This is a genomic window from Desulfatiglans parachlorophenolica (assembly GCF_055394735.1).
The window spans coordinates 2,752,381-2,866,397 of the sequence record NZ_AP042460.1 but is presented as its reverse complement, the minus strand read 5'-3'; the positions used below and the strand labels follow the sequence as shown (position 1 = coordinate 2,866,397).

General features: G+C 53.2%; 118 protein-coding genes and 7 pseudogenes (2 of these 125 only partly in view). 95 read left to right on the top strand and 30 right to left on the bottom strand.

Features of this window, described 5'->3' with window-relative positions; all coding sequences use genetic code 11:
- The 17 genes from ACZ500_RS13435 to ACZ500_RS13355 all read left to right on the top strand — a co-directional run.
- Window positions 1-220, top strand: partial view of an ExeA family protein gene (locus ACZ500_RS13435; RefSeq protein WP_464231341.1) — the end only. The gene continues 590 nt to the left of window position 1, outside the view; 220 of the gene's 810 nt are visible here — the last part of the coding sequence; the start codon falls outside the window, past its left edge; the stop codon is at window positions 218-220.
- A 47-nt stretch (window positions 221-267) separates the two neighbouring features.
- The gene (locus ACZ500_RS13430; protein ID WP_464231340.1) at window positions 268-1,110 is read left to right on the top strand and encodes a DNA-primase RepB domain-containing protein; all 843 of its coding nucleotides are present in this window, start codon (window positions 268-270) and stop codon (window positions 1,108-1,110) included.
- A gap of 50 nt (window positions 1,111-1,160) precedes the next feature.
- Window positions 1,161-2,309, top strand: coding sequence for an SIR2 family protein (locus tag ACZ500_RS13425; protein WP_464232968.1), 1,149 nt, complete (start codon window positions 1,161-1,163; stop codon window positions 2,307-2,309).
- A gap of 123 nt (window positions 2,310-2,432) precedes the next feature.
- Window positions 2,433-3,767, top strand: coding sequence for an IS4 family transposase (locus tag ACZ500_RS13420; RefSeq protein WP_464232231.1), 1,335 nt, complete (start codon window positions 2,433-2,435; stop codon window positions 3,765-3,767).
- Window positions 3,768-4,039: 272 nt separating this feature from the next.
- Window positions 4,040-4,603 (top strand): hypothetical protein, encoded by a 564-nt coding sequence (locus tag ACZ500_RS13415; RefSeq protein WP_464232967.1) that lies wholly within the window; start codon window positions 4,040-4,042, stop codon window positions 4,601-4,603.
- 105 nt (window positions 4,604-4,708) lie between these two features.
- A complete protein-coding gene (locus ACZ500_RS13410) occupies window positions 4,709-5,131 on the top strand; it encodes a DUF4019 domain-containing protein (RefSeq protein WP_464232966.1) in 423 nt (140 codons plus the stop codon).
- Between the two features lie 335 nt (window positions 5,132-5,466).
- Complete coding sequence (locus ACZ500_RS13405) at window positions 5,467-7,494, top strand: ATP-dependent nuclease (protein ID WP_464232965.1); 2,028 nt, start codon at window positions 5,467-5,469, stop codon at window positions 7,492-7,494.
- Window positions 7,487-9,277 (top strand): UvrD-helicase domain-containing protein, encoded by a 1,791-nt coding sequence (locus ACZ500_RS13400; protein ID WP_464232964.1) that lies wholly within the window; start codon window positions 7,487-7,489, stop codon window positions 9,275-9,277. The genes ACZ500_RS13405 and ACZ500_RS13400 overlap by 8 nt, the downstream gene beginning before the upstream one ends.
- Window positions 9,278-9,575: 298 nt before the next feature.
- Window positions 9,576-10,097, top strand: coding sequence for a hypothetical protein (locus ACZ500_RS13395; protein ID WP_464232963.1), 522 nt, complete (start codon window positions 9,576-9,578; stop codon window positions 10,095-10,097).
- Between the two features lie 380 nt (window positions 10,098-10,477).
- Window positions 10,478-12,379 (top strand): N-6 DNA methylase, encoded by a 1,902-nt coding sequence (locus ACZ500_RS13390; RefSeq protein WP_464232962.1) that lies wholly within the window; start codon window positions 10,478-10,480, stop codon window positions 12,377-12,379.
- A gap of 7 nt (window positions 12,380-12,386) precedes the next feature.
- Window positions 12,387-13,043: a hypothetical protein gene (locus ACZ500_RS13385; RefSeq protein ID WP_464232961.1), complete on the top strand. Its 657-nt coding sequence runs from the start codon at window positions 12,387-12,389 to the stop codon at window positions 13,041-13,043.
- Window positions 13,024-13,731: a M48 family metallopeptidase gene (locus ACZ500_RS13380; RefSeq protein ID WP_464232960.1), complete on the top strand. Its 708-nt coding sequence runs from the start codon at window positions 13,024-13,026 to the stop codon at window positions 13,729-13,731. The genes ACZ500_RS13385 and ACZ500_RS13380 overlap by 20 nt, the downstream gene beginning before the upstream one ends.
- A 207-nt stretch (window positions 13,732-13,938) precedes the next feature.
- Window positions 13,939-14,316 (top strand): cupin domain-containing protein, encoded by a 378-nt coding sequence (locus tag ACZ500_RS13375; protein ID WP_464232959.1) that lies wholly within the window; start codon window positions 13,939-13,941, stop codon window positions 14,314-14,316.
- Window positions 14,317-14,474: 158 nt separating this feature from the next.
- The gene (locus ACZ500_RS13370; protein ID WP_464232958.1) at window positions 14,475-14,918 is read left to right on the top strand and encodes a TIR domain-containing protein; all 444 of its coding nucleotides are present in this window, start codon (window positions 14,475-14,477) and stop codon (window positions 14,916-14,918) included.
- Between the two features lie 563 nt (window positions 14,919-15,481).
- Window positions 15,482-15,739, top strand: coding sequence for a hypothetical protein (locus ACZ500_RS13365; protein ID WP_464232957.1), 258 nt, complete (start codon window positions 15,482-15,484; stop codon window positions 15,737-15,739).
- Window positions 15,740-15,934: 195 nt separating this feature from the next.
- Window positions 15,935-16,222 carry a type II toxin-antitoxin system Phd/YefM family antitoxin gene (locus ACZ500_RS13360; RefSeq protein WP_464232956.1) on the top strand — a complete coding sequence of 96 codons (288 nt, stop codon included), beginning with the start codon at window positions 15,935-15,937 and terminating at the stop codon, window positions 16,220-16,222.
- On the top strand, window positions 16,213-16,509 hold the full coding sequence (locus ACZ500_RS13355) for a type II toxin-antitoxin system RelE/ParE family toxin (RefSeq protein ID WP_464232955.1): 297 nt from the start codon (window positions 16,213-16,215) through the stop codon (window positions 16,507-16,509). The genes ACZ500_RS13360 and ACZ500_RS13355 overlap by 10 nt, the downstream gene beginning before the upstream one ends.
- Window positions 16,510-16,849: 340 nt before the next feature.
- Here the strand turns inward: ACZ500_RS13355 and ACZ500_RS13350 are convergent.
- A pseudogene (locus tag ACZ500_RS13350) lies at window positions 16,850-17,377 on the bottom strand (tyrosine-type recombinase/integrase); the annotation flags it as partial.
- A 570-nt stretch (window positions 17,378-17,947) separates the two neighbouring features.
- Here ACZ500_RS13350 and ACZ500_RS13345 point away from each other — a divergent pair.
- From ACZ500_RS13345 to ACZ500_RS13305, 9 genes are all read left to right on the top strand, one after another.
- Window positions 17,948-18,850, top strand: coding sequence for a DUF4338 domain-containing protein (locus ACZ500_RS13345; protein WP_464232954.1), 903 nt, complete (start codon window positions 17,948-17,950; stop codon window positions 18,848-18,850).
- A gap of 6 nt (window positions 18,851-18,856) precedes the next feature.
- Window positions 18,857-20,422, top strand: a complete 1,566-nt coding sequence (locus tag ACZ500_RS13340; protein ID WP_464232953.1) for an ISKra4 family transposase — start codon at window positions 18,857-18,859, stop codon at window positions 20,420-20,422.
- A 411-nt stretch (window positions 20,423-20,833) separates the two neighbouring features.
- On the top strand, window positions 20,834-21,751 hold the full coding sequence (locus tag ACZ500_RS13335) for a restriction endonuclease (RefSeq protein ID WP_464232952.1): 918 nt from the start codon (window positions 20,834-20,836) through the stop codon (window positions 21,749-21,751).
- A gap of 108 nt (window positions 21,752-21,859) precedes the next feature.
- Window positions 21,860-24,106: an AAA family ATPase gene (locus ACZ500_RS13330; protein WP_464232951.1), complete on the top strand. Its 2,247-nt coding sequence runs from the start codon at window positions 21,860-21,862 to the stop codon at window positions 24,104-24,106.
- Window positions 24,099-25,967, top strand: a complete 1,869-nt coding sequence (locus tag ACZ500_RS13325; RefSeq protein ID WP_464232950.1) for a UvrD-helicase domain-containing protein — start codon at window positions 24,099-24,101, stop codon at window positions 25,965-25,967. The genes ACZ500_RS13330 and ACZ500_RS13325 overlap by 8 nt, the downstream gene beginning before the upstream one ends.
- A 152-nt stretch (window positions 25,968-26,119) precedes the next feature.
- Window positions 26,120-26,839 (top strand): hypothetical protein, encoded by a 720-nt coding sequence (locus ACZ500_RS13320; RefSeq protein ID WP_464232949.1) that lies wholly within the window; start codon window positions 26,120-26,122, stop codon window positions 26,837-26,839.
- Window positions 26,840-26,841: 2 nt separating this feature from the next.
- Entirely contained in the window at window positions 26,842-28,005 is a 1,164-nt protein-coding gene (locus tag ACZ500_RS13315; protein WP_464232948.1) for a ComEC/Rec2 family competence protein, read from the top strand.
- Window positions 27,998-30,094 carry a Mov34/MPN/PAD-1 family protein gene (locus ACZ500_RS13310; protein WP_464232947.1) on the top strand — a complete coding sequence of 699 codons (2,097 nt, stop codon included), beginning with the start codon at window positions 27,998-28,000 and terminating at the stop codon, window positions 30,092-30,094. The genes ACZ500_RS13315 and ACZ500_RS13310 overlap by 8 nt, the downstream gene beginning before the upstream one ends.
- A gap of 811 nt (window positions 30,095-30,905) precedes the next feature.
- A complete protein-coding gene (locus ACZ500_RS13305; RefSeq protein ID WP_464232946.1) occupies window positions 30,906-31,667 on the top strand; it encodes an FRG domain-containing protein in 762 nt (253 codons plus the stop codon).
- Window positions 31,668-32,521: 854 nt separating this feature from the next.
- Here ACZ500_RS13305 and ACZ500_RS13300 read toward each other — a convergent pair.
- Both ACZ500_RS13300 and ACZ500_RS13295 read right to left on the bottom strand, forming a co-directional pair.
- Window positions 32,522-33,568 (bottom strand): IS91 family transposase, encoded by a 1,047-nt coding sequence (locus ACZ500_RS13300; RefSeq protein WP_464233052.1) that lies wholly within the window; start codon window positions 33,566-33,568, stop codon window positions 32,522-32,524.
- Window positions 33,569-33,570: 2 nt separating this feature from the next.
- Window positions 33,571-34,475 (bottom strand): annotated as a pseudogene (locus ACZ500_RS13295) (tyrosine-type recombinase/integrase).
- 440 nt (window positions 34,476-34,915) lie between these two features.
- Between ACZ500_RS13295 and ACZ500_RS13290 the strand changes: the two are divergent.
- From ACZ500_RS13290 to ACZ500_RS13255, 8 genes and pseudogenes are all read left to right on the top strand, one after another.
- Window positions 34,916-35,845, top strand: coding sequence for a YceI family protein (locus ACZ500_RS13290; protein WP_464232945.1), 930 nt, complete (start codon window positions 34,916-34,918; stop codon window positions 35,843-35,845).
- Window positions 35,846-36,558: 713 nt separating this feature from the next.
- Window positions 36,559-36,861 carry an SDR family NAD(P)-dependent oxidoreductase gene (locus ACZ500_RS13285; protein WP_464232944.1) on the top strand — a complete coding sequence of 101 codons (303 nt, stop codon included), beginning with the start codon at window positions 36,559-36,561 and terminating at the stop codon, window positions 36,859-36,861.
- A gap of 76 nt (window positions 36,862-36,937) precedes the next feature.
- Window positions 36,938-37,180, top strand: a complete 243-nt coding sequence (locus ACZ500_RS13280) for a FitA-like ribbon-helix-helix domain-containing protein (protein WP_464232943.1) — start codon at window positions 36,938-36,940, stop codon at window positions 37,178-37,180.
- On the top strand, window positions 37,177-37,578 hold the full coding sequence (locus ACZ500_RS13275) for a type II toxin-antitoxin system VapC family toxin (RefSeq protein ID WP_464232942.1): 402 nt from the start codon (window positions 37,177-37,179) through the stop codon (window positions 37,576-37,578). Before ACZ500_RS13280 ends, ACZ500_RS13275 begins: the two co-directional genes overlap by 4 nt.
- A gap of 485 nt (window positions 37,579-38,063) precedes the next feature.
- Entirely contained in the window at window positions 38,064-38,618 is a 555-nt protein-coding gene (locus tag ACZ500_RS13270) for an IS91 family transposase (protein WP_464232941.1), read from the top strand.
- Window positions 38,619-38,993: 375 nt separating this feature from the next.
- A protein-coding gene (locus ACZ500_RS13265) for an IS3 family transposase (protein WP_464232498.1) occupies window positions 38,994-40,456 on the top strand; the annotation gives its coding sequence in 2 pieces (ribosomal slippage) (window positions 38,994-39,393 and window positions 39,393-40,456; 1,464 coding nt in all).
- Window positions 40,414-40,758 carry a type II toxin-antitoxin system RelB/DinJ family antitoxin gene (locus tag ACZ500_RS13260; protein ID WP_464232940.1) on the top strand — a complete coding sequence of 115 codons (345 nt, stop codon included), beginning with the start codon at window positions 40,414-40,416 and terminating at the stop codon, window positions 40,756-40,758. Before ACZ500_RS13265 ends, ACZ500_RS13260 begins: the two co-directional genes overlap by 43 nt.
- A pseudogene (locus ACZ500_RS13255) lies at window positions 40,758-40,859 on the top strand (type II toxin-antitoxin system YafQ family toxin); the annotation flags it as partial. The gene ACZ500_RS13260 and the pseudogene ACZ500_RS13255, both read left to right, overlap by 1 nt.
- 26 nt (window positions 40,860-40,885) lie before the next feature.
- On the opposite strand, the gene ACZ500_RS13250 reads toward ACZ500_RS13255, so the two are convergent.
- Complete coding sequence (locus tag ACZ500_RS13250) at window positions 40,886-41,002, bottom strand: hypothetical protein (RefSeq protein ID WP_464233051.1); 117 nt, start codon at window positions 41,000-41,002, stop codon at window positions 40,886-40,888.
- 62 nt (window positions 41,003-41,064) lie between these two features.
- Window positions 41,065-41,757 (bottom strand): transposase, encoded by a 693-nt coding sequence (locus ACZ500_RS13245; RefSeq protein ID WP_464232939.1) that lies wholly within the window; start codon window positions 41,755-41,757, stop codon window positions 41,065-41,067.
- On the opposite strand from ACZ500_RS13245, the gene ACZ500_RS13240 reads away from it, so the two are divergent.
- The 7 genes from ACZ500_RS13240 to ACZ500_RS13210 all read left to right on the top strand — a co-directional run bounded on the left by ACZ500_RS13240 (window position 41,732) and on the right by ACZ500_RS13210 (window position 52,639).
- Window positions 41,732-42,478: an SAM-dependent methyltransferase gene (locus tag ACZ500_RS13240; protein ID WP_464232938.1), complete on the top strand. Its 747-nt coding sequence runs from the start codon at window positions 41,732-41,734 to the stop codon at window positions 42,476-42,478. The genes ACZ500_RS13245 and ACZ500_RS13240 overlap by 26 nt on opposite strands.
- A 254-nt stretch (window positions 42,479-42,732) precedes the next feature.
- The gene (locus ACZ500_RS13235) at window positions 42,733-43,311 is read left to right on the top strand and encodes a flavodoxin family protein (protein ID WP_464232937.1); all 579 of its coding nucleotides are present in this window, start codon (window positions 42,733-42,735) and stop codon (window positions 43,309-43,311) included.
- 387 nt (window positions 43,312-43,698) lie between these two features.
- On the top strand, window positions 43,699-44,055 hold the full coding sequence (locus tag ACZ500_RS13230) for a hypothetical protein (RefSeq protein WP_464232936.1): 357 nt from the start codon (window positions 43,699-43,701) through the stop codon (window positions 44,053-44,055).
- Between the two features lie 403 nt (window positions 44,056-44,458).
- Complete coding sequence (locus ACZ500_RS13225) at window positions 44,459-51,001, top strand: NHL domain-containing protein (protein WP_464232935.1); 6,543 nt, start codon at window positions 44,459-44,461, stop codon at window positions 50,999-51,001.
- A gap of 9 nt (window positions 51,002-51,010) precedes the next feature.
- Window positions 51,011-51,481 carry a hypothetical protein gene (locus tag ACZ500_RS13220; protein ID WP_464232934.1) on the top strand — a complete coding sequence of 157 codons (471 nt, stop codon included), beginning with the start codon at window positions 51,011-51,013 and terminating at the stop codon, window positions 51,479-51,481.
- A gap of 439 nt (window positions 51,482-51,920) precedes the next feature.
- On the top strand, window positions 51,921-52,154 hold the full coding sequence (locus ACZ500_RS13215) for a hypothetical protein (protein WP_464232933.1): 234 nt from the start codon (window positions 51,921-51,923) through the stop codon (window positions 52,152-52,154).
- Window positions 52,155-52,252: 98 nt separating this feature from the next.
- Window positions 52,253-52,639 (top strand): hypothetical protein, encoded by a 387-nt coding sequence (locus tag ACZ500_RS13210; protein ID WP_464232932.1) that lies wholly within the window; start codon window positions 52,253-52,255, stop codon window positions 52,637-52,639.
- A gap of 479 nt (window positions 52,640-53,118) precedes the next feature.
- Here ACZ500_RS13210 and ACZ500_RS13205 read toward each other — a convergent pair whose 3' ends face one another.
- Window positions 53,119-53,301, bottom strand: a complete 183-nt coding sequence (locus ACZ500_RS13205; RefSeq protein ID WP_464233149.1) for a hypothetical protein — start codon at window positions 53,299-53,301, stop codon at window positions 53,119-53,121.
- Between ACZ500_RS13205 and ACZ500_RS13200 the strand changes: the two are divergent.
- The 5 genes and pseudogenes from ACZ500_RS13200 to ACZ500_RS13180 all read left to right on the top strand — a co-directional run.
- Window positions 53,222-53,437 (top strand): annotated as a pseudogene (locus tag ACZ500_RS13200) (hypothetical protein); the annotation flags it as partial. The gene ACZ500_RS13205 and the pseudogene ACZ500_RS13200 sit on opposite strands and share 80 nt — an antisense overlap.
- Before the next feature lie 242 nt (window positions 53,438-53,679).
- Entirely contained in the window at window positions 53,680-54,045 is a 366-nt protein-coding gene (locus tag ACZ500_RS13195; protein WP_464233148.1) for a hypothetical protein, read from the top strand.
- An 85-nt stretch (window positions 54,046-54,130) separates the two neighbouring features.
- A complete protein-coding gene (locus tag ACZ500_RS13190; protein ID WP_464232931.1) occupies window positions 54,131-54,445 on the top strand; it encodes a hypothetical protein in 315 nt (104 codons plus the stop codon).
- Entirely contained in the window at window positions 54,429-54,953 is a 525-nt protein-coding gene (locus ACZ500_RS13185; protein ID WP_464232930.1) for a toxin-antitoxin system HicB family antitoxin, read from the top strand. The genes ACZ500_RS13190 and ACZ500_RS13185 overlap by 17 nt, the downstream gene beginning before the upstream one ends.
- Window positions 54,954-54,973: 20 nt before the next feature.
- Window positions 54,974-55,405 (top strand): hypothetical protein, encoded by a 432-nt coding sequence (locus tag ACZ500_RS13180; protein WP_464232929.1) that lies wholly within the window; start codon window positions 54,974-54,976, stop codon window positions 55,403-55,405.
- A 51-nt stretch (window positions 55,406-55,456) separates the two neighbouring features.
- Here the strand turns inward: ACZ500_RS13180 and ACZ500_RS13175 are convergent, their stop codons facing one another.
- Window positions 55,457-55,606 carry a hypothetical protein gene (locus tag ACZ500_RS13175; protein ID WP_464232928.1) on the bottom strand — a complete coding sequence of 50 codons (150 nt, stop codon included), beginning with the start codon at window positions 55,604-55,606 and terminating at the stop codon, window positions 55,457-55,459.
- Between ACZ500_RS13175 and ACZ500_RS13170 the strand changes: the two genes are divergently transcribed.
- The 4 genes from ACZ500_RS13170 to ACZ500_RS13155 all read left to right on the top strand — a co-directional run bounded on the left by ACZ500_RS13170 (window position 55,600) and on the right by ACZ500_RS13155 (window position 57,834).
- Window positions 55,600-56,172: a UvrD-helicase domain-containing protein gene (locus tag ACZ500_RS13170; protein ID WP_464232927.1), complete on the top strand. Its 573-nt coding sequence runs from the start codon at window positions 55,600-55,602 to the stop codon at window positions 56,170-56,172. The genes ACZ500_RS13175 and ACZ500_RS13170 overlap by 7 nt on opposite strands.
- A gap of 180 nt (window positions 56,173-56,352) precedes the next feature.
- A complete protein-coding gene (locus ACZ500_RS13165; protein WP_464233050.1) occupies window positions 56,353-56,703 on the top strand; it encodes a nucleotide pyrophosphohydrolase in 351 nt (116 codons plus the stop codon).
- A 5-nt stretch (window positions 56,704-56,708) separates the two neighbouring features.
- Window positions 56,709-57,647 (top strand): HNH endonuclease, encoded by a 939-nt coding sequence (locus ACZ500_RS13160; protein WP_464232926.1) that lies wholly within the window; start codon window positions 56,709-56,711, stop codon window positions 57,645-57,647.
- A gap of 22 nt (window positions 57,648-57,669) precedes the next feature.
- The gene (locus ACZ500_RS13155) at window positions 57,670-57,834 is read left to right on the top strand and encodes a hypothetical protein (RefSeq protein WP_464229797.1); all 165 of its coding nucleotides are present in this window, start codon (window positions 57,670-57,672) and stop codon (window positions 57,832-57,834) included.
- 209 nt (window positions 57,835-58,043) lie between these two features.
- On the opposite strand, the gene ACZ500_RS13150 is transcribed toward ACZ500_RS13155, so the two are convergent.
- Complete coding sequence (locus tag ACZ500_RS13150) at window positions 58,044-59,063, bottom strand: helix-turn-helix transcriptional regulator (RefSeq protein WP_464232925.1); 1,020 nt, start codon at window positions 59,061-59,063, stop codon at window positions 58,044-58,046.
- A gap of 93 nt (window positions 59,064-59,156) precedes the next feature.
- Between ACZ500_RS13150 and ACZ500_RS13145 the strand changes: the two genes are divergently transcribed.
- The 5 genes and pseudogenes from ACZ500_RS13145 to ACZ500_RS13125 form a co-directional block, all read left to right on the top strand.
- Window positions 59,157-61,340: an AAA family ATPase gene (locus tag ACZ500_RS13145; RefSeq protein ID WP_464232924.1), complete on the top strand. Its 2,184-nt coding sequence runs from the start codon at window positions 59,157-59,159 to the stop codon at window positions 61,338-61,340.
- A 243-nt stretch (window positions 61,341-61,583) separates the two neighbouring features.
- Window positions 61,584-62,486 (top strand): hypothetical protein, encoded by a 903-nt coding sequence (locus ACZ500_RS13140; protein ID WP_464232923.1) that lies wholly within the window; start codon window positions 61,584-61,586, stop codon window positions 62,484-62,486.
- A 69-nt stretch (window positions 62,487-62,555) separates the two neighbouring features.
- Window positions 62,556-62,915 carry a hypothetical protein gene (locus ACZ500_RS13135; protein WP_464232922.1) on the top strand — a complete coding sequence of 120 codons (360 nt, stop codon included), beginning with the start codon at window positions 62,556-62,558 and terminating at the stop codon, window positions 62,913-62,915.
- 21 nt (window positions 62,916-62,936) lie between these two features.
- Complete coding sequence (locus tag ACZ500_RS13130; protein WP_464232921.1) at window positions 62,937-63,164, top strand: DUF6915 family protein; 228 nt, start codon at window positions 62,937-62,939, stop codon at window positions 63,162-63,164.
- A 1,165-nt stretch (window positions 63,165-64,329) separates the two neighbouring features.
- Window positions 64,330-65,074: pseudogene (locus ACZ500_RS13125) on the top strand (IS5 family transposase); the annotation flags it as partial.
- On the opposite strand, the gene ACZ500_RS13120 reads toward ACZ500_RS13125, so the two are convergent.
- A complete protein-coding gene (locus ACZ500_RS13120) occupies window positions 65,061-65,267 on the bottom strand; it encodes a hypothetical protein (protein ID WP_464232920.1) in 207 nt (68 codons plus the stop codon). The pseudogene ACZ500_RS13125 and the gene ACZ500_RS13120 sit on opposite strands and share 14 nt — an antisense overlap.
- Before the next feature lie 174 nt (window positions 65,268-65,441).
- Between ACZ500_RS13120 and ACZ500_RS13115 the strand changes: the two genes are divergently transcribed.
- From ACZ500_RS13115 to ACZ500_RS13100, 4 genes are all read left to right on the top strand, one after another.
- Entirely contained in the window at window positions 65,442-65,681 is a 240-nt protein-coding gene (locus ACZ500_RS13115) for a hypothetical protein (protein ID WP_464232919.1), read from the top strand.
- Window positions 65,654-66,100: a hypothetical protein gene (locus tag ACZ500_RS13110; protein WP_464232918.1), complete on the top strand. Its 447-nt coding sequence runs from the start codon at window positions 65,654-65,656 to the stop codon at window positions 66,098-66,100. The genes ACZ500_RS13115 and ACZ500_RS13110 overlap by 28 nt, the downstream gene beginning before the upstream one ends.
- 206 nt (window positions 66,101-66,306) lie before the next feature.
- On the top strand, window positions 66,307-66,870 hold the full coding sequence (locus ACZ500_RS13105; RefSeq protein ID WP_464232917.1) for a hypothetical protein: 564 nt from the start codon (window positions 66,307-66,309) through the stop codon (window positions 66,868-66,870).
- The gene (locus ACZ500_RS13100) at window positions 66,812-68,053 is read left to right on the top strand and encodes an RHS repeat-associated core domain-containing protein (protein WP_464233049.1); all 1,242 of its coding nucleotides are present in this window, start codon (window positions 66,812-66,814) and stop codon (window positions 68,051-68,053) included. The genes ACZ500_RS13105 and ACZ500_RS13100 overlap by 59 nt, the downstream gene beginning before the upstream one ends.
- 359 nt (window positions 68,054-68,412) lie before the next feature.
- On the opposite strand, the gene tnpC is transcribed toward ACZ500_RS13100, so the two are convergent.
- The 4 genes from tnpC to ACZ500_RS13080 all read right to left on the bottom strand — a co-directional run bounded on the left by tnpC (window position 68,413) and on the right by ACZ500_RS13080 (window position 72,081).
- The gene (gene tnpC, locus ACZ500_RS13095; RefSeq protein ID WP_464232916.1) at window positions 68,413-69,234 is read right to left on the bottom strand and encodes an IS66 family transposase; all 822 of its coding nucleotides are present in this window, start codon (window positions 69,232-69,234) and stop codon (window positions 68,413-68,415) included.
- Window positions 69,155-69,814 (bottom strand): DUF6444 domain-containing protein, encoded by a 660-nt coding sequence (locus tag ACZ500_RS13090; RefSeq protein ID WP_464232915.1) that lies wholly within the window; start codon window positions 69,812-69,814, stop codon window positions 69,155-69,157. Before ACZ500_RS13090 ends, tnpC begins: the two co-directional genes overlap by 80 nt.
- Window positions 69,807-70,682, bottom strand: a complete 876-nt coding sequence (locus ACZ500_RS13085) for a Druantia anti-phage system protein DruA (protein WP_464232914.1) — start codon at window positions 70,680-70,682, stop codon at window positions 69,807-69,809. Before ACZ500_RS13085 ends, ACZ500_RS13090 begins: the two co-directional genes overlap by 8 nt.
- Before the next feature lie 562 nt (window positions 70,683-71,244).
- Entirely contained in the window at window positions 71,245-72,081 is an 837-nt protein-coding gene (locus ACZ500_RS13080) for a transposase (protein WP_464233048.1), read from the bottom strand.
- 308 nt (window positions 72,082-72,389) lie between these two features.
- Here ACZ500_RS13080 and ACZ500_RS13075 point away from each other — a divergent pair, with 308 nt between their 5' ends.
- Window positions 72,390-72,566, top strand: a complete 177-nt coding sequence (locus ACZ500_RS13075) for a hypothetical protein (RefSeq protein WP_464232913.1) — start codon at window positions 72,390-72,392, stop codon at window positions 72,564-72,566.
- 76 nt (window positions 72,567-72,642) lie between these two features.
- On the opposite strand, the gene ACZ500_RS13070 is transcribed toward ACZ500_RS13075, so the two are convergent.
- The 3 genes from ACZ500_RS13070 to ACZ500_RS13060 all read right to left on the bottom strand — a co-directional run bounded on the left by ACZ500_RS13070 (window position 72,643) and on the right by ACZ500_RS13060 (window position 78,878).
- On the bottom strand, window positions 72,643-72,819 hold the full coding sequence (locus ACZ500_RS13070) for a hypothetical protein (protein ID WP_464232912.1): 177 nt from the start codon (window positions 72,817-72,819) through the stop codon (window positions 72,643-72,645).
- Window positions 72,820-72,929: 110 nt separating this feature from the next.
- Window positions 72,930-78,155, bottom strand: coding sequence for a RecQ family ATP-dependent DNA helicase (locus ACZ500_RS13065; protein ID WP_464232911.1), 5,226 nt, complete (start codon window positions 78,153-78,155; stop codon window positions 72,930-72,932).
- Window positions 78,156-78,263: 108 nt separating this feature from the next.
- Window positions 78,264-78,878 carry a helix-turn-helix transcriptional regulator gene (locus ACZ500_RS13060; protein ID WP_464232910.1) on the bottom strand — a complete coding sequence of 205 codons (615 nt, stop codon included), beginning with the start codon at window positions 78,876-78,878 and terminating at the stop codon, window positions 78,264-78,266.
- Here ACZ500_RS13060 and ACZ500_RS13055 point away from each other — a divergent pair.
- A complete protein-coding gene (locus ACZ500_RS13055; protein WP_464233047.1) occupies window positions 78,804-79,358 on the top strand; it encodes an ATP-binding protein in 555 nt (184 codons plus the stop codon). The two genes, ACZ500_RS13060 and ACZ500_RS13055, sit on opposite strands and share 75 nt — an antisense overlap.
- Here ACZ500_RS13055 and ACZ500_RS13050 read toward each other — a convergent pair.
- Entirely contained in the window at window positions 79,355-79,870 is a 516-nt protein-coding gene (locus ACZ500_RS13050; RefSeq protein WP_464232909.1) for a transposase, read from the bottom strand. The genes ACZ500_RS13055 and ACZ500_RS13050 overlap by 4 nt on opposite strands.
- Window positions 79,871-80,012: 142 nt before the next feature.
- The gene (locus tag ACZ500_RS13045; protein ID WP_464232908.1) at window positions 80,013-80,177 is read right to left on the bottom strand and encodes a hypothetical protein; all 165 of its coding nucleotides are present in this window, start codon (window positions 80,175-80,177) and stop codon (window positions 80,013-80,015) included.
- Window positions 80,178-80,295: 118 nt separating this feature from the next.
- Here ACZ500_RS13045 and ACZ500_RS13040 point away from each other — a divergent pair, with 118 nt between their 5' ends.
- A complete protein-coding gene (locus ACZ500_RS13040) occupies window positions 80,296-80,460 on the top strand; it encodes a DUF4160 domain-containing protein (RefSeq protein WP_464232907.1) in 165 nt (54 codons plus the stop codon).
- A 13-nt stretch (window positions 80,461-80,473) separates the two neighbouring features.
- Window positions 80,474-80,785 (top strand): DUF2442 domain-containing protein, encoded by a 312-nt coding sequence (locus ACZ500_RS13035; protein WP_464232906.1) that lies wholly within the window; start codon window positions 80,474-80,476, stop codon window positions 80,783-80,785.
- Window positions 80,786-81,819: 1,034 nt separating this feature from the next.
- On the opposite strand, the gene ACZ500_RS13030 is transcribed toward ACZ500_RS13035, so the two are convergent.
- Window positions 81,820-82,164, bottom strand: coding sequence for a hypothetical protein (locus ACZ500_RS13030; protein ID WP_464232905.1), 345 nt, complete (start codon window positions 82,162-82,164; stop codon window positions 81,820-81,822).
- A 435-nt stretch (window positions 82,165-82,599) separates the two neighbouring features.
- Between ACZ500_RS13030 and ACZ500_RS13025 the strand changes: the two genes are divergently transcribed.
- The 9 genes and pseudogenes from ACZ500_RS13025 (at window position 82,600) to ACZ500_RS12985 (ending at window position 88,830) form a co-directional block, all read left to right on the top strand.
- Window positions 82,600-83,367, top strand: a complete 768-nt coding sequence (locus ACZ500_RS13025) for an IS91 family transposase (RefSeq protein WP_464232904.1) — start codon at window positions 82,600-82,602, stop codon at window positions 83,365-83,367.
- A gap of 230 nt (window positions 83,368-83,597) precedes the next feature.
- The gene (locus tag ACZ500_RS13020; protein WP_464232903.1) at window positions 83,598-83,957 is read left to right on the top strand and encodes a hypothetical protein; all 360 of its coding nucleotides are present in this window, start codon (window positions 83,598-83,600) and stop codon (window positions 83,955-83,957) included.
- Window positions 83,954-85,414 (top strand): patatin-like phospholipase family protein, encoded by a 1,461-nt coding sequence (locus ACZ500_RS13015; RefSeq protein WP_464232902.1) that lies wholly within the window; start codon window positions 83,954-83,956, stop codon window positions 85,412-85,414. Before ACZ500_RS13020 ends, ACZ500_RS13015 begins: the two co-directional genes overlap by 4 nt.
- Before the next feature lie 176 nt (window positions 85,415-85,590).
- Window positions 85,591-86,583, top strand: a complete 993-nt coding sequence (locus ACZ500_RS13010; protein ID WP_464232901.1) for a GNAT family N-acetyltransferase — start codon at window positions 85,591-85,593, stop codon at window positions 86,581-86,583.
- A gap of 96 nt (window positions 86,584-86,679) precedes the next feature.
- On the top strand, window positions 86,680-86,814 hold the full coding sequence (locus ACZ500_RS13005; RefSeq protein ID WP_464232900.1) for a hypothetical protein: 135 nt from the start codon (window positions 86,680-86,682) through the stop codon (window positions 86,812-86,814).
- Between the two features lie 341 nt (window positions 86,815-87,155).
- Window positions 87,156-87,380: pseudogene (locus ACZ500_RS13000) on the top strand (penicillin acylase family protein); the annotation flags it as partial.
- A 173-nt stretch (window positions 87,381-87,553) separates the two neighbouring features.
- Window positions 87,554-87,991, top strand: coding sequence for a hypothetical protein (locus ACZ500_RS12995; RefSeq protein WP_464232899.1), 438 nt, complete (start codon window positions 87,554-87,556; stop codon window positions 87,989-87,991).
- Between the two features lie 16 nt (window positions 87,992-88,007).
- A complete protein-coding gene (locus tag ACZ500_RS12990) occupies window positions 88,008-88,298 on the top strand; it encodes a hypothetical protein (RefSeq protein ID WP_464232898.1) in 291 nt (96 codons plus the stop codon).
- A 343-nt stretch (window positions 88,299-88,641) separates the two neighbouring features.
- Entirely contained in the window at window positions 88,642-88,830 is a 189-nt protein-coding gene (locus ACZ500_RS12985) for a hypothetical protein (RefSeq protein ID WP_464232897.1), read from the top strand.
- A 57-nt stretch (window positions 88,831-88,887) separates the two neighbouring features.
- Here ACZ500_RS12985 and ACZ500_RS12980 read toward each other — a convergent pair whose 3' ends face one another.
- Both ACZ500_RS12980 and ACZ500_RS12975 read right to left on the bottom strand, forming a co-directional pair.
- Window positions 88,888-89,124: a hypothetical protein gene (locus tag ACZ500_RS12980; protein WP_464232896.1), complete on the bottom strand. Its 237-nt coding sequence runs from the start codon at window positions 89,122-89,124 to the stop codon at window positions 88,888-88,890.
- A gap of 19 nt (window positions 89,125-89,143) precedes the next feature.
- Complete coding sequence (locus tag ACZ500_RS12975) at window positions 89,144-89,269, bottom strand: hypothetical protein (RefSeq protein WP_464232895.1); 126 nt, start codon at window positions 89,267-89,269, stop codon at window positions 89,144-89,146.
- 170 nt (window positions 89,270-89,439) lie between these two features.
- On the opposite strand from ACZ500_RS12975, the gene ACZ500_RS12970 reads away from it, so the two are divergent.
- From ACZ500_RS12970 to ACZ500_RS12945, 6 genes are all read left to right on the top strand, one after another.
- Entirely contained in the window at window positions 89,440-89,793 is a 354-nt protein-coding gene (locus ACZ500_RS12970) for a GIY-YIG nuclease family protein (RefSeq protein WP_464232894.1), read from the top strand.
- Between the two features lie 565 nt (window positions 89,794-90,358).
- Window positions 90,359-90,580: a hypothetical protein gene (locus ACZ500_RS12965; RefSeq protein WP_464232893.1), complete on the top strand. Its 222-nt coding sequence runs from the start codon at window positions 90,359-90,361 to the stop codon at window positions 90,578-90,580.
- 812 nt (window positions 90,581-91,392) lie between these two features.
- Window positions 91,393-92,316, top strand: coding sequence for an adenine nucleotide alpha hydrolase family protein (locus ACZ500_RS12960; RefSeq protein WP_464232892.1), 924 nt, complete (start codon window positions 91,393-91,395; stop codon window positions 92,314-92,316).
- A gap of 162 nt (window positions 92,317-92,478) precedes the next feature.
- Window positions 92,479-92,652 carry a hypothetical protein gene (locus tag ACZ500_RS12955; protein ID WP_464232891.1) on the top strand — a complete coding sequence of 58 codons (174 nt, stop codon included), beginning with the start codon at window positions 92,479-92,481 and terminating at the stop codon, window positions 92,650-92,652.
- Between the two features lie 125 nt (window positions 92,653-92,777).
- Window positions 92,778-93,797 carry a methyltransferase gene (locus ACZ500_RS12950; RefSeq protein WP_464232890.1) on the top strand — a complete coding sequence of 340 codons (1,020 nt, stop codon included), beginning with the start codon at window positions 92,778-92,780 and terminating at the stop codon, window positions 93,795-93,797.
- 73 nt (window positions 93,798-93,870) lie between these two features.
- A complete protein-coding gene (locus ACZ500_RS12945; RefSeq protein WP_464232889.1) occupies window positions 93,871-94,038 on the top strand; it encodes a hypothetical protein in 168 nt (55 codons plus the stop codon).
- A 1-nt stretch (window position 94,039) separates the two neighbouring features.
- On the opposite strand, the gene ACZ500_RS12940 is transcribed toward ACZ500_RS12945, so the two are convergent.
- The 3 genes and pseudogenes from ACZ500_RS12940 to ACZ500_RS12930 all read right to left on the bottom strand — a co-directional run.
- On the bottom strand, window positions 94,040-96,655 hold the full coding sequence (locus ACZ500_RS12940) for a hypothetical protein (RefSeq protein WP_464232888.1): 2,616 nt from the start codon (window positions 96,653-96,655) through the stop codon (window positions 94,040-94,042).
- A 309-nt stretch (window positions 96,656-96,964) separates the two neighbouring features.
- Window positions 96,965-97,609 (bottom strand): outer membrane protein, encoded by a 645-nt coding sequence (locus ACZ500_RS12935; RefSeq protein WP_464232887.1) that lies wholly within the window; start codon window positions 97,607-97,609, stop codon window positions 96,965-96,967.
- Between the two features lie 216 nt (window positions 97,610-97,825).
- Window positions 97,826-98,079: pseudogene (locus ACZ500_RS12930) on the bottom strand (DDE-type integrase/transposase/recombinase); the annotation flags it as partial.
- Window positions 98,080-98,092: 13 nt separating this feature from the next.
- Here ACZ500_RS12930 and ACZ500_RS12925 point away from each other — a divergent pair.
- Window positions 98,093-98,287, top strand: coding sequence for a hypothetical protein (locus ACZ500_RS12925; RefSeq protein ID WP_464232886.1), 195 nt, complete (start codon window positions 98,093-98,095; stop codon window positions 98,285-98,287).
- A gap of 699 nt (window positions 98,288-98,986) precedes the next feature.
- Window positions 98,987-99,646: a methyltransferase domain-containing protein gene (locus ACZ500_RS12920; RefSeq protein WP_464232885.1), complete on the top strand. Its 660-nt coding sequence runs from the start codon at window positions 98,987-98,989 to the stop codon at window positions 99,644-99,646.
- Between the two features lie 256 nt (window positions 99,647-99,902).
- On the opposite strand, the gene ACZ500_RS12915 is transcribed toward ACZ500_RS12920, so the two are convergent.
- Entirely contained in the window at window positions 99,903-100,070 is a 168-nt protein-coding gene (locus tag ACZ500_RS12915) for a hypothetical protein (protein ID WP_464232884.1), read from the bottom strand.
- 20 nt (window positions 100,071-100,090) lie between these two features.
- On the opposite strand from ACZ500_RS12915, the gene ACZ500_RS12910 reads away from it, so the two are divergent.
- The 5 genes from ACZ500_RS12910 (at window position 100,091) to ACZ500_RS12890 (ending at window position 102,734) form a co-directional block, all read left to right on the top strand.
- Window positions 100,091-100,456 carry a TolB family protein gene (locus tag ACZ500_RS12910; RefSeq protein WP_464232883.1) on the top strand — a complete coding sequence of 122 codons (366 nt, stop codon included), beginning with the start codon at window positions 100,091-100,093 and terminating at the stop codon, window positions 100,454-100,456.
- A 142-nt stretch (window positions 100,457-100,598) separates the two neighbouring features.
- A complete protein-coding gene (locus ACZ500_RS12905; protein WP_464232882.1) occupies window positions 100,599-100,757 on the top strand; it encodes a hypothetical protein in 159 nt (52 codons plus the stop codon).
- A gap of 289 nt (window positions 100,758-101,046) precedes the next feature.
- Window positions 101,047-101,871 carry a class I SAM-dependent methyltransferase gene (locus ACZ500_RS12900; protein ID WP_464232881.1) on the top strand — a complete coding sequence of 275 codons (825 nt, stop codon included), beginning with the start codon at window positions 101,047-101,049 and terminating at the stop codon, window positions 101,869-101,871.
- Between the two features lie 407 nt (window positions 101,872-102,278).
- Window positions 102,279-102,467, top strand: coding sequence for a hypothetical protein (locus ACZ500_RS12895; protein WP_464233046.1), 189 nt, complete (start codon window positions 102,279-102,281; stop codon window positions 102,465-102,467).
- 21 nt (window positions 102,468-102,488) lie between these two features.
- Window positions 102,489-102,734 carry a hypothetical protein gene (locus ACZ500_RS12890; protein ID WP_464232880.1) on the top strand — a complete coding sequence of 82 codons (246 nt, stop codon included), beginning with the start codon at window positions 102,489-102,491 and terminating at the stop codon, window positions 102,732-102,734.
- A gap of 58 nt (window positions 102,735-102,792) precedes the next feature.
- Here the strand turns inward: ACZ500_RS12890 and ACZ500_RS12885 are convergent, their stop codons facing one another.
- Complete coding sequence (locus ACZ500_RS12885) at window positions 102,793-102,969, bottom strand: hypothetical protein (protein WP_464232879.1); 177 nt, start codon at window positions 102,967-102,969, stop codon at window positions 102,793-102,795.
- A 733-nt stretch (window positions 102,970-103,702) separates the two neighbouring features.
- Between ACZ500_RS12885 and ACZ500_RS12880 the strand changes: the two genes are divergently transcribed.
- From ACZ500_RS12880 to ACZ500_RS12855, 6 genes are all read left to right on the top strand, one after another.
- On the top strand, window positions 103,703-103,972 hold the full coding sequence (locus tag ACZ500_RS12880; RefSeq protein WP_464232878.1) for a hypothetical protein: 270 nt from the start codon (window positions 103,703-103,705) through the stop codon (window positions 103,970-103,972).
- A 236-nt stretch (window positions 103,973-104,208) separates the two neighbouring features.
- Complete coding sequence (locus ACZ500_RS12875; protein WP_464232877.1) at window positions 104,209-104,403, top strand: hypothetical protein; 195 nt, start codon at window positions 104,209-104,211, stop codon at window positions 104,401-104,403.
- A 336-nt stretch (window positions 104,404-104,739) separates the two neighbouring features.
- The gene (locus ACZ500_RS12870; RefSeq protein WP_464232876.1) at window positions 104,740-104,991 is read left to right on the top strand and encodes a glycerophosphodiester phosphodiesterase family protein; all 252 of its coding nucleotides are present in this window, start codon (window positions 104,740-104,742) and stop codon (window positions 104,989-104,991) included.
- 195 nt (window positions 104,992-105,186) lie between these two features.
- Window positions 105,187-105,516 carry a hypothetical protein gene (locus ACZ500_RS12865; RefSeq protein WP_464232875.1) on the top strand — a complete coding sequence of 110 codons (330 nt, stop codon included), beginning with the start codon at window positions 105,187-105,189 and terminating at the stop codon, window positions 105,514-105,516.
- A gap of 398 nt (window positions 105,517-105,914) precedes the next feature.
- The gene (locus ACZ500_RS12860) at window positions 105,915-106,127 is read left to right on the top strand and encodes a hypothetical protein (RefSeq protein ID WP_464232874.1); all 213 of its coding nucleotides are present in this window, start codon (window positions 105,915-105,917) and stop codon (window positions 106,125-106,127) included.
- Window positions 106,128-106,214: 87 nt separating this feature from the next.
- Window positions 106,215-106,838 (top strand): cupin domain-containing protein, encoded by a 624-nt coding sequence (locus ACZ500_RS12855; protein WP_464232873.1) that lies wholly within the window; start codon window positions 106,215-106,217, stop codon window positions 106,836-106,838.
- 60 nt (window positions 106,839-106,898) lie between these two features.
- Here ACZ500_RS12855 and wrbA read toward each other — a convergent pair whose 3' ends face one another.
- The 3 genes from wrbA to ACZ500_RS12840 form a co-directional block, all read right to left on the bottom strand.
- Window positions 106,899-107,513: an NAD(P)H:quinone oxidoreductase gene (wrbA, locus tag ACZ500_RS12850; RefSeq protein ID WP_464232872.1), complete on the bottom strand. Its 615-nt coding sequence runs from the start codon at window positions 107,511-107,513 to the stop codon at window positions 106,899-106,901.
- Window positions 107,514-107,567: 54 nt separating this feature from the next.
- Complete coding sequence (locus tag ACZ500_RS12845) at window positions 107,568-108,128, bottom strand: Lcl C-terminal domain-containing protein (RefSeq protein ID WP_464232871.1); 561 nt, start codon at window positions 108,126-108,128, stop codon at window positions 107,568-107,570.
- 215 nt (window positions 108,129-108,343) lie between these two features.
- Entirely contained in the window at window positions 108,344-108,550 is a 207-nt protein-coding gene (locus ACZ500_RS12840; protein ID WP_464232870.1) for a hypothetical protein, read from the bottom strand.
- Window positions 108,551-108,720: 170 nt separating this feature from the next.
- Here ACZ500_RS12840 and ACZ500_RS12835 point away from each other — a divergent pair, with 170 nt between their 5' ends.
- The 4 genes from ACZ500_RS12835 (at window position 108,721) to ACZ500_RS12820 (ending at window position 113,276) form a co-directional block, all read left to right on the top strand.
- Complete coding sequence (locus ACZ500_RS12835) at window positions 108,721-110,103, top strand: MBL fold metallo-hydrolase (RefSeq protein ID WP_464232869.1); 1,383 nt, start codon at window positions 108,721-108,723, stop codon at window positions 110,101-110,103.
- 176 nt (window positions 110,104-110,279) lie between these two features.
- Window positions 110,280-111,794 carry a GNAT family N-acetyltransferase gene (locus ACZ500_RS12830; RefSeq protein WP_464232868.1) on the top strand — a complete coding sequence of 505 codons (1,515 nt, stop codon included), beginning with the start codon at window positions 110,280-110,282 and terminating at the stop codon, window positions 111,792-111,794.
- A gap of 141 nt (window positions 111,795-111,935) precedes the next feature.
- Window positions 111,936-112,139 carry a hypothetical protein gene (locus ACZ500_RS12825; protein ID WP_464232867.1) on the top strand — a complete coding sequence of 68 codons (204 nt, stop codon included), beginning with the start codon at window positions 111,936-111,938 and terminating at the stop codon, window positions 112,137-112,139.
- A gap of 147 nt (window positions 112,140-112,286) precedes the next feature.
- Entirely contained in the window at window positions 112,287-113,276 is a 990-nt protein-coding gene (locus tag ACZ500_RS12820; RefSeq protein WP_464232866.1) for a hypothetical protein, read from the top strand.
- A 134-nt stretch (window positions 113,277-113,410) separates the two neighbouring features.
- Here ACZ500_RS12820 and ACZ500_RS12815 read toward each other — a convergent pair whose 3' ends face one another.
- Window positions 113,411-114,017: the 3' portion of an oxidoreductase gene (locus ACZ500_RS12815; protein ID WP_464232865.1), read on the bottom strand. 509 nt of this gene lie beyond the right edge of the window; the window shows 607 of its 1,116 coding nt (coding positions 510-1,116); its start codon lies beyond the right edge, outside the window; its stop codon occupies window positions 113,411-113,413.

Below are 114,017 nucleotides of genomic sequence, written 5' to 3'. Positions count from 1 at the left end.
GGAGACCCTCGGTACCTATCTCCTGCACCACCTCAAGATCACCGGCATCCCCCGCCCCCTTTTCTCCGAGCAGGCCCTGACCGCCATCCACCAGGGCTCGGGCGGCATCCTCAGGCGGGCTAACCATCTCGCCCGCGGTGCCCTCATCGCTGCGGCCGCAGAAAAGATCCAGCAGGTCGCCGCCGAACACGTCCGTGTCGCCGCAACCGAACTCCTCTGATCCTCAAAGCCGGGGCTGGTCATCGGCCAGCCCCCCTCTTCACCCCCATGGACGCTGTGCTTAGAAAACTCCACCGCTTCTTTCGCCAAAAATGGCACCTGGCGGTTCTCCATCCGGAAAAAGGACGCTGGATCGTCCAGCCCCATCCCGACCATATCCCTTATCTCAAGGCCCTCAACGCCTCAGGCTGCCACATCCTCCTTCAACCCCTTGAACAATCCCGCTATCTCCTGGCCGATGATCTGTCCTGGGAGAGGGTTTGCCGTCACCATCGCCAACCTGACAACACCTGGAGGCCCGGTCGCATGGTCGTCGAGACCTCCCCTCACAACTTCCAGGTCTGGATCCGTTCTTCGCGCCCGTTGCACCTCCAGCACAAACGCATCCTCCTGCGCATGCTTCACAGCGATCCGGCCGCCGATCCCAACAACCGTTTCGGCAGGTGCCCCGGCTTCCGCAACCGCAAACCCTGCCATCGGACCCCCGACGGGCAATATCCACTCTCTCGCCTCATCTGGGTCGACTACAACTCCTCGGCCATCATCCCGCAGCATCTCTTCCAGGCAATGACTCCGTCTTCCCCTCAACCCTTTCCCCCTCCACCCCCAGGGGGGGCGGTGTGTCTTTCTTCCCCTCCATCTCGCTCCAGATATCTGCGCGCTACCGAATCCGAAACCGACTTCGCCTACGTCCTCGCCCTCCTCAGACGCGGGTACTCCGAACACGCCATCCGCTCCCTCCTCATCGAGCAACGGATCTCCTGGGATCATCACCAGGGCGAACGGAGAAAAAATGCCTATATCAATAGAACCATCGCCAAGGCCAAGACCATCATCCAAAACAAGTCTGTCCAAATTACCCCGAAAATCACCACCAATCGTCCAGGATAATCAGAAAAAAAACGTCAGATTATTGTGAAAGACGACAAGAGTTCTGTAGATTGCCTTTTGAGCGTGTGGTAACTACCAACTTTGACTTTCTACTGGAGCAGGGGTATGCCCGCATTAGTAAGTACTGCATTCCGATCATCTCTGAAGAGCAACTGGCCGTTGGAGACTCCCAAGCAGGCGTCAGACTTCTTAAACTCCATGGTGATCTGCATCACCCAAACCGACTTGTCGTTACAGAAGAGGACTACGATGCATTCCTGACGAGTTTTCCATTACTTGCTACGCATCTTTCAAGTTTGCTTATCGACCATACTGCATTATTTATCGGCTACAGCTTAGACGATCCCGATTTTCGACAGATATGGCAAGTCGCCAAGGAACGCCTTGGCGCACTGCGCCGCCCGGCGTACGTACTACAAGTCGGTGCGGCACCCCATACCGTCGCTCGCTATGAGCGACGAGGAGTCAAAGTAATAAACCTGCCAAAGACTTCAACACGTTCTTACGGAGAAATCCTTGAAATCGTCTTCCGGGAACTACTCGAATATTGGTCTTCGAAGGTCATTTCTCTGAGCACAGCCACTGAGCCAGAATCACAGGCAGAACTGACCCTTCCTTCAAGCGCTCAAAGTCGTCTTGCTTTTTTCTCTGTTCCCACCAGGTATGCGGCCGTTTACAAGTCCCGCATTTACCCTGTCGCGGAACGTTATGGTTTCAGTCCGATTATGGCGGCAGATGTTGTCGCACCTGGCGACAACATCATGGCAAAAGTATACGCACTAATCGAGAGGTCGGCGGTCGTTGTTGCGGACATAAGCTCGCCAAACACTATGCTTGAAGTTGGTATGGTTCTATCAAAGGAGGGCATGGCTAAGCCAATAATCTTAATCGCTGAAGATCAAGCGAGTATCCCTTTTGATATCGCTAAACATCTTGTGATTCGAAAACCGCAGTCGATGGATGATGAGTCGCCCGGTTTTATTAAGCTGATCGAATCTGCCTTTGCTGAAGCGTTTTCTAGAATTTCCCCAGCCCTCGAAGACGAACCGAGTCGCCTCGTGGCGAAGAAGGAATACCGTGCCGCTGTTATCGCAGCTTTCTCGCTCCTTGAATACGAACTTCGGCAGTTCTTTGAATCATCCAGTTTAGAAGCTTTCTCGGCGCGTTCCTCTCTGATAATGTTGCTTCAATGTCATTGACTTAAGAGAACACTGCCGATGTTTTTGCTTGCAAATATAATATGTTATGCTATTATCCCCTCAGTAGAAAAGCGGTCGAATATTACTTTTCAAGGAGGCGACATATGTGTACAGAAAAATTTAATGAAAACACTGCGGTTGGCACAGAAGGTGCTTTCCAGAATTTGTGCCAAACTTGTCGGATTTCTCAATAAATATCTTCATTCTCCTGAATTTTTTCACCGACATCGTTTGTCTGAAAAATATTTTTCCCGCAATCGTAAACTCCCCTTCAGCACCATGATACTTTTCCTCATGAATTTTGTCCGCTGCTCCTTACAAAAGGAACTTGACGGGTTTTTTCAACTTTTTCTATTTTCCGATCGCTCCGAAAGAAAGGTTACCGCTAGCGCGTTTTGTCGAGCCAGACGCAAAATTTCTTTCGAGGCTTTTGTTGATCTGAATCAGAGACTGCTCTCCTTCTTTTATCAGTCCTTCCCTGTTCGGCGCTGGATGGGATTTCGTCTACTGGCTGTCGACGGATCTACCTTGCGTGTCCCTGACAACGATGAGACCAGAAAGTTCTTTGGCGTTTGGCATCCCGCCAAAACCCGGAAAATGTGCCCTTTGGCCAGGGTTTCGTTGCTCTACGACGTTTTGAACCGCATCACCGTTCATGCACTCATGGTTCCTAAAGGGGAAGGTGAACGCTCATTAGCCGCTAAACACGTGCAGAATACCGGTGAAGGCGACCTTCTTCTTCTGGACCGGGGATACCCCGCATACTGGCTTTTTGCCCTGATCCTCAACCGGGGTTCTCAATTCCTTTGTCGGATGAAAAAGGATTCAGTTCTTGTCAAAGAATTCCTCCGCTCCGGAAAGCGCCAGGCTATCGTCACCCTTAAACCGTCGCCCGTCGCCATAAAATCCTGCCAAGAGAGGAACTTGAGCACCAACCCCCTGAAAGTTCGCGTCCTCCGGTTTACATTGAAAAACAGGGTAAAGGTCGTTCTGTTGACTTCCCTCCTTGACAAACGCCAGTTTCCTTTGGCTGAGCTCAAAGAGCTCTACACCAAGCGCTGGTCTGTGGAAACCGTTTACAGCCATTTGAAATGCCGGATCGAAATCGAGAACTTTTCGGGGAAATCTCCGCTCGCTGTCCTCCAGGATTTCCACGCGAGAGTTTTGACAGCCAATCTGACTGCCATGATCGTTCATCCAGTTCAAGATCTTATTGAGGAGCAGGCCAAAAAGCATCCCGAACGACTCAGGTACCAGGTCAACTTCACCTATGCGCTTTCGTCTATGAAAAACAACGTCGTGCTCCTCCTTGCTCGGCGACACATCACCAAAATCCTTCGAAGCCTCCTCTCGCTCCTGGGTAAGTCTTTATCGATTATCCGACCAGGCCGGAAGAATCCCAGAAAGAGAGGGCCGAAACTGAAAATTGCCGCCATGGCCTACAAGCCCATAGCTTAAGTCAATGACATTGAATGTTGCTTGATTATGCAAGGTCAAAAGAGGTTATTTCACCTAATGAATTTCAACAAATCAAAGCGTATGCCCGAGTACGAAACCAAATCGCTCATACCCGCGGCGAAGTTACCTCTGCGCAGGCCAAGGCAATCGTTCGCGATGTCTCCGCCGCGATGAGCAAAATACGACAATCAAATCTAACCCGGCATTCAAGCGGAGCACAAACAGCCTCGCCCGCTTAATTTTCAGTTAGATGATCGAGTGCTATAATAAAAATGAAAAATGAAGAATATTTAACCATTGAACACTTCGATACTTATATTGAGTTGATCTTTGCAATGATGTGCGTAAGACATCCAAATTTACATGAACCCATATTGAAAATAATCCCCGGAGTACAGGTGTCTTCATCTTACGTTGTAAAGAATCAAAAACAAGATTTATGCATACCAACAAAGGGAATAATTGCTGGTTTTAAGAAAGAAGGACTCACAAATGTTCAATCTTTAAAGCAAGGTTTCTTCCATGTAAATTCAATGTTCTTGATTTCAATGTGGGCGATTCTCACCGGAACATCCAATTTCAAAAATATATCAAAAGAACCAGAAATTCAATTTTTTAGGCATGTAAGGAATGGATGTGCACATGGAAATAGATTCAACTTCAATCAATTGTCATATTCTGCCCATTGGAGGGATAAAGCTATTATGGCAGGCAATAAAGGAAAACCAGTCTTTCCTGATGTTCTAAAAGATTGTGATCCTATGTTACTTCTTTTTGATATTAACAATAAATATTTTAATCATGTTTCGTTACCAGGTTTTGTTGAATTTATTTAGAAATTTAAAAAAAACATCTAACGAATGCATCCTGGCGGACGGCTTAGAGCCGCCGCTGATGCTTATTTTCGCTTCAGGAAAATGAGAAGGAGACGAGAAGACCCTATGAAAACTGTGTGCGCTGTATCCATGGCAATACTGCTTATCTGCTCTGGCTTGTCTTCGGTGTGGGCAGAATCAAATGCAGAGAAAAAGCAGGTTTCCGCTGCCGAGGTTTGGCTTCATCTCATAGATGATGGGAAGTATGCGGAAAGCTGGAAAGAAGCGTCTTTCTACTTTCGAGGAGCCGTATCTGAACAAAACTGGGTAGCCTCTTTGGAGCCAGTCCGTAAGTCGCTCGGAAAGTTGGTGGATCGAGAGATAGTGAAGATGGAGGAATCGAGCAGTCTGCCCGGTGCGGCGGACGGCAAGTATGTCGTTATGACCTTTAAGACAGTTTTTGAGCAAAAGAAATCGGCCATCGAGACGGTAACGCTCATGCTCGACAAAGACGACGAATGGAGGGCAGCGGGATACTTCATCAAATGAAACAGCGAACGAGTCATTGCACCGGACGCGGCAGTATATCAGGCTTGTTTTCGCCCCGTTTCCCGGCCTCCGGTCTTTGCAAGCTGGGTATCCCGCTGGCCAGGCCGCGCCGGTGAATTCTTTGTTCGGCACAAACAAGGCCGGTGGACAACGAATTAAGAAGCATTACTACTGTCGATTTGTCCGTTCCGCCTAATGCGGCAAAGCCGCAGGTTCGGACTTCCTGACGGGCATGTTTACTTGCGCGGTACTGCCCAGACGAGACGCCGGATGCGTCGCTCGTATCGACGTCGAGCCGTAACCATCCATGGTGCCCCGCTCAATGGAGGATATATATGTACATCGCCAAGCTCGCCATCACCAATCTCCGCTGCTTCCGCCAAACGACGGTCGACTTCCAACCGGGGATCAACGTGATCCTGGGGGAGAACAACGCGGGCAAGACAGCCCTTCTACGCGCGCTGCGGCTAGTGTTCGACCGCTCCGGCCGTCAGCATCCCGATCTCCCCGATTTCTACCAGGGCATCGCCGACTTCACGAAAGCCCCAAAGATCTCCATCGCCGCGACCCTGCGATCGTCAACGGCCGATACCATTGACGACAAGGCCCTCGTGGCAACCTGGCTCACCAAATTGGACGCCCCCTGGGAAGCTCAGCTCACCTACGAATTCTTCCTTCCCGACGAAGAGGTTCCGGCATTCACCGCAGCGTGCGGGGTGGCACCCGACCGCGACCGATTCTTCAGCGTCGTAGAGCAGTTCATACCCAAGTACGTCGCCCGCATCTTCGCCGGACTCCCGGAGAACCGGCTCGTGGCCGAGCCCGACGCCTTGGCGAAGTTCGACTGCCACACCGTCGATGCGATCCGTGACGTCGAATCCGAACTGTTTGCAGGTACGAATCCCCTGCTGCGCACGATGCTGCGACAGGTGCTCGACCATGATGCGGACGAGGCCGAGACTCTCAAGCGCCGTCGCCATTTCCGCACCCTTACGCAAGATGCCCGTTCTAACCTAACGGGCCGCATGAATCTCGATGCACTCTTCCAGCTCGCTAAGGACACGGGAGCGGCTGATGGCGGAGCCCCCATCCTGCGCGATGCCATCGACGAAGACGACTTCATTGCCGCTCTACGTCTCTACATCGACCGTGCGCCGTTCACGGTCCCCGCAACCCACAACGGTCTCGGATACAACAACCTGGTGTACATCTCCCTGCTCTTGGCCAGTCTGCAGTTCAAAGCGTCTGTGCCCCGGCGGGGCCAGAATGCAGTCCTCTTCCCCATGCTCATCATCGAGGAGCCGGAAGCGCACCTGCATCCGTCCCTCCAGTACAAGCTGCTTAAGTACATCCAGAAACGGCTCTCCCCTGAGAAGACCAGTCGGCAGGTATTCCTCACGACCCATTCGACGCACATCACCGCTGCCGCGGGACTTGAACCCATCATCTGCTTGGGCCTCTCCGAAGCCGATGGCGGTGTCCACGTCGCCTATCCCGCCCGCGTCTTCGGCGAGAGCCTGGGAGGCAAAGCGTCCCGCAACTACGTCGAAAGGTACCTGGATGCCACCAAATCCAACATGCTTTTCGCGAAGGGCGTCATCTTCGTGGAAGGGATCGCGGAACAACTGCTCGTTCCCTGTCTTTCCCAATGCATCGGCCGTCCCATCGAAACTCACCACGTCGCGGTTATTGCCGTGGGAGGCGTGACCTTCAAGCACTTTCTGCCGCTCTTCGGCGCGGGTGACGACGAACCTCTCCGACGCTATGCGCTACGTCGCCCCGTCGCGTGCACGGTCGATGCCGATCCGGCCCGCAAGGCTAAGATCAAGGACGCGCGGCGTCAGAAATGCTGGCCGTACGCCCTGGACCGCGACTGCGCCACCTACGAGTACTTTCCTGTGTCCGGCGTCGTCGCCAATCTGCAGACCATGCGAGACCGATCGCCTGGGAACATCAAGATCTGCGTCGGCAGCAAGACCCTGGAGTACGACCTGGCCCTGGCGAACGCACAACTCTCCCTCCTTATCACACCGTCTTGCGAGCATGAGTCGGATCTTCGCGCCTTGGCGGAGACCCCGGAGACGGTGCCGATGTCCCTCCAATCTCTGCTCGCCGGGGACGGATCCGATACTCTCGATGCGCTGGCAGCTCGTCCGGACGCTGCGACGCACCGGTTTGCCACTTGCTACCTGCTCTGCGCTGAGGATGCCAAGGGGGAACATGCTCTCGTGCTGGAACGGCAGCTCCGCGAGAACGCCTCGAAGCCGGAGGCAGACCGCGAGCCGTTTGTATGTCCGGATTACATCAAAGACGCAATCCAGTGGACCTGCGTGTTCGATATGACGGAGGCTCCTCGTGCCTGAGAAACTGGAAATCGATTCCGGCACGCCCCTCACCGACATCGAACGCCATTTCCGCGTCGTGGCTGGGCCGGGGGCCGGTAAGACCCACTGGCTAGTGAACCACATAAAGCACGTCGTTGCAAGGTCTAAGCGGCTCTCTCCCGCGTCCCGCGTTGCGTGCATCTCGTACACGAATGTTGCCGTGAATGAGATTGTCACTCGGCTCAGTTCGGCCGCCACTCAGGTGGATGTCTCCACTATTCACAGCTTCCTCTACCGCAATGTTGTCCGGCCGTACCTCCACCTGCTGCGGGATGGTGACGGCCAGCCCCTCGTCGCGTTCGCATCCGTCGACGGTCACGATGAACACCACCCGTCCTACGCCATCTTCGACGAATGGCTGAGAAGCATTGGGCAGGCTAAGATTCTACAGCGAACCTTCGAGGTGCAGCGAGATATTCTCAAGGACAAGCTGTGTCAGTTGGTGTGGCGGCGTTCGGGGGACGGCAACTGGACGCTTGGGCCGCGAACGCTCGATCGCATGGGGAATATGCTCAATGCCATCAGCACGAGCGCAAACCTCATCGACTACAAACGCCGATACTGGAGGCTGGGCATCGTCGATCACGAGGACATCCTCTACTTCGCGCACCGCATCTTCGAAGAGCACCCACTCGTCTGTCAATGCCTGAGTGCCCGCTACCGCTACCTGTTCATCGACGAATTTCAGGATACGCTTCCCATCCAGACCAATGTTGTACAGTGGCTCGCCGACGCAGGGACGGTGGTCGGGGTCATCGGTGATGCTGAACAGTCCATCTACGGTTTCCTCGACGCCCACCCGCAGCATTTCCTGTCGTTCTCGCTGCCCGATTTCCTCGACGTGACCATGCGTCACAACCGCCGCAGCACGCGCCGGATCATCTCGATCCTCGACCATGTGCGGTCGGACGGCCTACGGCAACATTGCTTCCGTGAACTGGACGGGCAACCGGTGACGGTGTGCATCGGTGACCTCGACCGCAGTCTCGCGGCCATTCGTGCCGACCTGCCGCCGGATGCCATCCTCCACGTGCTGACGCGGAAGAACAAGGACGCCCACCGCGTGCGATCCGCCCTCGCGCCCGGAACCGTGGAGCCGTGGGAGTCTTTCTACGATGCGGATGCCGAACGCGCCCGTTTCATGGAGCACGTCATTGGCGCGACGGAACTCGCGAGTCGCGGCCAGTACGCGCTCGCCCATCGAGAAATGATTCGAATCATCGGACGGAGAGGGCGAGTGAGAAAGCCGCTCAAGTGTGACACGGACCTGAGCGACGTCCACCGGAAGGGAATCGCCGTCACCGTACTGCAGGAGTTCCTGACCAACCACGCCACTATCTTCGCCAGCACGTTGCTCGAGGCGTACGTCCGCTGCGGAACCTGCATCACGGCCGTGTATCCGGCGGTGACCCTGCCCGCTGCAAGGGCTGGGAAGTTCAAGACGTTCGCAGAGGCCACGCCGTACGCGCACCTCTCAGAATCGGTTCGTTTGCAGGAAGAGGTGCGTCATGTGCGGACCATTCACAAGGCGAAAGGGAGCGAGGGGGACAACATCGCTGTGTACTTCGAGGATGCCGCCCGTGTCCGGCATATCACGCATCCCTCGTCGGCCCCGGCAGATGAGGAGAAACGCCTCACCTACGTTGCCTTAAGCCGCGCCCGCGATCGTCTTTTCCTCTGCATTCCGACGGATGTTGCCATCAAAGCAGACGAACTCAACAAGCTCGATCTTTGTGTCATCGACCTGCGGGAGGCCCTATGACAACTGTCTCTGCTCCCGTTTTACCGCTGCTTTCAAATCATTCGCGTCAACATGTTCTGCGGGGTGTTAATGAATGAGAGTAGCGATGCACTGGAAGTCAAGCCTGCCTCGATGGGGGCACTTTGATAGCTCGGCATCCCATTGTGGGTCGACCTTTATGCCACTGGAGGAACAAAAAGAGGCCGAACAAAGGCATGCATCCGACGCCGAACCACGTGTTCTGCATGAGGAAGTTGCTGCTATTTCAACATCCTGGACATTCCTCGGCGCGGGTGATACCTGCCGTTAGGAGGTGATGATGGCTACAGGGAAATCGCAGTTTATTGGAGCGGCAGGTCAGTTCTACCTTTCATATGGATTGGCTGTTCGTGAAATCAATGCAAGTCTTACCCTCGACAATGCTCCGAGCGTTGACGTCTTGGCCTCCTCTCCTGACGGCAGGCACAGTCTTTCATTTCAGGTAAAGACATCCCGTAATGCATATCGCCGAAACCGTTATGGAAGCGAAGGATATGAGTGGGATGTTGGTGCGAGCGTAATTGGAAAATATCGTGGGTCGTTTTGGTACGCTTTTGTTGACCTCAAAGAACACGACAAGGGATGGAATCCGCGCGTCTTTTTTGTTCCTTCTCGCTGGGTCGCCGAGTTCGTCAAGCCGGACTGGTCAAGGTTCATGTACTTATTACCCATTACTGCACAGGACTTGACTCTTGAACGTTGGGATTTGGTGAAGGCTTATTTCGCTGGTGATAAAGTCGCGAGCGACTGGGCTAATGATTGGCCGGAAGACAAGCTCATAAAATGGAAGGCAACCTCCTAATATGGTCATGCACGCGGAAACGCAACCACACCGGGCACATGCGGTGGCATTTCCTGTAGTTTGTTGCCGGCGTGGCTGCGTGCCGGTGATGACCGGCGTTGGGGGCCTAAACGTTGGCTGATAAGAGCAGCGGAGATCGAAGCAGACGGATGGCAAGTAGTCTGATGGGCGTAACGGAGTCGCGATTGGGTGGAGACGAGAGCAGCTGGCTGCGCGCCGCATTGGGTGAATGACAGCCAACAGCGCCTTGCCACAGTGATGTTACGCATCGAAGCCTTGGCCTGGTACATAGGCTTGGTGCGGCGGTATGTTGAAAGACAGATGGGCGATGGAATTCAGGCCCTCGAATAACCAGCGGGGAAAATGCATATATCGCCAGATTGACCCTACCGAAACTCAAGCGCCATCTCTATGCCGCCGCGGACATCCTGCGCGGCAAGATGGACGCTTCTCAATACAAGGATTTTATTTTTGGAATGCTTTTTCTCAAGCGCTGTTCGGACGTCTTTGAGGAAGAGCGGGAAAAGATCATCCGTGAAGAGGTGGCGAGGGGCACCGGCCAACAGGAGGCCGAAGAACTGGCCGAGGACCATAACCTCTATGAAAAGCTTCTTGTGCCGTCCCAGGCCCGGTTCCGCACCCTGGACGAAACGGCCCACCAGAATATTGGCGATACGCTGAACAAGGCGCTCTCCGCTATTTCCGAAAACAACCCGGTCCTGTCCGGCGTTCTGGAACAGATCGATTTCACCCGTCTGATCGGCAAGAAACCGATTGCGGACCCGAAACTGCGGCAGCTCATCACCCATTTCCGCAAGCATCGGATGCGCAATGAGGATTTCGAGCATCGGGATCTGCTCGGCTCGACCTACGAATACCTGGTCTACATGTTTGCCGAGTCGGCCGGCAAAAAGGGGGGCGAGTTCTATACCCCCCGCGATGTGGTCAGCCTTATGGTGCGCCTGGTCGATCCCAGGGAAGGCATGCGCATCTATGACCCCTGCTGCGGTTCCGGCGGCATGCTCATCTATGCCCGGCAGCATGTGGGCCAACATGGCGGCAATGCCGACAACCTCTCCCTGTACGGGCAGGACAACGAAGGTTCGGCTTGGGCGATCTGTAAGATGAACCTTATCCTGCACGGGGTTTTCGAGCGAGTCTTCATCGAAAACGATGATACCCTCACCGCCCCCCAGCATCAGGAAGGCGGGGAGTTGATGCGTTTTGATCGGATCCTCTCCAATCCGCCCTTCAGCATGCCCTACGAAAAGAAGCAGCTCAGTCATCAGGAGCGCTTTTCCGCGTATGGTTTTCCGCCCGAGAAAAAGAAGGCCGACTTTCTCTTTGCCCTGCACATGCTGGCCTCGCTCCGGCCCGGCGGCATCATGGCCACGGTCATGCCCCACGGGGTCCTCTTCCGGGGCGGTGGTGAATACGAGATTCGCCGCAAACTGATCGAAAAAGACCACATCGAGGCGATTATCGGGCTAGGGGCCAATCTCTTCTTCGGTACCGGCATTCCAGCCTGCATCCTGGTCATGCGGCGCGAGGGGGATAAACCCGCCGCGCGCAAAGGAAAGATTCTTTTCATCAATGCCGACCGAGATTACGAGGAAGGCCGCGCCCAGAACTATCTGCGGGCCGAGCATGCCGAAAAGATCGTCCAGACCTTTCAACACTTTGAAACCATCCCCGGTTATTCCAGCGTTGTGACGATTCAGCAGCTTATGGAAGAGGACTTCAACCTCAACATCCGCCGCTACGCCGACAACTCGCCGCCGCCGGAAGCCCAGGACGTGCGCGCTCATCTGGTTGGCGGGGTTCCCAGGGCTGAGGTGGACGAACTCCGGCCGCTGTTCGAGGCACATGGGCTTGACGTGACCCGTCTTTTTGTGGATCGCGATGAACGGTATGCTGATTTTGAGCCCGATGCCGCCGGCAATGGCGCGCTGCGTGAGGCCGTGGATAACGATCCCGGCATCAAGGCCCGTGAACAGGCCATGTTGGCGGCATATAAGGACCTGGAACGTGTCAAAGCGCTGGAATTTGCCGCCGTCATTTCAAAGAGGCACAACCAAAGCGCGGATTGGGACCGGTGGACCGACCCCAACACCATTGAAACCCATATCGCCGACTTCAAGAAACCCTTCGAGCATAAGGACAAAGACAAACGCAGCAATCTGGCGATCCTCTGTGTGATGCGGATGCTCTTGACCGGATTCGACGCCCCGGTGGAGCAGGCCATCTACCTTGATCGCCGTACTGAACTTGGAGGGCGTTGATCGCCGTATGAAGCGGCTGATCGATGAGTATGTTTCGGCCCAGGGTATCGATCCGCGGATTGCACCGGTGGCCATCACGGATATTCATTTTCTGGATGAGGTCAAGCGCAAGAAGAACGCTCGCGCCAGGGCGTCGGAGATGAAGCACGCCTTGCGCCATCAGATCCGGCTTCGCTACGATGAAGATCCTGCGCATTACAAAAAATTGAGCGAACGGCTGGAGGCAATCATCCAGCAGCTCAAAGATAACTGGGAGGCTCTGGAAGAGGCACTCCGAAAATTCATTCGGGATGAATTGGAACGGGAAGGAAAGCAGACCGTGCCGGGACTTGACCCGCGTTTGCATGCCCCCTTTTTCGGGACATTGAAGGAGGCGATCGAAAAAACGCAAGGTCAGGAATTGAAAAGTGATGACCCGGTTTTCAAGGAAGTGGTCGATTTGACCGTGGCCACGGTGGATGAGATTCGGGAAAAAATACGACTGGTTGATTTCTGGCGGGATGAACACAGCCGCCGGTCCCTGGAAAAGTCGGTGTACAGGTCCCTCTTGCGAAGCGGGAAGATTGCCAGGGACAAAATAGCGGAACTGGCCACCCGAGTGGTTGACCAGGCCAGAAACCTTCATCGGCTGTTAGTGTGGGGCAATGGAAAGAATCGCGATTAAGGACATCGCTGTCGAGGTGAGACGCAGTGCCCGCCGCAAAACCGTTGAACTGAGCGTGGAACGCGATGGGCGTGTTCTTCTCTATGCCCCGGATAAGACGGACCAGGAAAAACTGGAGGCCATGGTCCGGGAGAAACTTCTCTGGATCTACCGGCAGCTCGGCCGAAAAGAGGAAGAACTGTACCAGATGCCGGCAAAGGAGTATGTTTCCGGCGAAGGCTTCTATTATCGCGGGCGGAAATACCGGCTGAAGCTCCTCGATGAACCGCAGCCCTTCAGAAATGGGGAGCCGCTTCGTTTCCAAGGGAACCGTTTTCTGATGCCCCGTGCTGTAGCTCCCAGGGGGCGGGAAGTGTTTATTCATTGGTATGGGAAACGTGCTGCCGAGTGGATTCCCAAGCGCGTCCATATGCTGCAAGACCGGGTAGGCATACAGCCGGAATCCATCGAAATTCGTGATCTTGGTTTCCGCTGGGGATCTTGCACGGAGAAAGGGAAGATTCTGTTTCATTGGCGGCTGATCCTTCTGCCACCGGAGCGGATTGATTATCTGATCCTTCATGAGTTGGTACATCTTCACGAACATAACCACAGCCCGGCCTTTTATGAACGATTGAGGCGGGCAGCCCCGGAATATGAAATCCATGAAGAGTGGTTGCGGCGAAACGGAGACCAGTATGGGCTGTAGAAGATGAAGAATCGTTGCCGAACGGGACACACTGTAACGAGCGGAGATCATTAGGGCCAGGATCAAAAATCGAGCATCTTTCCAAAACGTCCCGCCTGTTTAGCCGCCGCTAATTGAGCGCTAACTGGTGCGTGAACTTGACTGCTAAAAAATGCCCCAAGTTACCCTTTTCGGGTTATCGATTATAATTAAATTCGAGGAAATAAAATGAAATTAGTAATTGGATTAGAAGATGGCAGAAATGAACCAATAAAAGATCTAGATAATGCAACAAGAATAATTCTTGCAGATAAAAACACAGTTGGATCAGAAGATATTACTTTTGCTTACTGCAAATTTGAATCAGAAACATCAACACATAAAAAGCATATCCACGAAAATGCTGAGGAAGTGATATATATTCTTTCTGGCAAGGGAATTAGTGGATTAAAAGATAAAGAAGTTGAAATGAAAAAAGGCGATACAATGTTCGTTCCTCGTGGAGAAGTTCATTGGTTCTACAATCCTTTTCCTGAGCCAGTTGAAATGTTATTTATCTATACTCGTCCATCTTTAGGCTCAGCAGGATACAGAATTGTAGAATAGAAACGACATTAAAATAAAAATATCAATTCGTCAACCACCGACTTCACTCGGATCCGGCAAACAGGGCCGGTCGGGTGAGCCAGCCGTTATGTGTTATAAGTAAGATTATTAGAGCTGTCTTAACGGATCTCTATCTTCATGGGAAAAGGGAGATTCAGATGATTGTACATAATGTCAGAATCGGAAATCTGACAGAAAGTCAGAATCCGCAAGGAGCGCATAAGAAAATTTATGTCGGGTGCGCAGAATCTGACATCCGATACAGAGATATGATGGTCAGTTTCAGACAGCGATGGGGCTTTTATACAAATAATACATTCGATTTCCTCACATCTGATCGGCGCGGATTGAAATCAGAGCAGTGGAAACAGATCGCAGAGAAAAAAATCCGTGAATCGGACGGAGTGATGATGATGGTTTCCGAAAATACAGCATCCGATTCAGATGCCGCCTGGGAGATTGACTGTGCGTTATCGAACACTGTTCCCCTTCTGGGCGTGGATATCCGAAAAGCTCCTGATAGCAAAATACCGGAAAAACTTGTCGGAAAAATGACGAGATACGGCTGGGAATGGTTTTCCCATTTTATTGACAGCCTATAAGCGGACAACTTCACTCTGTAGCAATAGATTAAAATCTGACTTGAGAGATTCTTTTCTGCAAAAATCCGATGAGGGTTTGATATATCTGGTTCTAGCGGTTTTAAGCCTATCATACCCATTGGGTGAAGACGTAACAACCGTCGAATTTCTGATATCACTGAATGAGAATCGTATGTTAACCTGGAAATCGATCAATTTAGGTGACAGTTGTTTCATACCCGGCTGTTCATCTTTCAGTTTGTAAAAACAGATTTGATAACAATTTGGAGAGGTCGCAGAAATTCAAATAGGGTTGCATTGAAAGTAAACACATAAACCGGCGCTGAACTCGGAAACGAAGGGGTGTCATGGTTTTTGGAAAAACCCGCAAAAAACCGCGCCATTATCCCATCGTGCCGGTTGGCTTGGCGTTGGGCTTCAAATGGGCACCTTAATGTGGAACTTGGCAACACGCTTTAAATTTATAGTTTTTTGTAACGCATGACATGGCTGTAATCAACAGGACATATTATTAGGCTTGTTTGTAGTGCGCGTTTTAAGAACTAGAGAGTTTCCATCCGGAAATGGTCTTTTTTGCCAATCTCGGCGTCAATCTGCACGTTTGCTTGTGCGGCGACCCACAGGTCGCCTCCGCGCAAACGCTTGATTTCCTTGATATTGGCAAAAAATCCTCATTTCCGGATTGGAAACCGGGTTGCACCGGGAAATCATTTCCGGATGGAGACTCTCTATTACAGTGTCCCAGGGGAGGTGGTCGACGGGGTCTTCGAAGAGCCCGTCAGTCTCCTGAAGGGGGTTCTCTCCCACTACGAAAAGGGTGACGCCTATCCCCCGGCGATTTACGCCCTGGACCGGAATATCGACAAAAACGGGGACGGCAGCCCAATCGCATTTTAGTGCGTGATAACAGAAGCTTGCGCGGTTTCGATTGAAAAGTTATCCCTAATAAAAAACACTTGATCGCACATGACTTTGTATGATATTTTGTACAAAATGAATACTGAATGAGGTGCAAAATGCAAAAACTCAAAATTGATCAAGACATCAGGCCAATGTCGGAAGTCAGAAATGCCATGGCTTCTTACATCAAACAAGTCCATAACACGAAGCGTCCGGTTATCATTACACAGCATGGCAAAGGCGTTGCCGTGCTGTTGAGCGCAAGTGAATTTGAAGCCATGCAAGAAAAAATTGAACTCCTTTCAGACGTTCAAACCTCTCTCAACCAACTGGCAAAAGGAGAAGGCATCCTTCACCAAGAGGCCAAAGACAAATTGTTGAAGCGAGTTCCTCAATGCAAATAGTGTGGTCTCCTCTTGCTGTTGAAAGGATATCGGAACTAGTTGATTACATTGCTCAAGACAAACCTATGGCAGCAGACAAATGGATTCGTGCAGTATTTTCAAAGGTTGAACAACTTCAATCCAATCCAGAAATTGGGAGGATTGTCCCTGAAATCAATGAACGGGAATTCAGAGAGATAATTTACGGAAATTATCGGGTCATTTATCACATCGGAACAAAACAAATATCTATACTCACTGTTCGCCATGGGAAACAGATATTGCCGATAGATGAAGTCAAGTCATAATACCATTGAGAAGCATGACAATGAGCGTGCAATTTATAATGATCGTGATAGGGATAAACTTTTGCCTCCTTGACGCCTGCACACCTTCCCCTTTTCCAGTTCCCATTTCAATCCTGGCAGACGCCAATGCAGCGCCTACGAGACGTGTAGAATCCCCTTCGAACTGAAACCGCTCTTTCTGTTCAATATATAAACGAAATTAGATTGACATTCAGTATGACTTTTACGATGATTTGCCCGATCGGTAGTCAAGCCGGAGTTGTGCGCAGAAAAAGGTGCGCTGAAACATGAGGGAACATCATTCCCGACGGTAGTGGAAATTCGATACACTCACCGTGTTTCAATCCAACCGGCTTTTGACCGCTTTCCCTCCTTTGCTGAGTACATGCGTATAGATCATCGTTGTGCTGACATCTTTGTGACCCAGCAGTTCCTGGACCGTTCGAATATCGTAGCCATTTTCGAGCAGGTGGGTGGCGAAACTGTGCCTGAACGTATGGCAACTTCCGTGTTTAAGGATACCGGGCCTCCCGGATCGCCATTTTTACAGCGCGCTGCAGGACAGATTCACCCTTCCATACCCGTTTTCGAGATCTTTCATATGGATGAGTCGGACCCTTTCGAGGTGTTTTTCAAGTGGATCGCTGACCGAGACCGGCAGCATGGTGTAGCGGTCCTTTTGGTCCTTGCCCTCCCTGACGGTAATTTGGCCATATTTGAAATCGATGTCCCTTATCCTCAGCCGGAGGCATTCCATCAACCGGAGCCCCGATCCATAGAGAAGCCTACCCATAATCCAGAGGACTTCATCGAGGCGGGCCAGAATAGCCTGCACCTCATCGCGCGTAAAAACGACCGGCAGCCGCTGTATGGACGTCATTTCGGCTTGCCTTCAGGTTTGTCCACTTGGGTGGATTCGGGGGTGCTGCTCATGGGGGGCTCTTAGAAGGGCGGAGGCATCGAGGAGGCAAGATCCGAGACAGGGGAAGCTGTGGATCCGGGCGATCATTCTTTCCACACCAGAAAACTTATAGCTTTATTTACAGTACGAATCTGCGAATGTCAAGATTTAATTGCGCCAGATTTGAAGCCTAATCCTCCCTAGCGTTGAATTATCCGCCGCTTCGGCAGCCTAATTCCATTTAGGCCGCGATAATGGAGTCTTATACGACGTCAATTGGGTAATGGAATTGGGTGCGGCTCTTTTGGAACCACGCTAAAAAAGAACAATCATAGCGAGTTAGGCACTGTGCAAACTTAGGCATTGGTTGTTTGTGGATGAAATAGCATATCGGGGAGACGATATACCCTTTTTTCTAGATCTCCCAAGGGCAATAGCTCGGGACAACGATGAAAGCACTTTTTTGCGGAGATGATCATTTTTTGCTGGACTTTGCCCCATTTCTTTGTTATGGAAAAATGGCAAAGGAGGACTGGGATGATCACCGCAATAGACAATCAGCGATTCTGTGGTCGGGAGTTTACGCGCGAAGAGCTTTTTTTGATGCAAGAAGTGGTCGAGACCTGTGCAGGAATCAGCCGAACCGAACTCTCGCATACGGTGTGCGAGTTGCTGGAGTGGCGCCGAGCCAATGGCGGACTGAAAGCTTGCGAATGTTTGGACTTTTTGGAACGGCTGGAAGGCCAGGGGTTTTTGAAACTTCCGGAAGCTCGGCAGATTGGACCGAAGAAAGGCACGAGGCGGCACATTGCGCCCCAGACAGGCGAGCAACCATGGGCCGGACTGGCGGGGAGTGTGGAGTCGTTTTTGCCCTTGGATGTGGAGGTGGTGAAGAGCCAGAAACAGCGCAGTCTTTTCAAGGATCTTGTGAGCCGGCACCACTACCTGGGATATGCCATGCCGTTCGGGGCGAGGCTTCAATACCTGGTCTACGTGATGAAGCCAGGACGGCAAGTGGTCGGATGCGTACAGTTTTCCAGCCCGGCCTGGCGGATGAGGGTCAGGGATCGATGGATCGGCTGGGACGATGCGGCACGGGAGCGAAGTCTTCAACGGGTTGTGAACAACAGCCGGCTGTTGATGCTGCCAAGAATACGCAATCTGGCCAGTGCGTTGCTCTCCTGCGTGCTTCGGCGACTGCGAAAGGACTGGCGGGATCATTATGGGATCGATCCCTGGCTGGTGGAAACGCTGGTGGACCGGGAACGGTTTCACGGAGGGTGTTACCGGGCCGCCAACTTTATCGTTCTGGGGGAAACCAGTGGTCGAGGCCGGATGGACCGCGCCCATCAGCGTCATGGAGCGGAAGTGAAAACCGTGATGGTCTACCCGCTTGTCAAGGATGCAGCGATAAGGCTCCGAGACGGCTTCGGAGGGTAAGGGACGATGAATGCATTGGCCGTATTGTCGTCCCGGGAGCGCTTTTATGAGCAGTCGAGGCAGGGGTTTGAAGAAATGGCTGGGCGCCTGGATTCCGAGGAGGTTCGCTCGATGACCCATAGTGAGATTGAACGGGAGCTCGACAAGATGGGTCGGGAACTGATGCGCAAACTCTTGCAGGAGCATTTGGGATCCCGGGGTCCTGGAGAAAGTGCACAACCCGTTCAGGGCTCCGATGGCGTCAAGCGGCCGCGGGCGAGGCTTCAGAAGCGAGAGTTCGAGACGATTTTCGGCACGGTCTCGATAGAACGCGCGGGCTACGGCCAGGAGGGGAGCCGTAGTCTGCATCCGCTGGATGCCGAGCTCGATCTGCCCGACAAAAAGTATTCCCTTGAACTGAGCCGCCGTGTGGCAGAAGAAGCTGCAAGGAGTTCCTTCGACGAGACCTTCGAGAGCATCGGTAAAATCACTGGAGGTCATATCCCGAAGCGTCAGATCGAGGAACTGGTCAGGCTTGCAGCCCAGGACTTCGATGCTTTTTACGAGACCCGTCAAGCACAACCGGCAGTGGTTGAAGAAAATGACTCGATTATGGTGATAAGCGTCGATGGCAAAGGGGTAGTGATGCGGACGGAGGATCTTCGAGAGCAAACCCGTAAGGCCGCCAAGGCACGTAAGCACAAGATGGGCGCGAGGCTTTCCAAGGGGGAGAAGAAAAACGCCAAGCGCATGGCTACTGTGGCCGCCGTTTACACGATTGCGCCCTTTGTGCGTAAACCGGAGGACATGGTTCCCGAAACCGACTCTGAACGTGTCGAGCTGCCTTGCCCCCGGCCTGAGAGAAAACGGGTTTGGGCGAGTCTGGAGAAGACCCCGGAAGAGGTGATCGAAAAAGCGTTCGAGGAGGCAGCTTGTCGGGATCCCGGGCATCGAAAGAAGTGGGTGGCACTGGTTGACGGCAATAAGACCCAGATTCGCCTCCTGCGCCGCATAGCCAAAGAGAGAGGCATCGATCTGACCATCATTCTCGATTTCGTTCATGTAACAGAGTATCTTTGGAGTGCGAGCAGGGCGTTTCACTCCGAGTCCGGTGAAAAGCTGGAAAATTGGGTTCGCGTGCGGCTTCTTGAAATCCTGCGGGGAAAGGCCGGGTATGTTGCTGGAGGCATACGCCGCAGCGCCACATTGCGAGACTTTACCCCGCCAGAACGCAAACCCGTCGATGTCTGCGCCAATTACCTGCTCACCTATGGACCCTATCTGAAATACAACGATTACCTTGCTCAAGGATTTCCCATTGTTACGGGAGTCATTGAAGGCGCTTGTCGTCATATGGTCAAAGATCGCATGGAAGTGACTGGCGCCCGATGGAGCTTGAACGGGGCCGAGGCCGTGTTGCGTCTCCGTGCATTGCGCTCCAGCCACGATTTTGATGAGTACTGGGAATTTCATGAAGTACAGGAATATGAAAGAAACGATCGAAGCCTTTACGCCGGTGGCATCGTACCCCCCACAATCAAGCCAACACACGCTCCAGAACGTCGTCGTAGTCATCTGAAGATCATTAAATAAGAGGAATTTTTCTGTTCAAATTTTTGATAACATACGATAAAAAATGCAGCTCAAAGTCGTTCTAAAAGAGCCGCACCCAATTTAATTGTGGAGGAAATAGCTCCGAATAGGACAATAATCACTGCAAATACCAAATATGTACTTACAAAATCCGGCACAGTTAGGAACGTTCAAGGCGCATCACAATCATTTTCTGACACTATTTCCTTTAATACAAACCAAGGCAATCGGTTCCCGGCCAGTGGTTCGCATTCTGGTACATTTTGCCAAGCAAATGGTAATTTTGAGAAGGAAGTTTTATCGCTAATACTCAAAGAGAAATGACGGAATCGCCGAACAAAAAAATTCAGCGGACGCAAAAAGACGCGCCGCTGATTTTAAGCGTTCGCATGAGGGAAAGGGAGACAAGATATGGCGATACCTGATTTCCAGAGCATCATGCTTCCGCTTCTGAAGTTCTGTGCCGACGGGAAAGAGCACACAAACAGGGAAGCCCTCGATGCTCTCGCGCAGGAATTTGGCTTGACGGAGGAAGAACAGAAAGAACTCCTCCCCACCGGACAGCAATGCGTGATCGACAACCGCGTTGCCTGGGCACGCGCGCACATGAAGATGGCGGACATTCTGGAAAACACCCGACGCGGCGTTTTCCGCATAACCGAGCGTGGGCAAGACATTCTGAAGGAGAATCCACAGGAGATTAACCTCCGGTTTCTTCGGAAATTCCCCGAATACGAGGCCGCACGCGACAAGCACAAAGAGAATCGGCGGCAGCAGGAGAGTTCATCCGGCCCGGAGGAACAGGAAACCAAGACTCCGGCCGAACAGCTTGAATATGCGTATCAGACCTTGCGCGAGAACCTCGCAAGCGAGATTATCGCCCAACTGAAGTCGGCTTCGCCGGTCTTCTTCGAGAAAGTGGTCGTTGAGGTGCTTGTTAAGATGGGCTACGGCGGCTCCCGAAAGGACGCTGGACAGGCCATCGGGCGTAGCGGTGACGAAGGAATCGACGGCATCATCAAAGAAGACCGTCTTGGCCTGGACATCATCTATATTCAGGCCAAGAAATGGGAAGATCCCATTTCTAGACCCGAGATTCAGAAGTTTGCCGGCGCGTTGCAAGGCAAACGCGCCCGAAAGGGAATCTTCATTACGACTTCACGGTTCTGCGACACAGCCAAGGAGTTCGCGGCCAATATCGACAACAAGATCATCCTGATTGACGGTCAACAACTGGCGCAGTTCATGATCGACTTCGGTGTCGGCGTCGCAACCGATGCCGTGTATGAACTTAAAAGACTGGACTCCGATTATTTCACGGACAATTGAAACATTGAAATGCGAACAAACGGCTCCAGCGGCCGGAGTACCGCCGCTGAGCCGTACCGTTGGAAAGCGGCCGTGGCGTCGTAAAGGGCGGTCGCAGGAGAGCACTGAATGAAGATTTCTTTTGTTGAGATTCAGAACTTCCGGAAGCTGAAGGCATGCCGCGTCGAGATCGCGACAACCGAAACGATCTTTGTCGGCGCTAACAATAGCGGAAAAACCTCCGCGATGGACGCCTTAATCCTCTTTCTCAAGAAGAGCCGTCACAGGGATTTCGCGACGACAGATTTCACTCTGTCAAACTGGCTGGCCATGGACCAATTCGGAGCGCAGTGGGCGGCAGCCAAGGAGGAGGAAAAGCCTGCCCTCACGTTGAACTCTTGGATGCCCTTCCTCCCTGCTATTGACATCTGGCTTAAGGCTGACGAGAAGGACATTCACCGCATCGCCCACCTTCTTCCGACACTGGACTGGACCCCGAAGGACCTCCTTGGCGTGAGACTCGTGTTCGCCCCCAAGAAGATGGAGCAGCTCTACAAGAATTTCCGGGTTTCCTACCAGGCGGCGCGTAAAGCTGAGTCGAGTTCCTCGAAGAAGAAGTCACCACTGTCTCTTTGGCCACATTCGATGCGGGATTTTCTGGATAGAGAGCTTCAGCTTCAGAAGCACTTCGGCGTGCAGGCGTACATCCTTGACCCCGCGCAGTGCCATGCCCCAGAGAACGACATCGCCAAACCGCAGACGCTTCCCGCCGATAGCGATCCTTTGAAAGTCGACCCGTTTGACGGCCTTTTCAAGATAGACGTGATTACCGCCCAACGAGGTTTTTCTGATCCCAAGACCGAGGACGAGTCGCACAGCGGTTTTGCGAGTCTATCGACGCAGCTGAGGCAGTATTTCTTAAAGCACCTGGATCCGACAAACGCCCCGGATCCCAGCGATGTGGAAGCCTTGGAGGCAATCGATGCAGCCAAGACGATCTTTGACGAGAAGCTCAAGACGAGCTTCAAGTCGGCGATCGGTGAGCTTGAGGGGCTCAATTACCCTGGGTTTAGCGATCCCAAGATATCCCTGACAAGCAAGCTCAGTCCAGTCGACAGCCTGGACCACAGGACTGCAGTTCAATTTGATCTGCCGGGCGCAGACTCCTTGTCCCTGCCCGAGAAGTACAACGGACTTGGTTACCAGAACCTCATTTCGATGGTGTTCAGCCTGATCAGGTTCAGGGACGAATGGATGCGCGTCGGCAAGGCGGCGAAGAACCAAGCCGCGGATAGCGCAGTCATTGAACCCTTGCACGTCGTGCTGATCGAAGAACCCGAAGCTCACCTGCATGCCCAGGTGCAACAGGTCTTCATCAAAAAGGCGTACAAGGTGCTTCGCGCTCATGCGGCACTCAAGGACGATTCACTCAGCACGCAGTTGATTGTCAGTACCCACTCGTCACATATCGCCCACGAATCGGACTTCACTTGCCTGCGCTACTTCCGGCGCGAAGCAGCCACGAAGGAGGGCGAGATTCCGACAGCTAAGGTCGTGAATCTATCCAAGACATTTGGTGATCACGACGAAACGTCGAAGTTCGCCACTCGCTACCTCCGGACAACTCATTGCGATCTCTTCTTTGCTGATGCGGCTATTCTTGTGGAGGGATCGGCTGAACGTATGCTGGTGCCGCACTTCATACGGACGAAGTTCCCGAAACTCGACCAACGCTACATTTCACTCCTTGAGATAGGCGGCGCTCATGCACATCGGCTGAGGCCGCTGCTGGAGACACTTGGACTTCTTTCCCTGATTATCACGGACTTGGACGCCGTTGAGGCGTCGAATTCATCGAAGGCGCTGCCCGAGCGCGGCAAGGGGTATAGAACGGGCAATACCACTCTCAAAGATTGGGTACCCAAGAAGGAGGGGCTCGATGAGTTGCTCGGTCTGCCTTCCGACGCCAAGCAGACGCCGGAAAAGCTGGTCCGGGTCGCATACCAGTGTCCAATTACCGTGAAGTTCAAGGAGGGTGAAGCTGAGGCGGAGGCGATTCCCTATACATTCGAAGATGCCTTGGTTCTGACGAACGTGGAATTGTTCAGGGGATACAGCGACCCAATAGGGCTGCTGAGAAAGCTCAAAGCCGCCCTCGGAAAGGCAACGCTCGTAGATGCCTGCAAGGACATGTTCGATAACCTGGAAAAGGGCAGCAAGGCTGAAATGGCCTTGGAACTCCTGTACCTGAGTGAGCCAGGCGAGGTGCTGCCGCCAGTCTACATTGCCGATGGTCTCAAGTGGCTTGAAGAGGCTCTTGACGCGAGGGCAGTGGACGTTCTGGCCTCCGTATCGGCGGAGGTGAAGAATGCCTGACGCCACGAATCAAGACGATGAGCTGAGGAAAACGATCGCAGCCTGTCTCGACTTGGAGAAGCCGGGGAGCCTATTCCTCTATGCCGGTGCCGGCACCGGCAAGACAAGAGCCGTTGTTGAGGCGATGAACATCTTCCGACAGCGTTACGGTGATCGTTTCCGACGGTCCGGCCAGAAGGTTGCCGTGATTACCTACACCAATGCTGCCTGTGATGAGATCCGACGTAGGATCGACTTCGATCCGATCTTCGCGGTGTCCACGATCCACAGCTTCGCTTGGGAGCAGATTAGGCCTTACCACAAGGACATCTCCGCGTGGCTCCGCCTGCGTTTGGCTGCCGACATCGCCAAGCTTCAGGAAGAGCAAGCGACGGGAAGGGCCGGAACGAAGGCAGCCGCTGAGCGGGAGATACAGATAGAGTCGAAGCACAAGCGGCTTCAGCACCTCGATGCCATCAAGCAGTTCACCTACAACCCAAATGGCGAGAACATCGGGAAAAACTCGCTGAACCATGCCGAGGTGATAGCCATCTCCGCAGCGTTCCTGGCCGACAAGCCGCTCATGTCGCAGATCTTGATTCGGAAGCATCCCGTCTTGCTTGTTGATGAGAGTCAAGATACGCAGAAAGACCTGATTGATGCGTTCTTTGTGCTACAGGCCAAGAATCGCGACCAGTTCAGTCTCTTCCTATTCGGCGATACCATGCAGCGCATCTATGCAGATGGGAAGGTGGGCCTGGAGCAGGCCATTCCGAACGATTGGGAGAAACCTGCTATCATCACCAACCACAGGTGCCCCAAGCGTGTGGTCAGGCTTCTGAATCGGATCAGAGCAGATGCGGACGGACAAGTGCAGGACCATAGATCGGATGCGAAGGAAGGGGTCGTACGACTGTTCCTTGTTAATGATACTGATAGCATGGACAAAACCGCAGTTGAAGCTGAGGTGGCAGCCAGAATGGCCTGTGCCGCTTCTGACGGTGAATGGACCGACCGGCAAGCGGTCAAGGTGCTCACCCTGGAGCACCACATGGCGGCGCGCAGAGGGGGTTTCGACGGTTTTTTCGTGCCGCTCTACGGCATCTCCAGTTTCAGGACGGGTCTCCTTGATGGAACTCTTAGCGGAGTCGCCTTCTTCGCACAGCAGGTTCTGCCCTTGGTGCGGGCTCTACAGGCGAAGGACAGGTTTGCTGTTGCCCGGGCCGTAAAGGACCACTCCCCGATGGTCTCGCGTGAGACGCTAGGTGCGAGTGAAGCATCATTGGAGGGAATCCGCGAGGCGGGGCGATGTGTGGAGTCCGTGTTTTCCTTGTGGGACGACGGGGCTGATCCACTCCTGATCGATATCCTGAAGACGATCGCGGAAAATGGACTATTCACAATCCCCGACGTGTTTGCGCCAATTCTGCGCCACACCGACGCCGCGGGAGAGACAGAGGATTCAGGGGACGATAAGAACCCGGCAGTCGATGCATGGAGGGAAGCTCTTTCTGCCCCCTTCAGCCAGTTACATGCGTACGTGGAGTACATCTCTGACAGGTCGCCATTTGGGACACATCAGGGCATCAAGGGACTGCAGTTTCCGAGAGTGATGGTGGTACTCGATGATGGCGAAGCCCGAGGGAACTGGTTCCAATACGATAAGCTGTTTGGGGCAAAAGCCCCAACAACAACGGACAAGAAGAACGAGGCGGACGGGAAAGAGACCTCTATAGAAAGAGTACGCCGGTTGTTCTACGTGACGTGCAGTCGAGGACAGGAGAGCCTCGCCGTTGTTGTGTACACAAAAGAAGTGACCAAGGTTGCCACGTACGTGACTGGCGTTGACTGGTTCGCGGAAGGTGAGATCGTTCGCCTGTGAGGTAGGCAGATCTACGTGATGCTCTGACAGAAAGCACGTTTCCAACAAGCCGTTGCTCGCGACGGCTTATAGCCGCGCGAGAACGGCGGCGTTGGACGAATTGCGAATGATATGGCGAAAAGCATTTAATATAGTAACGGGGGCATTTAAAATTGGCTAAAATAAAATGGCTGGATGAGTATGAAATAAAAGCAAGGTATATTCCAACTTTTCTTTCTGTCATCCCTATGGTGCATTTTGCAATAATGCTCCTTGGCAGGACATTCTGGAATGAGTTGGCAGACAATATAAGTTGGATGCCTGCCGTCGCCAATATAAGCCTTTCTTGTGTAGTGATGATTGCACTTGTCCAAATACAGAGTGGACTTGGAAAAACATGGATCGAGGAGTCTGTCTTCGGAAAGGGCGGCGAAAATTTTCCTACGACCGACATGCTTCTTTACAGGGGCGGCCTGATATCAAGGAAAAGAAAAGAACAACTACATAGGATAATATCAGATTCTTTTGGCTCGACCTTCTCCACTGAAGATGAAGAGAGGGACGATCCTCTGAATGCGAGACTACAGGCACGTGAAGCGGTCGGGCATGTCAGGCTAAAGGTAGGGCATGGTGTCATGACGATCAAATACAATATCAGATACGGATTCTTCAGGAACCTTATAGCTGGTGTTGTCTGGGGTACGGTCGGTTCTCTGGGATGTTCGATACTATATTTTGTGGACAGTGCCTGGAAGCCGATGAGCTTCTTTCTTGTCTGTTTCCTTGTATTTGCTGCGCTCTACATTATGGAGAGGCAGATCCTCGGAAAACTTGCTTTCAATTACGCCGATATATTGTTCACTGAATTCTCAAGCCAGGCTAAAGGAGAATGATAATGGCAAACTCTAAAGTCACTTTCTTTCCAGTGGGGGAAAAGAATGGCGGTATGACCCTGCTCAAGCTCAATGACAGCGACGAGACAACCATACTGATCGACTGCTCGATAGGGGATGATCCGATAGCCGAACATTGCGATGTCAATCAAGAACTAAGAGACAGGCTGCCGACAGATTCCGATGGCCGACCATATGTCGATGCCTTCATATTGACACATCGGCATGATGACCATCTGAAAGGGTTCACGAAACATTTCCATACCGGTTCGCTTGATGACTACGACGATGACGCAGATGAACTAAAGATCGTAATCCGGGAGCTATGGAGCAGCCACAATTTTTGGAAGCCGTCCTCCAAGGACTACCAGCTGTGCAGTGATGCGAAGGCATTCAATAAGGAGATGAAACGTCGTGTCGAACTCTTCAAGGATGGCAAAGAGATCCAACCCGAGGGGGACAGGGCGATAATCGTCGGGAAAGATCCGGACGGAAAGACCGATGGCCTTGAGGATATCAACTATGATATCGGCGACACCTTCACCAGGATAAACAATCGCTATATTTCGTCCAAACTGAAAGGTCTCATCCTCAGCCCGATAGAGCAGCAGAAGGATGAGGATGATGAATGCTTCACTGACAAGAACCGGCAGAGCATCGTCATGCAGTTCAATGTCATCCAGGGGTCTCAGGATAATAAGTTACTGATGGCTGCGGATGCAGAATGCCTTGTCTGGGAAACCCTGTGGGGTGAGTATGAAGATGACACCGGAAAATTGGAATATGACATACTATATGCCCCGCATCACTGTTCATGGCACGCACTGTCATACGACAGTCAGTCCAAGGATGATGACCCGAAGGTGTGTGACGATGCGAAAAGCGCTCTCAGCCAAAAAAAGGAAGGGGCCGTCGTAGTTTCGCAGAGCAGGGTAATACAGGATTCAGACCAGGACCCGCCAAGTGTTGCGGCAAAGGAGGAATATGTCGACGTCGTCGGGGAGAAGCAGTTCTATTGCACCAACGAATACCCCGACGAGAAAAAACCTGAACCGCTTGAATTCAACCTTACAGGTAGCGGGCCGCAGAAGAAAGGTATAGCGGAAAAACCGAAACTTGCAGTGGCGGCATCAGCATCAGCGAAGGAAGCTTATCCTCATGGATAGGTTCTGGCTTGAGAAGGCCCATAAATACATAACAGAACACAATGCATTCGATGATGTCTCTGGAATAGAGTTCAATGGTTCAGATTCAATCGCCAGTATCACAGCGAAGGTAAAAGTCAACCTGCCGAGTAGGTTTGTTAAGGCTGGCATTACCGAAATCGGAGTGAAAGAAAAGGAGGATGTAATGTTCCTTTTCGGCAGCTCCTTTCCGCTCAAAGCCCCGACAATCCAGCTCAGGGATGATTTCCCGAGATGCTTCCCCCACATAAATCCATCAGAGAAGAGGGTGCTCCCATGCATCTATGAAGGGGATCTGTCCGAGCTTCTTCAGCAGTCCGGTTGGATGAACGAGATTTTGAACCAGCTGGTAGACTGGCTGGAAAAAGCAGCTTCGAATGACCTGCTGAATTATGAACAGGGATGGGAACCGATGCGGAATGACCGCATAGAAGGTTTCATCATGTATGATATAGATGAGGTGCTTTCAGCATTCAAAAAAGAAAAAGCATCAACTCTAATCATGGAAATCAAATACATCAGAAAAAATGGATTCATCATTGCCGGAGCGATATCCAAATCAGATAATGTAAAGAAAGCCCAGCTTGTCATTTTCTCATCACCTAAGGTCATCGACAATTACGTTCCGAATAATATAGCAAACCTCGGCCAGCTATACGATTATGCGAATTCAATCGGTTTGAATGGCCTAAAAGATACCATCAAAGAAATCGATATTGGGAATATCGATGATGATAACTTGTTTGTAATTTTTGCCATCAAAAGACCTGTATATTTAATCGGAACAGCCTCAGATATTGAGTTCTTGAACTTCGTCATCAATAAGAAAACCAAACATAGGATGAAAAAAGGCAGGGAGCTGAAGCGGACACTGCCTGACTGTAATGTCGGTATGCTCTCACATGTGTCACCGCAATCACCTGCACTTCTGCAACGGATTTCTGGAATAAGGGGCAATAAGGATGAGACGAGACCTATAGCATTGTTGGGTTGCGGCAGCATGGGGTCTAAGATCGGCATGCACTTGGCACGCAACGGAAACGGACCGTTCAGGTGTATCGATAATGACATCTTCATGCCTCACAACAATGCCCGGCATGCATTGACATTCACATATACCGAAAACAAAGCTGAACTGCTCTCTTTATCCATCATTACCATCGGAAGGGTTTCTGCTGAACCTGTCAAAGAGAATGCACTCAATGTCAATTATAGCAATTCAAGGATCATCATCGATACAGCTGCATCATTATCAGTCAGGAATTTCCTGATGAGCAGGCCCGAACTTCCACCGGTCATCTCGTGCGGGTTATATAGGAAAGGCCGGTGCGGCTTGTTGCTGATCGAGAACAAAGACATGACCAGCAGACTCACAGCGATATGGGCTTTCCTGTACTACAAGTCGTTGTCTGACACTGAGATCCGAAATATATTGTACTCCCGGAACCTGGATGATGTCCTGATAGGACAGTCTTGCAGTTCACAGACATTGGTAGTCGACGATGCCCGGATTTCCCTTTTAGCTGCGACGATGAGCCTTCGAATACAAGGGGTATTGGAGAACGGCCTGCCTGACAACTCTGAAGTCCTGATTTCAGAATATGACGATAATTATTCTTTGACATCAAGAACGTATGCCGTCCCTGGATTCACTAAGCTTGAAAGCGGCAAAGAACGGGACTGGGATGTGTATATCTCTGGACCGGTGATCGATAAAATGAGAGATTTGATGCATGAAAAGGAGCCGAATGAGACAGGAGGTTCGTTGTTAGGTTCGGTTTTCCTGTATCCGAAGGCGATCGTAATAACAGGTCTGATCAAAGCACCGCCTGACAGCATCGAAACACGGGCCCTGTTTGTGATGGGTATCGAAGGGCTTGAGAAGGAAATAGAGAAGACCGAAAGAATGACAAAGGGAAAAGTGACATATCTGGGAACCTGGCATAGCCATCCCCATGGAGGAGGTGCATCGTCAACTGACAAAGGCACATTTAGGAAACTTCTGTTTGTCAGGAACTATGAGCCAACAGTATGCCTGATCGTTACGGAAAGCCAAGTGATAATGGTGTGAAGATTGATGAAATGTAAAGGAGTTAAATTTGTTTCTATACAAAACCGTCCAACAAGGCTTTTGCAGCGGACGCAAAAAGCCGCGGTGCGCCACTAAGTGTAAAATAGCTGGCATCTGAGAGTGAGTGCATCGAAAGTGTTGACCCGACACATCGATTATCGAGTCTTGTGCGATGCCTGGTAACAGGCGTTGTAAAGCGTAGACAGAGAGTTTGCAGGCCGAAAACATATGTTGAAGCGATTGAATCCCGTTAATTTTGTCATGTGAGGTGGCCGATGGTTTCGCGGCGCCAGAAGGCAACATTAGAACCGACGCTGAATGGGGAGGACGTTCTAACACCTCCGGGATCGTAGAGCTCGGCATGTAAACAAAGCTATTTTATAAACGTGGGAGATCCTAAGGATTCTTCAGGGAAGAAAGTATCGACCAACAAGTATAATAGCGAGGAGGTTGAGATGATCTTTAGGAAGTCAGTCGGGTCATAGTACCGTCGAAGCAGGGTAACGCTCGTGGAGGGAAGGACCCGGGGTAGAATCAATCTGGACAGAGAAACGTCATGAGAACAACAGAGTCTCGATTAATGACGGAAACGAAACTGAAAAGAATAGCTTGGCTATCGAAATCATAGAGCTAAGTGAAGGATTCTGTCTTGAGGCTATTGCCCTAATTGGGCACAATGGGTTCTAACGGGGGGTGCGCCAGGCGACTGGCGCACCTACCCAATCCGCTGAAAAGTAGCGTTAGCGTACTAAGTATAGGGATAAACATGGATTCTTTTCGTGAAGCTTCAATCTGAAACGTCCAAGATTTCGTGGCGTTAGTCGACAAAGAGAAAGATGCGGCTGAAAACGCAGGGAATGATGCTGATTTTCTTTTCAGAGGTCAGCGGAGAGACCTTTCTCTTTTGCCTAAACTTGCTCGCATTAAGCTTCGCGGAGAAATAATCAACATCGAAAACTTGATTATTGATGAATTTAGGAGAGCGAGCTTGCCACTGGCTGAATTCCAGCCGGTTGACGATTGGGATCTTTTGGCTTTAGCGCAGCATCATGGTTTACCAACGAGGCTACTGGACTGGACATATAGTGCTTTAGCAGCATTGTATTTTGTTGTTAGAAAAGCGCCTTACGAAGACAAGGAGGGAAATTTTGAAGATGGTGTTGTTTGGTTGCTCGCTCCGAGCATCGAAGATTTCCGAACGGATACTGAAGAATTTGGTCCCCTTTCAAATAAAATCACCAAAATATTCAGGCCAAAGATAATAAGCAGGCGAATTTCAGCGCAAGGTGGGGCATTTACCGTTCATAAAATCAATGCGAAAGGGCGAGTCGTTAAATTTGAAAAACATGCAAATTTTAAAAAGAAACTTTTGAAAATTGTCGTCCCTTATAATTGTCTCGCGAGAATTCGCCACCGATTAAATATATTGGGTGTAAATAGCTCAACTCTGTTTCCGGATATTGATGGTTTGTGCAAGCATTTACAGTGGCGCTATTCATACTATGAAGATGAGCAACAAATCAAGAAAACGCTAACAAGGCGCTCCAACGGACGCAAAAAGCCGCGCCGCTGAGCTCTTCGTTATAAGCAAGCACCAGAAAACAAATTAAATCAATGGGGAATTATGAAACAAATCATGATCGCTTTTGCAGCATTAGTGATTGTTTTTTTTATTTCCGTCCAATATCATGGCCAAGCAATGGTATGAAGGTGGGACTCTGCACTATGCTACAGTGGCTGAATGGCAAAATGCATCATATACAAATAAAACAGCAACAGCTGGAAGTTATGGGGCGGTGGAAGGCGGAAGGGATAGAGAGAAGCCCAATGCGGAACGCAGGATATGGAAGAAGGAAGCGCCATGGGAAGTGCAGCCGAACTGCACACCACCCCAGAAAGGATGCATGTAAGGGATGAGGCTATCTGGTATACAAATTGCTTTTCAACCTGTGCGCGCCTGAGATATCATAGGCTATACTCGATGACTATCTGAGAATTGTGCTATTGTTTAGATTGGAGAATATTTTTATAATTAATTATTATAATGTATAATATTGACACATAGTTTAATTATAGTAAAAGATATTAAAATGAAGCGGTTGAAGACCATCCTCACTTTTGCAATCGTGCTCTTTCTCACGATCCTCGTGGCTAACGAATAAGGATAGATCGTGTGAGCGTAGCGAGCCACGATCTTATCCTGTAGTTGGACGAGCCCGGTCCAGGCATGCCGAGCAGGGCTCCTTATATAAGCAAATATCTTTTTTAGAACGGGAGGGAGGTGGCGCTTGGAGAGTAAGTGGTCTCTGTCTTGGGCGAGCGGGACCGTTTAGCCCGGAAGAGGGCCAAGAGAAAAGGCGAATTTATATCAAAGACGATCAATGCTCCTGTAATCGAGTGAATGGGGGGTTGCGCCGCTTGAAGTGCTTATCCCGAAGCCGAAGCGGGCCTTCTAAAAGCAATGATTTTCATCGCGGCCCGACATATAGGGCATTTGAAGACGGGTCTGGGCCGGTGTGGACAGGCTTCGATCAACAGCTGCAGGACCACCTGAACGAGCGACAGAAGCTTTTTGGCGTTGCCGTGTAAAAAGCCGTAGTCCCTGACCCGTCGGTAGCTTTTGGGGAGAACGTGCTGCAAAACGAGCCACAGGAAATCTTCGCCTTTGAGCGTGCGGAGGCAGGTTTCGCCGGTGTTTTTCACATACCTGAAAGTAACGTTTCCCTCTTGGTTGGAGACGATGTTGCTTTCAAGGATGACGCCTCTATACAGGTAGCGAGACAAGTATTTCAAGGCCGGCAGGCCCTTGCCGACGTGAGCGCAGTTGGCCACCCATTTATCGGGCAATGAATTGGGCGCGGGGAGGCCGGCTTTGCTCAGCCCCTCCAGGAAGCGGGCGCGAAACACCTTTGCCAAGGCGAATTCATTGAAAAGGTACTTGCCTTTTTTCTTTTTCCATTGTGTTCGGGTCTGATCGACGCCTCCGCCCGGCACAACGACGTGAACGTGAGGATGAAAGTCCAAACGCCTGTTGTGAGTATGCAGGACCGCAGTCATGCCTATTTTGGCGCCAAGATGCTTGGGATTCAAGCCGAAGTCTTTCAGACTGCTGGAAGCGCAGGAGAACAAGAGATCATAGACAACCTTTTGGTTCTCCCAAGCGAGGAATCTGAGTTCATAGGGAAGGGTGAAGGTTGCCATGGAGTACTCAACCGGCAAAAGCCTGGCCTGTTGCCGATCCAGCCAAAGAGATGCCTCGTGGTTTTGACATTGCGGGCAGCTGCGATGCCCGCAGGAATGAGGCCTCCACATTGCGTGGCCACATTGCGGGCATTGAACGAACATCTCGCCGGCATCCGGCGTTCGGCATCGCCTGATGGCATCGATTGCGCGAAGATGGCCGGGCAAAAGGCGCGAGCCGTATTCAGCCAGCAGGGCGTCGTAGTACTGATCAAGAATAGAGGCGAGTTGGATGATTACAGCCTCCTTAGGTCCACATGGAGGCCGTTAACCAAACGGTTGATGGTGTCAAACGAGGCTTGTTCGGCGACGTGGGTTAGATGAGCATAGCGAGCGGTGGTGGTGGGGCTTGCATGACCGAGCAGCACCTGAATATGACGAAGGCTCAGGCCCTGATCAAGCAGATGGGTGGCGAAACTGTGGCGCAGCGAGTGGATCGAAACTTTTTTTTAATCCCGCACTGCTCCACCACCGCTTTCATGGCAGCCTGCGCGCCGCCGCGGTCCATGTGGGTAGAGGCGGTGCGAATGTGCTCAGGCGAGCCCACTGCGCTGGGGAACAGCCAGCAAGGGTTGTGGTGTTTGAGCCACAGAGCGCGAAGTGCTTGATAGGTAAGGTCGGGCAGTGGGACGAAACGATCTTTGTGCCCCTTGCCGCGCCGGATATGCACCTGTTTGCGTTTGCCATCGATGTCGCCCACCTGCAAAGACAGGGTCTCTCCAAGACGCAGGCCCATGGAGTAGGTTGCCAAGAGGAAGACCCTGTAGCGGAGTTTGCGAGTAGCTCCGATTAATTGCTCAACCTCTTCGACGGCAAGGATGTCGGGCAACGATTGTACTTTGGGAGCTTTGACGATGTTTACCCAGTCCCATTCGCGTTTGAGCACATGCTTCCAGAAGAATTGCAGCCCGTTTCGGTCTACCTTGACGGTGCTCCAGGAGTGGGACTCGACCAAGTCGGAAAAATACTGTTCTCGTTGCTCCAGGGTCAATTGATCGGGGCAGCAATCGAAATGCTCCCTGATCCGGCGCACAGCCCGAGAATAGGCGGCAATGGTCTTCTGACTCTTGCCTTGAAGCTTGAGAAAACGCAAATGCTGCTGGTAAAGCCCGTTGAACCGATCCGTTTCTACCTTGTTCATCGCATACCCCTTTCTTTATTGGCCCGGAATTGGGCAAATATGGGAGTATACAATGATTTGAGGTTTTTTTCCGCCGCGTAGCGGCTTCGTCCAACCACGCGAAGGACCTGCCAAGGCATTGCTTAGGATTGCCTCAAGGAATCCACAGACTGTACTTTAAGGCCATTTACTTAAGGAAAAAGACGGCGCTTAAATGTCACCCCGGCGAAAGCCGGGGTCCAGAATTCATTCGAGATACTGGATTCCGGCTCCCGGATCGGAGTCCGGGACAGGCTCCGCCGGAATGACGCACGGGGGGTGAGCCATCAGGATAAATACCTTAAGTCAATGACATTGGGCTGTACTTGATGCTTTACAGGCGGAATGAGCCTCAGCAACAACCGAATTCACTCGGATGTGATTTACCCTGTTTTAACCTCTCTGAAAAAGGGGTATCCAACATGCCAGATCAAAAAAATTACCAAAAGCTTTCGCCCCATGAACTCAACCGCTGGATGGAACAGAAGAGGTCTTTTTACCTGATCGATACACTAGTGGACGATCATTTTCAAAGAGTACATCTTCCTTTCGCTGTTAATGCCTGTGTGTTTGAGGCAATTTTTATGGATAATATTCAAAAAATTATCCACGACAAATCGCTCCCGATTGTGGTTTACGGATTCAGCAGCCGATCCATGGACGCTGTCTGCGCCGCCGGAAAGCTTATTGATCACGGCTACAAGGATGTTCATGTGCTTGAAGGAGGCGTTTCAGCCTGGCGCGACCTGAAGATGCCGCTTGAAGGTCAATCGACCGGTGCCCCTGATGATCCCGAGACCTTCCTTTCACTTGAAAACGGTTCTTACAGGGTGGATACGGAGCAAAGCACCATAATGTGGTGGGGGCGCAATCCAAACACCACCCATTATGGAAACATTCAAATCGCTGAGGGCGAGCTGACGGTCAGCGACGGTAATATTGAAGGCGGCGTCATTATTGACATGGATTCCATCAGCAATATCGACCTCCAAGGAAACGAACTGCAGCCGATCCTCATTTCACATCTCAAAAGTGATGATTTCTTTCTAACGAAGCTTTTTCCGAAAGCCGAATTTATCATTTCGCACGCCAAACCTGTTGAAAAGCCCTATTTGAGCACTCCCAACTATCATGTCAGCGGATCACTCAATATCAGGGGCTTTTCAGCCGAACAGGATTTCATGGCCACCATCGCTCAGGCCCCGGAAAAAGGACTCATTGCTGAAGCTCATTTTGACATCGACCGGACCCGCTGGGATGTGATATACGGCTCGGCTCGATTTTTCGAGCATCTCGGAATGCATCTGGTTTATGACATCATCAGTTTTCAGGTGCGGTTGATCGCCGATTGATCCCTATGCGAATTGTCAGGATTAAAGAAAGCGGAGCGTGCTTGAAAGGCAGGCTGCCCTGCACCCCGAAACCTGGACCAGGAGAAATGTTAGAATACCCTGAGAATGAAGAGGAGGGTTCTGATGAAAGGCACGCGGTTCAGTCAGGAGAAGATCATTTGGATTTAAAAAGAAGCGGACTGCCGGACGAGCAGTATCGGCGAGTTGTGTAGGAAGCAGGGTGTTTCGGAGCAGTGGTAACAGATGGGGACAAGTATTCGGTTGTCCTGGAAAACGAGCGAGTCAGGGTGCTGAGGTACCACGATATCCCTGGGGATAGGACTTCGCAACACGTCCACCCCGATTACGTCTCGTATGCGGAGTCTTCTTTCAAGCGGCGTTTGTCACTTCCTGATGGTCGAAAGCAGAATATTGACGTCAAGGCTGGAAGTATTGTTTGGATGAAAAGGCATACCCACATCGGCGAAAACATAGGTGATACGGATACTAACGTAATATTTGTCGAAATAAAATAAAGCGTGATTTAAGACAAGACGACAACGCATATTAAATAGGCAGATCGAAACGTCCAATCATAGTTTGGAGAGGGACCGGGCAATGCGGGACGCTTTTGAAAAGCCTTTCCTGTCCTGGCCCCTCAAACTTACGTTCGGCAGCGTCAGATTTCTATCACGCACGTTGAGAAATGCCAGTAGGTTCAGACGGGGGAGCCTATGAACCGATTGAAAGGTATGGCAGTGCTTCTTACGGGCGGTTTTCGCGGTATTGGACCTATAGTAGCCGGGGCCCTTGCCAAGCGAGGTGCCGATATCGCACTCGCGGCTCGGTCAAAAACTGGTTTGGATGAAGCGGCGAAACGCCTAGAAGAACTGGGGGTCAAGATTCCTACAATACCCGTCGATCTCAGGCAACAATCCGCACGCTGCGTTCCGTGGGAGCCGGAGGCGGGGTACCGCCTCCGGCGACCCGGTGGGGGGGGTCGCGAGGCTCCCCGCTATCCCGATTGGCTGGTATAAAGAATGACTTGCGCTTGACAAAACGCCTATTCGGTTTCATAATGGTTTCACAATGAAATCATTTGGAGGTGTTAATATGGCAACTGTTACGGTAAAGAATATACCTAATGATCTTTACGAGCGGCTTAAGTCAGTCGCAGAAATAAATCGGCGTTCCATCAATAGCGAGATTATCATGTGCATTGAAAATACTATTATAAGCCGCCGAATCAATCTCAGCGAGGTACTTGAGAATGCTCGCCAGCTCCGCCGGTTGACAGCCGGACATCCGATTAGTGACGAGGAATTTAACCAGGCAAAATCAGAAGGTCGGTTATGATTGTGGTGGATACAAATGTTATTGGCTATCTCTTCCTGTCAAGCGAGCAATCGGTTCTAGCGGAACGAGCCCTACAAAAGGACAATGAGTGGGCGGCACCAATTTTATGGCGTAGCGAATTCCGCAATGTCCTTACTCTTTATATGCGAAAAAATATCATAAAATTGGAGCAAGCTCAGCAGATAATGAATAGTGCCCTGAACTTGCTGAATGGACGAGAATATGAAGTTCCATCATATGAAGTTTTAAGGCTTACCTCAAGAAGCGATTGCTCTGCTTATGATTGTGAATTTATCGCTACGGCAAATGACCTGAAAGTCGCTTTAGTGACTGTTGATAAGCAACTGTTGCGTGAGTTTTCTTCAGTGGCAATATCACTAAATTCGTTCGGCAAATAGTTGCGGTATGGTGCCAGCCAACCATGCCAATTCAGCGGATCGCAAAAAGCGCGCGCCCGCTGGTTGGCTGCGTTCGGCCCCGCAGGAGATGCGCATGAATGAGGTAGCGCCGTCTTGAGAGTACAGGTTTTCAAACAGGAGTTTCAGAGTTTGAAGTTGAAAGAACTCCCAACATCCTGCAATTACGATGTAATACAGCTTCGGAGTTGTAGAACCTAACCGTTAGCTATTTGTTCATACCCAAGGGCGGCCAGCACTTTGGTCTGGATTTCATTGGGTTCCTCGATCTGAACGGATGGTACTTTTCTGCGAGGATGCCAAGTGAGAACACAAGGGATGAAAGACCGCGACACCTTATTGGGCGAGAAGAATCTCGAGATATTGCGTGTGTACTATAGATCTATCGGCCTTCGGACTGGCTGTTCCCCGGCAGGCCCCCTTCGGAACCCATCAAGGAGTTGACGCAAGATGGCAGGTACCTGGGGGTGGAAGTGGGCTTCGTCGCGACCCTGCATACCTGGTCGCAGACCCTTGTGGACCACCCGCATGTGCATTGTATTGTGACAGGAGGAGGGTTGTTCCGGGGGAAGTTCCTGGTCTCCCTTAAAGAGGCCTATGAAAAGGGGAAACTGGTATTTCCTGGCAGGATCGCGTCGTTGAAGGAGAGGAGGGTTTTCAAGGCCCTGCTCAAGGATCTCTACGCACAGGACTGGGTGGTTTACTGTAAATCACCGTTCAGGAGCGCAGAAACGGTGGTGAATTATCTTGGGCGCTATACCCACCGGGTTGCCATCTCGAATCACAGACTGGTGGCGCTCGAGAATGGCCGGGTTACTTTCCGTTATCGTGATCGCAATGACCACGACGCGCTAAAGCTCATGACCCTGGATGCCTTTGAGTTCATCCGACGCTTTTTGCTGCACATCCTGCCTGATGGGTTCATGAAGATCAGGCACTACGGCATCCTGAGCAACCGGAGCCGAAAGACGAAGGCAGAAGGAGGCGTGGCAAGACCTTTTTGCCAGGGTCACTGGTGTTGATCCCAGGGTCTGCCCATATTGCGGGAAAGGAAAGATGATCCTCAAGGAAGTTCTCAACCCGTCCAAACTCCCTTTGCCTCCAATGAGGATCATTTTATCCGATCGCAAACCCCATACCCCGGCGATGGGCACGTATCATCGCAAAGGAAGAGTATGCACTTACCGTCAGAATCCCTTTCCCCAGACGCCTCCGGCGTGCACCGTAGGCCGCAATGTTTGATTCTGGGGTGCCGAAAACGCTATTCACTTGTCAAAGCCCTCTGTGTCAATGTGGGTGAGACACGCCCCCCTTGAAAATTTAGTGTAGGGCGGGTAAGGTTTTAAGCCATGAAGAAGCTAACGCAAATTGCATTGAAAAGGTCCAGGGTTGAGGAAATGGGCCCTGTGGGTGACCCGGTCGCCCTAGGGGCGACCGGGTCACCCACAGGGCTTGAAGCGGTCGAGCCTCCAGACCCCGAGGTTGTCGCGAGAAAACGGCGCCGCAATTTTACTGCCAAATACAAGCTGCGTATGCTTGCAGAGGTCGACAAGTGCTCTGAACCCGGAGAAGTGGCCTCCCTGCTTCGCCGTGAAGGGCTTTACTCTTCGAATCTGACCTGTTGGCGGCGCCAGCGGGAAGAGGGGATGCTGCACGCACTTCAACCGAAGAAACGCGGCCGCAAAGAGATCGAGAAAAATCCGTTGGCACCACGCGTTGCGCAGCTCGAAAAGGAGAATCGGAAACTCAAAGAGAAGCTGCACAAAGCTGAAACCATCATCGAAGTTCAAAAAAAAATTTCAGAGATCCTGGGGATCCCTCAAGACCAGGACAAGGGCAGCGGAAGGATCTCATGATTGTGGCACAGAATCTCCATCGGACAGTGGGGATAAAATCCGCCTGCAGCGCATTGAGCGTTTCTCGTGCCACTTTTTACCGTCACACCTCGAACAACGACACTCCCATGGAAAAGATCTGCTCGCCTGCTCCGCCTTTGGCCTTGATGCCCGCAGAAAAGCAGGCCGTGATCGACGTGTTGCATTCGGAGCGTTTTCAGGACATGGCACCACATCAGATCTATACCAATCTTCTTGATGATGGGCAATACTTGTGCTCTGTAAGCACCATGTACCGATTCATCAGGGAAATACACGGTGATGTCAAAGAGCGTCGTCGTCAGGTGCAACGACCACATTACGAAAAACCTGAATTACTGGCTACAGGTCCGAATCAGGTCTACTCCTGGGATATTACTAAACTCAAAACATCGCAAAAATGGACTTATCTTTACCTGTATGTCATCATAGATATTTTCAGCCGCTATGTCGTTGGTTGGTTGGTAGCCCCCCATGAAAGTAGTGAATTGGCCAAACACCTGATCGAGGAAACCTGCATCAAACAGAACATCGAACCTGGAACACTGACGCTGCACGCTGATCGCGGCTCCAGCATGAAATCTAAGGCCGTCGCTCAACTTCTGGCTGATTTGGGCGTTACCAAGACCCACAGCCGGCCGTACGTCAGCAACGATAACCCCTATTCAGAATCCCAGTTCAAGACACTGAAATACTGCCCGCAATTTCCAGGCACATTCGGTTCTATCGAGGATGCCACGGCGTTTTGCCGGTTCTTCTTTAACTGGTACAACAAGCACCACCATCATTCCGGGATCGCCATGATGACACCGCAAAGCCTTCACTACGGCCATGCCCAGACCATTCAGAAACAACGCCAAGAAGTCCTCTTTGAGGCCTTCCAGCGTTTTCCCAAAAGGTTCAAGGGCATCGTACCACAACCTACCCCCTTACCCGATGCCGTATGGATCAACAAACCGTCGGCGAGCGATGCGGGGGTACAGTAATTTATCGCATGGCGTGTCTCATTTTCATTGACACATTCCGCATGGGTAAATCATCCACCATCAGAGCCAGAATTGAACCCGATTTAAAGGGCAAAGTTGAGCGCATATTTCAGCAGCTTGGGCTGACTACAACCCAAGCGATTACTTTGTTTTATAAGCAGGTCGAATTAAAAAAAGGGCTGCCTTTTGACGTAGCCATTCCTAACGAGGTCACTCGCAAGACGTTTTCCGATACGGATGCCGGACGTGACCTGATTATTTGCAATGACGCCGACGATATGTTCAAAAAGTTAGGCATCTAATGCTGACCCCCGCATATACAAAGCAGTTTGAGCGCGACGCTAAGCGGATGAAAAAGCACGGAAAAAACCTTGAAAAATTGAAAATAATCATTCGTTCTTTAGTGGTTGAGGAGTTGCTTGATGACATTCATCGTGACCATAAGCTGATTGGCGATTGGGAGTGGGACCCGGCCAAATCGGAAAAATACTGTTCTCGTTGGTCCAGGGTCAATTGATCGGGGCAGCAATCGAAATCGTCGTTTATTCGTCGGACAGCCCGAGAATAAGCGGCGATGGTCTTCTCACTCTTGCCTCAATGTCATTGACTTAAGCTATGGGCTTGTAGGCCATAACGGCAATTTTCAGTTTCGGCCCCCTCTTTCTGGGATTCTTCCGGCCTGGTCGGATAATCGATAAAGAGTTAGCGAGGAGCGAGAGGAGGCTGGGAAGGATTTTGGTGATGTGTCGCCGAGCAAAAAGGAGCACGACGTTGCTTTTCATAGATGAAAGCGCATAGATGAAGCTGACCTGATACCTGAGCCGTTCGGGATGGTTTTTGGCCTGCTCCTCAATAAGATCTTGAACTGGATGAACGATCATGGCAGTCAGGTTGGCTGTCAAAACTCTGGCGTGGAAATCTTGGAGGACAGCGAGCGAAGATTTTCCCGAAATGTTCTCGATTTCGATGCGGCATTTGAAATGGCTGTAGGCGGTCTCCACAGGCCAGCGCTTGGTGTTCAGCTCTTTGAGCTCAGCCAAAGGAAACTGGCGTTTGTCAAGGAGGGAAGTCAAGAGAACGCCCTTTACCTTGTTTTTCAATGCGAACCGGAGGACGCGAACTCTCAGGGGATTGGTGCTCAAGTTCTTCTCTTGGCAGAATTTTATGGCGGCGGGCGACGGTTTAAGGGTAACGATAGCCTCGCGCTTTCCGGAGCGGAGGAATTCCCTGACAAGATCTGAATCCTTTTTCATCCTACAAAGGAGATTTTCTGCATTGGATATTCCACGGATCTTCAACATTACCGAAAGTGCTCACCGCATCCATAACCCGCTCACACCCGAAAAGCTCGCCACTCTCGGCGCGGCGCTGCGTCTCGAAACGGGAACCCGAGTGCTCGACCTCGGCAGCGGTTCGGGGGAGATGCTGTGCACCTGGGCACGCGATTTCGGAGTCATCGGCACGGGTATCGACATGAGCCCCTTATTCACCGAGAAAGCGAAACTCCGCGCTGAAGAACTCGGTGTCGCCGATCAAGTCAAGTTCATCCATGGCGATGCTGGCGGCTATGTCTCTGACGAGAAGGCCGGTGTGGCAGCCTGTGTCGGTGCCACGTGGATCGGCGGGGGAGTTGTCGGTACCATCGAGCTGTTGGCGCAGAGCCTTGGCCCGGGAGGGATCATCCTCATCGGGGAGCCCTATTGGCGGCAGATACCGCCGACGGAAGATGTTGCCAAGGGGTGTCTTGCCCACTCAATCTCCGACTTTCTCCTGCTTCCAGAACTTCTCGCGTCTTTCGGCCGCCTCGGCTACGACGTCGTGGAAATGGTTTTGGCGGACCAAGACAGCTGGGACAGATACGAGGCGGCCAAGTGGCTCACCATGCGCCGTTGGCTTGAAGCCAATCCCGACGACGAGTTCGCGAAAGAGGTCCGAGCCCAACTGACCTCGGAACCCGAGCGCTACGCCGCTTACACGCGTGAATACCTGGGCTGGGGCGTGTTCGCGCTGATGACGCGGTGATGTGGGGGTTGCCGGGTGACTCAGAAGGTGGGGAAAAACCGAGATGGATTCGTCACGAGAGCTACCGGAACGGTTGGCCAAGGTGCCGGTCCTCGCCGAGGGGTGGAATGAACAGGGAGAGATGCTGGTGTGATCCGACTCAAGATAGTCATTAGCTCTGTGCAAAAGGAGTTGGAGGAAGGGCCAAACCGTGGCTGTTGCGGACACGCTGCCGGGTGCCGCACAGCCGGGAAAACTGGAGGGAAGACCAGAAAGTGAAAATATTGGTGCTGAACGGAAGCCCTCGGCGAAATGGAACGGTCGCTTCACTTCTAAAATCGGTAACGGAATCACTATCGGCCGAACATGATATCGAGTGGATCGATGTATGCAGCCTCGACATGAAATTTTGCACAGCCTGCATGGCCTGCCGAGAGAAAGAAAGATGTATTTTGCCTGAAGATGATGCGCACATAGTGGGTAAGAAGATTCAGGATGCTGATGCCTTGGTTATTGGTACGCCGACGCACTGGGGGAATATGTCCGCGCCGCTAAAGCTTCTTTTCGATCGCAATGTGTCAGTATTTATGGGGGAAAGTCCTAAGGGAATGCCAGAACCAAGGCAGAAAGGAAAGCGGGCCGTCGTTGTGACGGCTTGCACGACACCGTGGCCTTTCAATTTCATTTTTCCCGAGAGCAGGGGAGCCCTCCGAGCGGTCAGGGAAGTTTTACACTACGGAGGCTACAAGATAGTGGGAAAAATAACAAAACCAGGGACCAAAAAGTCAAATGAGATTTCTCCATCGTTAGCGGGAAAGGCGAAGCGATTGGGGAAAAAACTCATACAGAGATAACCTTCCAAGAACTGCATTGCCTCGGGCTGGCAGCGGAATTGCCAGCCGCTTATGCGGGGCGTCGGGCAGAGTTGATTGCAATTGGGATATTTATGCGTGAAAAGCAAGAGATTATCGAACGGCCGTGGATTTGTCAGAGCTGGAACCGATTGTGGGCCCATTGAAAGAGTCTTTTGCCTCGCATTTTATGGGAAAAGCCCCGTAAGAGCTGTACGAAGAGCGTCGGCAAAAAGCTCTCTGGGCGTATGCGGCACGTTCACTGCGAGGGGGTTGTCAGGGGAGAATCCGTGTTCGGGTATCATTGCTGTGATGGCCGGCAGGGGTTTTGAGGCCATACGACCTTTCGCGGCGGATTCTTCTTGCGGGCTAACGGTTAGGGAAATTCACATGAATCTGACCTTTGCGCCCGGGGCGCGGATCGAGGTGCGGGATGCGGAGCGGGTCGTGCGGCGCGTGGACCGGAGTCCACCGGCTGTCTGCCACGCACGAGGAAAACCGGCTTCCGCAGGAACTTCGGGTGCCCACGCTGGTGTTTGCATCGAGGGGCCGCGTTCGACGCGGCGCGAATCGAAGGTGGAGGCCTTCCTCAAGGAAATCGAGTGCGACGAGCAACCCTACAGCCGTTTCACCGACGAGGCCGGTGCACTATTGCTGGTAAGGAGATTCGAGGCCGCCCATCGTCCTGGCTTCAAGCAGACTCTTCAGGGTATCGAGAAGGGCGCCGCCCCGAGCCCGAAGGTTTGACGAAGCATATCGCCGGTCCGCCAAAACACGGAGATCGGATCCATCCGATGCTCATCGGTGGCCTGAATCCCGGCAGCAATGCCCAGTCAGTTGTGCATCGATCCGTTTCGAGGCCCCTTCGAGGATCCCCCATTGCCTTGTCCGTCCCCGTTCCCGGCCGAATCTCCTCCCGAGCCAAATATCCCCTATCCGCATAAATTCAACCGGATGCATGCCTGCAGCATAAATAGCGACCGCCCGATGGCGCGGCCCTCACCCGGCTTGGCGCAGAACTTGCGATATACGGCTGCTTGACCTGCGCAGGCCGAAGGCATGCACACCGTTGTGGGCATACGCACAAAGAGCCGCCTTCCAGTGCCTGGCCGATCCGTGATGATGGCAACCAGAAGCCGGGAGGGCGGATATGAACCATGGCAGAGCGGCTTTTCTTTCACTTTTTGTGATCATCACCTTCCTTTTCCTTTTCCCTGCCGGGGCCGCGCACAGCCGGGTCATGGTGTTCGAGGATGCCGAGGATGGCCGGACGAGCGGCTGGTGGATCACCGGGCTGGATGCGAAGACCGCTTCGGTTTCAAACCTGTATGACACAGAACGGCAAAGCCGGGTGATCGTCTTGGACAGCCCGAATCCGCTGACAACGTTTTGGCTGACGAACACCGGCCCGCGATTTCGCTGGGCGGCCGAGAACTATATCCTCCAGTGGAGCCAGCGATTCGAAGCCGATTTCGAGGTTCGCATCTATGTGCTGGAGGAGGGGCAAAGCGAGCCCGCCCCCCTGGTCTACCTCCCGAGCAACGCGGCCCCCTATCGTGAAGGCAGGGTCCGCTATGCCGGCCTGGGCTCGCTGGCCGCGGACGGGACCTGGCGCACCTTCCTGAGGGACATCGAGGCGGATTTCGCGGCGGCCGGAGGCCCCTGCGGTCCTATCGAGGCCGTGGTGGGGCTCTCCTTTCACGGCACCGGGCGGGTCGATGACATCCGGGGCCTCGATCGGACTCCGCCCACCCGACCCCCTGTCGCCCGCGACGATCGACTCGAAACGCTCATGGATACCCCGGCCGCCACTACGGACGTCCTCGCAAACGACGAGGACCCGGACGGGGACGCTATCCACGTCTCTGCCTTCACGCAACCCGGCTTTGGTGGTTCGACCCATGAAGGCGGAGGGGTTTTCACCTACACCCCCGCTGAAGGCTTTGTGGGAAACGACCGGTTCACCTACACCGTGACCGACCAACACGGGGCGAGCGCCCGGGCTGCGGTGCACGTGACGGTCAGGGCCGACCTCGAACCCCAGCCGGAGGGCTCCTTCGGCGAGGGTTACCAAGACCTGATCCCCGTCGATGCCACCAAGACCTGCGCCCCCGAGCGCTTCGCCGTGGTGACCGGGCTTGTCGTCGATCCCGGGGGGAAGCCCCTCCGGGATGTCGTCGTCACCGTCCTGGAATGTCCCGGTTACGGAACGGCCTCTACCGATGCGCAGGGACGGTTCAGCCTCCCGGTCGAAGGCGGCGCCACCCTCACGCTCGACTACGGGAAGGAGGGATGGATCAAGGCCCAGAGGCAGGTGAATCCGCACTGGAACAGCGTCGCGACGGCCGAAACGGTCGTCCTTATCAGCCGGGACCCTTTCTCGACCCAGGTTCTGTTCGATCATGATCCCGACTCCATTACCATCCACCGCAGCGGCACCGTCACGGATGAAGCCGGGTCGCGCTCCCTCACGATGGTTTTCACGGGGGATACCCGTGCTTTTGAAACCGACCGGGAGGGGAATATCGTCCGGGAGGTCTCCGCCATCACGGCGCGAGCGACGGAGTTTACCACCCTGGCATCCATGCCGGCTGTGCTGCCTCGCAACTCCGCCTACACCTATTGCGTCGAGATGGAGGCGGACGGCACCGAAGGGATCAAATTCAGCAGGCCGATCGTCTCTTACGTCGACAACTTCCTCGGCTTCGAGGTCGGCTCGGCCGTTCCTGTCGGCTCCTATGACCGGGTCCGCGGGCGATGGGTGCCCGAACAAAACGGGGTGGTGGTTCGGCTCCTCGATACGGACGGCGACGGCCGGGTGGACGCCCTCGATGCAACGGGCGATGGCCTCCCGGACGATTTGAACAAAAACGGAGACATCGGAGATGAAACAAGAGGTCTCGACCCGCTGAACCACTGGCCGGAGGAGACGCTCTGGCGCTTCGAAGTCACGCACTTCTCCCCCTGGGACTGCAACTGGCCTTATGGGCCGCCGGCCGACGCCGTACCCCCGAACGGCAAAGTGCCCCCAAACGCTGACACCCAGAAGGCCCCCGATATGGACTGCCCCGAGAAGGTGAACTCCTGCGCCCTTCCCCGCAGCCGCATCTATCATGACGACATCCCCATTGCGGGAAGCGCCATGACCCTGCACTATGCGAGCAACCGGGTGCCCGGCTACAAGCACCTGATCACCGTGCCCGCCAGCGGGGAGAGCGTTCCCGAGAGCCTGAAGCGGATCATCGTCCGGGTCGAGGCGGCGGGGAGGGTCTTCGAAGAGGACCTGGCACCCCTTCCGAATCAGGCGATGGTCTTCGATTGGGACGGTCTGGATTACCGTGGAATACCGGTGGGCTCGGGGTATGCCGAAATCGAGATCGGCTTTGTCTACCCGGCCCAGTACCTCCGGCCGGGGGTTTTCGAAAGGGCCTTCGCCCAGGCGGGCGGGGATGTGACCGGTATCGAGGCCAGAGAGGAGATCATCACCTGGCGGTGTCACCGATTGTTGATTGCGGCCCCGTCTCCTGTCCCGGCGGCGCTCGCGGAGGGATGGACGCTTTCGAGCCACCATCGCGTGAATCCCGCCGCCCCCGATGTAATCGTGAAGGGTGACGGGGAGATCCTGGACGGGTCCTCCCTCGCCATCATCGAAACGGCCGTCAAAGGCTGCAAGGGTGAGCTGGCGGCGGATGCCTCGGGAAATATCTTCATCAGCGCAGCGCACAAGGTGTGCAGGGTTCTTCCGGACCAGGGGCTCGAAGTGGTCGCAGGTACGGGGGAAAAAGGGTTTTCCGGCGACGGGGCGGAGGCCGCCGCGGCCGAACTCGACACCCCGCGCGGGATCGCCTTCGACAACCGAGGGAACCTCTATATTGCTGATAGCGGCAACCGGCGGATCCGGCGCGTTACCCCCGATGGCCTGATCGAAACCATCGCGGGGGATGGCACCGCCGAGTGCCGGGGAGATGGGGGTCCGGCGGTCGCTGCGTCCCTTGTCTCCCCCACACGGGTCGTCCCGGACGAAGACGGGAACCTCTACGTCCTCGACGGCGAGCGGATCCGCAAGATCGATCCCGCAGGCATCATCACCACCCTGGCCGGCGGCGGAACGGAGCGGGAAGACGGCGGCCGCGCCGTCGATGCGAAGCTCAGGATCGGGTCTTCGAGCAACGGCCTCGCGGTCGATTCCAAGGGCAACGTCTACGTCTCGGAATATTACGACGGCCACTGCGCCTGGACGATCTGGGCCAGGATCCGCAGGATCGGCCCGGACGGCATCATCCGTACCGTCGCCGGGAAGAACTGCGCCGGGTACAACGAGCAGGCGCTTTCCTCGGGTCTCGGATCGGTCAAGGATCTTTGTGTCGATCGGAACGGCACCCTCTACTTCACCCACTACTACCGCTACGATTACGGCTACAACTCGGGCACCTACAACCACTTCATCTCACGCCTCAACCCGGATGGAACCCTCGTGCGGGTGGCGGGCAAGATGCGTCCCCCTGAAAACCGCTATGCCTTCAGAGGCTACAGCGGCGACGGTGGCCCTGCGACCGAGGCGCTCATGAACGAGCCCGAAAGCCTCGTGTCGACCCCCTCGGGCGCGATCTTTTTCTCCGAGGGCAAGAACCAGTGCATCCGGCGCGTGGGGCCGCCCACGACCTTCTCGGACGTGATGGGGCAAGGGGACATCCCCGCAGCCGACGGGGATTCGGGCTACGTCTTTTCCTCATCGGGGGATCATCTCCTGAGCTTCGACATCGAGACGGGCCTCACCGTGCAGGCTTTCAGCTATGACGCAGCAGGCCGTCTCGTCCAGGTCCGCGACCGATTCGGAAACACCCTTTCGATCGAAAGGCAGGCGGATGGAACCCCCTGGAGGATCTTCTCGCCGGAGGGCTGGATCACCGAACTGCTGGTGGACGGAAAGGGGCGGCTTACCCGCGCTGCCTACCCGGACGGCGGCGCCTACACGTTCACCTATACCGGGGAGGGCCTTCTCACCGCCAAGACCGACCCGAACGGGAACCGCTTCCACAACACCTATGACCGGGACGGTCGCCTCGCCCTGATTACCGATGAAGAAGGCGGGGCATGGCACTTTTTCCGCGAGCTGACTGCGGAGGGCACCCTGCAGCACGACATGCTCACCGCCGAAGGCCGATGGACCACCTGGCTCGACCGGGAGGCAAGCACCGGGTACACCTCGACCATCACCGGGCCGGACGGATCCGCCACGCAATATGCGCGCTCCCCCGACGGCCTCTCGGTTACCAAGGCGCTTGCGTGCGGCATAGACCTCGCTTTCACCTATGGGCTCGATCCGGAATACCGCTTCAGCTATGTGAAAGGGATGACGCAATCGACCGGCGGGCTGAAGCGCACCCTGACCCGGGAGCGCGCCTACGAAGACACCGACGCCGACTCCTGCAGCGACCGTATGACCGAAACCCTTTGCACCAACGGCCGCACCGGCACGTACGTGGTCGACACCCTTGCGGCCACCCGCACCCTGACCTCCCCTGAAGGGAGGACAACGCTCTCGGAATACGGCCCGGAGACAAACCTCACGACCCGGGTGCTCATCCCGGGTCTTCACGAGACGCGCTTCACCTACGACAGCAGGGGCAGGCTGACCCGAACCCTTACCGGTGAAAGGGAGACCTCCTTCAGCTACGATGCCGGAGGAAACCTCAGCGCGATCACGGGGCCCGACCTCGAGCGCACTTCCTACACCCACGATGCCATGGGGCGGATCAGCTCCATCACCGCCCCGGATGGCTCCCTTATCCGCTTTCACTACGACCCGAACGGCAATATCGAGGTCCTGACAAACCCCCTCGATATCGACCACGGCTTCGAATACAACCGGGTCAACCTCGCAACCGGATACGCCGCACCTTTGAGCGGCTCCTACCGCCTCACCTACGACCGGGACCGGCGGCTCCGAACGATCCGGTTCCCCTCCGGTCTCCAGATCGACCACCTCTACGAAAACGGCCTGCTCACCCGCATCGCAACCCCCGAAGGCGATATCGACTTGGCCTACCTGTGCCCCGGCAAACCGGAGCGGGTCCGCTCGGGCCCGGAGGAGATCCACTACGGCTGGGAGGGAGGCCTTCTCCTATCCGAAACCCACGGGGGCACCCTGAACCAGACCCTCGGCTACACCTACGACGATGACTTCCGATTGAGCGCCCTGAGCTACGCGGGCCAGACCCTCTCCTATGGCTATGACCTCGATGGACTCCTCTCTTCGGCCGGCGCATACACGATCTTCCGCAATACGCAGAACGGGCTTCCCGAGACGGTCACAGGAAACGGCCTCGAGACCTCCCGCACCTTCAACGGCTATGGGGAGATCACGAAAGAGGCCTCCCTCCTCGCCGGAGGCGCCCTTTCCTCGTGGGAGCTTCTCCGCGACAAAGCCGGGCGGATCACCCGCCGCACCGAGGTCCTGAACGGCCGGACGGCCGTCTACGATTACGGCTACGATGTGGTCGGACGGCTTGCCACGGTTCACCTCGACGGCCGGCTCGTGGAGGAATACCGCTATGACGAAAACGGCCGGAGAATCGCTGAGTTCAACGCCCTGAGGGGGATCGACGCCCGGACCTATGATTACTCCATCGAGGATCACCTGGTGAGCACCGGGCAGACCTCTTTTGGTTATGATCTCGATGGGTTTCTGCTCTACCGGGACGCCGGAGGCACGAGGACCCGGTATGATTACGCGAGCCGCGGCGAGCTTCTGTCGGTCAGCCTCCCGGATGGTAGGCTGATCGAGTACGTTTCCGATCCCCTCGGCCGGCGCATCGCGAAAAAGATCGACGGTGCCCTCACCGAGAAATACCTCTGGCAGGGCCTGACCCGGCTCCTTGCGGTCTATGATGCAAACGACCGCCTCCAACTCCGCTTCGAATACGCGGACGGCCGTCTCCCCGTCGCCATGACCGGAGAAGACGGCGTGCGCTCTCACCTCTTCTACGACCCGGTCGGCTCGCTCCGCCTGGTGGTGGACGGCCAGGGCAATGTGGTAAAAGAAATCCAGTACGATGCCTTCGGCTCGGTCCTGAGCGACAGCAACCCCGGCCTGCACATCCCCTTGGGCTTCGCTGGCGGTCTCCACGATTCCGACACGGGCTTGGTGCGCTTCGGATTCCGCGACTACGACCCCGCCACCGGCCGCTGGACCGCCAAGGACCCCATCGGTTTCGCGGGCGGGGATACAGATCTCTTCCGGTATGTGCTAAATAATCCGATTAATGCGATTGATCCTTACGGGCTTTTAACAATCTATTATGGTGGGGGAGCTGCTGCCTACTACGGTAATGCAGGAAATGTGACTATCAGCGCTGGAGCAATACTCTATTCAGATAAGACAGGGTGGCTTGGTGGAAACTTTGCTTCGTATGGTGCAGAGAAAGCCCCATCAGGCGATATTGAGACCACATTAGGAGCTGGTGCAGGCGCTGGCCCAGTTTTTGGTTTTATGACGGGTTCGGCAGATGATTTTAAAGGGTACTCGAGTAACTTAACCTTGGACCTTTATTTTTTTGGAGTAACATATACCACCAATGGCTCAGAGTTGGGGTTGAGTGTCGGATTTGGAGGTAAAGGCGTCGGCTTTGGGTATTATATGAATGAGACAAATACAATCATTATTCGTGATAAATCTAATCCATGCAGATAAATTAAACCAATGGAAGCACTTTATACACAATTTGGTATAGGTACATTGATCTTAATAGTGATTGGAGCCTTATTTATCATTGAACAAATTTTTTATTGCTTTTTGGGATCATATCCATACCGGTTTGGGATATTGTTAAAAACAATAGCCATTTCTGGTCTTTCAATTTCTATTCAAGGCAAAGAAAGAAAGTGCACAGATCGATTAGCAATAAAGAGGAATGATAGAAAAAAGGAAACCTATGTAAGATCTAGATATCCTCTTACAATAATAGGGCCTTTACTCTTTGTTGGACAGATTAAAGATAATGAAAACAAACTCATGATCCGGATAGGCCCTATTTCAGCTATATTCATTTTGTCTTTGATTGCAATTCCTATAATCTCTAATGGCTTTTACGGATTTCTAAATATTTTAATATTAATTGCTCTGATTGTTTGGCTTTATCTTCGTTTTTATAATATGATTCAATCAATCTGACCGATGTTAAAAAGCAGTAAGAGGCTTTAGGGAAAGAATGAAGGCAGCGAGCGGTGTTGGCGTCTTCACGGTTGTAAAGGATCAAAGCGGTTTTAGATTCTTTCTTTAACCGCTTTTCCTTTTTTGGAATGGTGGTCGGGAGGATGATACAATCATACCGGATACCTCCGCAGCAGGGAGCGCAATCCGCCACGTTTTTTCGCGGATGAAAATAGAGGAGGCAGCAACTACGCAGTTATTTACCAGCTTCTATGCCTTTGAGAAAATTATCGATTGTTAGTAGAAGGACTTTTCTTTGAAACGGTGGTAAGACTTCGCTGAAAGTAATCCGGTTAGCTTCACTGATCCTACAGGACTTTGGACATTCGTGTATAGTGCAGGGGCTCATGTTCCTACGGGACCTTGGTCAGTCGGCTCTGGAGCGACAGCCAGTTCTGAATTGGTTCACCCATTAGATGCAACGGGCAAACTAAAAGGGCAAAGAATAACTCCTGAAGTGACAGCCGGTGTTTGGGCAGATATTGGTGTTAGTGCAGGCATTGATGATTTAAGTGGTACCGGAAATCAAGCTGGAGCAACTATTGCTATTGATTACGGTAGATATGGTGGATTCCAGGCCACATTGCGCAGGGAGTTTGACCCTAATAGAGCATGGTATGATCCTCTCAAGTAGTTTGATGCTTTAAGTCTTGGGATAGGCCTAGCTATAGGGTTGCCTGTTAATGTAACAACACCGCTAGCGTATAACAAACCATGCGTTAACTAACCAATATGAAAAATATTTTTATTATTAATAGCATTATTGCATTTGTAATTTTTGGAATAGGGTTAATGTTTCTTGAGGGGATATGGTGGGGAAAAGGAAAGGTTATCAATGGTATTGGAAATATTGACAATTATTTATTTTCAAGAATAAAAGACAAACGAATCTTAAAATCAGGGGATCAATTAGCTTTTTTAGTTTGCTTGATAACGTCTATTCTTACATTGATTAATGGATTGCTGTTCTTGATTTATGATAAAATACCAAACTTTAGCGCGATATTTATTTTTGTGGCGATAGTACTATCATGGCCAGTTCGCATCCTCTTTATTTATTCAAAAAGAAATAGCAATTATAATGATGTGCCTAAAATTTGGCCATTTCCGAAACAATGAGCGACATTCATGACGTTGATTAGATCACCAAACCTAAGGCAGAGATTGAGTGAGGCATGGAGTGAATTATGTAGCGATGCATCTTGGAAAAAATCGCTTGTGATGCTTCCATATGAGGAAAAATATGATGATCCGTGGAAACCCTCTTTTAGTGGATTTTGGTCAGACAAATTGAAAAATTAGTAGGAAAAGCCAATGGAATTTATCGACGATATGGGATCAAAGAGTTTTTAACATGAGCATAATTGAATTTGCTTCCATTGTAATTGGATTATTTTTAATTTGTTATTGCAATTGTAATTTTTTTAAAATCTTAAAAAGCAATGAAGACAGTGCCTTGAAAAAAACTCTGGAAATGGATAGCGAGAATTCTTGATGCGATTATCGGTATCGGTTAATAAATGGTATATTTTTTACGTTAGAAATCACAAGGGGACATTTTTCGCTGATGTCGATGGCTAAATTTTGTTGCGGTCCTTTCAAGGAGCAGCCTGCACCTTGCGGGAAAGCTTGTACTGCATCCACGGAGTGAGAGCGGATAGCTCGCTTACCCGCTTGCCAAGCGTTTCCGGGAGGCGCTCCATGGCTGAAACGCCTCTTTTTCCCGAAGGAATCACCTTGACCGAAGAGGGGCTGCAGGATGTCCCGCGCTCCGTGCTCATCCAGATCATCCTCACCCTTGTGGAGGAAAACCGCGAGTTCCGAAAACGTGTCGAACCACTCGAAAGGTGTCTGAACAAGGATTCCTCCAAACCGAATCGGCCGCCGTCCTCGGATTCCCCCTTCAAAAAGAAAAAATCCGGAAAGAAAAAGAAAGACACCGATCGGCGGAAACTGAGCCAACCTGGGCACCGGCAGGAGATGCTCCCGCCGAAGGAAACCCGAGTCATCCTTCCGAAAATTTGGACCTGTGGCAACCGCGAGTTCCCCGAAACGGAACCGTATTATACGCACCAGGTCATCGAACTGCCGCCGATCGAACTCGAGGTCATCCACTTCGAGCTGCACCGAGGCAGGTGTCCGGTCTGCGGCAGGCGCCGGTGGAGATCGATGTGTTGGCGGCCATGGAACTGGGGCTCACCTTGGACGAACTCAAGACCATTTACCGGGTTCAGTTTCCCGTTCCGCGCCAGTATGAATCCGACACGTGGTACGACCGGAACGGGCGCATCGTTTTTACCTGCAACAAGGGGCTTCCGGGGGTGGGGTTTTCCCGGGCCGAGTGGACCCACATCAGGCCAATGCGGTCCGGCACGGTTTCACGCACCATCCAGGATGGTACCCTGCCGGGCGGCCCGCGCGAGCGCACCATCGTCTATGAGGCCTCTTTCGACCGTTGCGACAGGGAGAAGGACTACGAGATGGCATGGGCGGAATTCGCGAGAAGAAGGGATTTGGCAGGCTGAGGAATGGAATTGACCTGCGGTCATGGAAGCAATATCATGGGTTGACTCCGTGCAAAAATGATACTATATATAATATCAATCAACCATGGAGGTGCAGTTGGGCAAGGCTGAGAAACTCTACCGGAAGTGGTCCGAACATATTCCCAGGGAGGCCCATCTGCAGGAAGTCACGACCTTTCTGGATACTTATTTCCCCGGCATGTGGAAGCAAAAGTTGTCTTCGCACATCGTAGTGCGCTGCAGCCGGCTGGCCGTGTTGGCCGATTACCGCCCTTACGGCGAAATCACCGTTCCGGTGAAAGGTGGTCAGCGGGTGAAAGGCTTTTATATAGGCAATCTCCTTCGGGCCATAAGGGTCCTCGAGGAACTGGGAGAAGAAGACGATGAGCAGGGATGTTGAGCACTATGCTGCTTTGCCATACAGGATTGAGATCACATCTATTCCCGAGGAGGAGGGGGGAGGGTATCTCGCCAGGCTGCCGCAGTTCGGGCGACTGGGGATTGTGGGCGACGGCGAAACGCCCGAGGAGGCCCTGAGGGAACTCGAAGCGGCCAAGCGCGAACGTTTTGCGGAATACCTGGCGGAAGGGCGCGAGATTCCCGAGCCCGAGATCGAGGAGGAGGATTTCAGCGGCCGGTTTGTAGTGCGGCTGCCGAAATTTCTGCATCGGGAACTCGTGTCGGCGGCGCGCAAAAATGAAGTCAGTCTGAACCAGTACGTCGTTACGCTGCTGGCTGCCAACTGGCGGGATGACAAGATCGGAGGCCGGCTCGAAAGGCTTGAATCCGAACTCGGGCGGTTGCGGAGATGGGTTGGTGCCATTACATATGACACCGAATCAGGGCTGCCGTCCATCCAGAAACCTACGAAACAGTACTTCGCGGACGAGTACGCCACGGCGGCGTGAACCGTTATTCGGAGGCAGGAATGGCCAAGAAGACCGCGCAGGCACAGATGAGCCCGGAGGCCTACCGAGCAAGGCTCGCCGGAGTGAAACTGGTCAGTATTACGCTTGAATCCTTTACATTGAAAACCGACAGGAGCCGGCTCGGTGAGGGGATGAAACTTAGCGTAAAACACAAGGTCGGTTACGAGCCCCTGGATAATGGGTCTGTAACACTTTCGATCGCCTACGATCTCACTGCTACCCGGTCAAACAAGAGAGAGGCTGCTATCACCCTTTCGGCGGCGTTCTCAGTGGTGCTCGATTCAGACGAACCTCTCATGGAGGCGTTCCTGGATATCTTCACGAAGGTGAATCTTCCAGTGAACACCTGGCCTTATTTCCGGGAACTGGCGCAGAACATGCTGCAGCGGGCGGGGTTGCCTCCGATCACGCTGCCTTTTTGGAGGAGTTGAAAGAACGGTTTTTAACGGCCTGTGAAGGACCGGCGGACTCGGTTGGCCATTTCATCCGTCAGCCTCCACAGACATATCGCAGCGAGCGAGGGAGCAGCCCCCCATCATGATCTCTTCCGTACTTTCGCAGCAGCTCAGGCAGGGCGTCGAGGACTTCCTGCGGACGACCTTCCCTGTCGCGACCCACCACTTCAATGGCATCCTGGAACGGCTCCTGGTCCTGGAACGGGTCGGTGCGGGTCCTCGGGGGAGCCGGCACGGGCAAGACCGTCGCAGCGATGCACAGGGCCAGGTGGCTGGCGGAGACCATTTTTCAGGGGGACAACGACAGGATCCCGTTCACCACCTTTACCCGGAACCTGGCAGCGGGAGAGCCGGAGCTGCCCCTCTCTTTTTACCGGGAAGAGTGGGAGAGGGTTGTGCAGCCGCAGGAGATCGATACGGTCGAGCAATATATGAAAGCCTCGCGTTTGGGCCGCGGCGTGCGCTTGAACCGGCGGTCGCGCAGGGAGGTGTGGAAGGTCTTCGAGCAGTACAGGGCGCTTCTCAATGAACACGGGCTCCGGGAAAGGGAGGATGCCCTCGAGCATGCCCGCCATGTGCTGGAATCGGCCTCCGACTTTCTTCCCTATCGGGCCGTCGTGGTGGACGAGGCCCAGGACATGGGGCCGCAGGCCTTCCGCCTGCTTCGGCGCATGGTGCCGGAGGAACAGGCTGAAAACAGCCTTTTTATCGTCGGGGGCGCCCACCAAAGGAGGTATTCGTGATCAGTTTCACGGTGCCGAGCCGGTTCCTGTCCGAGTGAGAAAAGGGTGAAAGCCCGGATTTTTCTTGTTCTGTCCGGAGGGGTCAGGTGCGCCAAACGGCTGGAATAGAAACTGAAAAAGACAGCAGCAAACCGATCGGGGTAAGCAGCGATGATGGGAGGTGATCGAGGGCCAATGGACTTGCAGGCACTCTTGAGAGCGGTGATTTCTTTCCGGGATGAGCGTGATTGGGCGCAGTACCATAATCCCAAAGACCTGGCAATCTCTCTTACACTGGAAGCCGCTGAATTGCTGGAGATTTTCCAGTGGAAGAGCCCGGAACAGGTGCAGGCCATGAAATCGGACGAACAGGCTTGCCGGCGGGTCAAGGAGGAATTGGGGGATGTTCTCATTTACGCATTGAACCTGGCCAATGAATTCACGTTCGACCCGGCGGAAGTGGTTTTGGAGAAGCTCGCCATCAATGGCCGGAAATACCCTGTAGAGAAAGCAAAAGGCCGCGCGGACAAATACAGCGCCTATGAGGAATGACCGTCATGCGATTCTATATCGGCGTCACGGACGATGAATGGTTCGGCTTCCTGGCCGGGTTGCCCGGGATTGACGAGGTCAACTTCTGGCAGCCGGGCGGCGCATCCGGCAGATTCAAGGCCCTGCAGCCCGGCGAGCCCTTTCTGTTCAAGCTCCATGCACCCAATCATTTCATTGCCGGCGGGGGCTTCTTCGCGCACCACAGCGTTCTGCCCTTAAGCCTTGCATGGGAGAGTTTCCGGGAGAAGAATGGAGCCTCGTCTTTTCTCAGCATGAAACGACTTATAGAAAAAAGGCGCAGGGCGGACAATACCTTTGAAGATTACAAAATCGGCTGCATTATCCTGACGCAGCCCTTCTTCTTCAGGCGGGACGATTGGATCCCCGTGCCCGCGGATTTCAGCCTGAATATTGTCCAAGGCAAGACGTATGACACGGCTACCTTTCATGGCCGTGCCTTGTGGGACGCCGTATCTGAAAGGCTGGCGTTGACTCAGACCTATCCAGATTTTACAGAGGAAAAACGGGTTGCTGAAGCTCCGGGAGGGTATGGCAAGCCTGTAACCATACAGCAGCGCCTCGGTCAGGGGACCTTCAGGGTGATGGTGACGGATGCCTACGACCGGCGTTGCGCCGTCACGCAAGAAAAGACCCTTCCTGCCCTGGAGGCGGCGCACATCAAGCCTTTCAGCGAGTCGGGCCCCCACCGGGTTGATAATGGACTGCTGCTGCGATCAGACATCCATAAGCTTTTTGATGCGGGGTATGTGACGGTGACTCAAGAGCATCGCTTCATCGTGAGCCGCCGGATCAGGGAAGAATTTGAAAATGGCCGATTATATTACTCGCTGCATGGTAGCAGAATCCACCTGCCGCTGGATTCGCGTTTCAGGCCGAGTGAAGAATATTTGATATGGCACAATGAGGATTGCTTCAAAGGTTGATCTAGGTAGTTTCCATCCGGAAATGGTCTTTTTTGCCAATCTCGGCGTCAATCTGCACGTTTGCTTGTGCGGCGACCTACAGGTCGCCTCCGCGCAAACGCTTGATTTCCTTGATATTGGCAAAAAATCCTCATTTCCGGATTGGAAACTGGGTTGTACCGGGAAATCATTTCCGGATGGAGACTAGGTAGTCGAATTCAGTTATATGGTGAATAATAAAATGACATCAATTTTAAATGTGAAAAAATTACGATTTTATAATAAATATTATTTAAATTAGATATTTTAGTTTTTTTATAAAAATTTTATCATACTAAAATCGATGACATTGACTATGGTTTTGAAATTTAACGATTTCATAACAAGTTTATTTATATGATATCTCGAACGAGTGTCTTATTGTTGAGATTGATACAGATTAACCATCTCTCTCACCCGCTCTTTTATTTTTTTCACCAGCCTTTTCGGCTTGATCAACCTGGCCTCCTCCCCGAACGACAGCACCCAAGATAAGACCTCCGGTTCCGACGAAGCGCTGAAGGCCAACCTGATGCAGCCATCCCGCTTTTTGACGATCTTCTGGTCCGGGCTCCAAATCCTTTCCGCCACGAAAATGGCCGCAAAGCCGGTGAACTCCACCTCCACTCGGAAGGGCATGTCCTTGATCACACCGTACTCACGGTTGAACAGTGCATCGAAATCATAATCTGGCGGCACCTTGAACCGCCGCGTGGTGACCTCCACCTGCTGGATCCGGTGCACGGCCAGCAGGGGGTCGAAATCCGGTTCGAAACTTCGCGGCCTGTCGGGGGCCGTCGCCATGCGGCCATGCAGGTAAAGCGTCTCGTTCCGGGAGAAGAGCTTGAAAGGCTTCAGATAAAAGACATTCGCCTTTTCCGTCGATGGGGATTTATAGGCGATCCTCGCAATCAAGCCCTGATTCATGGCGTCCATCAAGGCCTCTATCTTCTGGCGGTGCGGACCGTAGTCGATGCTCCCGGGCCGGAAGGAGGCATAGTGGCCGGCGGAGAGAGGCGCGTCTTTCGGCACCAGCGCCATGCCCTTCTCGAGGCCTCTGGTGGCCTCCTCAAAAAGAGGGCGCCCCAGGAGATGCTCGGTGAACGCCCTGCACATCAGCAGTACATTCATCTCGAGCCCGGTCATCGGAATGGACTTCGGCATCTCCCTCTCGGTCTTGATCCGGTAATAACGGCGTTTGCCTTCCAGGCTTTCCTCGATGTCGACCCTGTAGCTCCGCCGGATGTCGTCCACCAGGCGCAGAACGGTCTGCTTGGAGCAGCGCATGTTGCGGCTGAGGTCGATCAGCGAGAGCGGCTCCTTCGTAAACAGCAGCCGTGCGAAAAGGCCAAGGAGCTTCATGCCATAACTGCTTGCTTTATCGATTTTTTCGGCCATTGGAATTCCTCCCGGAAAACGCTGGTTCGTTCCGCACTATGGAATATTAGCACGGTAGAGTGGGATAAACCAACATGGAGGGAGGTGTTGACGGTGAAACCAAGACGCAGACAGGCAGAAGATTTCGGCGACCGCAGGGACCAGGCCTTTCTGCTCAGAAACGCCATGATCTACCTGAGGCGGCATCTGGAGATCTACCCGATCCTCGACCGGGAATTTTTCGAGACCGTCTTCTGGCTGTTCAAGGGAGAGGCGGAAGCTCTGCTCACATCGCTTCTGGGCCCCGAGAGCTGCGGGTTGGAGGAGGAGATCCGGGAAGCGGAAGGCGATCCCGGGGTGTGCTCGCTGGTGCTCATGGAGGCCCTGGGGGCGAGCCGACGCCGCCACCGGCGGGTGCGAGGGCGGCTGGGCGATCTGCTCGAGGAGCGCCTGGGGGGACTGCGCTACCAGGGGAAGTCCGAGATCGAAAAGAGCCTGGCCGTGGTACAGGAGATGTTCCACCTCGATGCATCCGAGGCCCAATTCTGTGTCTTCCTCTATCTGGTCTCCTATCACATTCAGCTCGAACGCTTTTTCGTGGACCACGTCGAATGCCAGCGCATCCACCGCCGGAAATATCTTGCGGCCCTGCTCGGGATGAGCGCAAGGGAGCTGCAATCCGTGATCGCAGGCACCCTCAAGCGGATCGGCCTCCTGGAGATGAACCGGTTCAACCTCGCCATCGAAGAGGAGTTCCAGACGCTGCTCGAAAACCCCTCGGCGAACGTGCTCTCCATGCACTTCAAGGCTTTAGGGAAGTGCGCGGACATTCCGCTGGATGCGCATTTCATCCCCGAGGCGGAGGTCCGCTACGTGTGCGACCTCTTGAAGAAGAAGCCCGAAGGCTCGGTCCACATTCTTCTCTACGGGCCGCCCGGCACGGGAAAATCCACCTTCGCTGTGGGCGTGGCACAGCAACTGGGCATTCCCGCCTACGCCATCAACCGCACGGAGGACAACAAGGCCCGTTCGCGAAGAATGGCGATCGTCGCCTGCCTCAACATGACCAACAACGGGCCGGGATCGCTGATCGTGGTGGACGAGGCCGACAACCTGCTCAACACCCAGCACTCGTGGTTCAAAAACGGCGAAACCTTCGACAAGGCATGGCTGAACCAGACGCTTGAAGAGCCCGGGGTGCGCATGATCTGGATCACCAACCGGCTCGATGACATCGAGGAATCCGTCCTGCGCCGGTTCACCTTCAGCCTTCGTTTCAAGGCCTTCAATCGGTGCCAGCGCACGCTTCTCTGGAGAACCATCGTGCAGAAAAATGCAGTTGCCGGCCTGTTCGATCCCGCGGACCTCGAAGCGCTCGCAAAGCGTTACTCCCTCGGCGCCGGTGCCATCGACCTGGCTCTGAAGGGGGCGCTCGAGGCCAAAAGGCGCGGCAGAAAGCGGATCCAGGAGGCGATTCATCTGAGCCTCCGGGCGCACGAAACCCTTCTGAATGGCGGGGAGGACCCGCCGACGCCGAGCGGGGCACACCGCTCTTATGCATTGGACGGGCTCTCCATCGAGGGCGACCCATATGCCCTGCTCGATCAGCTGAAGAGATTCGATCGCCTTCTTCGCAAAAGCCCGGGCGCCGCCGTGCGCCGCGTCCAGCGAACCGTTCTTCTGCATGGTCCGCCGGGGAGCGGCAAGACGGAGTTCGGCCGCCACGCCACGGAGACCCTGGGGCGGGAACTGATCACGGTGAGGCCGAGCGACATCCTCGGGAAGTACGTCGGCGAGTCCGAGAGAAACCTGCGGCAAGCCTTCGAGTCCGCGGAGATGGACGAGGCGGTCCTGTTGATGGACGAAGCGGAATCGTTCCTCTTCAATCGCGATCGGGCCGAGCGCTCATGGGAAATCAGCCTGACCAACGAGTTCTTGACCCGGATGGAAAGCTTCCACGGTATCCTCATCTGCACCACCAACCGGCTGGAAGACCTGGACCGCGCGGCGCTCAGACGATTTCAGTTCAAACTGGGGTTTGGGTTCCTGGGCCCCGAGGGGAAACAAATCTTCTATGAAAGGCTCCTTTCGGAGTTGGTGATGGGATTCCTTGCCGATGCCGACCTTGCTGCGCTTCAAGGCATTCCCGATCTGACACCGGGGGACTTCAAGGCCGTGCTGGAACAGTTTCGTTATTACGGCAAACGGTTGAAGCACAGGACGCTGGTAAACGCCCTGGCAGAGGAGAGCCGCATCAAGCGAATCCACGGCGGGAAGTCGAAGGTGGTTGGTTTCTAGGCTGGATGCAGCAGCCGTATAGCTGACTTAGGTGGTCGAACCCCTGACAGGCTGTTGAAATGCGTCCATCTGCTGCGTTTTGCTCATCCCCTGTCATTGAGGCGCACCTATAAGTACGCCTCATTCCCGGGGATCTCGCAGGCGTTGCATCTGAGCATTTTTCCCCAGCCTGTCCGTAGCGGATTTTTTAACGCGCTGCCAAGCAGCCCTGACCGCAATATACAGACATTGTTGAGGAAAAGAATGGAACGGCGAACGTTCATCAAGACAGTCATTCTGGGGATCCCTGCCCTCAGCCTCGGTCCACTGACCAGCCTTGGTTGGGGCAGCCCGGCGCGGACACAAACATTGGTCTCGCCCGAGTTCGCGATCTTCTTCATTGGAAAATACGGAAGAGCGGTGATGGGACACTTTCAAAGACTGCGGCAAATCGACCCGATCCTGAAACCTTGTGAGCACGTCACCATGAATGTCCACTCAGAGCAGGGCCTCTACGAGATAGCCGATGCCGGGGATCTGATGCCTGTGTTGGCCGAAGCCGCTCGCCTCAGGCTGGGGTGTTTTGTCTATGACCCCGCCGTTCCCGGCGCCGCAGCGATGGCGGGAGTGGTTGCTTCCATGCTCAAGGCCCCTCAAAACCTCATCATGTCCATGACACCCAGGATGCCGCAGGGGGCCTGCTCCAATCAGGCTTTCGATTTCGAGTTCACAACCGCTGCCGGGGCATTCGACTTTACCCCGAGCTTTCTCCTCACCATTCACAACACGTTCCTGGGCTGCGGCCAATTCGGCGAATACAACTGCTTGAAATGTCATCTTGAGAGTTTAAGGAGCGTACAGAGGGATCGCAAAGGGCATGTGTCCGTCGTCTTCCGAGAGCGGGGCTGTGCGGAACCGGCCACGTTGACGGGAATGGTGGTGCAAGGCGCCTTACTTCTCCAGGGAAACCCGGGCTGTGGGAGCCTTGGTGCACTGTGGGGCATCCTGGAGATATCCTACGTGGACTTTCAACATCAGAAAGGCCTGGACTTCTTCGACAGCACATCCGAACAGTTGCAGCGGCTCTCGATGGCATACGAGGGGTGTCTCTTCCATCCTGGATTGACTGGCACGAAGCTGAAGCTGAGTCTGATAGAGTGGAGTTGACTCTGGGTGCCGGAGACGCTTGCGATCTGCCGCCGGGCAGCTATCGCTAAAAATCATAGGGGGGTAAGGATGAGAGCACTTTTCAGGATGCTTTGTGCGATCGTTTTGGTCGGGGTTCTCGGTGCGGCCTGTGCCACACCCACGTCCTTGCCACTGCAAGAGTGGTCGACGGCCAACTATGTCTATCACCCTCTGGAAGGATATGGCGGCCACAGCGGGTACACCGTTACCACACACTGGGCCGGCTTATGCGATGCCTCAGGGCCGTCGCCCGCCACCTGTCCGACGACCAGATACAGCCATGAACATACGTATATCTCCGGATCTACGAGGGCTGAAAACGCATTCAAGAGCACGGCGGAATCGGCTCGGAACCTCGAGGCTGTATCCAGGTCTGTAGTTTCGATCATCGAGATGTGGGAAAATTAGTGGAGCGCAGGGATTGTAAGGATGCGTAGCTTCGATGTTCATTGTAATGAAACCAGGAGGCTTATCAGAAAGGTATATGAAGCCGTTCAAAGACGGCTGGATGTGTTTGCCGGAAGTGAAGAATACGGTATGCGCTACAGAAAGGTGCAGCATCACAAAGGAGATATCAGGCGGACGGTTGAGCTGTCCGGCATCCAGTCGGGAGAAGCTGCCAGGCAGCATATCATCAGTGATCTGAAGAAGGAATGATGGGAGGAAATGAACCTCTTTCTTAAACAGGAAACTCATTACATTGCTGTAAAGTTATTTTTAATTGAGAGTGTTTTTTATCGTTGATCGAATGAAACATGTATTTTTCATATTGATACTACTCATAATTTCGATGTCTCATTTAAATACCGGCTATGGTGAGACCATCGGAGAAATCAGGCCAATTCTCAGTGCGAATACATCGAATACGTATGTTTGGAATGGTCGCGTGCTCAGGTTAAATTTTGGATCAAGCTGGAAGAATAGTTGGAACTTTGACGGAAAAACCCTCAAACCGGCCTGTGGGGGCTCTGCAACCAATGTTTATGTTTGGAATGGATCAAGACTGCGACCTCTCTTTGGGGCTACAGCCACAAGAACATGGACCTGGAACGGAACCGAGTTAAGACAGCAAATATCCTCGAAGCGAAGGCGGGGGATACATGGAAATTCGATGGCCATTATTGCTCACTCAAACTTGATTCTAAACCAGGAATTAAATGGATTGTATCAGGATACGTGCCTATTCCAGTATGCGGCATCGTAATCCTAGGGTTACTCCATTCAGATTGATGAACAAATCCATCAATTTCCCTTTCTCGCTCAGAAGACGAATCCAAAAGACCTATTTATCCATCCTATCTATCTCATCGAAATGAAAGCCGAAAAAAGACAACCCTCTGGGACGGCGCAATTTTGATCCTCCTCCAGAATTGAAATCGAGTTTCAGCCAACACCGAGATTTTCTATTCTCAGCCGAGATGGAAACCTCCTTTTTCTTTTTCTTTTGGGTCCTTTCGGCGGGCGTGCAGAGGCCAATATGTGAATTTTTTTCAGCGTGCAAGGATGAAACGGAGGCAGGGAGACGCAAAGGGGCCTCCGGCCGGGATAGGGGTTAGAGGTCTTGATCCTGGTGATGCCTCGGCATGAAGGTGTACGGGGAGGTCCGCAGGGCTTTGGTGTTTTTCTGATCCTTCATGAGTCGGTACATCTTCACGAACACAACCACAGCCCGTAATTTTAAGAACGAGTGAGTCGGGCAGCCCCGGAATATGAAACCCATGAAGAGTGGTTGCGGCGCAACGGAGACCGGTGTGGGCTCTAGGAGAAGAAGAATTGTCGCCGAACGGGACAAACTGTAACGAGCGGAAATCATTAAAAATCTTACAAGCGCAAAATCGGCGGCGGAAGAAGGCCGATGCTCCCCCGGCAGATTTTTGAAGCCATCATATACGTGCTCAGAACCGGCTGTCAGTGGAAAGCGCTTCCCAAGGAACGTTTCGGAAGTCCCAGCGCTATCCACACCCATTTCATGCATTGGATGCGCGCAGGCTTTTTTGTCGCCTTGTGGAGAGCCGGGCTTGCCGAATACGATGAAATGGAGGGCATCGCCTGGAGTTGGCAAAGCATCGACGGGGCGATGGTCAAGGCTCCCCTGGCGCTGGAAGCGGTTGGTCGGAATCCGACCGACAGGGGAAAAAAATGGAACCAAGCGCCATCTGCTGGTGGACGGCCGTGGTGTCCCGCTGTCGCTCGTCGTGACCGGAGCAAACCGGCATGATGTGACCCAGTTGGAACTGGTGCTGGAAGAAATCGTCATCGACCGTCCCACCGATATCCAGCAGAATCTGTGCGCGGATAAAGCTTATGATGGCAAACCGGCATTGGAGACCACCGTTGCCCACGGTTATATTCCCCACGTGAAAACACGGGGGGAGGAGATCGAGGAAAAAAAGCGCAATCCCGCATGGAAAGCCAGAAGGTGGGTGGTTGAAGTGAGTCATTCATGGTTCAATCGCTTCCGTAAAATCCTGGTTCGCTATGAGAAGCTCAGCGATACCTATATGGCTTTACTGCATATGGCTGCTGCTATCATCGCCTACCGAAAAGTAGACATTATTTACCGATAAATTCTAAGTCAATGACATTGGATCTTAACTGGTGCCCATCCGGAAATGATTTTCCTATAGAACCCAGTTTCCAATCCGGAAATGAGGATTTTTGGCCAATATCAAGGAAATCAAGCCTTTGCGCGGAGGCGACCTGTGGGTCGCCGCACAAGCAAACGTGCAGATTGACGCCGAGATTGGCCAAAAAGACCATTTCCGGATGGAAACTAACTGATAGCTCCCCAGCAGATGCTGTTTTTAAAAGGTTAGGAGAGCAAAAAGGCCTGTCTATAAAAACCGTGGATTTGTCAGAGCTAGAACCGATTGTAGGGCCTTTGAAAGAGTGGTTTGCATCGAGGGGCCGCGTTCGACGCGGCGGGAACCGAAGGTGGAGACTTTCCTCAAGGAAATCGAGTGCGACAAGCAACCCTACAGCCGCTTCACCGACGAGGCCGGGTTGTTGCGGGTGATCGGCGGGCGTCTGCGCGAGCATATCAAAATGACCTACGTCCCTGTGCCCCTTCGGCGTCAGATCGAACTGTCGCGGATGACGCTGCAGTCCGCATCGCCGTTCGAGCCCGAACCGGTCGGCTGGCTGCCATGGATCCCGACATCGCGCGCGACATGATGGCGGCTGCGCAGGATAGTGACCGGGAAGGGATCGACCCGAAGGACTTGCTGCGCTTGTTGCTGTCGCGCGGCTATCTTTGGTGGGGCGGAGAGGTTTTGCGGCCGACGATTGCCGGTGCACTATTGCTGGTAAGGAGATTCGAGGCCGCCCATCGTCCTGGCTTCAAGCAGACTCTTCAGGGTATCGAGAAGGGCGCCGCCCCGAAACCCGAAGGTTTGACGAAGCATATCGCCGGTCCGCCAAAACGCGGAGATCGGATCCATCCGAGGCTCATCGGTGGCCTGAATCCCCGCAGCAATGCCCACTCGATTGTGCATCGACCCGTTTTAAGGCCCGTTCGTGGATCCCCCATTGCCTTGTCCGTCCCCGTTCCCGGCCGAACCTCCTCCCGAGCAAAAAATCCCCTATCCGCATAAATTCAACCGGATGCATGCCTGCAGCATGAATAGCGACCGCCCGATGGCGCAGCCCTCACCCAGCTTGGCGCAGAACTTGCGGTAGATCCCTGCCTGACTTGCGCAGGCCGAAGGCGTGCACACCGTTGTGGGCATACGCACAAAGAGCCGCCTTCCAGTGCCAGGCCGATCCGTGATGATGGCAACCAGAAGCCGGGAGGGCGGATATGAACCATGGCAGAGCAGCTTTTCTTTCACTTTTTGTGATCATCACCTTCCTTTTCCTCCTCCCTGCCGGGGCCGCGCACAGCCGGGTCATGGTGTTCGAGGATGCCGAGGACGGCCGGACGAACCGTTGGCGCATCACAGGTCCGGATGCTGGAACGGCAACGCTCTCGAATCTCTATGACGAGGGACGGCAAAGCCGGGTGATCATCCTGGACAGCCCGAATCCGCTGACAACGTTTTGGCTGACGAACACCGGCCCGCGCTTCCGCTGGTCGGCCGAGAACCATATCCTCCAGTGGACCCAGCGATTCGAAGGCGATTTCGACCTGCGGATCTATGTGCTGGAGGAGGGGCAAAGCGAGCCCGCCCCCCTGGTCTACCTCCCGAGCAACGCGGCCCCCTATCGTGAAGGCAGGGTCCGCTATGCCGGCCTGGGATCGCTGGCCGCGGACGGGACCTGGCGCCCTTTCCTCGTGGGAGCTTCTCCGCGACAAAGCCGGGCGGATCACCCGCCGCACCGAGGTCCTGAACGGCAGGACGGCCGTCTACGACTACGGCTATGATGCGGCCGGACGACTTGCCACGGTTCACCTCGACGGCCGGTTCGTGGAGGAATACCGCTATGATGAAAACGGCCGGCGGGTCTGGGAGCACAACGCCTTGCGGGATATCGCCGGCCGCGCCTATGAGTACTCCATCGAGGATCACCTGGTGAGCACCGGGCAGACCTCTTTTGGTTATGATCTCGATGGGTTTCTGCTCTACCGGGACGTCGGAGGCACGAGGACCCGGTATGATTACGCGAGCCGCGGCGAGCTTCTGTCGGTCAGCCTCGCGGACGGTAGGCTGATCGAGTACGTTTCCGATCCCCTTGGCCGGCGCATCGCAAAAAAGATCGACGGTGCCCTCACCCAGAAATACCTCTGGCAGGGCCTGACCCGGCTCCTCGCGGTCTATGACGCAAACGACCGGCTCCAACTCCGCTTCGAATACGCGGACGGCCGTCTCCCCGTCGCCATGACCGGAGAAGACGGCGTGCGCTCTCACCTCTTCTACGACCCGGTCGGCTCGCTCCGCCTGGTGGTGAACGGCCAGGGCAATGTGGTCAAAGAGATCGCTTACGACGCCTTCGGCAATATCGTCTCCGACAGCAACCCGGGGCTTGCCATCCCCTTGGGCTTCGCCGGCGGTCTCCACGACCCCGACACGGGCCTGGTGCGCTTCGGATTCCGCGACTACGACCCCGCCACCGGCCGCTGGACCGCCAAAGACCCCATCGGTTTCGCGGGAGGGGATACAGATCTTTACGGCTATTGCCTAAACAATCCGATTAACTTTGCTGGCCCGTGGGGATTAAGGACATGGCAGATTGGTTTAGGTTTTAATGCAGGCGGATTAGCGGGGTCAACTAAAAGTGCTGGTATAATTATTGGGCATAACCCAAAAACTGGAAATTGGGATTTTGGTTATTATGCAACGGGCGGTGCAGGGTTGCATGGTGGTGCTTCCGCCTCATTAACTTTAGATATCACAACTTCAGATAATCCATGTATTGATGATGTTAGTGGATGGGCAGGGACGGCTGGGGGATCTGTAGGTGAGGTCCTTACTGGTGGTTACGAAAGAAACACCCCCATATCAGATGCGTTGCCTTCAAATACTTATAGCTTTGGTGTTGGCGCAGGGACTTCTGCTGAAGGGCACGGCTACGCAACGTATACCAAAATTTGGGGAAGTAATAAATAGTGAATATGGAAAATATTATTACAACTATTTTTATAATTATAATAAGTTGCTGGGTTTTGACTTTTATTCAAGGCACTAGGATGTTCTATATCTTTCGAAAAAAGTACCCTGAGATTGCGAAAAATAAAATCTCAAATGCATTCAAACCGTATGCGGATCCTAACAAGCTTTTCTTTTTCATTAAAAAGGAAAATCTCCCTTTATTAAAGAAGGATAAACAAGTCTGGAGGCTGCGGCAGCAAACGAAGATACTGTTTACTTTATCTATTGGAGTTCCTCTTTTAATGGCCTTTTTATCGCTATTAATTTTTATGAGTCAGTGAATGGTGCTTGCGCCGTAATCGATCACAGGATCTGGATCAGGCGGTGGGCTGGGCGATCCAGGAGAGGTCGGGTTCCTGACCCCGGAAGTAGGCGCGCAAGGCATCGACAAGGACGGGGAAGGTTGTCTTTTTCCGAAGCCGGCAGGTCTGCCTGAGTGAGAGGATACGCTCCACCCAGCGGTTGCCTTTTTCACTGGACGTACCCTGGCTGGATTTACGCCACAGCACGGCGAATCGAAGCATCCGCTCGGCATGATTGTTCGTGGGATCCACCCCCTGCTCCGAGAGGAACGTCCAAAGGCTTTCGATCTCCCTGCGGAGACGGCGTGCAAATCTGCCGGCATCATCCTTGCGCTTCTCATGAAGGGTGATCAAGCGGATCAAACGAGCATAAAAGGCCTGCCAATCTCCGACGGAGGGGGGATCCTTGGCCATATGACATAGTCGTTGGAGTTCATGGGTTGCCCAGAGACCGAAACGTTTTATGTCCGGGTCTTTCCTTTCGGAGAGTTCCTTGGCCTTGCGGATCAGATGAGCAAGGCAAGTCTGCCGCAGTCCGACCCATTTGCGGTACACGCCGTATCCGTCCGAGACCAGGATGCCGGTCCAGTCCTTGATCAGGGCTTCGAAGGCTTCCTTCGAGCGGTTGGAATGGATCATGAAGAAAGCCACTGCCGGCCCCGCCATCACCCACAGCCATTGCAGGAAGCCGTTGAGGCGGTGGCTGGTCTCGTCGATGTGGTTGACCGGCGCCTGTCTGGCTGCCTGGCCGATCGTTTCATAGTGGGGTTGGATCGCGGCCGAGGCCCGATCGATGATCTTCTGGATGGCGCTCAGGCTGATATGGAACCCAAGCACCGAAGCGCAGAAGGTTTGAATCGTTGAGCGACTGTCTGCCTCCGGTGCCCGCCATCTCGGCGATCATGGCTGAAAGCCTGGGACCGTAGCCTGTCCGGTGTTCTTTGGGGACGGTGGCCTTTTGCATCTTGCCGCAGACCGGGCACCTGCCTCGGTGCAGTTCGAAGTGCATGACCTCGAGTTCGATCGGCGGCAGTTCGATGACTTGGTGCGTATAATACGGTTCGGTTTCGGGGAACTCGCGGTTGCCGCAGGTGCAGATTTCCGGAAGGATGACTCGGGTTTCCTTCGGCGGGAGCATCTCCTGCCGGTGCCCCGGATGGGTCAGTTTCCGTCGATCGGTGTCTTTCTTTTTCTTCCCGGATTTTTTCTTTTTGAAGGGCGGATCCGAGGACGGCGGCCGATCCGAGTTGGAGGAATCCTTGTTCAGACGCGCTTCGAGGTGTTCGATCCGTTTTCGGAGTTCGCGGTTTTCCTCCACAAGGGCGAGATTGATATAGATGAGCACGGAGCGCGGGACATCCTGCATCCCCTCTTCGGTCAAGGCGATCCCTTCGGGAAAAAGAGTCGTTTCAGCCATGGAGCGCCTCGCGGAAACGCTTGCCAAGCGGGTAGAGGTAGACCGCCTTGACCGGTTCCATGCAGCGGTTATAGCGGTCGTAGCGTCCACGCCCCTTGGTCAGTCCTGCATAGACCCAGTTGGCTGCCCGGTAGCAGGTGCCCTGGAACCGAGTGGTGTCCACGAAGGTTTCGAGCAAGGCAACGGGATGGCGGTAAAACGCCTGCCAGTCCCCCGGAAGCATCCGGATGTTGGCGCTCAGAAGCTTCGAGGCCAAGTGTTCCACCGAAACCCAGTTCAGAATCAGGAACCGGACGTTATTGATGACCTTGTAGAGGTTCGCTTCCCTGGTAGGAGGCTGCCAGCCGATGAACCGGTCGCGGCATTCCACCTTCCAGGCCGCTGAGCCCCAACCGAGGCAAGCCACCAGGTGTCCATCCAGGTAGGCCAGGTACTTCAAGTATGCACCGACGATTCGGGGGCGCCCCAGGTAATGGTATTTGTCGACCAGGTGATCCCACAGGCCTTCATTCGGGGTGCGCCGGACCATCTCGATTTTCAAAGAGCCAAACTCGGAGACCGTTCCGTGAATCTCCGAGGTGTCGTAGCTATAGCTGCGTCGAACAGCCTTGCGGGGCTTCCGATGATTCGTTGTGGACAAAGACGGGGGGAGGTTGACGAGCTTTTTTTCTTGGAGCTTGAGCAGCAGCGCACGGCAGGCCATCCCTTTGATCTGCCCGTTCGGCTGCCGCCAGTCCCAGTGCTCACACAGCACTCGGGAAATGGCGGTTCGACCGCGTTCCCAATACCGGGAGATGGTATCGCGGATAAACGAGAGGTCTTCCTCTCTGATCTGACGGCCGCGAACTTGATACAGGGTCTCTGCCAAGGTGCTGTTCCCTCCTGGCAAAGCACCTTAGCAAAATTTAGCCTCGGACGCCAGGGAAAAATGCACCCCCTGTGATCAAATACACCCTTTGACTACCCACCCGGAACCCAGGTTTGACGGCCAAGGATTGGGCTGGGCAATTCATCAAACAGGATATGCACAAGGCGTGCAGGGCAAGTTGCAGTAGCCAAAAGGACTTATAGTTTATGCTGTTTCCAGACTTATATAAACCTATTAGGAATTTTGGCTATTTCTTTTTCATATTTGGGCTTTGCGGCTTTTTGGTTTTTTTTACTAAATTCCGGGACATTGACCATGTCGTTGAGGTTTGGATTTTTATTGGTTCAATATCATTTTTTCACCTTCTATTGGGAGTTGGGATAATCAGGCAAAATAGGTTGACCTTTGGCGTATTCAAAAGTTATCTTCGCCTTATGTATGTAGCATTTCCCATTGGTACCTATCTTTCGAAAAGGACATTAGAATACATTAAAAAGAATAACATAGAAAGATACCTCAAATGAAGATGGAAACTTGAGGTACGATAGTCAATATCATTGACTTAAGCTATGGGCTTGTAAGCCATAGTGGCAATTTTCAGTTTTGGCCCCCTCTTTCTGGGAATTTTCCGCCCTGGTCGGATAATCGATAAAGACTTACCGACGAGCGTGAGAAGGGGTTGAAGGATTTTAGTGATATGTCGTCGAGTAAAGAGGAGCACAATGTTGTTTTTCATAGACGAAAGCCCATAGGTGAAGTTGACCTGGTACTTGGGCCGATCGGGATGGTTTTTGGCTTGATCTTCAATCACATCTTGAACTGGGTGAGTGATCATGGCAGCCAGATTGGCTGTTAGAACTCTGGCGTGAAAATCTTTGAGGACGACAGCGGGAGACTTTCCCGAGAAGTTCTCCATTTCGATAGGACATTTGAAATGGCTGTAGGCGGTTTCCACAGCCCAGCGCTTGGTGTAAAGCTCTTTGAGCTCCGCTAAAGGCAGCTGGCGCTTGTCGTAGAGGGAAGTCATGAGAACGACTTTAAGTCCGTTTTTCAGTGTGAACCGTAGGACGCGAACCTTCAATGAGTTGGTGCTCAAATTCTTCTCTTCGCAGAATTTTGCGGCCGCTGGCGACGGTGTGAGCGTAACGATGGCCTCGCGTTTTCCGGAACGGAGGAATTCCTTGACAAGATCTGAATCCTTTTTGATTCGACAAAGAAATTGAGAACCCCGGTTCAAGGTCAGGGCAAGGAGCCAGTATGCGGGGTATCCTCGGTCCAGAAGAAAAATGTCCCCTTCACCGGTACTCTGCATGTGTTTAGCAGCTAATGACCGTTCGCCTTCGCTTTTAGGTACCATGAGTGCATCAACGGTGATCCGATCCAGGACGTCATAGAGCAACGAAACCCTGGCCAAAGGGCAGGTCGATTTTTGGCGGGATTCCAAACACCGAAGAATTTTTTCGTCTCATTGTCGTCAGGGACACGCATGGCAGATCCGTCAATAGCCAGCAGACGAAATGCCATCCAGCGCCGAATAGGGAAGGGCTGATAGAAGACAGAAAGCAGTTTCTCATTCAATTCAACGAAAGCCTCGAAAGAAATCTTGCGCCTGGCTCGACAGAACGCGCCAGCGGTAACCTTCCTTTTGGAGCGATTGGAAGATAGAAAAAATTGAAAGAACCCGTCAAGTTTTTTTTGTAAGGAGCAATGGATGAAATTCATGAGGAAATGTATAACGGTGCTGAACGGGAGTTTACGATTGCGGGAAAAATATTTTTCAGACAAACGGTTTCGGTGGAAAAATCCAGGAGAATGAAGATATTTATTGAAAAATCCGACAAGTTTGGCACAGATACTGGAGAGGATTTTCTATGCCAAACGTAGCATTTTCATCAAATTTTTCTGTAAACATATGTCGATTTTTTCAAAATTAACATGCAGTCCGTTATTCACTGCTGACTTAATAGCATAGCTGGTGTCCATCCGGAAATGATTTTCTTATAGAACCCAGTTTCCAATCCGGAAATGAGGATTTTTGGCCAATATCAAGGAAATCAAGCGTTTGCGCGGAGGCGACCTGGTGGTCGCCGCACAAGCAAACGTGCAGATTGACGCCGAGATTGGTCAAAAAGACCATTTCCGGATGAAAACCAATTATATGGTGAGTAAGGAATTGGTATTAATCTTAGATTTTTCAAAAAATAGGGTTTTATACTTTTTCAAAGTAAATATACTATTTTCATGAAGTCATATCCTATCGGGAGAACACACTATCTCAACTAGAGGCAATTCCCACTCTTTTGCGTTAATATTTTTAATAAAGTCTGCATCGGGGTCATTTTGATCCCTTCTCAGCACTGCCAGGATCCTCGCTTCCAGGATGGAACCCAACCGATTTTGCCACTTGCCGCGCCCCGCCTCCGAAAGCCTTCCCACGCATCTACCTGCTGAATCCCGGATTTCTATTTTCGAATGGTTCTGTTGCAGAGAGACAAACTGCCCGGTTTCCAGCTTCGCCAGGTGTTTATGGATGGGATGGGTGCCTGCAAAGCAGCCCGCGTAGTCCACATAAACATCTTCCAATCCCAGGATTTCGTATCGTGCGGGAACACGGTTCACACCGTCCGGACTCCCTCGGTAGGTGATCGGCATGACGGAATTTCCCGAGATTTCCTTCAAAAACGGGTTGCCTCGCTTCGGCACCTTCAGCAGTCTGAGGGTCTCTTCGGCACGGGTCATTCCGACATACAGGACCCGCCTTTCCTCCTCCCGGCGTTGCCTGTTCATTTCATCGGGCCAGTCGCCGTCCAGAATGAACACATGGGGAAATTCCATCCCCTTGGCGGAATGGATCGTGCTCAGGAAGATCCCCTCACCGATCACCTTTTCCCGTCGCTGCTCCCACAGAAATTCATAGAAGCGCTCACAAGCCCAACCGATGGGCCGCAAGTGATCGCCGGTTTCCGCTTTGTAATGTTCAAAAAAAGACTCAATCAGTTGCCACCAGGCATTTTTTTCTTTGTCGCCCCGAATGGCGTTGAGCCCGGCACGGATATCGCTTGCACGTCCATTCTCTTTTTCCTTTTCCAGAAGCCATGCCAGGACAGACTGGATCTCTCGTATACTGGCCATCGGCAAGCCTCTGTCCAGAGATGTCCTGGTAGGGTATCCGGATTTTTCCAGCAGCCAGCGGATAGCGCCCAGCGGCATCCTGGTTCTCGAAAGGACGGCAAAATCGCTCCATCCTACATTCGGGTCGAACTGCCGGAGCCTGTCCACTTCACTTTTGATGTAATCCGCCTGATGGTGGACATCCCGCACCGTCACGATCTGGACCTGCCCCCTGCTGACGGGATCGAGATCCGTCCATCGTCCTCCTGGCAGATTGGCCTCCCGCACATGGTCGATGCGGATGGGGTGGCTTCCTTTCATCCTGTCCGTATTGTGGCGAATCAAGGCATTGGAAGCCGCGATGATATGCTGGGTGGAACGGTAATTTTCAACAAGATAGATGGCTTTTGTCGGGTAGTCTTCCTGGAACCGCCGGATGAACTCGACATTGGCCCCCCGGAACGTGTAGATATTCTGATCGTCGTCGCCCACCGCCACCAGCGCCAGTTTACTGTCTTCCAGTTTCGACCTCCCGGCGATTGCCGAAACCATTTCGTACTGGTCCTCATCGATGTCCTGATATTCATCGACCAATATGTGGCTGTATCCTGCCAGCAATCGTTCGCGCAGCTCATCCGGTTCAACCCCGAGGATTTCCTCCTTCCCATTGAGCAGTGCCACCGCTCGCCTGATCATGCCCTCAAAATCTATGCTGTTCTCTGTGTCGCGTATTTTGGCCATATCCTGGACCGAGATACCGGCCAGCCGCATGGCCACACCATGATAGGTGCTGATTGTAACGGCTCTTGCCGCTTTTCCGACCAGATTCAGGAGCCTTTTTCTGAGAACCATGGCAGAGCTGTGGTTGAAGCAGAGAACCAGGATTCGCCTTGCAGGAATCCGTTCCACCTCCAGCAAATAGGCGCATCGGTGCACGATCAGCGTCGTCTTGCCGGATCCGGGCCCTGCCAGGATGAGCATGTTGTCTTCGACCGGCTTTCCCACCGCCGATATCTGAACCGGATTTCTCAGGCTTTCCACGATCATTCGGTAGGATTCAGCGGTGGCGGCTTTTTCGAGCAGTTCCCTGTTTTCCTTGAAATACTTGTTGATGAATTTGACCTGTCCGAGTGAGAAATAATCCAGTACGAGCGTCAGGGCACTGGCGATCTTTTCAAGGGCGAGCGCGGCATAAGCCATCATGATGTGGACCTGAATCCGCTTTTCGCGCTGGTGAACCTCGAGCGGCTTGTGATCCCCCTTGCTGTACATCCGACGTTTGGCGGTTTCCAAAAGCCGAATGGTCATGGCCTGCCTGAAAATCGCCAGCCCTCCCACCAGGGTGATCACCTTCTGCTCGTGCAAGAACATGAGCGCCCTGTCGATGGCGGGCAGCACCTTTTTTACTTCAGCGCTCAGAAACAGATCTGAATGGATCGCAGCGGACAGGTCGTTGCTCGCAAACGTCAGGTGCACATCCCCGGTCAGCCCATCGCTTGTGATTTCCGGATCCGTCCCGGCCATCTCCAGCAGCTTATCCACGATTACCCGGGCCACACGCTGCCTCAAAGAAATGGTCTTCAGGATGCTCTCCCAATTTCGCTGAAGCCTGACCTTGTAAAGGTTTCGATCGAAATATTTCACCTCGAAGCTGCCGGATGATGCGGCCAAACCCTTCCCGTCATAGGATATGCTCTTGATCAACTGCCGCAGGATGTCCGTGTTGGTTGCGTACCCATCATTGTTCAGGCGCTGGTTCAGGCTGCTAACGTTCAGAGGAACCCATCTGCCGTCATCGGCGTCCGGGTCTGTTTCCTGAATCAGCCGCACAAGCTGATTTTCCAGTTCACACACGGCCTTGAGGATGCTTGATACGCTGTTCTTGCCTCTGGGGCGAAAAAACGCGGAGAGTATGACCCCTTGGTCGATCAAGCCAGCATCCGCCATGTCATGAAGCGCCAGGATCACATACTGGGCAGGGGTCAGCCCGCTTTTCGCTTCCAGTTCGAGCATCCTCGTCTTTTCGGGAAACAGTGCTTCGGCAAGGGAATCCGCCCGTATCCCTTTCGATTCATCTCTGTTCATGATGTACTGAAGAATATTGAGCCAGAGATACCTCTTATTCTCCGGCAGGTCCAGACGATCCATGGTGATTTGAGCCTCTTCAAGGGAGCTGACCAGGAGCTTTCCCTGAAACACCTCGTTCAGGTTGTTGTTCCGCTCGAGGAATCCGGCCCTCTCCAGCCAAGCTACGGCAGTCCTGACCCTGCTTTCTCTCACGCCTGCTTGTAACTGCTGCATGTCGGCCAAATCGTCATCGCGCAACAACTCGTCGCTCGTGATGACGATTTCGCCATACTGGTTTCGTTTCTTCCGCCGGAGGGCACGCAGGATGCGGGCGATTTCGTCTCTCTTCAATTCGGAGAGCGCACCCATGCTGAACTGTCTGTTGACATCCTGCGGATGGTACAGAAGGATGCATCGGGCCGGTTTCAGGTCGCGCCCGGCCCGCCCTGCCTCTTGGATGTAATTTTCCAGGGAGCCCGGTATCTGATAGTGCAGCACCAGTCGAATATCGTCCTTGTCGATGCCCATACCGAACGCATTGGTGGCGCATATCACCGGGACTTTTCCGGATACGAACGCTTCAATGATTTCCCGCTTCACCCCGGCGTCCAGGCCGGCATGGAACGCCTCGGCCACAAGCCCTTGGTGATGAAGGAAATCCCTTATTTCCTCCGTGTCGTTTCGAGTCGCTGCATAAACGATGACACCCCCCGGCTCGTCTTTTCTGTTCAGTTGATCGGCAACAATCTCGTGGGTCTTCTCGAACTTCTCGGCCGGAGAGACCGGAATCACGTCGAACGAAAGGTTCTGCCGTTCCACACCGCCTGCATAAAGCACCAGCTCCTGACCAAGCTCTTCGCGAAAATGCGTCACGATTTCTTCGATGACACTGAGCTTGGCCGTTGCGGTAAAGCAGCAAATCGGCGCTACAGGCTGGTTCTGCTCTTTGGAATACTCTCTGATGAACCTTGCCGCATAGAGATAGTCGGGCCGGAAATCGTGCCCCCACTTCGACAGGCAGTGGGCCTCGTCGAACACCCAGCAGCCAATCTCCCGTTGCCTCAAGATGTTCCGAATGCTGACAGAGCGCAGCTGCTCAGGTGAAATATACAGAATGGCGGTGTCACCCAGCCTCACCCGTTCCAACACCTCCCCCCGCTCCGGCAGGGTCTGGAGTCCAGAGACAGCCTCGGCGAAAAGCGTGCCCGTCTTCTTGATCAGGTTGTCCACCTGGTCTTTCATCAGTGCCTGAAGGGGAGAAATCACGACCGTCAGAGATCCGCGCCGCCAGTACCGAACCAGGGCCGGCAGCTGAAAGCAGAGAGACTTCCCACCCCCGGTGGGCAGTATCCCCAGGACGGGGCTATCGCGCAGGCAGTCCTCCACGATGGCTTTCTGCAGGCTCGTGCCTTGAATCGTTGCAGGTTTTTCGCGGAAGGACGGATAGCCGAAGAGCCGCTGCAAATGTCCCTCCGCGTTGTGGTTCGCTCTACAGTATTTGCATGCTGAATCGCCGCAGGACCGCTCGCGCAGGGTCTGAATGATACCCGGGATCGCCGGGAACTGATGCTTCACCCAGGGTGGCAGCACGGAGTTGGCGCCGGCTACCTGAAGCCAGGCCATGCAGTAGGCGAGCACCGGGCGTTTCTCCGGACTCGAGAGCAGGCCCGGGACGGTCTCCTTTGCCCGGTTCCTGCAGACCATCCCATCCGTTTGGGCCAGGAAACAGTCGAGGGCATCCACAGCGGTGTTGAGCGCGGCGGGCGCCATCCCGGCAAAAACCATGGAAAGCGCCTGCCCGGAAAAGCCGTTGAACTGACTTTGATCGAAACAAAACCGATAGAAATCCGTGAGGTGTGGATTTTTCTGTGCCAGGGAACGAAAGCTTTCATGCTGATCCTTGAATACGGAGGCAGCCAGTCTCGCATCCTCCAGTGGATTGTTGACCGAAGAGCGAACCAGCTTGTAATTCTTGACGAGGCGGTGATACGGGTTTTCAGGAAATGCAATGGGCGACAGGTAGAGGGTGTCGATGACTGGCTTGTTGAGAACCCCAAGCCAGGGGGACATGGTCTTCAGGACGGGAAAATCATGTCCCAGGAGATTGTGGCCAAGAACAAAGTCAGCGTCCCTGGCGAATTCGTCCAGCTCCTGGAGGGCGGCTTTCGACCCGGCCCCTTCCTTCTTCAGGCGGCTTTCCTGGTTTAATTGGGCTCCCCAGTGTGTGATCTTTCCCGTGCGTGTCGTTTCCAGATCCAGCAGAAGCGTGCGAGACATCAGGCCAGAAAAATCCATACTCACCCCAGGCAGAGTCCGTCCAAAAGGGTTCGGTTCCGTTGCCGGTTGTTGATCCCGATTTAGTTCATGCCTCGAGCTTTAAAACTTTTCTGACCTTTTTTCAAACTAAACTTTTGAATGTTTTCCTTTTTTTATTATAAGAGAATAAACATCATCCATTCTTTTAATCTTCTCCTTCATTTTCCTTACCAGCCGTTTCGGCTTGATCAGCCTGGCCTCCTCCCCGAACGACAGCACCCAGGACAGCACCTCCGGTTCGGACGAAGCGCTGAAGATCAACCGGATGCCGCCGTCGGGCTTCCTGACGATCTTCTGGTCCGGGCTCCAAATCCTTTCCACCACAAAAACCGCCGCAAAGCCGGTGAATTCGGCCTCCACCCGGAAGGGCTTGTCCTTGATCACACCGTACTCGCGGTTGAACAGAGCCACGAAATCATAATCTGGCGGCACCTTGAGATCTACCCGTACCTGGACCGGGAGTTTTTCGAGACCGTCTTCTGGCTGTTGAAGGAAGAGGCGGAAGCTCAGCTCACATCGCTCCTGGACGCCGAGAGCTGCGGAGGTGGAAGAGGAGATCAGGGACGCGGAAGGCGATCCCGGGGTGCGCATGATCTGGATCACCAACCGGCTCGATGACATCGAGGAATCGGTCCTGCGCCGGTTCCCTTCAGCCTTCGCTTCAGGGCCTTCAACCGACGCCAGCGCACCGTCCTTCTGCATGGTGCACCGGGGAGCGGTAAGACGGAGTTCGGCCGCCACGCCGCGGAGACCCTGGGGCGGGAACTGATCACGGCGAGGCCGAGCGATATCCTCGGGAAATACGTCGGGGAGTCCGAGAGTAACCTGCGGCGAGCTTTCGAGTCCGCGGAGATGGACGAGGCGATCCTGTTGATGGACGAAGCGGAATCGTTCCTCTTCAATCGCGATCGGGCCGAGCGCTCATGGGAGATCAGTCTGACCAACGAGTTCTTGATCCGGATGGAAAGTTTCCACGGTATCCTCATCTGCGCCACCAACCGGCTGGAAGACCTGGACCGCGCGGCTGCCCGGCACGTTATGAAGAAAAAGTTAAGACCACCCGCGAACGGATTTACAAAAGGTGATTTAAATTTGCATCCCTCATTTATTATCGTGATTCAGAATGACGTATATGTTACAAAAGTTTTTCGGTACAATAAAATGAGAAAACAGGAGCTTTAACAAAATGCTTGTTTTGGATGACGTATTAGTGATGAATCAAGTGATTTATGGATATTCGTTTCTACAACGGTGCAATCAATCCGTAACTGTTTTTCAGGTTCGATCTTTCTGTCAAAAGCATATGCCACGACCTGATTGTTTATATTCTCCATTGTGGAAGCAGAAATGGATTTGATATTGCTACAAAGAGCGGTCTTTTTAAACCCTTTTTGGGTTATGCCGATCCTACAAAAATTTCGATACATTCTGGAGTCGACAAGATGAAACGCAAGTTCTTCATAGCTGAAACCTTCAGCTTGTTTGATGATCGCGGCACGCAGGATTTGCTCTGCACTCATGGCTTCAGCTCCCCTATCACGATTTTTGATTCCGTGAGTAAGGTCTTGCAAAACTATCTCGTTTATAATAGAAAGGTCATCAAGGATGGCGCTTGTCCGCTCGTAATCTCCGGCATGCGGGTGGTTAACCCCGGGATTCATCAAGGGCATCTGCTGCTGATTTTTCTTGCGCATTTTTTGGTGGCCTTTTCCTATTTGTTGTCGTTATTTCAGTCGCTTGAATAACGTTATATCAACAAATCCTGGAAATTGTCCGCCTTAAAATGCGCTTTTTTTAGGTCTTATCAATAAATTACGTTTTCCGGACGGGCACTATTTAGTATCCATCCGGAAATGATTTCCCGGTACAACCCAGTTTCCAATCCGGAAATGAGGATTTTTTGCCAATATCAAGGAAATCAAGCGTTTGCGCGGAGGCGACCTGGTGGTCGCCGCACAAGCAAACGTGCAGATTGACGCCGAGATTGGCCAAAAAGACCATTTCCGGATGGAAACGAGTTAAGTGTGCCTGAGATCAGCCGGTTTTATGGTATAATAATTGCATGTTTTTCGATGATCACAATCCGCCGCATTTCCATGCAAGATATGCCGGGGAGAAAGTGGCAGTAGAAATTGAATCATTCCGGATTCTGGAAGGCAATATCTCACCACGAGCATTGGGGCTTGTGATTGAATGGGCTGCTCAACACAAGAACGAACTCTTGAATAATTGGGAATTAGCGAAAAACAATCAAAGTTTTAATAAAATTGATCCATTAAAATAGTGGAACTGAAACCATGCTTAAAGATGTAATTTCAGCAAATTATAAGGGCGGGTATAAGATTGAGGTGACATTTGAGGATGGTGCCAAAGGGATTGTGGACTTCTCCAAATATTTATGCAAGGGTGGGATATTCGAAAAATTTCAGGATATGGCCTTTTTTAAAGATTTCAAAATTAATGAGGAACTTGGAGTGCTGACATGGAGGGATGAAATAGATATAGCACCCGAAACACTTTATGCTGAAGCAACGAGTTCCCCATTACCAGATTGGGTGAATTTTAAAGAGGCTCCTTCGGCGAATATTTCACTTCAGCCGACATCATAAACTCCGCGGCTGAATTTTTCGTAGGGACTGCAAATTATGAACAGACAAACATTGACAATCCCTGTCTTTGTGCTTTTTTCCGTAGCGTGTGTAGTGTAGGCACTCTATTATTAACCCCGTTTGCCAGAGCAAGTCGCCTATTATTTTGGAGCATCCGTATAGCCAGGTGCATGGGTGTCCAAGATGCACTCGTAATTGTATGCGTTGTGACTGTTGCCATCATGGCAGCAGCCTTCCTTGGCCTTAGTCTGGCAATGCCGAAGATGCCCGATTGGGCAGTCAATTTCCCAAACAAAGACTATTGGTCTGCACCGGAACGTCGCCAGTAAACACTGGAATACATGCTGACACCATTTATCTGGCTGTGCTCCCTCATGATGATTCTACTATTAGACATTTTCCATCATTTATTTCGAATTTATCTATGCAGAGCCCCCAAGCTGAGGCACTTCTAGATCTGCTTGGGGGTATATCTTGTATTCACGACTGTGTGGTTCATCGTAATCCATCGGAAATTCAAAAAATTGAATCCCAACAAGCCGTTGCACGCGGCGGCTGAGAGCCGCGCATAATGGGTACGTTAGAACAATGGGAAATACAAACAAGAAACAACCGTCATCAGAAGAAGCCGAACTGAAACTGAGCAAGAGAAGGGTGTCGCCATTTGGGCGTATGTTCAGATTCTTCGGCTGGTGGTTCGGCTTCACAGGATTATATTCCATGTTCGCCGTTTGTCCCTTCTGTGGGCAACAGGGATGCCCAATCAGTTTAGCATCCGTAGGAACTATCGGAGCGTTTGTTTTGCTCTGTGTTCAGGGCTGGAAACGCTTGTTCATGTTTCTAAAACACATGAATTCAAAGCAGACGAACGAGGAAACAAGTTCTGACAATGCCAGGCACTCGAATGGGAATCCCGCTGCGCTCCATGCTCGGAGGTGAGCGTTAGGTTGGGCGGTGTGAACCTTCGGTGGCATTTTCTTCGGGAGGATTTTGGCCATTCTCCTCGCGTGGCAGTGAAGTCAGGGACACCTCGGTTAAGGGGTCGTTCCCGTTCTGGAGCGTTCCCGCCGAGGCGCTGCTGCGCGCACTCGGAACCAGCGAGGCGGGTGTCTTTCGGCTGCGGAGGCCGCGTCGCGGCTCGAGCGATTAGGACCCAACACGCTGTCCGACCGCCGGCGTTCCTGCTGAGGCAGTTCTCCACCCCAATCATCCTCATCCCGATCGCGGGCGCTGTGCTTTCCTTCGGCCTGTGCAATCGTATTGACGCCGCAATCATCCTGGTGATCGTGCTTGTCAGCGGGCTGCTCGGCCTCTGGCAGGAGCGGGGAAGTGGCCACGGTAGTCGGGAGGCTGCTCGAGACCGTGGAGTTGAAGGCCACGATGCTGTGCGACGGAAGCGAAAGCGAGATTCCGCTTGGGCGGACTTCGTGGTGGTGCACATGGGGGGCTTTTGGAAGGGCGGAACGATCGAGGAGTGAAGGCGTGAAGATCCGAAACGGGGGGATCCGTGGATCCAGCCGGTTCGCATTTCCGCGCTGGAAAAACTCACAGCTTTATCTGCAGTCCGTATTTGCTAATGTCAAAATCTCATTGGAGCAGATTCGAGGCCCCTTCCCGACAGCATATTCTGCCAACCGACAGGGTGGGTTCAGTGGCCGGATCGGTTTTCCGGCGTGACACCGGAACGAAGGTTGAAAACCGTCCGGGGGAAATAAAAACAACACAAAAACCTGAATATCGCAAAGCGTAATAACCGAAATATGATATGGCTCAAAAACCTAATCTGAAACAAACAATAATATTTGTATTAAGGGGTGGTCTATGGCATTTTTTTCAGGGTGGTATCGGAAACCATCAAGGAGTTGACGCAAGATGGCAGGTACCTGGGAGCGGAAGTGGGCTTCATGGCGATCCTGCATATCTGGTCGCAGACCCTGGTGGACCACCCGCATGTGCATTGTATTGTGACGGGAGGAGGGTTGTCCCGGGGGAAGTTCCTGGCCTGCCTTAAAGAGGCCTATGAAAAGGGGCAACTGGTATTCCCTGGCAGGATTGGGTCGTTGAAGGAGGAGGAGGAGACCTTCAAGGCCGTGCTCAACGATCTTTACGCACAGGAGTGCGTGGTTTACTGTAAATCACCGTTCAGGAGTGCAGAAACGGTGGTGGATTATCTTGGTCGCTATACCCACCGGGTTGCCATCTCGAATCACAGACTGGTGGCGCTCGAGAATGGCCGGGTTACTTTCCGGTATCGTGATCGCAATGATCATGACGCGCTAAAGCTCATGACCCTGGATGCCTTTGAGTTCATCCGACGCTTTTTGCTGCATATCCTGCCTGATGGGTTCATGAAGATCAGGCACTACGGCATCCTGAGCAACCGGAGGCGAAGGACGAAGCTGGTTTTTTGCAGGAATCTTCCCGGCGTTAGCGGTTACCAAGAAAACCCGCGGAAGGAGGCGTGGCAAGACCTTCTTGCCAGGGCCACTGGTGTTGATCCCAGGGCCTGCTCATATTGCGGGAAAGGAGAGATGATCCTCAAGGAAGTTCTCAACCCGTCCAAAGTTCCTTTGCCTCCATGAGGATCATTTTATCCGATCGCAAACCCCATACCCCGGCGATTCGTAGGAATCATCGCAAAGGAAGCGTATGCACTTACCTGCAGAATCCCTTCCCCCAGACGCCTCCGGCATGCATCGTAGGCCGCAATGTTTGATCCTGGGGCGCCCAAAACGCTATTCAATTGTCAAAGAGCCAACCGCTTCGCTAAGGTTCGGCTGGGGTAAGGGTTGGATTAAATCCCCATAGCGGGGTGGAAGCGGCTCAGTTCAACATGATTTTAAACGGAATGAAGACAAGCTTCGCTCCGTTTAAAATCTTAAGCGTTGGTTCCTTTACTTTCAGTCAACCGCTAATTGCAGACCAAGCAAGAAAGGGATGGGTGATCATGGCAACGGAATATTTGATGGCATCGTTCCCACTCAGCCGTCGCGTGATGATCAACGGTGAGTTCATGGGGACCACCAACAAGAAACTTGAGCTCGAAAGCGGTGTCTATGAAGTGACTCTCGGACCCCCACCGAATTTTATTCCTGAAAAATATGACGTTGATTTGCGCCACACGTCATCCCTCATGCCGATGATTGTTGAGTTCGCAGAGGCCGTAGGATGAAAAGGTATGGCATTCGAATGGCCGTCCTCACTTCAGCTTTTATACTCCTCACAGGGTGTGCGCAATACATCGTCAACGATCGAAGCCAAACCTTCGATGCAAAGTCAGGCTATCGGTTTGATACTCTCGATCCTGGGGCACTTAATAGTGATTCACTTTTTATCTGCCTTATGTTCTCAGGGGGTGGCACGCGTGCGGCCGCCTTATCCTACGGTATTATGGAGGCCTTGCGGGACACGGTTATTTGCGTCGATGGTCTGGAGAAGCGCCTTTTGGATGAAGTGGATTGCATCTCCTCGGTATCGGGAGGTTCCTTCACGGCAGCTTATTATGGACTGTTTCGGGAACGTCTATTTGAAGATTTCAGGGTCCGTTTCCTGGAGCGCGATGTCCAAGGCGCGTTGGCTAGCCGGCTTTTCAACCCCGTGAACTGGGTCCGGCTCGCTTCGCCTTACTTCAGTCGCATCGATATGGCAGCAGAGTTGTACGATAGAGATATCTTCGACGCGGCCGGGTTTGAACGGCTGCAACGTAACGGGCGACCTTTTGTGATTCTCAACGCTACAAATTTGGGTCCTGATCGGCGTTTTGACTTTACCCAGGAATCTTTCGACGCCCTCGGCTCGCGGCTTGATTTGTACCAGGTCTCAAGGGCAGTGGCGGCCTCATCCGCTTTTCCCTATCTTTTGACCCCAATCAGTCTGAAAAATTATCCGGTGGCCGAAGGCTACACAGCTCCTTGGTGGTACAAGAACGCGATTGACTCCAATAATTGGACCACTGAACGTTACAATGCTGCCAAAAACCTGAGCGTCTATCTGGACAAGGAGAATCGCTTTATTCATCTGATGGATGGCGGTTTGTCGGATAATATCGGTGCAAGAGCTGTTCTGGATGCCTTTGATCGCGGCTTCATCCGAACCCGTATCAACCAGGGTGTCATCAAGCATCTGGTTTTGATTGTTGTCAACGCCCGCACTCAAAGTGGAGATCAACTGAGCCGCAAAGAGAAACCGCCAGGATTCTTCACCGTGGCAGAGAAAACCGCCACGGTGGCTATGGACAATTACAGTTATGACAGCGTGACCAAACTACGCGAGGCCCTTTATGCCCGCGTGCAGACCCAAAAAGATGACCAAGCCTGCGTTGCTTTGCTCTCTAAATATTGTCCTCAGGCCCCTAAGCCTATCCCTTTTGCAGCCGATATTGACCCGTATGTGATCGAGATCAAATTCGAGGCGGCCAGTCAAATCCCCGGCGAGGACGCTCACTACTACATAGGTCTGCCCACCTCTTTTAAGCTGAGCAAGGAACAGGTGGCCAAGCTCGTCGCCATTGGGCCCAAGCTGTTGCAGGCAGCGCCTCAATACCAATGTATGCTCAAAGTGCTGGCCGCCGAGGCTGAGGGGCAACTCCGACCCGAGGCTTGCCCGGTGGGCGCGGGAATTTTCCCTTGATTATACGGAGAGCATAAAATACCTCGCATTCCATGGTCAGATTTCTACACTTGGCATTAGCTTGCGTTGGGGTATTGTCAATTTACCAAAGGAACGGGATCGGCTAACATTTTGCTCCACCAGATTCGGGCCAAAAAGCGGTCCTCACAGGTGAGCAAAGCGTTCGACAAAAAGCTATGAAAGAAAACACAAGCATAATTCGCAAATTTAATATCACAGATTTGCATGCGCTTCATCGTATGATTTGTGAGACTATTGACGCTTCATATTCGCAACTATATCCGCCTCGCGCGGTGTCTTTCTTTAAAGAACACCATTCGGAAGGGAAAATTGCCGAGCGAAGTGCAGTTGGAGAAATATTGGTTTTCATATCCGAACGAGATGGTTCTATTATGGCGACCGGCGCCTTGATAGGCTCCGAGATCATCGGCGTTTTTGTATGTCCCGATTATCAGCGGCAAAACTATGGGAAAGCTATAATGACACATCTTGAGCAGATAGCGATGGAGAAAGGGATCTTAAAACTAAGCTTAAGCATATCTTTGCCATCAATGCAATTCTATGAGCGTCTCGGCTATAAGATTCTTGCCGAGCGGGTTATTGATGTTGGAGGAGGTGAGTTCTTAAAGTACTGGTCTGGGGAAAAGGAGTTACATCGGCGAGATGGACAGAAATTTAACATAGCAACTGTTGAGATCGTAAAGACAGTGGATGACGCGGCTGAAGTTGACGAACTTCTCTGGCGTGTCCTTTGGCAGCCCCTCGGACTGCCCCGTAATACCCGGAATAAATTCAGTATAGACGGTAAGAAGATTGAGTTGGCGGTGAAAGAGAACGGGCTGGTCGTTGGTGGATTGGTAGCGGTATGGACGGCTGAGAATGATATTGAACTGAGACATTTAGCCGTCGATTCCAGTCATCAACGGAAAGGCATCGGTCACAGTCTTGTTACTGAGTTATTTCGTATCGTATCGGGCAAATTGTGTCATCGGATTCATACCATCGCCCGAAACACATCAGCCGAGTTCTTCAGCGGACTCGGATTTCGATCAGTACCGGGCAAGACGCCCGAACATCCGGTTTTCTTGAAACATGGTGTTACCTTTCAGTTTATGGAAAGAATTGTTGATCAATTGCTTCCAACCGACGCTCGTACCGCGCGCCGCTGAAGCTTGTGTTGGCATATCAATGCCACCTAAAAATAATCACCTTGATCAAAGTTACGTTTGATGGCACCTGTGAAAATACGATAGGAGGTACAATAGATGAAGCAGGGTGTGATGGTCCGCACGATGACCGGCTTCCGTTTCCCGGATTGGATCAGGATCAGGATCCACCCGCTGGATGTGATGGAACTCCTGATCGAAAGTCTGGCGAATGAGTGTAATGCGGCAGATTGACGTTTTTGCCTAGGTCTGTCAGGCATGGGGGGATACTCCGTATGAAGGCATCTCGTAGGCAGGTGAGAGCTCGCTGGGTCCACACGCTCGACCCCTGACCTCGGTTTCATCGAGGACGCAGTGCTGACCGTGGGTGGAACCCCACCGCGCATACTGGCGCTGGGTTCCGGGCCGAGCGCGCCCAAAGGGGAAACTGTGCCGCTGGAGGACTTCGGCGAGGTGCTGCTCGCTCCCGGGCTGGTCAATGTCCATCTTCACCTGGCCGATGCACACCTCAATGGCCGCCTGCGCGGGGGCGCGGGCTCGAGTGCGTCTCGGGAAACCCCTCGGCCTATAACCCTTCGCAGGGTTTTATCGCCAACTGGAACAACAGCCCGGCTCCGGGCTACCCCGGCCCGGACACCTGGTGGTACATGTGGGGCAAGGCGGACAGGGTGGCGGTGTTGCTGGAGGCGCTCGAGGGCCGGGAGCGCTTCACCCCCGAGGAGGCCTGGAACCTGGTCAGGCTCTCATCCCATGCCGATATCAACGCCCGGTTCTTCGTTCCCCATATCTTGCGGGCGTAAGAAGATGCCCCCGGAGAGGACCTGGCAGCGATCCTGGAGGCCTTCGCCCCGTGGGACTACCAGTCCCCCCGGGACGAGGACCGGGACGGGCGCTACGACGAATTAGCCACAGCCGCCAGCCGGACTTTTTTGCCGATTTTCCTCGAAGCCGCCTTGGACGACGATCTGGGGAAATGTTCGACTGGTTCGGAGAGCTTGGATACGTAAACCTCGGGGCCGGCACCAAGGCGCTGTATGAAGCCCTCGCGGAACCGGAGGCCCAGGCTTTCGACTTTTTGAACGGCGTCGACCCACTGATCGTGATCAGGACCTGCCTGGTGAAGGCGGCGGACCAACTGCGCTCGGCCTTTGGTCCCGATCCCGACGGGTGGCGCCTGTCGGTGGACACCATGGCGTTCAGCGCCATAAGTTTTTTTGGTATGTCGCAGGCCAGCCCGGACGAATCATTTGTCCTGACCCCCGCCATGAATCGTGGTACCATCAACTACATGGTGGCATTGGGTGAGGTGGACCCCAAACACGGGACCACTTTTTCAGAGATTAAGGAGATTCGAGGTCGCCCATCGTCCTGGCTTCAAGCAGACTCTTCAGGGTATCGAGAAGGGCGCTGACCCAAAGCCTGAAGGTTTGACGGAGCGTATCGCCGGTTCACCAAAACGCGGAGGTCGGACCCATCCGAGGCTCATCGAGGACCCTCACCCAGCTTGGCGCAGAACTTGCCATATCTGCTCGCCTGACCTGCGCAAACCGGAGCGGGTCCGCTCGGGCCCGGAGGAGATCCACTACAGCTGGGAGGGAGGCCTTCTCCTATTTGAAACCCACGGGGGCACGCTGAACCAGACCCCGGGCTACACCTACGACGACGATTTCCGATTGAGCGCTCTGAGCTACGCGGGCGAAACCCTCTTCTATGGCTAGACCTGGATGGACACCTCTCTTCGGCCGGCCCATACACCATCGGCCGCAATCCACAGAACGGGCTTCCGGAGACGGTCACGGGAAACGGCCTCGAGACCTCCCGCACCTTCAACGGCTATGGGGAGATCACGAAAGAGGCCTCCCTCCTCGCCGGAGGCGCCAGGACCCGGTATGATTACGCGAGCCGGGGCGACCTTCTGTCAGTCAGCCTCTCGGAGGGTAGGCTGATCGAGTACAGTTTATCTGCTCATTTTGGGGAAGCATTAGATGTTAGCTGCCAAAGGAACAGACCCTCGTCTTCCAGGTATTCCTGAACCTCACCGAGCTCTGGATCGGCGAGGCGGTGGATATCCTGCGTAGTCGGGGTTACTTTTTCGGCGGGGCCATGCCGCGCTGGTTCGACGGCGACGGCCTGCTGATGCAGAAATTCGAATGCTCTCCGAATTTTGAAAGCATTGCTCTTTTTTTGGATTCTTCAAAAGAACTGCTCGCGTTTATTTGGCAGGATTGGGAACGTACTGTCGAGCAATGACCAGTTCTTCCCTCTGTGCAGCATGTTGAATAATGGGGATACCCTTACGGTTCTACTTCATGGTAAATCATGGTAACTGTCCAGCCAGGCGCTTAGGTTGACGGCGGGAAACGCTGCGTTGGCGCTCTGGCGCAAGACCCTTGGCCGCCGCAACTCAGCCTGGTCGTTCGTCGCATTGAGAATACCATTTTTTCCAATTTTAATGGAGTTAGTCTCCATCCGGAAATGATTTCCCGGTACAACCCAGTTTCCAATCCGGAAATGAGGATTTTTGGCCAATATCAAGGAAATCAAGCGTTTGCGCGGAGGCGACCTAGTGGTCGCCGCACAAGCAAACGTGCAGATTGACGCCGAGATTGGCCAAAAAGACCATTTCCGGATGGAAACTAGATTCGCAGTACGTTATTCTCGCTTCGTTGTCGGATGCTGTTGCCTGCAACGAAAATCGGATGATTCTGTTCTTTCGGGTAATTTGTCCTGACGGTATGCTGTGCACATGCGGAAAATAATGAAGATTGAAGAGTCTTATAGCCACTGGATGGAGACGATTCCTTACAGTCGCGGCTCATCCACTCCTTATGTTTATAAACAAAAAGAAAGGCATGAAGAATGGACAAATCAGAAATGAAGAAGGCATACAAGCAGTCCAAGCGACCTATGGGAGTATATAGGATCAAAAATTGCAAAAATGATCGAGTATTTATCGGCTTCGCCACCGATTTACCCGCCAGATTCAATAGGCATAAAGCTGAGCTGAAATTCAAAAGTCATCGAAACAGCGAATTGCAGGAAATATGGAATTCATTTGGTGAGTCCGCTTTCGAATTTGAAATAATCGATTTACTGGACTATAAAGAAAACAATAAGGCAAATGCTAATGAAGAATTGCATGTCCTGGCAGAAATGTGGGTTGAAAGGCTGAAAAATGGTGGAGATTCTGTGGTATACCTGAAAAACAGGTAGAAAACAGCGATAATTATTTGCTCAAATTAGACGCTGGCAGTAAGAAGAGAGAGGAAGCTCATTTGAAAGAGGGGCTTTTGAAGCCTCACAGGCGGCAGCCTCGCAGCACACTACGTTCTTGATGGCATTGATCCTGTCAATGACAAGAACGCAGTTCGTTTTTAGACGTTTTTCTTGATGCAATGAAGTCTAGGATGCTTTTTGTACGACTGCTAATTCTTGTTGAAGTCATTGCTGAATAAGTGGTGATCCCTATTCTTTTTGAGCAAAGCACCGGCCTAACCTTTGAATCTGTCGGTTGTGTCGAAATGACAACCGAAAATTGACCCCCTACGACGGCGCAATTTTGACCGCCCTCCAGAATTGAAGTTGAGTTTCCTCCAACGCGGAGATTTCCTATCCTCAGTCGAGATTGAAACCTCCTTTTTCTTTTTGCTTTTCAATAACAGGGTCTAACGTGATATAGAAAAGCGACCTGACGGAGGATAGGGCAACGCTGGGGCAGCCTAAAATTGAAGTCTACAAGCGGCTTGCCCGCGAGATCAACCTGGAGATTGAGATCGAGTTGTTCCCGGAAGGAACGCTGGTCAGCAATCTTGAGCGATTACTGGATGGCTGTGATGTCCACGTGGGTGTCATTGACATCGAAAAGGGCCCGGATATCAAAGCCATGACCGCGGAGTTACTCAGGCGTTTTGACATCCCCCTGTTTACTGACGGGGCGTTTGGATTTGGCCCTCTTTTGGTCGCCCACCATCGTAAGGGCATGATGCCCGATGAATTTTGAAGGTTAGTGAAGGAAAGATCTACAGGGGAAAGCTTTTTCCCTTCCTTCATTTCCGATAGGTTCGAGCGCACAACCATGGCGCGGATTACAAATGCCTTAGAAAAGGGAAAGATTGCGACAACAAGCATAGTGGGTTCTCTATCAGGCGTTTTGCGCGCATCGGAAGTGTTGGTCTATCTCCTTAAAGGCACCGATCTCGTGAGCCGTAATATCATCTTTGTCCCCAAATTCGCGGTAATCGATCTTTTGCAATTGACGATGGAAGTTGTTGATTTAACGATATTAAGAAGGAGTGCCCTATGAGTGGGGATCTGAATATGAAGCCTGTCCTTCAATACCGTTGGAAAATAGAAAGATCCGGTTCCCAACCCGCCCTGGTTTACTATGGTCTGCGTAACTACCCGCGACACCAGGATAATGTAATTCGGATCCGGCTGGAGACAGCCAAACTGATCGAACGGTTTAACGGCTCGGAACAGCTATCCGAATTGGTAAAGTCCGCTTTGAGTGATGAGGTTGAGAAGTTGATTCAAGAGGGAATAATTGTTGACGTTGCAGAAAGAAGAGTTCCTGCCACTATCGAAAACTGTCGGAGCTGCATTCGCTGTGTCAACAATGACTATATCCTGCCCGGGTTGGAGTTCGACCAAGACGGAGTTTGCGCCTTCTGTCAATGCTATGAGAAGGTTGAGGATTCCGGTCCTCTTCACGGTGGGACGATTACGGACTCAGAGCTTCAGGCCTCCGCCGCAAATAGGCATGGACGTTTCGACGCGATGGTCCTCTATACAGGAGGTAAGGATTCTTCGTTTTTGCTCTGGTATTTGGCCAAGAAACTGGGACTGAACATCCTGGCTTGCACTTGGGATATGCCTTTTACCAGTGATTCGTCCAGGAGGAACATGCAGGTCGCCCGAGAACGACTCCCCAATGTCGAGTTTGTGAGGCGAACGGTCCGCTGGACCGACATCCAGCGCGTTTCGAAGAATCTCTTCGACGAGACAGGTTTGCCTTGCATCTGCCCGATCCTCGCGCCTGTCCTCTTCTATCCTTACGCTGTATTCGAGAACATCCCCTTTGTCTTGGACGGGGTGGAGGCGGCTCAGACAGTCATTCTTTCCAAGGTTATGGGGCTGCCTGCCAAGACCGGGGCAGCAGCCCTTTCGGATGAGGAACTAAGCCTCAGACAGATTCGCCGCTTCATTTCGCCCAATCTCGACTCGGGCGATCCGTGGGATCATTGTCTGGCGCGTGTCAGAGACGAGCTGGGGTCGATCTATGGTCCTTTGGCCACGGCGCTCGAGCGAGTCGATCCAGCGCATCCCCCTCTGGTTAAGCGCCTTCAGACGGAGAAGCTTTATGGGAAATGGACCGATGTGCGAAATATCATTGAAAGAGAGCTGGGCTGGCGGATGCCGGAGGGGCAGAAGGGGCTATTGCACACCAGTTGTGAAATCGAAACTGTGAAGGACTGGAGCCAGTTCCGGCGATTTTTTGATATGCGGACCACGCAGATGCCCCAATCGATCATCGAGATATCGGCGGCTGTCAACTTCGGCCAGATCAGCAGGAATGAGGCCCTGATGGAATTATCGGAGCGGGGTTATTACGCTCAGCCCAAAGCCCTTGCTCCGTTGATGGAAAAGCTTGGCTTGAGTCTGAAAGAGATAGAAAACCTATCCGGCGAACTCCCCTGTGTGCTCAAGGGATGCCGGTTTTATAGTGTCGCTTTCTGAATGTTATAAAACGTTTGATGTCTAGCTGCTAACGAATGGCTGCACCGGACGTGGCAAAACAGGGCGCCACGCCGGTGAGCATTGTGTTATGGCTACAGATTAAGGATAGATCAGTGGAAGAATATCCGCCGATTCGGGAGCCTAATTCGTTTCCATCCGGAAATGGTCTTTTTTGCCAATCTCAGCGTCAATTTGCACATTTGCTTGTGCGGCGGCCTACAGGTCGCCTCCGCGCAACCGTTTGATTTCCTTGATATTGGCAAAAAATCCTCATTTCCGGATTGGAAACTGGGTTGTACCGGGAAATCATTTCCGGATGGAAACTATCTACCTTAAAATGCGCTTTGTTTCTGTTTTATCAATAAATTACCATTCCGAGGTGGAAACTCCCTGACTACCGACTCCACGCGACCGGCTGCGCCTGCGAATGAACCCGAGCGTTGGACCGAAAGAGAGGAAATATGAAAGGCTATCTGCTACAAAACGATCCCAGTCGCCTTCTGCGATATAGAGACTCGATTTATGCGTCGGATTTGCTGGTATGTGCAATTGTCTATTTCGATTTTTTCACTTTCCTAAAAAGAGGGCCCAGGGCACTTGATGAAATCTGTGACAAACTGCGAATCCAACCGCGCCCGGCGGATGTTCTGATGTCGCTCCTTCTGTCAATGGCATTGGTTGAAAATCGTGGGCAGAGATACACATTGACAGATCTGTCTGCCATGTACCTTGCCAGTGACAGCCCCAACAGCCTGGTGCCATATTATGCTTCTCTAAAGAATCGTCCCCAATGCATGGAATTTCGGCAGGTACTTCAAACCGGACGGCCTGCTGGATGGTCTAGCAAGAAAGAAGGCGAAGATTGGGTGAGAAGCATGCAGAACCAGGAATTTGCAGATTCTTTTACCGTTGCCATGGATAGCCGTGGCGCTTTTCTTGCCCGGAGGCTTGCAGAAACGTTCAACCTCACTCAACATTCTGCCCTCTTAGACATTGCCGGTGGATCAGGCATATACGCTTGTTCCATTGCGCAAGTGAATGGCCATCTTGCTGCTACTGTCCTCGAGGTTCCACCCGTTGATTTTGCAGCGAGTCAGTCAATAGAATCAAAGGGCATGTCATCCAGGGTTAACGTTGTTGCTGGAGATATGTTTGATGAACTACCAATGGGCTATGATGTCCATCTGTTTTCCAATACTTTCCACGATTGGGATATAGATTCAATTGAGAGATTATCAGCGAATTCCTTCAGGAGTCTATCTACAGGTGGTACTATTGCAGTTTTTGACGCTCATTTGAATCAATTTAAGAATGGACCTCTTTCCGTTGCCGAGTATTCTTGTCTTTTGATGCATTCGACGCAAGGCAAGTGCTATGCAACAACAGAAATATCCGATATTCTTATGTCCTCTGGTTTTGGTCAAGTTAAAGTAACCGACGTAGCGGCAGATAGGACCTTAATTACTGGGAAAAAAGATTAAAAAGGGCGTACTCCATAGAGAACCTGGCCGAACGAATAAGGATCAATGTCATTGAGTTAGCTTCCATCCGGAAATGGTCATTTTTGCCAATCTCGGCGTCAATCTGCACATTTGCTTGTGCAGCGACCTACAGGTCGCCTCCGCGCAAACGCTTGATTTCTTTGATATTGGCCAAAACTCCTCATTTCCGGATTGGAAACCGGGTTCTACTGGGAAATCATTTCCGGATGGATATTCATGAGCTATTCCGCGGCATGCTTCAGCCTCTTCCACAGGCCTCTGGGAAAGAGTGGCAGGGGTAATTTCTTATGGTTGGCCAAAAAGGGAATCGCCGACGGGTTCCAATACTCGGTGTTCACAAATGTCAACGAAAGGTGGACCAGGTACAGCGTGTTTGTATACGAATAACCGGTGCGGTAGGTCACCCCTTCGCAATAGTTTGCCGTCCCGCTTCCCGTAACATTGGCGTACACATAATAGCTGACGCCGGGCTGGAGCGTGAAGGAGATCTGATCGTTCAGCGCCACGTTCAAATTCTTCGTGTCCCCGTTGGATGCGGAGACCCCGTGACTACAGCTCTGCACGTCTTTGTTGTGAGTGACATCCCACAGGCCGATGGTTACCTTGATAGAACATTCGTTGCCCGAATGATTGTCGCCGAACCAGTAAGCGCTCCCGGTGGCGGATCCGGCGCTGTTCAAGTAAGCCGTTGTCGCCTGGCTCCCGGTAAACGTGAAGGGATGATACCATTCCAGCTTCTGTGAGATGTTCGAGCCTTCATCGTTATAGCGGTTGTGCGCAGACAGGGTCAGGAAGAGATTTCCTACCGGGTCCATACCGTCGCTGTAGCCGGAAATCACGTTGCCGCTCTGATTCACCGTGTACTGGTTTCGCACAAATATACTGGGGGCCATCATGGCTTCCTTACCACCCACGCGAAACGGGGCCATGAAATAGCCGTAGGAAATCGTTCCCTTTGTATCGTCCTGGACATAACCCTCCGTATATTTCTTGACCTCGGCAATGCCGAGGTAATAGGGGCTGCCGGAGTCCGTAGACCACCACACCTCATAGGTCCCAGGATCTTTCCAGTAAGGGTACAGGTCGAAATACTTGTAGGTATAGACGTCGCCATATGTCAATGTCTTAAGGTCCTTTCCCCAGGAATCATAGGGACGTTCGGACAGCTCAACGTCCGCGCTTGCGTCTGCGACAACGCCGTACTCTCCGGAACCCATGCAGAAAACATCGTTCACGAGGGGCCGGGTTCCGATCGCACCGGTCCTCAGCGCGTAATGGTCCTGGCCCAGGGTCTGGACGATAAAAAAGGTGGCTCTGGCAAGGATGCCCTGCGCGCTGTCGGGAAGGAACCTACGTTCCCAGTAAAGCCCGGAATTGCTGAACAGCAACTTGAGGACGCACTGCAGGAATCTGTCCGTCTCTTCCTGGATCATGGGCTGAAAGGTCCCTGTCAGGTAACTGTAAGCGGGCGTCACGTCGCCTTGGGCGAATCCGTTCACCGGCGATCCCGCACCGGACTGATAGTTCAGGGCCTCCACCACGATGTTGGCCCCCTTGAACTGGTAAAAGAGCAACACTGCGAAATACTGCTCCAGGGTCTGGTAGTAGCTCATGAGCTGGTCGCTGCCGATCGGTCCCTGTAAGAGGAAGTTCTTCGTCCACAGGTCGAGCAGACCGTCGGTATTCCCGATGTCGGGGATGATGGCATCGTGGATTTTCTGAACTTGCGACTCGACGTCCCATGCCCCGTTGACGTTTTCGACGAACGTCTCGATCTGTGCCCGGACGGTCGGGTTGGAATCAGCAGAGGTACAGTTTGCGTACCATTTCAGGGTGTTCGTGTCCCCCCGGCTGTTTGGGTCCTCCGGAGCGTAATGGGTCTTGATCAGGGTCACGGCATCCTGGGCACTCTGCCCCTCGATATAGATCTCCACCTCGTTCGTGTCCATGGCGAGGTCATGGGCGAGATTCTTCAAGGTGGTGAGGATATTCTCCAGGGTGCTCAAGATCCCTTGGAGGTCCTTTTCCATATCCTGAAGACGACTGTCGACATCATCGCCCCCCATATTGAGCAGCCCCAGGATCCAGCCGGTGCCCTCGCCGCCAAATTTCGAGGCGGCGCCTTTCATCAGTGCCGCCATGAAATCCTTGAAAAACGACGAACCGATGGAGTCCGGATCATAGAAGCACCTGGTCCGGCCGGCCTCGAGTTCTTTTAGAAGCTGCTTAATGAAGGGTTCCATGCCCTGCATGGCATCCGCTTCCTTCATAAAGGCGTAGTGGGAAAAATAGTAGCAGTACCACTCGCTGCTGTAGATGATTTCGTCCAGATCGATGGTTTCCGGAATGGACAAGAACGCCCTCACGGCGTCCTTTGCCTCCCTATAGGGTATATCCGGATGGTCGGCCAGATAGGCTCCGAGGAGGGTCGTGATAGCATTGACCTTGTATTTCTGCGTGGGGTCGAACAGGTGGACGTACCGGATCAATTCATGCTTGAAGGATCTGCCGGCCATCTCCCCCTTCGTGATGACCAGCGTGAACGATTCAGGCAACGGCAAGGTGAGCGAAAAAGAGCCGTCTTCCCCGGTGGCGGAATCGATGCAATGAAGGAGAAATCCGTTTCGATCGTAAACCTGGATCGTCCCTCCGGAGACGGGATCGTCCAGGAAGGCCGTTCCTTTCAGCACCCGTGCTTCCTGCAAGTAGAGTTCATCCTTGACGTCATCCACCCAGTCAGCTGCTGCAGGGAGCCGGGATAGGGCCAGGAAGGAGATCAGCGACAGGAGGAACACCAAACGACCAACTTGGACCGGAAATCTTTTTTCGATCAGCATCTCCAATCCCCCTCTGGATTCGAGTCCGGGGATCCGACCTACGCCCCGAAGCGGTTTCAGGATGATTGATCGCGCACGCCTCTCGACTGGGCACCCTCACGCGTTAATGACCGGACCCGGCCTCACCGGCCGTGCCGAAATCCCCGCGGCTGAGGGATAACACCTCGCTGGAACCCCGCGCGCGGCGCAATGGCAGCAGGCCGACAGGGCGCTGCAGGAGAGGGCGGAAGGGAGCAGGGATGGTCGACGGGCGTTTTTCATCGGCCTGCTGAACCGGAGCGGCATCCGTATGCGGCCCCGGCCCACTGCTCAGAAGTGGTAGTTGAGCCCGACCGAGACGGGCACGGTCCAGAGGCCGTCGGCTTCCGATGGTCTCCCTAGCTTGGACTCGGGTGAATCCAGGTAACGCGCTTTGACATCGAAAGAGATGCCCCAGGGGCCCCAGCGGTACTCCGCTCCGGCCCCGGCCCCGAAGAGGAACACCCAGGAGGAATCCCAGTACGTTCCCTTCAGATGGCGATAAGATATATCGACCGAGGACAGATAGGCGGCACCCAGATCCAGCCGGAGGTAGACGTCCCATGGGGCGGCGCCCGGAAGCAGATGGAACTTGCCGCCGGCATAGACTGGAACGACTTCGAGATCGTCGAAGGAAATGCCCTGGTAGGTGTCGCCGCCGAAGACTTCGTACCCGATCCCGGCCAAGCCGCTGAACCATCGGCAGAATCGCCAGGCGAACTCCCCGCCGCCGCCGATCCCCGTGTCGAAGGCGTCATCGTAAGCCGGTGCCCCCACACCGCTGCCGGCCTCGCCTGAAATGAAGGGGGAGATCTCCCCCCACAGGCGCACGGAGGCCTTGCCCTCCTCCGCAGCCCCTGCCCCTGGGGCGGCAGCCAAAAGCGAAATCAGGAAGAAGCATAACACCCCACGACGAATGATCGATTTCTGAATCATCTCTGCCTCCCTGTGCTGATAAAAACCCGTTTTCCCGCGCAAAAGATATGCCGAAAACGGGCTTGTGTGTCAAGTGAAATGTGATCGCAGGATATTAGGTTCGCGACAAGGGTTTCAATAAAAGATGGTTAACCCGAATAATTCTCAGAAAGTGGTTTAACAAGCAAAGGATATTTGACAATATCTAAGGCTGTCGAGCAGATCGGCTAATGTTTAGTATTGCTTGATGTAAATGTCCTCGTACTTCAGCGCGACAGACGTTCTATCATGATATTGTCTGTGGTCAGGCCTTTGTCGTCGATACTGATTTTGACCCCGTGGTCCTTGAGCACCCCTGTAAAAGCGGCTCCGGTATATTGAGATCCTTGGTCCGTGTTGAAAATCTCCGGCTTCGAATACCGTTTCAAGGCACGCTCGAGGCTGCTCACGCAGAAGGTCTCATCCATGGTGACAGACACCTCCCAAGATAGTTTCCATCCGGAAATGGTCTTTTTTGCCAATCTCGGCGTCAATCTGCACATTTGCTTGTACGGCGACTTACAGGTCGCCTCCGCGCGAACGCTTGATTTCCTTGATATTGGCAAAAAATACTCATTTCCGGATTGGAAACTGGGTTGTACCGGGAAATCATTTCCAGATAGACACAAGATAGAACGTAGCGGCTGCACCAGTCCATGACAACCTTCAGATACACATACCCCCTCCGCGATCTATGGTCAGGATCGAAATATATACAAGAAGGGGGTTCCAGCGCAACGGTTTGATGAAGACATCTTCCCCTTTTCCGCAGCCTGCTTCAATTGCAGCACATGCGCATACAGTCCATATTAGATGTCCAGGATCTCCTTCGAGCCAAAACTGCGCTTCTTGTTCAATGTTTAAATGAAATTAGATTGACAATCGATACGGGTTTTAGGATGATTTGCCCGACCGACAGTCAAGCCGGAGTTATGCGCAGAAAGAGGTGCCTTGAAACACGACGGAACAGCATTCCCGACGATAGTGAAAATTTACACTCATAGTGTTTCAGTCCAATGGACTTTTGACCGCTTTCCCTCCTTTATTGAGTACAAGTATGTATATCCTCGTTGTGCTGAAGCCATTCTGACCGATTGATCCGCTGGATGCAGCTTTCCTCGTTGCGATGGCTCATGTGGCGGATGCGAAGAGTGTTCCTGGCTTGGTCCAGGAACTTGGGTTTGTCTATGTCATACCTTCTTTGGGATCGAGGCAGTCGCTGCATTGATGCCATTTCGGTTTGCCTTCATCCTTGTCCGATTGAGCGGATTCGGCGGCCTAATTCCATTTAGACCGCGATAACGGCGTCTTACACGGGTTCAATTGAGTAGTCGAATTCAAAGTCAGCCTGAGAACAGAATGAAAATGCAGAATAGTGATTATTGGCAGAATGAAGGCGCTCAGAAAGTCTTCACTCATCCAATCCATTCAGAGTGGTTAACGGGTGTTGACAGAAATAAATCTGTGCTTGATTTTGGATGCGGCTATGGGCGCCTCACACAAGACCTGAGATATCAAGGCTTTACCTTGATTCATGGCTATGATCCAAGTGAGCCGTTGGTAGAAAGGGCCATCCAGGAGAATCCTGGCGCAAATTATACGAACAATATCGATCAGTTATGCGGAAAATATTTTGGTTTGGTCCTATGTTTCGCTCTGTTTACTTCCTGTCCATCAGCGAGTGAGCAATCCGAATTGGTATCATTGATCAATAGTGTTACTCAGAAGAGAGCGTTATTGTATATCAGTGATTACGAGACTGACGACAATCCACATTACCTTGAACGTTATGAACAATGCCAACTGAATATTTACGGCTGCTTCCAATCAGGAACTGCCGTGTTTCGCCATCATGAAGCAGGCCACTTCGACAGGCTCTTGCGCAATTGGAGAAAACTCCATGAGAGGACGGAAGAGAGCAAAACATTAAACGGCAATGAAATTAGAATACATCAGTATCTATATGTAAAGGAGCAGGCTAAGCAGCCAGTGCAGCCGGCGCGCTTCGCGCGCGGCTGACCGGTACGTTAGACGAGGTGAAGATGAAAGGACTCAACGCACTGGTGCTTTTGACTTTGCTGTTTCTGTCAGCTGTGGCTTATGCTTCGGACAAATATAGCTGTTCAATTGCGACGCTTGACATTTCCGGCAAATCGGTAAAACGGATTGCGACCACCCTGACAGAAGGAGGAAGAAATAGGTTGTTCGCCGGAGGGCAAGACGGTTGTCTTTTCGGGAATCTCAAGCAGGAAGCACTATACTATGGCTTCGAAATCTACGCTAGTATCCATCCGGAAATGATTTCCCGGTACAACCCAGTTTCCATCCGGAAATGGTCTTTTTTGCCAATATCAAGGAAATCAAGCGTTTGCGCGGAGGCGACCTGTAGGTCGCCGCACAAGCAAATGTGCAGATTGACGCCGAGATTGGCAAAAAAGACCATTTCCGGATGGAAACTACGCTATGAACCTGACAACGGGTGATCTCGCCAGACTCACCAACGACAATGAATGGGATGAACACGCCCACATCACACCGGATGACACCCGGATCATCTGGCCGTCAAGCAGGGATATTCCCCAGAATAAGGGGGGCACGATACTACAGGATACTCTGCTGAGTCCGCCCAGAATGGATCTGTGGATCATGAACGTCGACGGGAGCGGAAAGCGGCGTCTGACCTGGTTCAATAAACGGGAGGCGCCGGAGTACCTGGGTGTCCGCGACGGGGTTGGTCTTGGTGATTTGGACATTCACCCGGATGGACAAAGGATCATCGTCAAGATGAGGTATGGCAGGAAGGACATCAACGTGCTTATTGAGCTGTAGCATGTCATGTTTGATGATTACGCGTTTCGCCTTACAACCGAATCGAACGCGATTTCCGATTAGCCGCGCTGAGCGCGGCAAACTCGAAGCGATTCGTTCGAAGCGCTTGAAGCCTGAATGAAGATCCCTTTAACAGCTACTCATGGATGAATATATGGGCGATATATTCACTACAAAACACGTAAACGAAGCGATGAACAAAGGAGTGGCAGAGGCTGGACCGATGGCTGGTCATGAAAACCTACAAAAAGCGATACCAACACGCGATGCATTGCGCTATGTAAAGAATCAATGTCATTGACTTCATTCTGCATGGAACACCCGGAATCGAATAATTTGGGCTACTGCGTGACTTCCTTGAACGGCAGGCAGCCGCTGATTCAGAGTTCGCTCAGTGCAGCAAGGTAATGGTGAGTGTTGTCAAGAGGTTTTTCTAGCGTTCTCATCCAGGGCGCGGGTGACGACGTGTTCCTCAAACTCGGTGCTTCTAAATGTCAGCCCGGGCCGATTCGCGCCTGCCGCTGCTGATTTTATCGGAAGGTCTGCGGATGGCCTCTTGCCATTTTAGGCTTCAAGTGTAGGAAGAGCCGATGAGCAGTTCCAATGAACAGATGATATCGAGCCTCGAACGGATGAGTCCATTGCGTGAGGCGGCCATACGCGCTGCGATCGGTGCCCTCCAGTTGCCGCCTGGCTCCCGGGGACTTGATATCGGCTGCGGGATTGGAGATCTGATGCTCCTTCTGGCAGAGGCGACAGGCCCGGATGGTCATGTCGTAGGAGTGGATATCTCTTGGCCGGCGCTCCACTGCGCCCGCCGAAGAGCCGGCAATTCGGCCCACGCTCAGCGCATCGAGTTCGCAAACAGCGGCATGGGGGCGCTGCCTTTTGCCCGGGGCGTTTTCGACTGGGCTTGGAGCGTCGACTGCGTAGGCTATCCTGCCGGGGAGATTCGTCCCGTCCTGGAAGAAATCTGCCGTGTCGTTTGCCCTGGCGGCGTGATTGCCCTCTTGGGATGGACTTCCCAGACGCTGCTTCCCGGGTATGAGTTGCTGGAGGCACGCCTCAACGCGGCTTGTGCATCGTATGCTCCTTTTCTCGAAGGTTATCCACCGCGGGCGCATTTTCTGCGTGCGCTTCACTGGTTCCATCGAGCGGGGCTGGTTGAGGCCGGCTGCAGGGCATTCGTCGGCCGGGTACAGGCGCCCCTCGGGCCGGAGATCCGAGATGGGATGGCCTTGCTCTTCGACATGCTCTGGGGTGATGCGATTGGCCAAGCCTCAACGGCCGCCGACATCGAGGAATACCGCCGATTGTGTTCCCCGGACTCTCCCCACTTCATCGGAGACATCCCGGAGTACTGCGCTCAGTTTACGTACACGATGTTCACTGCCCGTATCCCCGCTCGTCCATAGGCTGTCCAACGATTCGCTGCAGCTGCCTTCGGGGCGCTGCAGTTTTGCGGAACGTGAGATTTCGGATTTTTCAGGGAGGATGGCATGAAACAGGGCGGGAGCATATTCTCTAATGGGATGAAGGCCTTCCTTGCACCCGCGGTTATTTCCCTCCTTTTTGGCGGCGCATGGTTCTACCATGATCAGGAAGATGGCATTCGGAAGAGGGTCGAGGAAGACCTAAACGCCATCGCAAGGCTCAAAGTCGACCAGATAGCCGCATGGCGAGAACGCCAACTGGCTGACGCCGCTTCTCTGCAACTGCACCCAATTCTTTCGACGGTCGTTTTGCGTTTTATGGCGGAAGAGTCAGCGCAAAATAGGCGGGAACTGCTTGTCCGCTTCCGCGCTGCAGGAAGGGCGGCTCCATTGTTTTCACCGATGTCAATTCTGTCCCTATCACCCTCGAGGGGCGGACATGTCTGGTGGGTTTTTTCCGGGATATCTCCGAACGTAAGCGGGCGGAGACGGAGCGCGAAAAACTTCAGGCTCAGTTGATCCAGGCCCAGAAAATGGAAGCGGTGGGACGCTTGGCCGGCGGTGTGGCCCACGATTAAAACAATATCCTCAGCGTTATTATGGGTTACTCCGAACTGGCTATGGACAAAGTGAGGGAGGACGATCCTCTGCGGAAGGATTTGAAGGAAATCTGCAGCGCCGCCAAACGATCCAGGGACATTACGTGGCAGTTGCAGGCCTTCGCCAGAAAGGAGACCATTGCGCACCGGGGCGTATTTGACGAGGGCATCCAATTTATCCAAAAGCCTTTTTCGACGCAGAGTTTGGCCGCCAAAGTCAGGCAGACCTTGGAAGAAAAAACATAATGATCCGATCCATGGCGGACTGAAGAATTCAACGGACGCAAAAAACCGCGCCGCTGATTTATTCGTTCAGTTGACACCAGGAGGCAACGTGCCACTGAAGTTCGAAGGTCAGTGGCTGATCACGCCACCCGCGGACGGCTGGTGGCGCAATCAGGAGGTGGGAAGCGCTGCGGTTGAAGCCTGTCTCGCTTTCATCATGAAGGTTGCCCCACACGGTCCGCAGAGCCTTATCCATGCCCTCTCAGTTCAAAGCCATCGAATACCGGAACAACGATCAGTCGGTTCGTATGCCCAATCACTGCGGCCGGGAAGCTGCCCGTATTGAGGAAACGGCTTATTCTCGAAGAGACTTTAGCTCAATACGTTCCCCGTATTAGTTTTACATATCTTTCTTCTGGAAAGACGCACATCCTAAAATGTAAGGAAAGCTATCGAGAAGGCGGTGATTGAGTCGTCCAGCTATCCGGTGTGTCGAGCCGGTCGAACGTATCCCTCCCATGTTGCGTAGCGGAAGCGCTCATCAGGAAAACGCTTCGATGCAGCTATTTTGATGATGATTTTATAAATAAAAAAAGAGGTTGTTGATTGAATACTGAATAGTATGGAGAGGCTTTGGATTGCGCTTGTGCCGATTTCCAAGAACTGAATCATGAAGGAAGAATCAAGTCGGTATGTGTTTATAACAAATTTTCCAATTCATAATATAAAGTTATAATAATGCTATGCATAATTGAATTTTCCAGTTGAACGTTGTACCCGACATGGTTAAAACGATATTTCTCGTATATTATCCCGCAAACCAAACTCGATCTGGTAGCTGTCCAAGGTGTTTTGTGATATTCTATTTCCGTATGCGGATGCACTTAACGTTATGCTTAAAGGAATATGTAGTGATCAGTTTCAATTATGAACACAAAGCTGTTCTCGATGACCTGCTTTTGGGCCACCCCCATATACGGGCTGGCAAGATGTTTGGTCTCCCTGCTTATTACGCCGGGGCGAAGCTTGGTATCTGTCTGTATGAAGAAGGTGTTGCGATCAAGCTGCCTGAGCGGTCAGCGGCGAAGCTGTTGGAGATGGACGGGAACACCATCCCGTTTCGCCCTCTGGGAAAGCCGAAGATGCGTGAATGGGTTCAGATCAATCTGAGCCGTTCCGAGGACTACAGGCAATACGAATCCGTGTTCGACGAATCCATCCGCTACGTGCTGACACAGCGGAACAAGGCGGAAACATGAACAATTTCAAGTGGAGCGATCGGGATGAATATCCTTTCGAGTCACACCGCTTTCCCGTCCCGGCGGACAATCTGCACTATATTGATGAAGGCAGTGGTCCGCCCTTTTATCTACTGTATTAAGTCTATTCGATAAAAGGAGGAGGATTATGACGGAAGTAAAGGATTTTTTGAGCCCTTACGCTATGTTGACGCCTGGTATTACGGGCGCAATAACAACCCGTTTCCAATCCGGAAATGGTCTTTTTTGCCAATCTCGGCGTCAATCTGCACGTTTGCTTGTGCGGCGACCACCAGGTCGCCTCCGCGCAACCGCTTGATTTCCTTGATATTGGCAAAAAATCCTCATTTCCGGATTGGAAACGGGTTGTACCGGGAAATCATTTCCGGATGGATACCACCTATGGACCCAAGGATACGGGAACTTATTGAGCGATCCCAACCTGGAGACTCGATTGGTAAGGTCATTGATCTTCTGAAAGTGCCGCCGACGTACGCTCAGGAACCGGAAGAGGAACGAGAAGCAGAGAGCGGCGTTAGAGAAGGTTGTCTTGAAGAGCGGGCTCAAACCGGTATTGACTGAAGAAGAGATTCGGATCAAACAAATCCAGCCGACCTCCTTCGTCTGCGGCTGATTTGGGGCGTCGGGAAGCATAAAGAATAGACAAATGGGGTATGTATTATGGCAATCGATAATCATGCATTGATCCGAAAAGGGTCCGTGTTCGATCTCGAGAGTTTCCCCCTTCTCTTCGCCCACAGGGCGGTGTGCTCGAGGCCCCCGAGAGCACGGAGGAAGGATTCAACTATGCACTTGGGATCGGGGATGTTCTGCAGCTGGACGTCCAGTTGACGGCGGACGATCATATCGTTGTCTGGCACGGCCCCGATCTTGAGAACGTGAGCATTGAAGGGGAAAGCGATCGCCATGAAAACCATCGAACACTTCGAACATGCCCTGGGCCGACCGGTCCTCTGGGGGCCTCGGCCCAATCCCAAAGACCCCGACGACGACGCTGATTTCGTTGAGCAACTGGCCGTGCGACCCCACGCCCTGCATCAGGCAACGGCCTATTACAGCCCCCAGGAGGTGGTGCTTTTGTTCGGCTACTTCCAGGCCGCAGCCGAGGATTCCGGCGAACATGTGTCCCGGCCGGCAGCTGTGTCTACGCCTGTTTATCGCACGATATTATCGCCCGTGAGATTACACACGCGGTGCTGGACGGGATGTACCGCCGCTTCAGCGAACCGACCAACCCGGATATGCTCGCCCTTCACGAGGCGTTTGCAGATATTGTCGCCCTCATGCAGCACTTTACCATCCCGGAGATCTTTGACGCCGAAATCAAGCGGACGCGCGGCGACCTGGAGGGCGAATCCATGCTCGGCAGTCTTGCCATCCAGTTCGGTCGAGGCGCCTTGCGCAACGCTATCGGGACCATGGAAGGGGGTGTCTGGAAGCGTTCCAAGCCGGTTCCGCGGCGGCTCAACGCTGCTCGTAGATCTGTCTGTTGCGGAGGTGAAATACCGCATTGTGAAACATAGCCAAAGCGATACCCGTCAAACCCGTATGTCGGACTTTGTTCGGGAGGCAGCCGCCGATCCGCTGCGCGCTCTCTTTCTCATGGCTGGGCGCGGGGAGCCGTTCGCTGCGCTGCATGCGCTGGCCGAGGATGGGGTGTGAAAGAGAAGGGTCCAATACCCGAGAGAAATACGTTCAGGCTCTTTGAGGCTTCATTACAATCATGCGAATCTGACACACGCTCCAACCCGAGCGGATAAAGCAGCGCCGGGTTGAGCGGAACGTTCGGAAATGGGATTTTAGGATAAGAGATGAAAAAATAGAAGAAAATTACCAACGTATAACAGATGATAGGCGTTTGTTTGATATTCGCTTCTAGCAATCCCAAGGAGATCTTGCCATTTTCGAGGCGGCAACGGAAATGATAAATGATTATTTTTTATCACGATCTGACCTTATTCGATCAAAAGAAGCAAGCGGCAGGCCGCAAGACAAAATCGATGTTGAAAAGCTCGAGGAAGCTGAACAAATAGATACACTTGACGATAAGTTGAGCGCCGCTTGGCTTTGCGCTATTTACTACAAGTGGTCCATGATATTACCCAAGAGGAGTAGAGGTAAAATATTGATTTAAGATAGACTCTTTTATTTCTCAGGATTATGAAGATTCGAGGGCCCAACAGTCTGATTGAAATACCGTTTGGAGTGGCTGAGGACGATCATGCGAAGCAAGTGGTACGGGTCTGAGTGGATGAGGGGATGTTTTGCGTGTGCGGCTGTTCTTTTGATGCTCGCGATTGCGGGCGGATGCGCTTCGGTCCGACAGGACGGCCGGCTGTCGGCTGCCCGGGTGATCGCGGGCTTGAAGCTCGAGGCCATGCCGGATGAGGCCTGTCCCGGATTTTACAGGGTCACCTATGTGTCACCTTTCAGGGCGGACATGGAGAAGGAGCGGGCGGCGGCCTCTCTCATCTACTACCTGATGACGAGAGAGGTCCCGATCGATCCCTGGCATATCCTCACCTCCGATGAGGTGCTCCTGTATCACGCGGGGGCCCCGATGATCCAATTGCTCCTTTACGCCGACGGCACCTGGGAAGAGGTGGTTCTGGGTCCGGAGGCGGACAAGGGCCAGGTCATGCAGCAGGTGATTCCCGCAGGGACATGGATGGGCTTCGTCAAACAGGATGGCCCTGTTTATGACTGGGGGCTTTACGGCGTTATGGTCGTTCCCGGCTGGCACATCGAGGACATCCGCATGGTGAAGGACGCGGACGAGATCGAGATGCTGAAGAAGAAATTCCCTTCAGCCGTGCCGCGCGCGGCGGAACTGGGCTTATTTTGAGGCGGTGGAAGACCTCCCCCATGTTTGCCGCGCGCGTTCGAGCGGAAACCCCGCGTTGGCCTAACCCCTGAGCTTTACGGCGATTTCTGCGACCCTGCGCCCGAGAGCCTCCGCGATCTGCAGATCCTCCGGCGCCGGTTGGAGTTCGTTCTTCTGACCGGCGATGGTCGACGGCCCGTAAGGCGATCCCCCGCGGGCCTCGTTGTGGAGCATCCCGGGGATGGAGTACGGCACGCCCACGATCAGCATCCCGAGATGCAGAAGCGGCGCCATCATCGTAAAGGGCGTCGTTTCCTGTCCGCCGTGGGTCGAGGCGCTCGAGGTGAAGATCCCGGCGGGCTTGCCTTCGAAGGTCCCTTGCACCCATAGCCCGGGCGTCCGGTCGATGAGGCGCTTCATCTGGGCTACCATATTGCCGTAGCGGGTCGGGGTGCCGAAGAGGATGGCTTCCGCTTCGGCGAGGTCTTCGAGCGAGCATTCGGGGATGTCCTTGTGCTGTTCCCAGACGGCCCTCGCATGCTCCGACTTCTGGATATCATCTTTGACATCCGGGAACTCGGGGACGCGGCGCAGGACCACTTCGATCCCGGCAACCCCGGCCGCGCCTTTTTCCACCGCGCGCGCCAATTGGAGCACGTGACCATACAATGAATAATACACGACCAGAATCTTCATTTTCACACCTCCCAAGGATGCTGTTGAAAGCGTCAATATCCCCCGACACAGGCTTCAGCGGTCTTCCCGGACACAGCGGACGTAACCCCCATAGCTCTTATAATTCCATCCGGCGTACCCGTATTTGAAATTTACATACCAAGCCGAGCCGGGATAGTACAGGTAGGTCGTGTTCGACCAGTAATTGTCGGGGTGGCAATCGAAAACCGGGTGGATGGAGGGGGAAAACCGGCTGCTGTCCGCGATCGAAACCAGGTCGTAGCGTTCGGGCAGACGCCAGTCGGTGTGGCAGCCCAGTTCGAGCTTCTTGCAATAGGACAAGGCGGCGTCCCACCCCCGCATCAGCCCGTCGTCGCTTTTCTGCCACACGAGCCCGGTCGTGAAATCGAGGACTGTGCCGTCGCCGTTGTCCCTGAACGCCGGATCCACTTTTTGCTGGGATCCGCACTGGTTCGAGAGGAGATCTCCGAGGTTCGGACAGGGAACCCGCTTCCCCTCGAGGTCGTAACACTCGCGCTGCACGGGTTCGGGCAGCACCCACGCCATGGGCTCGAACCCGCCGCACAAAAGGAACGCCGACCAGAAGACGCAAAAAAGGAATATCTTCCTGCACATTGCTTATAACCCTTGGTCAGGTGGCTGTAAATCGATGACCAGTCCAATCTCGACAACTTCATGTTATCTTCTGCACTTTTTGAATGCAACCGTCAAGGGCATGCGGCCGCCGGCTAGGGTCGGACCAACCGGCTAGGGTCGGACCAAGGTAACTACTTGAAATGCTCCTTTAAAGTATGTAAAATCTGCGTGATTTAGGGCTTAGAACGCTGTTTTTACCGGGCAAATGGGCCTTCTAAGAAAAGATCGGTCATTAATTCGTGTCCATCCGGAAATGATTTCGCGGTACAACCCGGTTTCCAATCCGGAAATGAGGATTTTTTGTCAATACCAAGGAAATCAAGCGGTTGCGCGGAGGCGACCTGCAGGTCGTTGCACAAGCAAACGTGCAGATTGACGCCGAGATTGGTCAAAAAGACCATTTCCGGATGGAAACTAATTCGAATTTATGGCGGAACTCTAAAAGGGCATTTTGGGGTACTAAAATACAGGTCTAAGGCTTGAAGACGGGTGTTTTTTGAACGCTTCAGTCCGAACATCAACGGGTTAATCTGGTCCGACCCGGATCCGCGGATCCGAAAAGGAGGGGAACATGTATTTCAAACAGATCACCGTGCGCGGTCTGGGCTGCAATTCGTATGTCATTGGTTGCCCCGGGGCGAGGCAGGCGGTGGTGGTCGACCCCAAACGCGATGTGCAGGACTACCTGGACATATCCCGCGACGAAGGGATGAAGATCACCCACATCATCGAAACCCATGTGCATGCGGACCATGTCAGTGGAAATCTGGAATTGAAATCCCGCACGGGGGCGGACATCTATTACAGCGAGCATGCCCCGGTGACCTTCGAGCACAAGCCTCTGAAGGAGGGCGAGACCATAGAGTTCGGGATGGTCAAGCTCGAGATCCTTTACACCCCTGGCCACACGCCGAACGCCATATCGATTCTGGTGACGGATAAGGCGCGCGCCGATGTGCCCGGGATCATTCTGACCGGCGACTTGCTCTTTGTCGGTTCCATCGGCAGGCCCGATCTGGCAGGGGCGGAGATCTTCGAGGAGCAGGTCGAAAACCTCTACGATTCGCTGTATCAGAAACTGGGGCGTCTTCCGGACTATCTCGAGGTGTTCCCGGCCCATGGCCAGGGTTCCCTGTGCGGCAAAGGCTTGAGCGCGATGGCGAGCAGCACCCTGGGTTACGAGCGCCTGACCCAGCCCCTCCTGAAGCTGCCAAGCTTTGAGGCCTTCCACGAGCAGATCGCCGGCGGATTTCCGGTCCGGCCGAAGAGCTTCACCCACATCATCCAAACCAATACCCGGGGCGCACCGCTCCTCGAGCGCTGTCCGTTGGAGCAGACGCTCAACCCGGATGAGTTCGACCGGGTCCGCCGGGACGGCGCGACCGTGATCGACACCCGCGATACCGCTTCCTTCGGGGGGTTCCATATCCCGGGGGCTATCAACATCGGGTTCGAGAAACAGATGGCGAACTGGATCGGCATGGTCATCGATCCTCTGGACAACCTGCTGCTGGTGGTGGACGACCGGGAGAAGTACGACCTGATGACCACCGAACTCCATCGGATCGGTTACGACAATATCTTCGGCTATCTTTCGGGCGGCATGTCCGCGTGGATTGCCCACGGGATGTCCATCGACAGTTTGTCGCCGATCTCCGCCCAAGGCCTCAAGCAGCAGTTGGACAACGGAAATTCGGGCCGTGTGGTGGATGTGCGGACGTCGGAGGAAAGGCAGCAGGGCTTTATCGCGGACTCGGTCCATGTGCCGATGACCGATATTCTTGCCGAGGGTCTGGATTTGCCTGAGGACGAGGAAGTAATTGTCGTTTGCGGCACCGGTTATCGCGCCAACATCGTCGCCAGCCACCTCAAACAGGACGGCTTTAGCCATGTCCACAGCCTGGCCGGAGGGCTCACCGCCTGGCGGAACGCAGGCTACAGCCTCACGGTTTGACAACCGGGGGGCGCTGTGTCCTTGGGATTTTCGTCTATGTGTGGTAGAAGGTTAGGTCGGATTTTGGCGCCTCCCGGAATCGGCGCGCCCATTCAGGGCTCTTCTTCCTGTCCGCCTACTGAATCGGAATTCCGAGGCGCTGAGAATCACTCGAATGCTCTGAGGGCGTAAAGGTCATGAACGAGACGGTTGCGGTTTCGTCTGTCAAATTGCCGGCCGAAATGGCCTATTTGGAGCCTCTGACGAGTTTTGTCGCAGGCGTCTGCCGGCTTGCTGGATGTGATGACGAGGACGCATCCATGGTGATCCTGGCGGTGGAGGAGGGGGTCAGTAATGTCATCCATCACGCTTATGCCCAAGACGAAAAGGGACATTTCGAGGTCTCTTTCGAGGTGAGCAAGGCGGCGATAACCGTCGATATCCATGACATGGGAATGCCTTTCGACACCGAGGTGTTGAATCAGGATGACGATGTTTCGGGAAAATCCCGCCGCGTCTTGGATCATGGACTCGGCATTGTGCTGATGAAAGGGGTCATGGACCGGGTGGAGTTCCGGAATCTCGGAAAGGCGGGGAAATCTGTCCGGATGATGAGGCATTTCCGTCATCGAAAGGTGGACAGACTCTCTCCCGAAAATGAACCGGCTACTCAGGTCTCCAAGGGGGGCTCCACCCAGGGGCCTTACAGTATTCGATTGATGGAACCCCATGAGGCTTTTGAGGTCTCACGCTGCGCCTTCCAAACCTACGGCTATTCCTACCGGGAATTTATCTATTATCCTGAGAAGCTCCGGGAACTGAACGAAAAGCGCTTGATGAAATCCTTCGTAGCGTTGGACGCGAGCGGGGCTGTGGTAGGACACCTGGCCTTGTCCTGGCTGGAGGCCGATTCTCCGGTTGCGGAAATGGTGGCTGCCTTTGTAATTCCTTCATGCCGTCAGCGGGGCATCTTGAAGCGGCTGAACGAGGCGGTCATGGCCGAGGCAAAGCAGGCCGGACTCCACGGGCTTTTCGTCCACGCAGTGACCGACCATGTCGTCTCACAGAAAGGCGCGCTTAGTTCCGGCTTTGCCCCGAACGGTGTTCTCGTGTCGGCCATACCCGGAGACAGCGACTTCAAGGGACTATCCGGAAAGGCTCGGGAAAGACATTGCGCGGTTCTCCTCTTTCGTCGTCTGAGCCGCCGCACGCGCCACGACCTTTGGGTGCCATTTGCCTATGTCCCTCTTCTCGAGGCCATTCTCTCCTGGAGCGGTGAGGATGTCGTCCTGCACACCGAGGGCAGAGCTTTGCCTGCCGTTTGTGGAGGCAGGAACGCGGGAAACGGGGCCTGCAAGGTGGCGGATTTCAATGTCGCCGAGGTGCGGATCGCCGATTTTGGCCTTGATTCTCTGTCTGAGGTCCAGAAAAGCACCAGGATTTTTCTAGGTCAGAAGGTGGATGCGATCTACCTGTACCTGGATGCGGAAGTTCCCGAATGCACGAGTTTCTGCGAAGCCTGCCGGGAGATGGGATACGTCTTCTGCGGTTATCTTCCAGAAGGGATAGGGGGTCACGACGCCCTGATCCTTCAATATGGGCTGGTCACCACCCTGGATGCCGAGCGGGTCAGCCTGGCCGACGACCGGATACGCTCTATCTTCGCCGCAGTGGTCCAGGAGATCGGCGGTATAGGGGTCGGACCAAGCTAACATGATGATTCGATTGTTAAAAGCGCAGAATAAACAGGCTTTTTTTGCCTTATACCTGCGTTTTCGGGGCTGAAACCATGGTTTTAACGGCAAGAAACAGGAACAACGCTCATGAGATAGCTCGTTAGTTTCCATCCGGAAATGGTCTTTTTGACCAATCTCGGCGTCAATCTGCACGTTTGCTTGTGCGGCGACCACCAGGTCGCCTCCGCGCGAACGCTTGATTTCCTTGATATTGGCCAAAAATCCTCATTTCCGGATTGGAAACTGGGTTCTATAGGGAAATCATTTCCGGATGGATATTCGTTAGGCAGGAACCTAAAGGGATACAACACCGTAGAATAGTAACGAACATGCTGAATGGGATGAGCATATAGGCAGGAATGAGTGTCGAAACGCGGTGAGAAGGCTTTTGTGAAGACTATCTTTTAGGGCTTGGGAATTTTGCAACGTGGGACGCAACAGGTTCGATATCGATTCGAGAGGCGAGATATGGGCAATAGGGAATTGACCGTTGGCATTTTCAAGCCGGAGGATGCGGCAGGTGTGGCGAAGCTGTTTACCGAGGTATATGGGGACAGCTACCCGGCAAGGATCGTCTATCATCCTGATCAGCTGATTGAGGCTTTCATAAAACATGACAATATCCCGATCGTTGTGCGTACGGATGAGGACAGAGTTGTTGGGTACAGCTCTTTATTCCGTGCTGCTCCCAACAAAGGCGTTTATGAGAAGGGAAACGGCGCTGTTGCAATGGATTATCGGAACGCTGGTGTCATGGGCATGATTTTTCAGCATGTTCGAGAGATCTTGCCAAGCATGAGCGATATCATGACGTTTTTCGGGGAACCTGTTTGTAACCACATCTATATCCAGAAGGCTGCCCTTGCCCATCTGCCGTGTATCGAGACGGCCATTGAAATCGACTTGATGCCTGCCGAGGCATATGAGAAGGAAAAAAGCGCTTCGGGACGAGTATCGACAATCGTTATGTTCATTACCGTCGTCCCCAAGCCGCATACGGTCCATATTCCGGAGATGTACAAGGAGTTCCTCGATTACATTTACGACGGATTTGACGACCAGCGGTTCTTTTCCCTATCGGAAGACGAATTGCCTCCCGTACAGCAGACTCGTCTGGAGACGCAGATATTCGACTCCGCGCAAGTGGCGCGCGTGACCGTGCAGGAAGCAGGCGCGGACTTCGCCGGGGTTTTCGCTGCAGAGGAACAGCGTATCGTGAGTTGTAACGTTCAAGTGATCCAGGTATGGGTGAATTTGTCGTGGCCATGGGTTTCGAGAACGGTCGTTTCGCTGAGGGAAAGGGGATATTTCTTAGGCGGCATGCTGCCGCAGTGGTTCGGAGAAGACGGGCTCCTGATGCAGAAAATCCTGATGCGCCCCAACTGGGAAGGCATTCATCTCTTTTCCGACCGGGCAAAGAACATTCTGGACTTTGTAAAGACCGACTGGCAGGGATAAAGGAGAAGGCTCCCTCGACGAGCCTCGTGTCGCCCTCGAACGGGTGCGGGAGGCGCGCTATTTTCCACGCCGTTTGAAGGAGGTCCCGGTGGGCCTGAAGGGCACGGGGTTCTTTGCCCATCCCTTTATGAACGCTACTCCATCCGCTCCTTCCAGGCCTTCATTTTTTCGTGGGGCCATCGCACGCAGAAGGCCGGTTTGCCTTTGGTGACAAGTTTGGTGCAGGTGTCGCCGCAGTCCGGATCGCAGTGAACGATCGCGCCTTCCTTTCCGTCTTTCACCTTTTGAGGCCATTCGGGATCCGCCCAGAGGACGCGGGCGAGTCCGATCAGATCCGCCTGGCTCTCCTCGAGGATTTGCTCCGCCAGCGCGCCCGTCGCGATCCTGCCGGCGGCGATGACGGGGATGCCGACTGCCTTCTTGACAGCGGCGGCGAGATGGACCATGTAGCCGTTTTTGCAGGTCTGCTCGAGGATGTGCGGGAGAAAGAAAGATTCGTATGTCCCTCCCATAACGGAGAGGTAGGCGATGCCGGCCGATTCGAGAGAGCGTGCGAAGGAGGTGGATTCTTCGAGTTGAAGGCCATCCGGCAGCCATTCGTCCGCTAGAAAGCGGTAGCCTAGGGGAAAATCGCCCAGCTTTTTCTTGACGGCTGCGACGACCTCCAGAGGAAAACGCCGGCGATTTTCCAAAGCGCCGCCGTAGCCGTCGGTCCTCTTGTTGGTCCTCGGTGACACGAAT

Bases quoted from the DNA above. Each gene is read 5' to 3' on its own strand.
- ACZ500_RS13430 (WP_464231340.1), top strand. From the start codon at position 268: ATGGACGCTGTGCTTAGAAAACTCCACCGCTTCTTTCGCCAAAAATGG.
- ACZ500_RS13420 (WP_464232231.1), top strand. From the start codon at position 2,433: ATGAAAACACTGCGGTTGGCACAGAAGGTGCTTTCCAGAATTTGTGCC.
- ACZ500_RS13415 (WP_464232967.1), top strand. From the start codon at position 4,040: ATGAAAAATGAAGAATATTTAACCATTGAACACTTCGATACTTATATT.
- ACZ500_RS13410 (WP_464232966.1), top strand. From the start codon at position 4,709: ATGAAAACTGTGTGCGCTGTATCCATGGCAATACTGCTTATCTGCTCT.
- ACZ500_RS13405 (WP_464232965.1), top strand. From the start codon at position 5,467: ATGTACATCGCCAAGCTCGCCATCACCAATCTCCGCTGCTTCCGCCAA.
- ACZ500_RS13395 (WP_464232963.1), top strand. From the start codon at position 9,576: ATGGCTACAGGGAAATCGCAGTTTATTGGAGCGGCAGGTCAGTTCTAC.
- ACZ500_RS13385 (WP_464232961.1), top strand. From the start codon at position 12,387: ATGAAGCGGCTGATCGATGAGTATGTTTCGGCCCAGGGTATCGATCCG.
- ACZ500_RS13380 (WP_464232960.1), top strand. From the start codon at position 13,024: ATGGAAAGAATCGCGATTAAGGACATCGCTGTCGAGGTGAGACGCAGT.
- ACZ500_RS13375 (WP_464232959.1), top strand. From the start codon at position 13,939: ATGAAATTAGTAATTGGATTAGAAGATGGCAGAAATGAACCAATAAAA.
- ACZ500_RS13370 (WP_464232958.1), top strand. From the start codon at position 14,475: ATGATTGTACATAATGTCAGAATCGGAAATCTGACAGAAAGTCAGAAT.
- ACZ500_RS13365 (WP_464232957.1), top strand. From the start codon at position 15,482: ATGGTCTTTTTTGCCAATCTCGGCGTCAATCTGCACGTTTGCTTGTGC.
- ACZ500_RS13360 (WP_464232956.1), top strand. From the start codon at position 15,935: ATGCAAAAACTCAAAATTGATCAAGACATCAGGCCAATGTCGGAAGTC.
- ACZ500_RS13355 (WP_464232955.1), top strand. From the start codon at position 16,213: ATGCAAATAGTGTGGTCTCCTCTTGCTGTTGAAAGGATATCGGAACTA.
- ACZ500_RS13345 (WP_464232954.1), top strand. From the start codon at position 17,948: ATGATCACCGCAATAGACAATCAGCGATTCTGTGGTCGGGAGTTTACG.
- ACZ500_RS13340 (WP_464232953.1), top strand. From the start codon at position 18,857: ATGAATGCATTGGCCGTATTGTCGTCCCGGGAGCGCTTTTATGAGCAG.
- ACZ500_RS13335 (WP_464232952.1), top strand. From the start codon at position 20,834: ATGGCGATACCTGATTTCCAGAGCATCATGCTTCCGCTTCTGAAGTTC.
- ACZ500_RS13330 (WP_464232951.1), top strand. From the start codon at position 21,860: ATGAAGATTTCTTTTGTTGAGATTCAGAACTTCCGGAAGCTGAAGGCA.
- ACZ500_RS13325 (WP_464232950.1), top strand. From the start codon at position 24,099: ATGCCTGACGCCACGAATCAAGACGATGAGCTGAGGAAAACGATCGCA.
- ACZ500_RS13315 (WP_464232948.1), top strand. From the start codon at position 26,842: ATGGCAAACTCTAAAGTCACTTTCTTTCCAGTGGGGGAAAAGAATGGC.
- ACZ500_RS13310 (WP_464232947.1), top strand. From the start codon at position 27,998: ATGGATAGGTTCTGGCTTGAGAAGGCCCATAAATACATAACAGAACAC.
- ACZ500_RS13290 (WP_464232945.1), top strand. From the start codon at position 34,916: ATGCCAGATCAAAAAAATTACCAAAAGCTTTCGCCCCATGAACTCAAC.
- ACZ500_RS13285 (WP_464232944.1), top strand. From the start codon at position 36,559: ATGAACCGATTGAAAGGTATGGCAGTGCTTCTTACGGGCGGTTTTCGC.
- ACZ500_RS13280 (WP_464232943.1), top strand. From the start codon at position 36,938: ATGGCAACTGTTACGGTAAAGAATATACCTAATGATCTTTACGAGCGG.
- ACZ500_RS13275 (WP_464232942.1), top strand. From the start codon at position 37,177: ATGATTGTGGTGGATACAAATGTTATTGGCTATCTCTTCCTGTCAAGC.
- ACZ500_RS13260 (WP_464232940.1), top strand. From the start codon at position 40,414: ATGGATCAACAAACCGTCGGCGAGCGATGCGGGGGTACAGTAATTTAT.
- ACZ500_RS13245 (WP_464232939.1), bottom strand. From the start codon at position 41,757: ATGTTGAAGATCCGTGGAATATCCAATGCAGAAAATCTCCTTTGTAGG.
- ACZ500_RS13230 (WP_464232936.1), top strand. From the start codon at position 43,699: ATGAATCTGACCTTTGCGCCCGGGGCGCGGATCGAGGTGCGGGATGCG.
- ACZ500_RS13225 (WP_464232935.1), top strand. From the start codon at position 44,459: ATGAACCATGGCAGAGCGGCTTTTCTTTCACTTTTTGTGATCATCACC.
- ACZ500_RS13220 (WP_464232934.1), top strand. From the start codon at position 51,011: ATGGAAGCACTTTATACACAATTTGGTATAGGTACATTGATCTTAATA.
- ACZ500_RS13210 (WP_464232932.1), top strand. From the start codon at position 52,253: ATGAAAAATATTTTTATTATTAATAGCATTATTGCATTTGTAATTTTT.
- ACZ500_RS13205 (WP_464233149.1), bottom strand. From the start codon at position 53,301: ATGAGCACGGAGCGCGGGACATCCTGCAGCCCCTCTTCGGTCAAGGTG.
- ACZ500_RS13190 (WP_464232931.1), top strand. From the start codon at position 54,131: ATGGAGGTGCAGTTGGGCAAGGCTGAGAAACTCTACCGGAAGTGGTCC.
- ACZ500_RS13185 (WP_464232930.1), top strand. From the start codon at position 54,429: ATGAGCAGGGATGTTGAGCACTATGCTGCTTTGCCATACAGGATTGAG.
- ACZ500_RS13180 (WP_464232929.1), top strand. From the start codon at position 54,974: ATGGCCAAGAAGACCGCGCAGGCACAGATGAGCCCGGAGGCCTACCGA.
- ACZ500_RS13170 (WP_464232927.1), top strand. From the start codon at position 55,600: ATGGCATCCTGGAACGGCTCCTGGTCCTGGAACGGGTCGGTGCGGGTC.
- ACZ500_RS13175 (WP_464232928.1), bottom strand. From the start codon at position 55,606: ATGCCATTGAAGTGGTGGGTCGCGACAGGGAAGGTCGTCCGCAGGAAG.
- ACZ500_RS13160 (WP_464232926.1), top strand. From the start codon at position 56,709: ATGCGATTCTATATCGGCGTCACGGACGATGAATGGTTCGGCTTCCTG.
- ACZ500_RS13155 (WP_464229797.1), top strand. From the start codon at position 57,670: ATGGTCTTTTTTGCCAATCTCGGCGTCAATCTGCACGTTTGCTTGTGC.
- ACZ500_RS13150 (WP_464232925.1), bottom strand. From the start codon at position 59,063: ATGGCCGAAAAAATCGATAAAGCAAGCAGTTATGGCATGAAGCTCCTT.
- ACZ500_RS13140 (WP_464232923.1), top strand. From the start codon at position 61,584: ATGGAACGGCGAACGTTCATCAAGACAGTCATTCTGGGGATCCCTGCC.
- ACZ500_RS13135 (WP_464232922.1), top strand. From the start codon at position 62,556: ATGAGAGCACTTTTCAGGATGCTTTGTGCGATCGTTTTGGTCGGGGTT.
- ACZ500_RS13130 (WP_464232921.1), top strand. From the start codon at position 62,937: ATGCGTAGCTTCGATGTTCATTGTAATGAAACCAGGAGGCTTATCAGA.
- ACZ500_RS13120 (WP_464232920.1), bottom strand. From the start codon at position 65,267: ATGGTCTTTTTGGCCAATCTCGGCGTCAATCTGCACGTTTGCTTGTGC.
- ACZ500_RS13110 (WP_464232918.1), top strand. From the start codon at position 65,654: ATGGATCCCGACATCGCGCGCGACATGATGGCGGCTGCGCAGGATAGT.
- ACZ500_RS13105 (WP_464232917.1), top strand. From the start codon at position 66,307: ATGAACCATGGCAGAGCAGCTTTTCTTTCACTTTTTGTGATCATCACC.
- ACZ500_RS13090 (WP_464232915.1), bottom strand. From the start codon at position 69,814: ATGGCTGAAACGACTCTTTTTCCCGAAGGGATCGCCTTGACCGAAGAG.
- ACZ500_RS13075 (WP_464232913.1), top strand. From the start codon at position 72,390: ATGGATGAAATTCATGAGGAAATGTATAACGGTGCTGAACGGGAGTTT.
- ACZ500_RS13070 (WP_464232912.1), bottom strand. From the start codon at position 72,819: ATGGTCTTTTTGACCAATCTCGGCGTCAATCTGCACGTTTGCTTGTGC.
- ACZ500_RS13065 (WP_464232911.1), bottom strand. From the start codon at position 78,155: ATGGATTTTTCTGGCCTGATGTCTCGCACGCTTCTGCTGGATCTGGAA.
- ACZ500_RS13060 (WP_464232910.1), bottom strand. From the start codon at position 78,878: ATGCAGAAGGACGGTGCGCTGGCGTCGGTTGAAGGCCCTGAAGCGAAG.
- ACZ500_RS13050 (WP_464232909.1), bottom strand. From the start codon at position 79,870: ATGCGCAAGAAAAATCAGCAGCAGATGCCCTTGATGAATCCCGGGGTT.
- ACZ500_RS13045 (WP_464232908.1), bottom strand. From the start codon at position 80,177: ATGGTCTTTTTGGCCAATCTCGGCGTCAATCTGCACGTTTGCTTGTGC.
- ACZ500_RS13035 (WP_464232906.1), top strand. From the start codon at position 80,474: ATGCTTAAAGATGTAATTTCAGCAAATTATAAGGGCGGGTATAAGATT.
- ACZ500_RS13015 (WP_464232902.1), top strand. From the start codon at position 83,954: ATGAAAAGGTATGGCATTCGAATGGCCGTCCTCACTTCAGCTTTTATA.
- ACZ500_RS13010 (WP_464232901.1), top strand. From the start codon at position 85,591: ATGAAAGAAAACACAAGCATAATTCGCAAATTTAATATCACAGATTTG.
- ACZ500_RS13005 (WP_464232900.1), top strand. From the start codon at position 86,680: ATGAAGCAGGGTGTGATGGTCCGCACGATGACCGGCTTCCGTTTCCCG.
- ACZ500_RS12995 (WP_464232899.1), top strand. From the start codon at position 87,554: ATGTTCGACTGGTTCGGAGAGCTTGGATACGTAAACCTCGGGGCCGGC.
- ACZ500_RS12970 (WP_464232894.1), top strand. From the start codon at position 89,440: ATGGACAAATCAGAAATGAAGAAGGCATACAAGCAGTCCAAGCGACCT.
- ACZ500_RS12955 (WP_464232891.1), top strand. From the start codon at position 92,479: ATGGTCTTTTTTGCCAATCTCAGCGTCAATTTGCACATTTGCTTGTGC.
- ACZ500_RS12950 (WP_464232890.1), top strand. From the start codon at position 92,778: ATGAAAGGCTATCTGCTACAAAACGATCCCAGTCGCCTTCTGCGATAT.
- ACZ500_RS12945 (WP_464232889.1), top strand. From the start codon at position 93,871: ATGGTCATTTTTGCCAATCTCGGCGTCAATCTGCACATTTGCTTGTGC.
- ACZ500_RS12940 (WP_464232888.1), bottom strand. From the start codon at position 96,655: ATGCTGATCGAAAAAAGATTTCCGGTCCAAGTTGGTCGTTTGGTGTTC.
- ACZ500_RS12935 (WP_464232887.1), bottom strand. From the start codon at position 97,609: ATGATTCAGAAATCGATCATTCGTCGTGGGGTGTTATGCTTCTTCCTG.
- ACZ500_RS12925 (WP_464232886.1), top strand. From the start codon at position 98,093: ATGGTCTTTTTTGCCAATCTCGGCGTCAATCTGCACATTTGCTTGTAC.
- ACZ500_RS12920 (WP_464232885.1), top strand. From the start codon at position 98,987: ATGAAAATGCAGAATAGTGATTATTGGCAGAATGAAGGCGCTCAGAAA.
- ACZ500_RS12915 (WP_464232884.1), bottom strand. From the start codon at position 100,070: ATGGTCTTTTTTGCCAATCTCGGCGTCAATCTGCACATTTGCTTGTGC.
- ACZ500_RS12910 (WP_464232883.1), top strand. From the start codon at position 100,091: ATGAACCTGACAACGGGTGATCTCGCCAGACTCACCAACGACAATGAA.
- ACZ500_RS12905 (WP_464232882.1), top strand. From the start codon at position 100,599: ATGGATGAATATATGGGCGATATATTCACTACAAAACACGTAAACGAA.
- ACZ500_RS12900 (WP_464232881.1), top strand. From the start codon at position 101,047: ATGAGCAGTTCCAATGAACAGATGATATCGAGCCTCGAACGGATGAGT.
- ACZ500_RS12890 (WP_464232880.1), top strand. From the start codon at position 102,489: ATGGGTTACTCCGAACTGGCTATGGACAAAGTGAGGGAGGACGATCCT.
- ACZ500_RS12885 (WP_464232879.1), bottom strand. From the start codon at position 102,969: ATGGATAAGGCTCTGCGGACCGTGTGGGGCAACCTTCATGATGAAAGC.
- ACZ500_RS12880 (WP_464232878.1), top strand. From the start codon at position 103,703: ATGTTTGGTCTCCCTGCTTATTACGCCGGGGCGAAGCTTGGTATCTGT.
- ACZ500_RS12875 (WP_464232877.1), top strand. From the start codon at position 104,209: ATGGTCTTTTTTGCCAATCTCGGCGTCAATCTGCACGTTTGCTTGTGC.
- ACZ500_RS12860 (WP_464232874.1), top strand. From the start codon at position 105,915: ATGATAAATGATTATTTTTTATCACGATCTGACCTTATTCGATCAAAA.
- ACZ500_RS12855 (WP_464232873.1), top strand. From the start codon at position 106,215: ATGCGAAGCAAGTGGTACGGGTCTGAGTGGATGAGGGGATGTTTTGCG.
- wrbA (WP_464232872.1), bottom strand. From the start codon at position 107,513: ATGAAGATTCTGGTCGTGTATTATTCATTGTATGGTCACGTGCTCCAA.
- ACZ500_RS12845 (WP_464232871.1), bottom strand. From the start codon at position 108,128: ATGTGCAGGAAGATATTCCTTTTTTGCGTCTTCTGGTCGGCGTTCCTT.
- ACZ500_RS12840 (WP_464232870.1), bottom strand. From the start codon at position 108,550: ATGGTCTTTTTGACCAATCTCGGCGTCAATCTGCACGTTTGCTTGTGC.
- ACZ500_RS12835 (WP_464232869.1), top strand. From the start codon at position 108,721: ATGTATTTCAAACAGATCACCGTGCGCGGTCTGGGCTGCAATTCGTAT.
- ACZ500_RS12830 (WP_464232868.1), top strand. From the start codon at position 110,280: ATGAACGAGACGGTTGCGGTTTCGTCTGTCAAATTGCCGGCCGAAATG.
- ACZ500_RS12825 (WP_464232867.1), top strand. From the start codon at position 111,936: ATGGTCTTTTTGACCAATCTCGGCGTCAATCTGCACGTTTGCTTGTGC.
- ACZ500_RS12820 (WP_464232866.1), top strand. From the start codon at position 112,287: ATGGGCAATAGGGAATTGACCGTTGGCATTTTCAAGCCGGAGGATGCG.